Raw genomic sequence first — 114,358 nt, forward strand, 5'->3', positions numbered from 1 at the left:
GGCGGTGAAGGCCGTGCCGCTGAGCTGTTCGCCATAGAGGCCATAGTTGCAGCGCTGAGGGCTGTTCATGCCCTGCGGTAGCGCGCCAGGCAAAGCCTCGGTCTCAAAATCATTGGCCCAACCGGGCATGTAACCCTTTGAAATGGCGTTCCCATCTTCTGCAACGGTCAATCCGCTATGTTTAACGAGTGCATTCATCTGGATCTCCTTATCACTCGATTCGAGAAGATTTTGGGTTCACAGTAAATATTTGTTGCATTTGCAACGTTGTCAATATTTTTGTTGCAGGTGCAATGAAAATCTGAATTCAATAACGCCGAAAGGAAATCCCTGCATGAGCACCAAAAACTTGCCTGAGTTCGATTTGGAAGGGTTCTTGCCATACCGGCTTACGGTGCTGGCCGCGCGACTGAGCGCAGAAATGGCGCAGCAGTACAAACATGAGTTTGGCGTTTCGAACCCGGAATGGCGCGTTCTTGTGAATGTCGGATATGCCGAAAACCCGTCGGTTCGGGACATCGAAAAGCGGGTCAGTCTAGAGAAGTCAAAGGTCAGCCGGGCGGCCGCACGGCTCGAATCCCGCGGACTGATCACCAAGGTTGAGGATCCTGCCGACAGACGACTTGTCAAACTCGACCTTACGGAAAAAGGCGCGGATCTTCTCAGCCAATTGGTTCCTATTGCACTGTCGTTTCAATCCAGCCTGGAAACCAAACTTGGTGAGTCTGAGGAAGCGCTGAATGCCGCCCTCGATCTGCTTTCGGAAGAATAAATGATTAAACTTTATGACTATTGGCGATCTTCAGCCAGTTATCGCGTGCGGATCGCGCTAGGCCTTGCCGGGGAAAGCTGGGAAACTGTCATCGTGAACCTGCTGGAAGCTGAGCAGCTGTCAGACGCGCATCTGTCCAGAAACCCTCAGGGTCTGGTGCCGGTGTTGGAAATAGACGGGAATAGGTTCACCCAGTCGCTAGCGCAGATCGAGTATATTGACGAAACCAGAGGCCTCGGCCTTTTGCTCTCGGATCCTGTGGATCGCGCCGAGGTGCGTGCCTTGTCTTATGCTGTGGCAATGGATATCCATCCGGTTTGTAACCTTCGAGTAGTGAAATGGGCCGTCGAACACTCAGGGAACCAGATTTCGAACGAAGGCTGGATGCAGCATTTTATCGGCGAAGGTCTGTCGGCTTACGAAGACATGGTGCAGGGCGGTCCGTTTTCCTACGGTGACCGTATAACGCTTGCCGATGTTTGCCTGATGCCTCAGCTTTACAACGCGCAAAGATGGGGTGTTGAATTGGCTGACCTGCCCAAGATTTCTCGGATCAAGGACAGCTTGGATCAGATCCCGGCCTTTCAGAACGCCCATCCGGACAACAGCCCTCATTAACTGTTTTCGTTCTCGCGACTCTGCCCATAGTCAGCCACAGCCTTTTCAAGGGCGCGAAGTCCATCCTTAAGCTTGTCTATGTCCTCATCGCTCATGCGTTCCAAAATCGAGTCAGCACAGTTCTGCACGGCTGGAAAAACTTCGTTGAATAGGGACTTGCCAGCCTCGGTACAGGAGTATTGGCGCAGCCTCCGGTCACTGTCCGCGACGGCGCGGCCAATCAGGCCCTTTTTCTCTAACCTGGTCGCAGCACGGCTTACCTGAACTTTGTCCAACGTGGTGCGCTGCGCCAGTTGGAGCGAGTTCGACTGACCCGCGCTGGCCAATAGAAACAACAGACGCCATTCCTCTCGCGAGAGGCCGTAGGTTCGACCATAGACCTGAACAAGCTGGCGAGAAAACGCCTCGGCGGTCGATGCAAGCTGATAAGGGAAATAAGTCTCAAGGTTCATAGGATCGCCTCTTCTGCCAACATTATAATTCGTTGCAAATGAAACGATTTGATTTGGATCAAATTACTTCAAGGCGGGCTTGGATAATCATTGCAAACGCAATGAATCCGAAGGAGGTTTCAATGAACGCTCAGAATCTCAAGCTCGACCAAATTCATCACGTCGCATATCGCTGCAAAGACGCGAAGGAAACTGTCGAGTTCTACATCAAGATGCTGAATATGGAGTTTGTTCTGGCTATCGCCGAAGATCATGTTCCTTCGACGCATGAACCTGATCCCTACATGCACCTGTTTCTGGATGCCGGAAACGGAAACGTGCTGGCGTTCTTTGAACTGCCGACCAAGCCTGAAATGGGGCGTGACCCGAATACTCCGAAATGGGTCCAACACATCGCGTTCAAGGTCAAAGACCGTGATACGCTGATCGAATTTAAGGACCACCTTGAAGCTAACGGTATCGACGTGCTTGGCGTCACCGATCACTCGATTTTCCATTCGATCTATTTCTTTGATCCCAATGGCCATCGCGTGGAATTGGCCTGTCCTGACCCAGAGGAAGCGGAAATGATCAAACGGCTGGATGCGGTGAAATGGGACATGCTCGAAGAGTGGTCGCGTGCCAAGAAGGCACCTCAGCATGCGGATTGGCTTCATGCCAAAGAGTTGGGGAAAAAGTGATGCTGAACACCTAAGATTTTCCCGAGTTTCCTTATGAGCAGTGAGAGGAACAGAAATCCGGCTAGGCGGTTCGCCATCCCGTCGTGATCGTCGGGGGCGGGCTGGTTGGATTGACCGCCGCGCTGGATCTTGCCGCGCAAGGGATCACAGTTGTTGTGCTGGACGACAACAACACGGTTTCGGTCGTTTCTCGGGCTGTCTGCTACGCCCGCTTGTCCGGGCGCTATATCTTAGCCGCCTTCTGCGAAAAAGTGTGGTTTAAGTGGCGGTGGAAACTCCCTTGTGGAGCAACTTGTTTACCCTCGAAGCCATGTGCGATTAGCTTCACGAACACTCTGGCACTCAGTGGGAAGCCGGCTAGCCACGGCTGACAATCCCGTTTTCAACCCACTCGTCAAACTTGGCCAGAACGGCATTGCAAAATGCGGCGTCGTTGATATGGGCGTCCAGCTCGGTCAACGGCACCCGACCGGGCATGGCCTTTCGGGCTTCGTCGACCATGTCAGCAAGGGCTGCGGGGTCATGTGCCTCTTCGCCTTCCTTGTCCCATGCTTCAACGCCTTGCACCGGCAGAAAGAAATGAACCGGCCCGGTTGCTGCTTCCAGCCGGTTTGCAAGTTCCCTGATCCAGGCGCGGCGTTCCTCGCCATTGAAGACCGAGCTTTTGATCAGGCGGTTATGTTCGTGAAACGGGCGATCTGCATATTGGTCCGGGATCTCTTGCCAGCCCGCGAAATCCAGCAGGTCCAGAGCGCCCGGTGCAACCATCTGCGGCGTGCCAACGCGCCCGGCATTGGTAACGCGATCCTCTCCGCTTGAAACCACGGAACCGGCCAGCAGATTGCCAAACTCCTGCATGCAGAAATCCATCACGCAGACAAAGGCCTTCTCGGCGGCCAGTTTTTCAAAGGCCATGCCACCCATGCCTGTCGAGTGGAATACAGCAACCTCAAAACCGCGCTCTTCCAGCGCTGGTTTAAGGGTTTTCATGTAACGCAGGCAGGACGATCCAAGGCTGGTCATTCCAATCAGCGGTTTGCTCCGATCCGGCGCGATGGCGGCTTTGGCAGCACCGACCACGGCCCCCGCGGCCTGTGCCAACGAAGACCTGCAGATCGAGTTCATACCGTACAACCCACCGGCCCACAGGATCATCTGTATGTCCGGGGCCAACCGATGTGGGGGGATTAGCGGTGAGAAACTGACTGTTGAAACGATGTATTTCGGGACACCCATGGGCAGGGCCTGTGCACAATCCAGCGCAAGGTCGGTGCCCATAGTTCCTCCAGTGGCCAGCATCCCGTCAAAGCGGCCTTCGGCATAGGCTTTTGCCACTACCTTGGCAGCCCCGGAGGACATGACGCGAAAGGCCCGGTTCTCATCCCCCAGCGCAATCACCTCGTCGATGGTTCTGCCTTCCGCAGCTGCGACGTCATGTTTCGAGATATCGGTCGGTGTTTCAGGATCGCCAAGAACGGACACGTCCATTGTCAGCACATCTGCTCCCTGCGCCCTTACGGCGTCTTCGATGAACCGCATCTCGGGGTCTTTGGTGTCGTATGTTCCAATCAGCAGGATCGTTTTATTGGTCATGGTTTCCTCCTGTGCGTGCGGTTTATCCGAGGTAGCGCGTCAGCAACTCGCGGGCGGTATCTTTGAACCGCATGTTTCGTGCCTCTGATCCATCTTCGCCCATGCGGGATGAAATCCAACCGACGTAGGTCACCGCGCGCAGGGCCATGAACAGATCAAGATGCTCGGTGTCTAGCGCACGTTCCGACCAGTATCCCTCTAGCAGGGCCGCTTGCAGGGCTTCGTAGTCCGGCTCGCGCAGGTTTTTCAGCAGTGTCGTGGCGATATCGAACAGACGGAGCCCGAACCCGGCATCGTCGAAATCAATCAGCCAGAGCTTGTCGCCTCGGACCATCACGTTTTCACGTACCAGATCGGCGTGGATCAGGCCGTAGTCCAGTTGGTTTTCGATCTGCAGCAAGTGATTGTTAGCTTTCTCGCGGAACGCAGTGAACAGGGCACGATCCTCGCCAGAAAGCGTGGGGTTTTCCCAGAACCGATCCCACAATGGGGCATCGCCCAGAAGTCCCGCGCGGTCCCAGGACCAGCGCTCAAAGTCATCGGGACGCGTCCAGGCATCGCTGACTTCGTGCAGCTTCGCCATCTCATGCCCGAGGGCCCGAAACAGCCCGGTACGATCACTATGGTCGATCCCGGTTTCGGTCGATCCCAGCGGGCGACCGGGCAACCAGTCAAGCATATCGACCTGGATCCCGTCCAGCAGTTGTAGGTAGCGGCCATCCGTGGCCGGTACCGGTGTGGGTACACCGACGCTCTTTGCGCCCAGCTCGGCGATCCACTGCAGCTCGGACCTCAAGGCGGTATCCGAATGCAAGCCTTTGCGGTGCAGGCGCAGGGCATAGCTTTTCGCGCCGATCTGAACCCGGTAGACATGGTTTTCGCGGGCCGCGACCAGCGACCATTTAGCACCGTCCATGCCCCAAATGGTCAGGGCTTGCTCGACAACCGGGGTCATAGGGTCAGCGGGGTTTCGGCCAAAACCTCGTCCAATGTGTCAAACAGCAGATCGGCATTCTCTTTTGAGAACGGCATCGGTGGACGGATCTTGAGCGTGTTCTTATGGCGGCCGAGTTTTGAATGGATGACCCCCCGGTGCCGCATCGCGTTGATGACCCGATCGGTGAATTCGCTGGCCGGTTCCTTGGTTTGACGATCCAGCACCATCTCGGCCCCAAAGATCAAGCCCGAGCCGCGCACATCGCCGATGAACTCGTACTTCTGCTGCAAAGCTGTCATGCGCGCGCGGGCGTGATCGCCCACGGATTTGGCGTTGATGACAAGGTTTTTGTCCTCAATCTCTTCCAATACCGCCATGGCCGCGGCGCAGGACACCGGGTTGCCACCGAACGTGTTGAAGTACCGATAGCCCTTGCGGAACGTGGCAAGGATTTCGTTGCGCGTTACGACACCGCCCACCGGATGACCGTTGGCCATGGGTTTGCCCATGGTCATGATGTCCGGTACCACGCCCATCTTCTGATGCGCCCACATATGGGTGCCTGTGCGGCCAAAGCCCGATTGCACCTCATCACATATCAGTAGGCCACCGGCCTTGCGCACCACTTCGGCCACGGGTTTCAGCCAGCCGTTGGGATGGTCGGGGAAGCCTTCGTTCAGGAAATAGGGGCAGAGGACCAAAGCGGCAAAGCCGATGCCGGATTTTTCATGCTCAGCAATCTGTTCGGCCACAGCATCGGCAAACTTGCTGCCGTCCGGGTCCGGGTTGCGATAGCTATCTGGTGCCTCCACAAACCGGAAATACTGATCCAGACCAAAGCCAACGGTCGGCACGTTCGATTTGCTCAACTGACTGACCAGAGAAGTGTTGCCGTGATAGGTTGCATCCGTAGCAATGATACCGCGTTTGCCGGTCATGCCTTCGGCCATGCGCAGGGCGATGTCATTGGCCTCGGACCCGGTGCAGGTCAGGATGGCGGTGTCTAGCGAGGCATCCATCGTGCCCGTTAGCTTCTCAACATAGTCAAGAATGCCGTCGTGCAAATAACGAGTATGGGTGTTGAGCGTTGACGCCTGGCGGCAGATCGCCTCGACCACGCGGGGGTTGCAATGGCCGACATGCGGGACGTTGTTGTAGCAATCCAGGTATTTGCGCCCATCTGCATCCCAAAGCCAGACCCCTTCGCCCTTCACGATATGAAGCGGCTCGTCATAAAAGGTCGAGACATTCGGGCCCAGCAGCTTGGTCCGGCGTTCAACAAGCTCGGCGGATTTCGCAGGAAGTGTCATTCAGAAGACCTTTGGTCAGAGTTTTATCCAGGCGGTTTTAAGGTCGAGATATTTCTCGAACGCATGCAGGGATTTGTCGTGCCCATTGCCCGACTGGCGCACACCACCCAGCGGCACGGTCAAGTCAGAGCCGCCATAGGTGTTCACATGCACGACGCCAGCACGGATGCCAGCGATCATGCGATGCGCGCGGCTAAGGTTCGATGTCCACACGCCCGAGGAGAGACCATAGACTGAGTCGTTGGCCAGCCTGATCGCTTCGTCCTCGTCCTTGAATGGGGTCACGGCCAAAACCGGGCCAAACACCTCGTTCTGGAACAGATTGTCGGTGGATTTGACCCCGGTCATAACGGTCGGGGCCATATAGTAGCCGCCGGTTTCCTCAAGGATGCGCCCGCCGCCAGTGCGACGCTCGGCGCCTTCGGCCTCGGCTTTGGCTACGAAGTCCAGATTGGATTCCAACTCGGGAAGCGAATGGACCGCGCCGATTTGTGTGCCCAGATCAAGCGGATTGCCGACCCGCATCGCTTCGGCATGTTTGACGAGTTCAGCAACAAAGTCGTCGTGGATGTCCTCTTGGACCAACAAGCGCGATCCGGCGATGCAGATCTGGCCAGCGTTGCGGAAGATACCACCTGCGGACACTTTGGCGGCCTCGCTCAGGTCCGGGGCGTCGTTGAAGACGATGTTGGGGGACTTGCCGCCCAGTTCCAGATAGCAGCGTTTCATGTTCGACCGCGCCGAATATTCCAGCAGTCGTCGGCCTGTGGCCCCCGAACCTGTGAACACCATGATGTCCACATCCATCGACAGCGCCAGCGTTTCGCCCACAACCCGGCCTGACCCGGTGACGACGTTCAAAACGCCGTCGGGTATTCCGGCCTCGGCGGCCAGTTCGGCCAGTTTAAGCAGCGACAAGGATGCGCTTTCAGCGGGTTTCAACACGACCGAGTTGCCGGTAGCCAGCGCCGGGGCCAGTTTCCAGCTGCCGATCATCAGCGGCATGTTCCACGGCACAATCGCTCCGACGACACCAACCGGTGCGTGATGGATCAAGCCCAGTACGTTTTCTGCCGTTGGCGCGATCTGCCCGTAGACTTTGTCAATCGCCTCGGCGTAGTAGCGGAATGTGCCAGCTGCCGACATCGGCTCGGCCTTCATGGCCATGGTGATTTCGGTGCCGTTGTCGCGCGCACCCAGAACCGCCAGTTCAAGCGCGTGTTTTTCGATCAGGTCGGCCAGCTTCAGCAGGACCTTCTTGCGCTCGGCAGGGGACCTGTGTGACCAGCGCCCATCTTCGAAAGTCGCCCGCGCAGCGCCTATAGCGGCCTCCATATCTGCCGGGATGCCTTCGGCAATCTGGGTCAGCACCGCGCCATCGACAGGCGATAGCACCTCCCGATGTCCACCTTCCGAAGCGGCGACCCAGCGCCCGCCGATGAAGTGAGATCGGGGGGACAGAATCTGAGAGCGAAGGGCGTCAATATCGGACTGGTTCATGGCAGAGTTACCCTTGCTGATTGGGATGATCGGAGTCGACCGGTTGCGCGTTCGGCTCGGGTTTCAGCTTGTTGCGGAACTCGTAGTACAGCGCGCGGAAATGCAGCAGTAGGATCAGTACGATCAGCGCCGTCAGGATCGCCGCAATCGGGCGGTCGACGAAATCAAGCGGTGATTTGACCCGCGCCATGGCGCTGCGCAGTTTGACCTCCATGATACCGCCCAGAACCATGCCCAGAATGATCGGCACAATCGGCAGGTCCAGCCGTTTGAGGATCAGGCCGAACACACCAAACCCAGCCGCAATGGCGCAGTCAGTGATCGAGTTGCGTAAACTGTAGACGCCGACGAAGGCTAGGATCAGGATCATAATGCCCAGAAACCGTGTGGGTATCTGGATGATCTTCAGCAGCAGGTTGGTCGAGAACAGTAGGAAAACCAGAACGATGACGTTCAGCAGGATCAGCGCCATATAGAGCGCCATCACAAAATCCATCTGGTTCTCAAACAGCTGTGGGCCGGGGATGACATTATGCACGTAGAACACCGACAGCATCATTGCGGTCAGCGCTTCGCCCGGGATACCCAGCGCCAAAAGTGGGATCATGGCCGCGCCGGGCACTGCGTTGTTGGCGGCTTCAGACGCCACCAGCCCTTCTGGCGAGCCATCGCCAAATTTGCCGGGGTCTTTCGAGGTTTTCTGTGCATAGGTGTAGGATAGGAATTGTGAGGTGAACTCACCCGTACCCGGCACCATACCCATGAAGACCCCGATGCTCGAGGACACGGTTGCGACGCGCTTGATGCCCAGCAGTTCCTTGAGGCCGGCGAAGATGTTGCCACTGACATGCGTTTCGCCCGGTGCGTGGTTCTTTTCAAGCAGCAAAAGCAGGGCTTGACTGATGGCAAACAGGCCCAGAACGACCACGATAAGATCGACGCCAGACGCCAACCAGCTTTGGTCAAAGGTAAAGCGGCGGGAATATTTGACTGGCTCAAGCCCGACAGTGTTTAGGAAAATCCCGAAAGCGGCCAACATACCGGCGGCAAAAATCTGGCCGCGGTGGGCGAGGATCACCAGAATGATCCCCAGAAGGGCGGCCAGAAATATCTCTCGGCTGCCGAAATGGGGGGCGATCAATGCAAGAACTGGCGATAGGATAATCAGGCAGATGATGGCAAAGACACCGCCGAAGAACGACGCGGAATAGGCCAGTGACAGAGCACGATGCCCCTGACCGCGTTTGGTCATGGGATAGCCGTCATAGGTGGTCAGCGCGTTCACCGCCGTACCAGGCGTGTTGATCAGAATAGCGGGGATGGCACCTCCATACATGGACGAGCCATAGATCCCCAATAACAGCGTCAGGCCGACAATGGGTTCAAACGCGAAGGTGGCAGGCAAAAGGATGGCGATGGCAACCGCAGCGCCAACACCGGGCAGCGCGCCAATGATGACCCCACCGATCGAGCCAATCAGAAGGGCAACGATCACCTGCCATTGTGTCAGGATCGAAAGACCGGACAGAAGCGTTTCCATTGGCGAACCTCAGAGATAAGTCAGCGCAAAGGCGCGCACGGAATCGGGCAGGTATTCATAGGCGGCACCGGCCGGGATTTTCACTTGCAGGAAGGCTCGGAAAATAATGGTAACCGCCACACCGAAAACCGCCGCAAGGCCAATTGCCCCAGCGCTCCGGAACCCGGTTCGGACTGCAAGGAATACCGCGAACAGAACGGTCGAAGGCAGGTATCCAAGAAGCGGGACAACGGCGACGTAGATCAGAAAATAGGCGACGTATTCAAGGGACCGCAGCCAGAACGCGACTTCGGGCCAGCGACCCGGAATGCGGTCTGATAAGGCGGAGCTGAGCCAGTGCAGAAAAGCAAAGGCGGCCATTGCCCAGAGCGAGACCATTGGCCAGAAGCTTGGTTGCGCAAACCACTTGGTGCGTTTGACAACCTCGGTCTGTGTTCCCAGTTGGCTCAGCAGAAAAACTGAAAATACCAGGAAGGCCAAAGCAAAAACAACATCGCCGGGCCGGCGGTATCGTTTGAACATGTCTTGCAATGTCTTTGCGATCATTTTGGCCTCCTGCTGGAAAGAAAAAGGCCCGACAGTATTGCAATACGCCGGGCCAGTTTCTCGTTATTCGCCTAGAATCTCTTCGATTTTTGAGAACGAGGCTTTGTCCTGTTCGATCTGTGCATTCGAGGCATCCGGATCCTGCCAGTAGATCAGTGCTCCGGTTTCTTCGGCAAGTTGCTTGGCCTTGTCAGATTCCAGCGCTTTCTGTGCAGCGGCAGTGATCTTTTCGCGTGCTTCGGCCGGAGTGTCCTTGTGGACGAACAGACCATTCCACAGCGCCAAAGGCAGTTCGGGGTGCAGCTCGGTAACCGTGGGCGTATCCGGGACCAAAGAGATCCGTTCGCCACCGATGCTGGCTAGAACATTCACTTGGTCCAGACAGGGGAGAACAAGTTGAAGCGTCGTATTGATCACGTCCACGTCGCCCGAAGCCAGGGTGTTGCAGTCCAGCGCGTCGAAGGCGGCTTCACTGGCGAAGTCAAAGCCACTGCTGACTGCGGCCGCGAAGGTGACTTGTGTGGGCGGCAGAACCGAGCCGAAGTGGCCAAGCGCAACATCGTTTTCTTTCCCATGTTCCACCAGTTCTTCCCATGTCGAGAAGGGGGCATCCTTGCTGGAGGCAATGACGAAGGGATAGGTCAGAAAAATGCCAATCGGTTCGAATGGGTTGGGGTTTAGCTCGGGAATGCCAATGTCTGGGCCGATGACCGGCACGCCTATGACGAACGAGCCAACGGTGTAGCCATCTGCCGGAGCGGTCGCAACTTCCACCGCTCCGGGGAACGGACCACCGCCGCCACCGGGTTTGTTCACGACGGCGGCAGGAACACCATACATAGCCTGAAATTCGTCAGCGATCATCCGTGTGAGGACGTCTTCCAAGTCACCCGGAGGCCATGGAACGACAAAGGAAACCGGTTTCTCTGGATACTCGGCCAGTGCGGCGGTTGCAGAAGCAACAAAAGCGGCGGCTGTTAGAACTTTCTTCATTGACACCTCCCGTCAGTGGTTCATTATTTGATCCGCGTTAACAATAATAATGTTGCTTTGTTAAGCTTGTTCTGTCAAGTATTACCTTAACAGGAGGATGTGAATCGCATGGGTACTGCCCTGAACGCCCTGAAAATGCTCAACTACTTTTCAAACGCTCGGCCAGAAATTGGGTTGAGTCAGTTTGCGCGTCTGTCTGGATTGAACAAAGCCACAGCGCTGCGCCACCTGCGGGCGCTTGAGGAATACGGGTTGATCGAGCAGAACCCCATGACCAAATCCTATGCGGTCGGACCTGCCGCTTTGCGCCTGGCCGCGTTGCGCCAGATCGCCCGTCCCGGCATCGAGAGTGCCCGTCAGAGAATGCACGTCGCGATGCAGGACGTTGGTGAAAGCCTGCATCTTTCGCTGCTTGAAAAAGAGTGGCTTCAAACAGCGCTGGTGGTCGAAACGAACCGTCACAGCGTGCGCGTCAGCCTCGACCCCAGCGAGATTCTTCCGATCAATGCGACAGCATCAGGTCTTTGTATGCTCAGCTTTGGGCCATCCTTCTTGCTGGACCGTATCGGTCAGAAAGAACAAGTACGATACACGGACGCCACGCTGACCGACCCGGCCAAGATCAAAGAGCGGGTCGCGGCAATCAGCCAGGCCGGTTGGGCGAATAGCAGTGGAAGCTATGAAGATGGCGTCTATGGCTATGCGGCGCCCATCTTCGGCATTGATCAAGTGGCGCTGGGAACCATTGCGATTGCCGTTCCCGAAGGCCGCGCCGGAGACGACCGGCTGCCGGAAATCCTGACCGCCCTGCACGCCCTCTCAACTGACCTGACCGCAAGTTTTGGCGGTCAACTTCCCGACACTTTCCCAACCGAATTCCACCCGTGAGCGGGTGGGCGAAAAACCCGGAGACCAGAGAAATGAAAGACTCGAACTTTCTCAAAGAAAACAACGCGCGTTACTTCTGGCACCCGATGGCGCATCCCGCCGATAGTCAGAAGAATCCGCCCACGATTCTGAACGGCGGCGAGGGTGTCAGTATTATCGATGTCGATGGTCACAAGGCGCTGGACGCGGTCGGGGGGCTTTGGAACGTCAATCTGGGCTATTCCTGCGATCCGGTTAAGCAGGCCATCGCCGATCAGCTGAATGCGCTGCCCTATTATTCGACCTTCCGTGGCACCAGCAACGACAAGGCAATCGAGCTGTCTTATGAATTGGCGCAGTTTTTTGAGCCCGACGGCCTGACCCGCGCTTTCTTTACCTCGGGCGGCTCGGATTCGGTTGAGATCGCGCTGAAAATGGCGCGGCAGTACCACAAGGTGCGCGGCGAGGGCGGGCGCACAAAGTTCATCAGCCTGAAACAGGGCTATCACGGCACCCATTTCGCCGCCGCTTCGGTCAACGGCAATCAGAAGTTCCGCGCGGCCTATGAGCCGATGATGCCGGGCTGTTTCCATGTGCCCGCGCCATGGACCTATCGCAACCCGTTCGACGAGACCGACCCTGAGCGTCTGGCGCAGCTTTGCGTCAAAGCGCTTGAGGCCGAGATTGCATTCCAGGGCGCGAACACGGTTGCGGCTTTCATCATGGAACCGGTCCTTGGGGCAGGGGGCGTAATCCCTCCGCATAAGAGTTTCATGCCGATGGTTCGGGAGGTCTGCTCGAAACATGGCATTCTGCTGATCTCGGACGAGATCATCACCGCTTTTGGGCGTACCGGCAGCGAAAGCGGCGCACGGCATTGGGGGGTGCAGCCCGACATCATGACGACGGCCAAAGCCATCACCAATGGTTACTTCCCGTTTGGGGCGGCGATGATTTCGGGTGCTGTTGCCGAGGTGTTTGAAAGTGACACCACCGGCAAAGCATCCGTAGATCAGGGCTATACCTATTCCGGTCACCCGGTTGGGGCTGCAGCGGCGCTGGCAGCGCTGTCCGAGATCAAGCGCCTGCGCGTCTGGGAAAACGCCGCCTCGCGCGGGGATGAGCTGTTTGCCGGGCTGCAAAAACTGGCCGAGAAATACGACGTGATCGGAGATGTGCGCGGCGGCGAAGGGCTGATGTGTGCGCTGGAACTGGTCTCGGATCGCTCGACCAAGGCACCCATCGCGAAACACCTGCCGCTGCAGGTTCAGAAAGCGGCTTATGAAGATGGTGTGATGGTGCGTGTGTCCGGCAACAATATCATCCTGTCGCCGCCGCTGATCATCACATCAGAGGACGTGGCCAAGATCCTGTCTGCGCTGGATACCGGTCTGGCGTCTCTTTAACCAACACTTACGTGACCTCGCCCGCCCTAGGGCGGGGTCAGACTTTAACCGCCTGCAACTCTTCAAGCAGGTCCAGCAGTTGGTTCAGCTTCTCGCGGCCCATCTGCGACTCGATATTGTTTGAGATCGCCAGCGACGTGGCAAGGTTGTCTTCCAGAACCGCGCGGCCGGCATCGGTGATCCGAACCATGGTGCGGCGCTTGTCTTGTTTGTCCTGGCGACGGGTGATCTGGCCATCGGTCTCCATGGTGCGCAGAATGCGAGTGAGACTGGGCAGAAGCAGGCAGGCCTCGTGGGCAATTGCGCTTTGCTCAACCTCGCCCAGCTCGTCCAAAACCCTCAGGATGCGCCACTTCTGTTCGGTGAGCTGAATGTCATGAAGCATGTCCCGGATCGGTGCCATGACGGTTTCCCGTGCGCGCAACAGCGCAATCGGAAGAGATCGGGCGGTACTTTTTGTATGGCTTTGCGTGGTCATGCGGCTTTCTAAATTGCCGATTCCGAAATTGCAAAGATTAACAAGGCAAGTTCTTGACAGCATGATTGTAAAAAAGTAAACATGTTAACCAATAAGGGAGGGCACATGCCGCATTTTCAAGTCGAGTATTCCGGGAACCTAGAGGACAAGGTCGACATGGATGGCTTGTGTGAGTGCATCCGAGCAAGGGCTGCTGAGATTGATACCTTTCCGATGCCGGGAATTCGTGTCCGCGCTGTGCGGGTCGATCATTTTGCAATTGCAGACGGTAATCCGGCGCATGGCTTTATCGATATCTCGATCCGCCTGCGCGCCGGTCGGTCCGACGACGTAAAACAGGATGCCACGCAGCGTATTTTTGAGGCGGTCAAAGCGTATCTTGCACCTGCCTTCGAACATCATTCGATCGCGCTCTCGCTTGAGATGCGCGACATCGACCCGAAGCTTTCGCCCAAGACTGGTACGATCCGCGATCACCTTGGCGCCACCACGCAGGAGACCTGACCCATGAGCGTACTGGACACAAACATCGAGAAACTTGCGGGCTTTCTAGCGCGGTTCAAACAGACGGGTATCAAAAATCGTATCGCTGGCGAGGATGTTGCTGGTTCCGCTGGCGTATTTCAGTCTACCTCGCCAGTCGACAAGTCTGTGATATGCTATGTTGCACACGGTACAGCAGATGACATCGACGCCGCGGCCAAAGCAGCCCATGCCGCCTTTGCCGACTGGCGCGACATGCCTGCCACCGAACGCCGCCGCATTTTGCTTAACGTGGCCGATGCCATCGAAGCACGTGCCGAGGAAATCGCGCTGTGCGAATGCTGGGACACGGGTCAGACCCTGCGATTTATGTCCAAGGCGGCTCTGCGCGGAGCCGAGAACTTTCGCTATTTTGCAGATCAGGTTGTGCAGGCGCGCGACGGTCAACATCTGAAATCGCCGACCCTGATGAATGTCACCACCCGCGTGCCGATTGGTCCGGTTGGCGTGATCACCCCGTGGAACACGCCGTTCATGCTGTCGACCTGGAAGATCGCGCCCGCTCTGGCTGCAGGCTGCACCGTGGTTCACAAACCCGCCGAGGATTCGCCCCTGTCAGCCCGCTTGCTAGTCGAAATCGCCGAAGAGGCCGGATTGCCCAAAGGTGTACTGAACACTGTGAACGGCTTTGGCCCCGACGCGGGCAAGGCGCTGACCGAGCACCCGCTGATCAAGGCCATCGCCTTTGTTGGCGAAAGCCGCACAGGTAGCATCATCACAAAACAGGGCGCGGACACGCTGAAGCGGATGCACCTGGAGCTCGGCGGCAAGAACCCGGTCATCGTGTTCGACGATGCCGAACTGGACCGCGCTTTGGATGCCGTGATCTTCATGATCTATTCAATCAACGGCGAGCGCTGTACCTCGTCCTCGCGCTTGCTGGTGCAGGACAGCATCAAGGAAGATTTCGAGGCCAAGCTGATCGAACGTGTGAACAACATCAAGGTTGGCCACCCTCTGGATCCGGCAACCGAAATCGGTCCGCTGGTGACGGAAGAGCACTACAACAAGGTGACCAGTTATTTCGACATCGCCAAAGAGGACGGCGCGACAGTCGCAGCCGGTGGTATCAAGCTGGGCGACGAAGGGTACTTCATCCGTCCGACCCTCTTCACCAATGCCACCAACCAAATGCGCATCGCGCGCGAGGAGATCTTTGGTCCTGTCCTGACCTCGATCCCGTTCTCGACCGAAGAAGAAGCACTGCAGATGGCCAATGACACGCCTTATGGTCTGACCGGCTATGTCTGGACCAACGACCTGACGCGGGCGCTGCGCTTTACCGACAAGCTTGAAGCCGGAATGATCTGGGTGAACTCGGAAAACGTACGCCACCTGCCGACGCCCTTTGGTGGCGTCAAAGCGTCCGGAATCGGGCGCGACGGCGGCGACTGGTCGTTCGAGTTTTATATGGAACAAAAGCACATTGGCTTTGCAACCGGTCAACACAAGATCATGCAATTGGGGAAGTAAAGTAGCGGCACTGTCCCCATTAGGCGGGGACAAAGCTAGGATAGACAAAACGCGCACAAAACTGGTCCGGCACTTTCCGCTTACTGCAGGACCGAACGATGTCAGGTAGCTTCAACTTCAGTTGCCAGGCGTTACAAAGGCGAGGAGGAACTGCCATGGGAAAGATTGTACAGGCCGCGAAGATAACGCATGTGCCAAGCATCTGGATGTCCCACACGATGCCGAAATACAAAGGCATCCGCCAACCTGCCATCGACGGCTATGCGCGTCTTCGTCAGGATGCGATCGACCGCAAAGTCGATACATTTGTCATTTTTGACACGCACTGGATCACCAATCAGGGGTTCCACCTGAACACGAAGGAGCACCATAAGGGCCGTTTCATCAGTCATGAACTGCCGCACATGTTGGCGGATATGGAGTTTGACTATCGCGGCGATCACGAGCTTGGGGAAACCATCCTTGACGTTCTGCGTGAACGTGGCGAACGGGCCTTGGGGCATTCGCATCCCGATATGGGAATGGAATACGGCACCTTGCTGCCGATGCACTTCATCAATGAAGGCGTGAATGCGCGGGTTTTGCCCGTGGCGGTCAATCAATTCTCGTCCATCGCTGAAAATAGGGTCTGGGGTGAAGCCATTGCCGAAGGCATCCGACGCTCGGACCGGAACGTCTCGATCCTGGCCTCGGGATCGTTGAGTCACGACTTCACCCCCAATGAACGCTCGGTCGACGGTCTGAATTCGGTAAACGGCGAATTCAATCGCCAAATGGACATGCGCGTTCTGGACCTTTGGGAACAGGGCCGCTTCGAAGAGTTCCTCGAACTTCTGCCCGACTACGCCAAGAAATGCGCGGGTGAGTGCGCCATGAACGATACTGCCTTGCTGTTCGGCGCCCTTGGATGGGGCAGCTATAAAGGCAAGATCGACATCTACACCCCTTATTTCGGTAGCTCCGGGACCGGGCAGGCCAATGTCAGCTTCTCGGTCTAAAACCGGAAACACAGGGAAATTCGAATGACTGAACTGCGTCTTAGCGATCCCAGTCTGCTTGCCGAAAGGGCGCGGGTCGGGTCCAGATGGGTTGATGCCTCAGACGATGAGCGCGCGATCGAAGTGGTAAACCCGGCGACGGGTGAGGTGATCGGGCGTGTGCCCAATCTGGGTGCTGCCGAGACGGTCGAGGCGATTGCCGATGCGCAGCGCGCGCAGAAAGACTGGGCCAAACGTACCGCGAAAGAGCGCAGCCAAATCTTACGTCGCTGGTATGATCTGATGATGGAAAACCAGGATGATCTGGGTGCCATTCTAACCGCCGAACAGGGTAAGCCTTTGGCCGAAGCGAAGGGCGAGATCGCCTATGGCGCCAGCTTCATCGAGTGGTTCGCCGAAGAGGCCCGCCGGGCATACGGCGATGTCACACCCGGCCATGCGCCGGACAAGCGGATCATTACTGTCAAGCAACCCATCGGCGTTGTCGCCGCGATTACACCTTGGAACTTTCCCAACGCCATGATCACCCGTAAGGCCGGCCCGGCTTTTGCTGCGGGTTGCTCAATGGTGTTGAAACCGGCCAGCCAAACGCCGTTCTCGGCCATCGCACTGGCCGTTCTCGCCGAACGCGCGGGGCTGCCCGCAGGGTTGTTCTCGGTCATTACCGGTTCGGCGCGGGAGATTGGTGGAGAGATGACCTCAAGCCCGATCGTGCAAAAGCTGACCTTCACCGGCTCGACTGAGATCGGCGCGATGCTTTATGCGCAATGCGCGCCGACGATCAAGAAGCTAGGGTTGGAGCTGGGTGGCAATGCGCCGTTCATTGTATTCGACGATGCTGATCTGGACGCCGCCGTCGAAGGCGCTGTGATCGCGAAATTTCGCAACAATGGACAGACCTGCGTATGTGCAAACCGCATCTATGTGCAGGCCGGGGTCTACGACGCCTTCGCTGAAATGCTAGCTGAAAAAGTTGCGACACTGCCGACCGGCAATGGGTTCGATGAAGGTATCATCTTTGGCCCTCTGATCGACCAAGCCGCCGTGGAAAAGGTCGCCGAACATATCGGTGACGCGACTTCGAAGGGGGCCAAAGTCGCTCTTGGGGGTAAACCCCACACACTCGGTGGTACATTCTTTGAACCCACCATTCTGACCGATGTGACCTCGGATATGGCGGTGGCGACCGAAGAAACTTTTGGCCCCGTCGCTCCCTTGTTCAAATTCGAAACCGAAAGCGAGGTTGTCGCCGCTTCCAATGATACCGAATTCGGCTTGACCTCGTATTTCTATTCTCGCGACGTGGCGCGTGTCTGGCGCGTATCCGAGGCTTTGGAGTACGGGATGGTCGGTGTGAACACCGGTCTGATCTCAACGGCAGAGGCTCCGTTCGGCGGTGTCAAAATGTCGGGTCTTGGACGCGAGGGATCTCGATATGGCCTCGATGATTTTATGGAGTTGAAGTACATCTGCATGGGCGGAATTTCCCCTTCTGAGGAGGCTTAGTGTATGAATTGGGACGAATTTTCTCACTGGGGGCAGCAAATCTCCAACTGGGCTGCTGACTACCACAAGACTTTGGCGGATCGGCCTGTTCGGGCGCAGGCCGCGCCAGGCGATATCGCCGCGCAGCTTGAAATTTCTCCCCCGGAATCTGGTGAGCCGATGGAGGCCATCATGGCCGATTTTGAGCGTATCGTGATGCCCGGGATCACTCACTGGCAGCACCCTCGGTTCTTTGCGTATTTCCCGGCGAATGCCGCCCCGCCTTCGATGCTGGCCGAGATGTTGGTGACCACCATCGCCGCGCAATGCATGCTCTGGCAAACCGCACCCGCAGCGACTGAGGTCGAAGGCGTTATGGTGGACTGGCTGCGACAAGCGCTAGGTCTGCCGGATGGAATGACCGGTGTCATTCAGGACAGCGCGTCTTCGGCGACTTTGTCTGCCGTTCTGACGATGCGCGAACGCGCCACTGGATACACAGGCAATCGCCAGGGGCTGAACACCAAAGGGGCGCTGCGGATCTACTGCTCAGACCAGGTGCATTCCTCGATTGACCGTGCTTGTTGGGTTGCTGGAATCGGCCAGGATAACTTGATCAAGCTGCCAACACAGGGACCGACCTACGCGATTGACGTCGTCGCGCTTGAGGCCGCTATCCGCGATGAAATCGAAGTCGGTCATGTGCCAGCCGGGATCATTGCGATCACCGGCGGCACGGGCGTTGGGGCCTGTGATGATCTGGAGGTTGTGGCTGACATCGCGCAGAAATACGACCTTTATACCCATCTCGACGCGGCTTGGGCCGGGTCTGCAATGATCTGCCCCGAATTCCGAGAGGCCCTGTGGGGCGGGGCTGATCGCTATGACAGCATTGTGTTCAATCCACACAAATGGATGGGCGCTCAGTTCGATTGTGCCATCCAGTTTCTGCATGACGCCGGGCCGCAGCTCAACACGCTGAAGATCGAACCTGAATACCTCAAGACCACCGGTGCCGAGGTAACGAACTATTCGGAATGGACGATTCCGTTGGGACGTCGGTTCCGCGCGCTGAAGATTTGGTTCCTGTTACGCTCTTACGGGTTGGACGGTCTGCGCACACGAATCCGAAATCACGTCGTGTGGGCCAATGAGGTGGCCGAGAAGATCGGCGCGATGGAGGGGTTCGTGATCACGACTGGGCCGATACTCAGCCTGTTCTCTTTCCGTTGCCCGGGTGACGATGCGATGCAGCAGCGTCTGGTTGATGCGCTGAATGATGACGGCCGGATTTATCTGACCCAAGGCATGTTTGATGGTCGCAAGATAATTCGTTTTCAGGTCGGACAATTCGATACAACACGCGACGATGTGCTGATGGCAGCAGACGTTATTCGTGAGGTTTGGGAGACACTTAAATGAAATTCGCAACCTTCTCTGCCGATGGGCAGACTTTTTTTGGTGCGATCACGGACGTCGGCGCAATTGCGTTGAATGATGCTTTCCCAGATCATGCGAGCCTTTATGAGGTAATCGCTGCTGGAGCGTTTGATCAACTGGCAGCAGCCGCCAATAGTAGGGACGTGACCCACACGGATTTCACCTACGAGATGGTGATGCCCGATGTCCGCCGCATCCTGTGCGTCGGCGTTAACTTCCCAGATCGCAACGCCGAATACAAAGACGGCAGCGCGCAGCCTAAATACATGTCACTGTTCCCACGTTTCGCAAGCGGCTTCACCGGCCACAACCGCCCTCTGATCCGTCCGCCGGAAAACCACACATTGGACTACGAAGGCGAAGTGGCGATTATCATCGGCAAGACTGGACGTCGGATTTCCCAGGAGGACGCCTACGACCATATCGCAGCCCTGACGCTGTGTAATGAGGGTACGATCCGTGACTGGGTGCGCCACGCCAAGTTCAACGTTACGCAAGGCAAGAATTGGGATAATACGGGTGCTATCGGCCCGTGGCTGGTGCCGTTCACCGACGCCGCGCAACTGGACGATGCGCGTATTCAGACCCACGTGAACGGCGAATTGCGTCAGGACGACACCCTGAACCGCATGATGTTCCCGATCCGGCGCGAAATCGAATACATCTCGACCTTTATGACCCTGCAGCTGGGCGACATCATTGTCACCGGAACGCCGACCGGGGCAGGGGCGCGGTTTGATCCTCCGAAATACCTGGCTCCGGGTGACGTGGTTGAGGTGTCTGTCGAGGGCATCGGTACGCTGCGCAACACAGTTGAGGACGAACAGCAATGACGCCCGAAGATCATGCCCACGCAGCTGCTGATCTGCTGAGCGCGGAACGGACTGGAGAGCAGATTGGCCTGCTAACACTGCGCCACCCCGAGATGGGCATGGACGACGCCTACGAGGTGCAAAACGCCATCTATCGCCAGAAACTAGCCGAGGGGCGCAAGGTGATTGGCTGGAAGATCGGTTTGACCTCGAAAGCGATGCAATATGCGCTGAACATCGACATTCCGGACAGTGGCATCCTGTTTGACGACATGGCCTTTGAACACGGTGGAACGGTCCCGGCGGGTCGTTTCATCCAGCCGCGCATCGAAGCCGAGATCGCCTTTGTGATGAAGTCTGCCGTTGGAGGCGAGAACGTCACGCGCGAGGATATCATCGCTGCCACAGACTATGTAGCGCCCTCCATTGAAATCCTCGATACGCGTATTCAACGTGTGGATCCCGCGTCCGGCAAAGCTCGCACCGTATTCGACACGATCAGTGACAATGCGGCTAATGCAGGTATCGTGCTGGGCGCGGAACGGCACGCCGTGGATGCTTTTGATCTCCGCTGGGTCGGTGCGCTGACCTTCCGCAATGGCGAAATCGAGGAAACCGGCCTGGGCGCGGGCGTTCTGAACGATCCGGTCGAAAGCGTTGTCTGGCTGGCCCGCCGCATGGCGCAATACGGACAATACATCGAACCCGGTCAAATCATCCTGTCCGGCAGCTTTATCCGCCCGGTCGAGTGCCCGACTGGGACTGAAATCCATGCCGATTTCGGGCCATTTGGCTCGGTCGATATCAATTTCGCCTGAAAGGAAAGCCGCATATGCCTGCGCCAAAGAATACGTTCAAAGCCGCTCTCAAGGCGGGGCAGCCGCAGATCGGCTGCTGGATCGGGATGGCCAACGCCTATACGGCCGAGATCGCAGCAACCGCGCAGTTCGACTGGCTGCTGGTTGACGGTGAACACGCGCCGAATGATTTGCGCTCGATCCTCGAACAGGTGCAGGTGATCGAAGGATCAGGTAGCACTCCGGTCGCGCGCCTGCCGATAGGCGAAACCTGGATGATCAAGCAGTATTTGGACGCGGGCGTGCAGAACCTCTTGGTGCCCATGGTCGAAAGCGGGGATCACGCGCGTGAGTTGGTTCGGGCTGTGCAATACCCACCGCATGGCGTGCGGGGCGTGGGATCGGCACTGGCGCGGGCCTCGCGGTTTTCGGCCATCCCGGACTACCTGAAAACGGCGGACGAGCAGATTTGCCTGCTGGTGCAGGTCGAAAACCAAAAAGGTATGGCTGCGTTGGACGATATTCTGGCCACCGATGTGGATGGGGTGTTCATCGGCCCATCCGATCTGGCCGCCGATATGGGCCATCTCGGCAATGCCGGTCACCCCGATGTGGTCGCGGCCGTTTTAGTCGCGCTCGCCCGCATCGTGGCGGCGGGCAAGGCGGCGGGTATCCTGACCCTTGATCCGGCGATGCAGCGCAAATGCCTGGATCTGGGGGTCACATTCATGGCCACCAATATCGACGTGACCCTATTTGCAACTTCGATGCGCAACGCCGCCGAAGTCGGGCTGGGCCTGCTGCCGGATCAGACCGCCTCGGGCGTTACGGAAACCGCAGCGGCCAGCAAATATCTGCAGCAGCTGTGTAAACACTGGTCGCACAAGGCCGAGGTGTTTTTTGACGAAACGAAGGGAAGCGTGGCCTTTGCGGATGGCGACAGCGTGACCCTTGAAGCGAATGACGACAGTCTGACAATTAACGCTGCGACCGGCCCGCGCGGGGACTTGGAGCAGTGGAAAGGCGTGATCGAAGCCCATCTGGTGCGTTTTGCCTTTCGGGAAGAGCTCTGTATCCATTGGTCTGAGTAAGAGCGCCTAAAAAATGCCAGAACCTATCTATGCCATTGGTGACATCCACGGTCAGTCGCACATGCTAGAGGACGCGCTTGCCCGCATCGAAAAGGACGGCGGGCCTGATGCGCAAATCGTCTTTATCGGCGACTACACGGATCGCGGCGCCCACAGTCGGCAGGTTCTCGATCTATTGGTGAAAGGACAGTCCGAAGGCAGAAACTGGACATTCCTGCGCGGCAACCACGATCAGATGTGCGCAATGTTTCTTGAGGACTACCCGCGAAACGACGCCCGTCTATTGGTCGGGTATCATTGGCTGCATCCTCGGATAGGCGGGGTTGAAACGTTAAAATCCTACGGCGTTGAGGTCAGCGAAGGGGATCGAACATATCAGGTCCATGCCCAGGCCAAAGCCGCAGTGCCGCAGCCCCATATCGATTTTCTGGCAGGTCTGTTGCCCTACTACCTGCACAACGACGTGCTGTTCGTCCATGCAGGCATACAGCCCGGCATCCCCTTGCATCGTCAGGACCCCGACGACCTGATCTGGATCCGAGACGAGTTTCTGGACTGTCCGGACCCCCACCCGTGGCTGGTTGTTCACGGCCATTCCCACGTCGGCAGCCCAGAACACCATGGAAACCGTGTGAACATCGATACCGGGGCGGGATATGGCAAACCTCTGACGGTTGCGGTTTTCGAAGGATCGAAGTGTTGGCTGTTGCACGACGAGGGGCGCAAGCCCCTGACTTACATTGGCTCCCTATAGGTTTCGGTAAACCAGAAGGTCTTGTCACAAGAACTTTGCTTGAGCGGAGCAGGGCGGTTGCATAGCATTTAGGAATGACTAAACCTGCCTCCTTCAAATACTTCTAAACCAGCCCCGAGATCATCCGCCTGGCGGTGATGCTGTACATCAGGTTTCCACTCTCGCTTCGCAATGTCGAAGATCTGCTTCATGAGCGAGGCACTGATGTGAGCCACTAAACTGTCCGATAAAGGTGGAACAGGTTCGGTCCGATGTTTGCGTGAGAGATCCGAAGAAAACCGGTTCAGCAACTCCGAGATTTTTTCAAAGTGGAGGTGGCACGTGGACTAGGTTTTCGTGAAGGTGAATGGCAAACGCCACTATCTCTGGCGTGCCGTCGATCACGAAGTTGAAGTGCTGGAAGCCGTTGTCACTAAACGCCGGAACAAAGCTGCAGCACTGAAATTCCTCAAGAAATTGATGAAGCCACACAAAAAAAGCGGAAAACGTTGTCATGGATCGCTTCGCATCGTATCGGCCCGCTCTCCTAGATCTTGGTGCTTCCGAAGAACAGCAGACGGGCAGGTGGTTCAATAACTGCGTAGAGAATTCGCACCTGCGGTTTCGCCGACGCGAACGCGCCATGCAGCGTTTCAGGCGCGTGAGAAGTCTGCAGAAATTCGCCTCCATCCACTCTTCCGTCTACAACCACTTCAGCCAAGAAAGATCGCTTGCCAGCAGAGATACCTTCAGGCTGACGCGTTCCTCCGCTCCCGCCGAGTGGCGCGAACTTGGTTCGGCATAAAGGGCAGTTTTACTGGTCTAGCTGAGATTGGTTCGAATTTGCCTGACAGCACCGCTACTCACGCCCGCTTCACATCAGTTGTCTTCACTGATCTGGAATTGCGATGCGATTCCAGTGAGTTGGCGATTGCGTTGTCAATCAGAGACGGGGCAAACCGCAATCTCTGAGCGTCATGCGTCGAAGTTCCAGATGTCGCGCTGAACCTTCCAGCCGTCGTTGCCTTTTCGAAAGTAAAGAACGTACTTCCCAGCAAGTTCTTGCCCGCCCATTGAACCTGTGAGAGTCCCCATCGTAACTGCAAAATCGCCACTGACATGAGCTGCTGTCGGATTGGCCAAAACGTTCTCCAAGCCCCCGTCAATTGCCGCCTGCCAATACTCTCGAATGGCAGCATGGCCAGACATTGTAGGAGCACCAGGTGGCATTAGGGCTCCATCCTCGGCGTAAGCCGCTGTCGCCATACCCGCGTCTTTAGCATTTATTCCTTCAATGATGGACGCGTCGAGCGCCTTTACACTTTCAACATCCGACATTTTCTCCTCCTAAGTTTACCCGGTGGTGTTGTCAGACTATCACAATAGCCTGTCTCGATGTTCACCTTCGTATGTGCGTGAAAAATACTTAAGTTTGGGAAAGCCAATTGTCGCTGCTTGGGCCGTCTTGACGCTTTAGGTAAGGCGTTTGATGGATGGTAGCTGAATCCGCAAAGCAGACATTAATCGCAGATACAGCGAAGGTCCACTTTGAACCAAAGCGGACCTTCCATTCCGCTTCCAACGATCAAACCTGCTCTACCTTATAACGCACCAGCACGAGACGATGTATCCATATACCCTAAGTCTGCGGAGTGCTCATGCCAGGATGTTTACCGATACGGAGTTACGTCAATCTTTGTCGCTGGGTTCAAATCATCGTTCGGGTCCGTAAACACGCCTTCTGGAAAGGACACTGAGATAGGCCGATCTGTCGTGTCCATGCAAAGCATGTGATTGTTGTCCCCGTCACCCAGGTTAGCCAACGCGAGCGGCTTCACTTCACGACGGGTCCCATCGGGTGCCTCGACGGTGATAGTGTATAGATCGCGTTCTGCCTCACCTGGTTCGCTGCCATCCTTAAGCGTCACACCCCCTTCCCACGTCACACGGACCGCCTGAACGACACCGTCCGTCGGGCAGAGGCTACCCCTTACGCGACGCGGGCCCAAAGTGCCGACTAATGTCCAGTCCCCCACGACTTCGGCCAAAACAAGCGATGGTCCGTCTTCTAAGGGTATTACCGATGCACTAGCTCCCTGAAAATCAAGCATGCCGTCGATCGACTGCAAATGCCCGACAACGTCAACTCTAACCGGTGGGTCGGTTTCGGCGGGTCCCAATTGCCCTATCAAAAGAACCGTGCGCAACTCCCCAGGGTCTGTAGCTGGGAGAACAGACGCGCAGTGCATCTTCCCCGATGCGCCTGACCGCGTTGTGACTTTAAAATCCCCGGCCTGCATAGTCGCGATGTCTATCTCAGTAGAAAAGATCACGGGCATTCCGGTGTTGCCCTCAGACCCCCTGCAAATCACATTTGAGACGCGTGGAAGTGCGTCAAGCCCATGGAAGGCCGAGAGGAGTTTAGCGGATTGGCCGTTCACTTCTCTAGGCAGGCCAGCATCTGGCGTCGTATCAATGAGGTCGCGATTGGATATGTTGTCAGTCCACGACCCCGGTCCATAAATAATGAACCAAACAACTCCGGCGCTGATTGCCACCGTCACACCTAGCAAGCCGGCGATGATGGTCCGCTTCGAAATGCCCTTGATCACACAAGTTACCTCTGCAAGTTGTGGGTCGAGGATTCAATTCTTACCGTAAGCTTCATGTCCAAAGAAGAAGAGTCTGTTAAGAAACCACAAGCGTAGCGAAGCAAGCTCAATGGGTAGCGAGAATTTACTCGTCTAAGCTTCAGTTGGGCAGAACCATCGTCAATAGCGTCGACCGTATCTACACAACTGAACGGCCTGAAAATGGCAGCTTCGTCCGCGCTATTGATTTTCAATACAAGCCCGGCGCAGGGCAGGCTCGTGCCACCGAACGGAGTTGCCAAGTGGATCAATTATCCTGCCAAGTTGGCGAACTACTGGAACACCGAGACTCCGGGCGTGAACTTACCTTTTCGGATCATATTGACCGGTTCAATCCCACTAAAAGCCTATGCGGCAAGGGTAATTGACTGGAGACCCAACGTCGGTTTTCTATTTTTCAGAGACAAGAGCAAACAGCCAAACCCAGGGATCAAACACCTTTCCCTCCATTTTTGGGTCACGCATCCGCCTGTATCAAGTCACTAGCCTTTTCTCCGATCATGATGGCTGGCGCATTGGTGTTACCGCTGACGATTTCCGGCATAATTGAGCAGTCTGCCACACGCAGGTTTGCTATACCGTGCACTTTTAGTTTTGCATCTACGACCGATGCTTCGGTGCTTCCCATCGCGCAAGTGCCGGTAGGATGATAGATGGACGCGGTGTTTGATCTTACCCAGTCCAGGGTGCCTTCATAGTCGTCGCAACTCAGCTGAGCCGTTGGTCGATATTCCTCTGAAATCTTCGAGGCCAAAGGATTATGCTTGGCTATTCTGCGGGCGATGTTCACCCCGTCAACAATGGTTCGGCAATCCGTTTCAGTGGACAGATAGTTCGGTATAATTTTGACATATTTAGATGGATCCGGGCCGTTCAAGCGTAGCTCCCCCCGGCTTTCAGGGCGCAGTTGGCAGACCGACATGGTGAAGGCTGAGAACGGATGAACGCCCTCGCCAGGGCTGTCGGCGGACCAGGGCTGAACGTGAAACTGGATATCGGGGGTTTCTACATCCTCGCGCGTTTTCATGAACCCGGTGGCAAGGCTGGCGGCCATGGTCATAGGACCTGCACGAAAAAGTGCGTATTTCAGGGCGATGCGCGCCTGATTGAACAGGCTGCGGACTTCGTCATTCAGTGTCGGTTCATTGCATTTGAACACTAATCGGGCCTGCAAGTGGTCCTGCAGCCCTTTGCCGACACCTGGTAGGGCGTGCAGCGGTTCGATGCCGTTTTCTTTCAGGTGGTCCGGGTCTCCGATCCCTGAAAGCATAAGTATCTGCGGCGAGTTTATCGCTCCGCTGGACAGAATGATTTCGCGCCGAACGGTCAGAGTTTTCTCTGCGCCAGAGCGATCCCGGTACACCAGGCCGGTTGCTTTCTTTCCCTCCAGAACCACGCGCGTTACGAGCGCATTTGTAATGATGTTTAGGTTTTGGCGATCCCGAATGGGTTTCAGATAGGCAACCGCAGCGCTGCACCGGCGGCCATTGCGGGTGGTCAGTTGGAAATACCCCACCCCCTCTTGTTCCGCGCCGTTGTAATCAGGGTTGAACGGATAGCCGGCCGCTTGCGCTGCGGCCACCCACGCGTCACAGATCGGGCGTTGAATACGCATATTGGATACGGACAAGGGCCCACCTACGCCATGGAACTCGTCTTCACCTCGCTCCTGGTCCTCGCAGCGCTTGAACAGTGGCAGGACATCGTCCCAGCCCCAGCCCTCATTGCCCATTTGCCGCCAACGATCGTAGTCTTCTTTCTGCCCACGCACGTAGAGCAAGCCGTTCAATGAGGATGACCCGCCCAGTACCTTGCCGCGTGGCCAGTCGATGGATCGACCGTTCAGACCAGGATCAGGTTCGGTGCGATAACACCAATCGACCGATGGGTTGTGCATGGTTTTGAAGTAGCCAACGGGGATGTGAATCCATGGATTGGTATCGCGGCCACCTGCCTCTAGCAGTGCAACGGTCGTGTTAGGATCAGCGCTCAGCCGGTTGGCAATGACGCAGCCCGAAGACCCGGCGCCCACAACCGCATAATCCACTTCCATGACTGCCTCCTCCTCACGCCGTCGAAAAAACCCTATGCAAGATGCAAGAAATATACTAGCCTTTTTTGATACAAAACGTCTCAATAATTGCGATCAGGGAGGTAAGCAATGGAGATCGGTAAGAAACTAAGTGGTATTTCGCGGCGGGATTTCTTCCGCGTGGCTGGCCGTTACGGTATGAGTTCAACTCTGCTGGCAGCGGGCGGGTTTGGAGGAGCGATGAGCTTGGCCAACCTGGCGCAAGCGGCTGAATCCACGTATGAAAAGCGGTTCTCAAAAGAGCCTAAGCACACGCTGAAATTTGGCGCATCAGGCTTTAATACTCGCAACCTTTTGATCGAACGCGCCGGGGCTATCGAATTCGCGCGCGATCTGGAAGAACGCACAGATGGTGAGATTCGGATCGAGTTCATCGGCGACAATCAGATCTGTGGTCAGCTCAGCTGTGTCGAAAAAACGCAGCAGGGAATCGTCGATATCTACGCTGCTTCGACCCAGAACTCGGCTGGTGGCGCGCCTTACTTGAACGTGCTGGACTACGCTTATATGTTCCCAAGCCGCGCGGCGCAGTACCATTTCTTCTACAGCCCTGCGAGCCAGCGCATTCTCCGCGACCCCCTGGAGAAACGACATGGGCTGAAGTTCTTGTTTACCCATTGCGAACTGCGCGGCCTACAAATGGGCTCGACCTTTGCGGACAAGCCCACAGTAACCAAACTGGAAGAGCTGTTCGGCACCAAGAACCGCGTTACCGGCACGCAGTTGGGCCGCATTGCAATGCAGTTGCTGAACCTGAACCCGGTTCCGGTGGCCTGGGAAGAGACACTGGACGCTCTGAAAACAGGCCTGATTGACGGGGCTGAAACTTGGGCCTCTGCCGTGGCTTACGCCAATATGGCACCCGTGGTTTCCCAGTCGGTGAACCTGAAGTTCTTCTGTGGCACCGAGCATACTTCTATGTCGGCAAAGGTCTTCGATAGCCTCGGCGGCGAGTTGCAGGACGCAGTGATGGAGTCTTCCTACTTCACTCAGGCGTTGATCCAAGGTGCGAATGAGGCCGCATTGTTGAATACTGTTGGCTTCTCGGAACCGCAGCTTCCCAACACGATCTTTGCCGAAAACGGTGTCCGCCCGGCCTTCCTGCCGGACGATCAGATCAAACTGGCCGAAGAGATGTGCGCCCCGAACTATAACCCTGAGCCTTGGGCGCAGTGGCGTGAGCGCCTGAACAAATGGGCAGGCGGCATAGATACGTATCAGGAAATCTACGACATCGCGCGTGAAATTCCGGCCGATACCCTGCCGGAAAACGTCGAGCCGCGCCGTTGGTGGATGGGCCAAGCCTGATAAGCTGATGTGAACCGGCCCTCAAACGGGCCGGTTCCAAAAAACACACCGACTGGGAGGACGGGGTACATGTCGTTATGGGCAGACATAGGCGCGATCTTCAGCGCCTTTCTCAGCCAGGATTCGTTCGAGATTCAATCCGCTCTGGAATCTGACGCTGCTTGGGTTCTGGGTGCAGTGGCCTCTGCACTTGGCGGGTTTCTGGTCATGCTGGTCTATCGAACGGTGCCCTTCATAGAACGCCATCTGGAACGATCGGTGATGGTTTATTCCTATCTTGCCATTGCACTGATCATCTTCTGGGGTGTGATCGACCGCTTCGTGTTTAACGATCAAGAGCCTTGGTCAACGACCATTCCACCACTTCTCTTCATGGTTATGGCGTGGTTCGGGGCGTCTTACAACGTACGCCTTCGCACGCATCTGAGTTTCAGTGAATTCCGCACCGCGATGCCGAGGGCAGGGCAACTTACTTGCCTGATCCTTGATGCGGTTCTGTGGTTTATCTTTGCGGTGATTGTCATTGTCACCACAACCCGACTGGTGGCCCTGTCTGCGTCAAATTTCCAGATCGTACTGGGTACCGACAACGTCATGCAGTGGTGGTTCCTTCTGGCTGCACCGCTGTCTTTCTTCTTGATGGTCGGGCGCGTGTTTCAAAACCTCGCGGATGATCTGCACAATTGGAAAACAGGCGAGCCGCTAATCAAGCAGGCCGTGATCGGAGCAGACTAATGACAGATGGAACCATGGTCACACTGATCTCGCTTGGGGTCACTTTTCTATTCATGCTGGGCGTACCGGTTCTCCTGGTCATCGGCTACTGGGTTATTGGTTGTTCGTTTGTCCTCGGCTTGACGCTCGACAATATGGGCGCCGAGTTGCTGAACGTCTTCAACAAAGGATTCGCCTTGCTGGCGATGCCGCTGTTCATCTTGACCGGAGACCTGATCAACAAGTCCGGCATCGCGAGGAGGCTCAGCGACTTCGCCTATGCCTGTCTGGGTTGGATACGCGGCGGGCTGGCGATGGCCTCTCTAGGGGCATGCGGGTTGTTTGCCGCTATCTCGGGTTCGAACTCGGCCACGACCGCCACCATTGGTTCCATGTTGCACCCGGAGATGGTCAAGGGCGGCTATGATGAGCGGTTCAGCGCAGCCACTGCGGCGGCGGGGGGCACGGTGGGGATCATCATTCCGCCTTCGATTATCTTCATCGTCTATGGTTTCCTGATGAACCTGCCGATTTCGGAGCTGTTCGTCGCGGGTATTCTGCCCGGTGCGTTGATGGTTTTTGGTATGCAGTTTGCCTGCTGGATCATCTGCCGAATGAACGGCTGGGGCCACTTGATCCCGCTGCAACTGAACCGGGTGCTGAAAACCGCGTTCGGCGCATGGCTGGGTTTCTTCGCCATCGGCCTGGTTCTGTGGGGCATCTACACGGGTAAGTTCTCACCCACCGAAGCGGCGGGTGTGACCGTTGGTTTCTGTGTGATCGCCGGGTTGGTCAGCTATCCGGTCAACCGGATCATGGGCGCACGGAACGATATTCCACCGACTGAAAAAAGCTACGCCGAGATGTTCGTGGTCGAAGGCTTTACAATCCCCGAGATCCCCTCAATTGTGATCCGGTCAGCTCAGATCACAGGTATCCTTGCCCCGCTTATCGCAATTTCAGTGGTGATGCAGCAAATCCTGTCGCTGCTGGGGGCGCAAGAAACCATTGGGAACTTTGTAACCTCAATGGGCGGCTACCACGCGGTTCTATTTACCTCGATGGTGATCGTCTTCTTTTCCGGTATGGTGCTGGAAAGCTTGCCGGTGACGATCATCCTTGCGCCAATCCTCGCGCCAATCGCGGCCTCGGTTGGGATAGATCCGATCCATTTCTCGGTGATCTTCCTGGTGGGCGCGTCTATCGGCTTTATCACTCCGCCCTACGGTTTGAACCTCTATGTGGCATCAGGCGTGACGGGTGTACCCTACTTCCGTCTCTTGCGATACACGGTGCCTTATCTGGTGGCTTTGCTGTCCGTATGGATATTGGTGTCGCTTGTGCCCGATCTGGCCTTGATCCTGCTGCCAAATAACTAGAATGTTGCGGGATGGCCGAGACGGAAACACAAGACAAAGAAACTCAGATCCCGACCAACCTGCGCCTTCTTCTCATCCTTGAGGAGGTGGCGCGGCGCGGGGTCGCCGTCAAACCATCGGACCTAATCGAGACATTGGGACTGGCCAAGCCCACAATCCACCGTCTGCTGCAAACCGCTGAGGCCGAAGGTTTCCTACAGCGAGATCTGGATGGCCGCTCATTTGGTCCTGGGCACCGGCTGAGGTCGCTTTCGGTCAATACAATGTCTTCCGAACACCTGCGCACGGCGCGTTTGGCAATCTTGCGCAGCGTCGCCGAAAACGTGGGTGAGACTTGTAACATAGCCATCCCAGACCGGGAAGGGATGATCTACCTCGACCGGGTTGAAACGAAATGGCCGCTACGCATTCAATTGCCAATCGGTACTCAGGTGCCCTTCCATTGCACTGCTAGCGGCAAAATGTACTTGTCTACCCTGCGTCAGAAGACGTTGGATGGGTTTCTCTCTGCAGGCAATTTACAACCGCGGACCGAACAATCCCTAACGAACCCCAAAGCACTACGCGAAGAAATCCGCGGAATCGCTGAGAGCGGTTACTCGACAGATGATGAGGAATTCATGGCTGGAATGACGGCCATCGCTGTGCCTATTCGTGATGGTCAAGGCAGATTAGTAGGCACACTTTCGGTACATGCCCCAACCCAACGCCACGACGTCAACAGCCTGCTATCCTTTCTGAACATCCTGCAAAAAGGAGCAGGCGAGCTTTCGGAAATGCTAGCTAACTGATTTCTACTCGCGGCTACGGTCAAAGATTTGGTCAAATCAGACAAAATATATTCTTTTCTAGCCGGCTCAAGAAATCAGCTATCCGAGCATTATCATCCGCCGCGATACGGTCATTCGGATCGCACAAATGGCAGGGCTATCGCTGGCATAAACTACGAGCGTGTTTGACGCTCTCCTGAAAGATCGTGCGATCTCGGGAAGCATTGGTTACATCGAAAGCGGATGTCTCGGCGTTGCTGAATGCCCGCTAACGAATGAAGATAACAAGCTTTCAGAGCTCGGGTCAGGCCTCCATTTATTTAGCACGGCCGACACGAATAGTTGGTCTAGAAACTCGAAATCGGTCGTTGAAGCACAAAGTGGGAAGGTCGCAAAGTCGGCACGGTGGACATCTGTTTCCGGTAACGAACGATCCCATCTAGCCCAAAGTTCTGTTGTGCAGTGCGCAATTTAGAAAGCATTGGGCAAGTAACTTTCTTGGTGTCGTAGTTGGCTGAAAGCTCGATAAATGCAGCTTCCAAGCGCCCAAGTTTGTCTATTCTAGAGCACACACTAAGGACGTGGAGTTCAGCCAGCTCTTCGACGGATCGGTAATTCGCGCCGTCGCCTTCGGAAAATTTTTTGCATCGGCTAGTGGAAAGCCCAAATTGCGGCAATTCTTGAGAAAGCGAAGCCTTCCAACATCGTACAGGCAATAAATTCGCCGACTATTCATTGCCCGTTCTAGTTTGGGCACGAGCCCTTCGCATTCATTGTAGCGGATCGTTTCAATGCCCACACCGCCTTGCCGGGATCCTTCCCCAATCGCAAAAGTGCGAGTTTTCCCGTCTTAATAATGTAGCTACTAAAGAAGCTATGCGTGACAATGTCACTTCGACAACGTCAACGAAGCCGTCATTGCGTTTGCATTCCGTACTGGTCCAAACTGATGCTCAGTAAGTGTTGAATGGAGACCTCGATGAGCGAAGAAACGATAGGATTTGTTGGTGTTGGCTTGATGGGTCAGGGTATGGCCGCAAATCTGCTAAAAGCAGGCTTCACAGTTAATGTGGTTGCTCATCGGAACCGTGGCCCTGTCGATGACTTAGTCGCTCAGGGTGCGACGGAGGCGGAAAACCTCGCTGGGCTTGCGGCAGTGTCCTCAGTTATCCATATTTGTGCACCCGGTTCACCTCAGGTCGAGGCAATTGTCGCGGCCATGATGCCAACCATGCAGGCCGGTAGCGTCATTGTGGATTGTTCCACGTCAGACCCGAATTCCACTATGGCACTCGCTAAAAAGTTAGCGCAGGCCGGTCACCATATGGCGGACGCGCCGTTGGGCGGGACACCCGTGCAGGCACAAAACGGAGAGCTGGCGACCATGGTCGGCGCTGACCCTGTTGTTTTTGAGCGGTTGAAGCCCGTTTTCGCAGCTTGGGCAAAGACCATCGTTCACATCGGCCCATGTGCTGCAGGGCACAAAATGAAGCTTCTGAATAACTTTCTTTCGCTGGGATACGCGGCGCTTTATTCGGAAGCGTTGGCACTGTCAGAAAAAGTCGGAATATCCACCCAAGAATTCGACTCAGTCATTCGTGGCAGCAGGATGGATTGCGGGTTTTATCAAACCTTCATGGGGTACGCCGTTGAAGGCAATCGAGAGTCTCACAAATTCACTCTGTCCAATGCTCTAAAAGATTTGCGTTACCTCGAAGCCATGGCAGATGAAGTGGGGCTGTCCAATCCAATCGGAAACGCCGCAAAAAACAGTTTTGCAATGGCGCTCGCCGCTGGAGGTGATGGGCCAAACGACTATGTTCCTCACCTTGTCGATTTCGTAGCTGCGAGAAACGGCGTATCCAAGGCGTAATTCTGGTCGCGTTGTACGCGCAGTTAAGAGCGAAATCTTTAAGATGCAGGAACTTGGATTTCAGGTAGTCCCGGCAATCATGCTGAGGATTAAAACCGAGAAGTTTCTTTGCCTTGGCGTTTTGAATGGAAGGTTTAATCCAGCGTAATTTTCTTATTAAATTCAATTATTTAATAAATCTGCGCGACCAACTCTGATGTTGTTAAACTCACAGAGTAGTTGTCGTTTGATACGTTGAAAACCTGATAACCCAACCCATCGACCTTCTGGCAGCAGTCAACCATTTGGCCAAGATAGCGCGCGTCAATACATGCAAAAATAATCCTGCGGCGCAGAGAGGCATCATGTATACAGGCTGGCAAGTTCAGTTCGCGTTCATGCGGCTCAATCACGTCGTTGATCCGCAAGCCACGGATGTCGAACCCGCTTCTTTGTTGGAAACTTTTTGCCGTGGCCTCATTCGCAACTTGGAAACAGCATAGCTGTCCTCAAGCACCGTCGGGTGTTCCTCGTCGATTGGAGTAGAGGGCAGCATTACCAGCTTCGCTAAGGCTAGTTCGAATTGATCGACAGCACCTTAACTCAGAAGCTGAAACACAGGAACCGTTCCGGTCAGTCCTTTGAATTCTTGATCCCGTAAAAATCGCGTTTTCTTGGATGTTCCTAACGCTTCGACAACCGACGCATCGACTAGTGTTTCGGCAGCTCGCGCGTGTTCACATAGGCGAGCTGCAAGATTTGGCACTTCTCCAATGGCCGCATAGTCAAACCGGCCTTCAAATCCGATACAGCCAATAGTGGTTTCACCCTTGGCGATACCGATCCCGAGACCCAAGCGCGATCCCTCCTTCTGAAAGGGTCCAAGCGCGTTTGCGACCGCAGCATGCAGCTCGCTCGCAAAGGTGACAGCCTGACCCGTAGGATCGCGTGCCCGGAGCGGGGCATTAAACAGCACAACGATGCCATCGCCCAAGAAACGTTCAAGTGTGCCCTGGTGTCGTTCAATCAGTGGTCCAGCGCAATTGTGAAATACGTTGAGGGCTTCCAGCACTACTTGAGGATTAGAGGCTTCCGTAAAGGCCGAGAATCCCCTTAGATCCGCAAACAAAACGACGATGTCCGCTCTTCGGTTCTTAAGAATAGCGCTGTCATCACCAACCGAAATAATTTCTTCTGCCACTTGCCTTGGTAGAAAGCGGCGCAAACGATTGAACCGCTCAATCTGACCAATCTGTTGATTTACTCGTTTTTCGAGTTCCTTGTTCCAGCTCTGCACCTCGTCATGCAAAGCTTTTGTTCGGAGCATGGAACGTACGCGAGCAATGAGTGCAATTGTGTCAACTGGTTTGGTGAGATAGTCATTTGCACCAGCCTCAAGCCCTTGCACCATATCTTCAGTGTTCGAACGAGCTGTTATCAGAACCACCGGAATAAAGGGGAGTATGGGATCCATTCTCAATCTTCGACAGACTTCGAAACCGTCCAGCTTAGGCATCATTACGTCTAGCAAGATCAAGTCGGGCGACAAATCAGTAGCTTTTTCTATAGCGTCTTCGCCATCTATGGCCTCGGCAGTATTATAACCATGCGCGCTAAGTCGCATTGTCAGCAGGTTGCGATTGTCCTGCTGGTCATCGACAATCAAAATGAGTGGTGGGTCTTTCATTTTTTCATTCAGACCTGTCCAACAAAGGTAATGACTTTAGCCAACAGAGCACGCGGACTGTAGGGCTTGGTAACATAGTCATCACATCCGGCTTCCCGTGCTTTTGTTTCGTCGCCAGACAAAGCAAAGGATGTTACCGCGATGATTGGTATGTTCGCGCCTATTGGATGCTTCTTTATCTGGCGGGTGGCATCGTAACCGTCTAATTCTGGCATCTGGATATCCATCAAGATTAGATCGGGCTTTTCAGCAATCGCTCGGTCTACTCCTTGAGCTCCGTTTTCGGCCTCCAGCACTTCGAAGCCGTGATTGCCTAGAAGGTCTCGAAGTATACGTCTGTTGTCGGCCTGATCTTCTATGACAAGTATTCTTTTAGACATGCTCAGCTCCTCGTGGCCTGGACGGGGAGTACCACAGTGAATGTCGAACCGTTGCCAAGGCTGCTGGCGACTTCAATTCGCCCACCGTGCATTTCTACGATCTTTTGAGAGATAGACAGACCGAGGCCAGTACCCCCGGCGGCACGCGTAGACGAGGCGTCAGCCTGTTTGAATTCCAGGAAAACCTCATCAATTTGCTCTGCGGAGATTCCAACTCCTGTATCAGTTACGGTTACTACAAACCGTTGATCACGACGCGCCAAGTTTATTTCGACGTAGCCCTTGTCAGTGAACTTTACCGCATTTCCGACGATGTTAAGTAAGACCTGTCTAATTCGACCCGCGTCGCCATGCCCAGTGGGGAGTCCGCCTTCTACTTTGGTGCGGATTTCTAGTCCTTTGCTCGCTGCTATGGGCTCAATCGTGGAAACAACGTCTGTGAGGATCTCAGACATCGAATATGTGTCCAGTGTCAGTTCGAGTGCTCCGGCTTCAATCTTTGAAATATCCAGAACATCATTAATCAAAGACAGTAGTATTTTACCATTCACTTGAACCCGATGCAGCGGATCGTCGATTTTTTTTGGCACCGGACCATAAATTCCATCCCGGATCATTTCGGTGTATCCGAGGATCGAATTCATTGGAGTTCGCAATTCATGGCTCATATTGGCGAGAAATTGCGACTTGTGGAGGTTCGCAGTCTCAAGCTCATCGTACAACGTGCCCAAACGCTCTGTCATACGATTGGCGCTGCGGGCGAGATCTCCAAGCTCGTCGGTGCTCTTGATATTAGCTCGGGCGGTAAAGTCGCCTTGAGCAACTCTTCTTAGTGTGACCCGGATTTGCTCAATCGTACGGATCAAAGATTTGCTGAGCAGGAAACCAAGCAAAATCGCAATAACGACTGCAATCCCAGCCGAAGCAAGCACCATTCGCCACGATTGATCAAACGCGTTTTGGTTAATCATAGCTTTCGAGCGCATACCATCGCGCAAAAGCAGGTATCTTTTCTCAATCAGATTGTCCAAGGACTTAATTATTGGGACTAGCTGCAACTCGAATATTGATTTGGCAATTACTATCTGCCCAGCTTCATATCGCTCAACGATATCAAGCCCTATTCGTTCTATTTCTTGAGTCTTTCGCGACACATCCGCGATTTCATCGTTGGAAAAAAGGTTGAGATCCGGTTGATCCCTTGTCTCAATGAGATGACCAAGCGACTGAATAACATGCAGCTTATCTTTAAAGAAGCCTGCACTGTCGCCAAGCATGGTGTTACCTCCAGTCTCGGCAAAAATTGCTGTTCCATTCAACCAGATTTCTTGCAGACTGCTTTCAAACACCTTTAGATTTGATAGCCGTACCTGATCTTGAAGCAACTCAGCAGTTCGAAGGTTCGCTTTGCGCAACTCAGATAGCCCGGTGAACGCCAGTATTAGCATTAACCCGACAATACCAAGTAGCGCGACCAGCAACTTGGTTCTTATCTTTATGTGAAACCCGCTGGGCGAATTGGTAGAAGTTATTTTTGGGCTATCTGCGGCTTTCACGAAATCAGAAGTTTCGGCATTCATGCAATCGCTCCCGACAGTATTGATCGGATATGCAATTGACTAATTATGCATTAGAAATGCCAGATCACAAAATCATTGAAGAAGATCGGGCAAGTTGAATAGTTATGCTTATGGGTAATAGCGTCTTGTGAATGGACCTTCCGGCTCGTTGCCGGCACTTCCTTCTACCAATATGAATTCCCGCTATTGGCAAGTACACCGCACAAAGCTGCGGTGTTTCCGCATCTGGCTGCCACTTTTGGGGTGAGGTCGATGTCACTCAATATGCGTCTGACAGTACCTTTGGCGCAATTCGGCCTCGGTGACGGTTTGGATCGCACTGCTAGCTTTGATTTTATTCGGGCTGATGCGCCATGTAAAATTTGGCAGCGCCTACAGTTTCTCGTCTTTCCTGAACTAAAACGCAATGTTCATTGTGATAGCGCTGGGCATATGTTTCGTGATCATGACTGGGGGAGTGATCTGTCGGTCGGATCCGTTGCGGCCTTTACGTCGGTTGTTGCGACGTATCTCAGCCCAAACGCAATTCAGGTTGCGCTGCCGGGGGCTCGCCGGAGTCTTTCTGGCCTCGGGTTTTGGAGCCGGACACCCCCTAGAGGGCATCGGATGGGAATTGTCGGCCATCGCGTCCGTCGAGGTGGGCGGCACTTTCTTGACGGGTGGGATGGGTTCGATCCCTGTGACGATGGCCGGTGCGCTGCCGTTGGTCTTCAACGTTCCAAACTTTGAAAACGGCCAGGGTACCATCAGTTTCAGTGCCCATTGGCAGATGGTGGTACGCGGAGGCTTTCTATTTGCGGTCATCCTTTTAAAGTCTCGGGTTATTGCCAGGCAGCAGAAGGTCTTGGGTTTATGAATCGCATAGAAAGTGTTTCAGCGCGGCTGTTCAACGTTCCGCTCGCAGAGGTCCTCGTCGATGCCAAACATGGGGATCACACTTTTTTTCAATTGATCACGGTCGCTATTCAAACTGCAGATGGGGTCGAGGGGGTCGGGTATACCTATACGGGGGGCAAGGGTGGTCATGCCATTCTGGCGATGATCCAGCATGATCTGGCACCGTTCCTTGTAGGACAAGACGCTGAACAGATCGAAAGCCTGTACGACGCCATGCAGTGGCATGTGCACTACGTCGCGCGGGGCGGGATCGCCTCGTTTGCCATCTCGGCCGTGGATATTGCCCTATGGGACATTCGCGGTAGAACACAGAATGCGCCGCTGTGGCAGATGGCCGGCGGAGCGTCCAAACGGTGCAAGGCCTACGCCGGCGGGATCGACCTGAATTTCTCGTTAGAGAAACTGCTGCGCCAGACCGAAGGGTACCTTGCGCGTGGGTTCAACGCAGTCAAGATCAAGGTCGGTCAACCAGATTTGGCCGACGATCTTGCACGTGCCCGGGCGGTGCGCGAGATGCTGGGGCCGGACCGGTTCTTCATGGTCGACGCGAATTACTCCATGAGCGTCGAGCAGGCCATCGTGGCCGCCAGAGGGTTCGCAGAAAGTGATATTCTGTGGTTCGAGGAACCGACTATTCCAGACGACTACAAGGGCTATGGCCGAATATTCGAAGCGACGGGCGTTCCCCTCGCCATGGGTGAAAACCTGCACACCATACACGAATTCGAATACGCCTTTGATGACGCGAAGCTGAGTTTCATCCAACCCGATGCCTCAAACTGCGGTGGGATCACCGGCTGGCTGCGCGTGGCCGCGCTGAGCGCACAGCACGGCATTCCGGTTTGCAGCCATGGGATGCAGGAGCTGCACGTCAGCCTTGTTTCTGCGCAACCCAACGCTGGCTGGCTAGAAGTACACTCATTCCCGATAGACCAATACACGACCCGTCCGCTGGTTGTGGAAGACTGTCTGGCCGTGGCCCCGGATACCCCAGGAACCGGAGTGGAATTCGACTGGGACAAACTGAATGCGGAACACAGGGAGATGCATACATGACGACCCAGACGATCTCTGCGGCATACTACAGGGGAAATAAGAGCTTTGCTGTAGAGCAAGCCCAAGCGACGGATCCAGGCCCCGGCGAAGCTGCCGTTCGCGTTGCCTATTGTGGGATTTGCGGGACGGATATGCACGTCTACCACGGCAACATGGATGCCCGTGTCGGCCTGAACCGGGTGATTGGACATGAGATGTCAGGTGTCGTCGAAGCGGTGGGCGAGGGCGTCGATACGGTTGAACCCGGCCAGAAGGTCGTTGTCCGGCCGCTTGATCACTGCGGAGAATGCCCAGCTTGCAAACGGGGGCATCAGCATATCTGTCAGAACCTCAAGTTTCTCGGCCTCGATACCGATGGTGCCATGCAAGAGATCTGGACCGTTCCGGCCCACACTTTGCACGTTCTGCCGGATGACTTGCGCATGGATCACGCGGCGCTGATCGAGCCGGTCGCCGTTGCCTGCCACGATGTGCGCTTGTCTGGCCTGCAACCTGGCGAGGACGTCGTCGTCATCGGCGGCGGCCCGATCGGCATCCTGGTTGCTATGGTTGCGCGGGATGCGGGTGGAAATGTCGTGATTTCCGAAGTGAATCCGAACCGTCTGGCTATAGCTGAAAAACTTAGCTTTGACACGATCAACCCAACCGAGACCGATCTGGTGTCCACAATCAATGCGCGCACGGGCGACAAAGGGGCAGATGTGGTTTTCGAGGTGTCGGGAACGCAGCCCGGTGTTGATGCGATGACCGCCGTTGCCGCGACGCGGGCTCGGATCGTGATGGTCGCGATCCATGCTCAAAAGCCCCAGATTGACCTGTTCCAGTTCTTCTGGCGAGAGCTGCAACTGATCGGTGCTAGGGTCTATGAGCCAGAGGATTACGAGAAAGCCATTGCAGTTGTCGCCTCGGGCGGAGTGGACGCGGATGTCGTGATTACTGACGTCAGCCCTCTAGCAGACATTCAGGCTGCGTTTGAAGCGCTGGATCGCAGTCCAACCGCAATGAAAAGCCTGATCGAAGTAGGACCGCGTTCATGAGTGTTTTGCATAGTTTCGACCTGACGGGAAAGACGGCCCTTGTGACTGGGTGCAAACGCGGTATTGGGCGGGGCATGGCCGAGGCATTGGCATCGGCCGGAGCCGATATCATCGGAGTGTCCGCCTCGCTGGAACTGTCCGGGTCGGACGTCGAAAAAGCCGTGACGGCGATCGGGCGCAATTTTCGGGCTTACCAATGTGACTTCTCGGATCGCGCCGCGCTGCATGGGTTCATTGATCAGTTGAGGATCGACGGACAAACCCCTGATATCCTTGTTAACAATGCCGGCACAATCAAACGCAAACCGGCCGCCGAACACCCGGATGACTGGTGGGACGAAGTGATTGAGGTGAACCTGTCCTCGCAGTTCGTTCTGTCTCGCGAGATCGGTAAGGACATGCTGACGCGAGGATCGGGTAAGATCATTTTCACAGCTTCGCTGCTGACATTTCAGGGCGGCATTACCGTGCCGGGCTATGCGGCCTCGAAAGGTGGGATTGGACAGCTGACCAAGGCCTTGGCCAACGAATGGGCTGGGAAGGGCGTGAATGTGAATGCGATCGCGCCTGGCTATATCGCGACCGACAATACCCAAGCCCTGCGGGATGATCCGGTCCGGTCGAAGTCGATCCTGGAACGAACACCCCAGGGCCGTTGGGGTACGCCTGGTGACTTTGCCGGACCGGTGGTCTTTCTGGCCTCTGCCGCGTCGGACTTCGTCAACGGTGAAATCCTTGTCGTCGACGGGGGCTGGATGGGGCGCTAGCACCGCCAACGCTCCATTTGACCCGAAGCATCAAGTCCCGATGTAGTGCGCCTTCAATCGGCGAGTTTTTGGCGCCTCTCGATGTTCGAACAGGTACAGGCTTTGTACGCGGCCCAGCGGAAGCTGCCCCTGTTCGACCGGGATGGATATCTGAGTTTGCGTCAACAGCGCCCGCAGATGCGATGGAGCGTTGTCGTACTCGGTCGGACGGTGGTGATACTTGCCTGTTGACTTGGGTACGAGTTCCTCGAAGAACGCCTCGATATCCCTGAGCACTTCGGGATCGGCATTGGCCTGCACCAAAAGCGCAGCACCCGTGTGGACGCACCAAAGGGTCAGCAGGCCCGACACAAATTCATGTTCGGACACCGCACACTGAACCTTCCCACTGATGTCGGTGAGGGATTTGCCGGGCGTTTCAATGGACAGGTCAAAAAACTCTTGCTTCATCCAGCTGGCCCTTTCCTTGATTTAACGCGAACGCGCCCAGCTTTCTAGACTCCGCTTGGCGTTCAGTAGCGAGGTTCAAGCATATGATTTTGAACGCATATTGGCTGTACCCTTATGCAAACAGGCTTTTGAACTTTTCCACACACAGACGAAAACCATCTTCGAAGTTTCCGTTGCCGGGGTGATAAACACTCTCAAAGGAAATCACGCCATCATAGCCGTCCGATCTGAGCGCGTCTGCGATGGGTTGGAACAGAGGCGCGAGCTGACCTTCCCCCATACGGCGCACTTCCAGCGTCGCCCTCGGCGTGTCGACCTTTACGTCCTTGATGTGAATGTGACCCAAGTAGCCGCCACGCAGTTCTTCATAACCGTCCGGGTACGCCAGTTCATGGCACCAGCAGTTGTTTCCGGGGTCCCACAGCACTTTCAAACTGTCTTTTGCGTCTAACTCGTCGATCAGTTTGCGGGCTGTATAGTTGGAATTGACCAGCGTACCGTTTCCCGTTTCCACGACGAGAGTCACGCCCTCAGCTCTTGCCAGTTCAACCGCGGGCGCGATCAGCGGTGGCATCGAGTCCCATACCCCATGCGCCACGTTCCACTTCTCGGCGCCGTTTTGTCCCCAGAGTATCTGCTCCTTTCGTTGCGTCATGATCCGAACGAGCGGAGACCCAACAACATGAGCCATGTCAATCACGCGTTTCAAAGCGTCCATGTGCCGAGTGTGCAGGTCGTCGCCGGGTCTGTTGGCAGCTGTCATCCCTGCAAAGATATGGCGCGACAGACACGACACAGGCTTGCCCCGGTCGCGCAAGAGCGCGTCGATCTCGGCAATTTCCTGTGGGGAATGGTCCCCGACCTCCGTATCGCCAACGAACTGAAGCTCTGCATAGTCCAGACCGAATTCGTCCATAACGTCCACCGCATGCCGCAGATCGCGGGAAATGCCGTCGCAAATCACTCCTAATTTCATGTCCGGCCCCCTCAGCGATGCAATTCTGCGCCAACGATTTCTTCGATGACGCGGGTACATACCCAGTTGTCGCCATTCGGGTATTTGGTTTTTCCCGCATGAAAGATCTGCATTGCGGATGACGCTGTGTGCATGGGAACGCCCAACGCACCGGCCAGTGCCAGCGAGATCGTCAGGTCCTTATGCATGGTTGCGATATGGCTACCGGTGGCTTCGAACTTGCGATCAATGATGTTTTCAAGGGCGGTATTCACGACGCCACACCCCGCGCTGGAGGACGAGAACACATTAAGTAATGCCTGACCGCTGACACTGGCTTTGGCTGCCAGGGCCGCAGCCTCGAATGTAGCGGAAAAGATTGATCCGATCAGGGATTGCAGGCAGGCTTTCACGGTTTGCCCGTCGCCGGCGTTTTCTCCTACCCGGTGAATGGTTGCCGATACTGCCTGCATAACTTCGGCATTTCGGTCCAGCACATCCCAAGCTCCGGCAGCCATCATCGTCAATGTGCCGTTCTGCGCGCCGGGAAAACCACCCGAAACCGGGGTGTCGATCAGGTGGATGCCCGAACCTTCCATGTCTTGCCCGATAGCGCTTGCTTCGGCCGGGGTAATGGTCGCCGACAGGATGACCGTTCCGTCTTTGGCCATGTTCGCAACCAGCCCGTTTTCACCCAAAATGACATCGCGGGCCTGATCGCCGTTCATCACCATGACAAACACAGCGGCTGCGTGACGGCCGACCTGTCCCACGCTGTCCTTGGCCAGGCCGCCCATGTCGGTAAATGCCGTCATGCGCGTCTCACTCAAGTCGAAACCGGATGTTTCAAAGCCATTCTTAATCAGGTTTTTGGCAAGGCCGCTGCCCATGTCGCCAAGACCGATTATGCCTGCTGTTTTCATTTGGAGTCCTCCCGTTTTTCCGCCATTTCCGTATGGCAGACGTTTCGAAAAATGATGCCCAATCGCATCGGTTTTCGCGGGAGTTTCACGCGTCTTGAACAGACGTCGGGCGAGTCCGGAAGACACCCCGCTGCCCGTTTACGTACCGTAAGTAAACGAAGAATGCGGCGCTCAGGCAAGCAAAGAAGTGTTGCGGGTGACAAGAAACCGCCTGATCCGACGCGTTACGAGAACGCCGCCATGATGCCGCGCAGTTCCGCAAGCCCGCGCATACGCCCGATCAACGGATAGCCGGGTGTGCTGTGTCCGCCCAGATCGCTCAGCAGTTCTTGTCCGTGGTCGGGCCGCATCGGAATTTGCCAATCGTCCCGCCCTTGGGATTTGCGGCGGCGCTGTTCGTTCATCAACTCGCGAATGGTGCCGACCATGTCGGTGTCGCCCTCCAGATGCGGAGCCTCAAAAAAGTCCGGCTTCTGACTGTCTGATCCGGCGATGCGTTGGGTATTCCGCAGATGGACAAAGTGAATCCGGTCGCCATGCCTGCGCACGAAGTTCGGCCCATCAAATTCAGGGGACACTCCAAGCGAACCGGTACACAGCGTTGCGCCGTTCGCCTGCAAATTAACCGCGTCCAGAACGGCGCCGTAGTCATCGGTGCTGGACATGATCCGCGGCAGACCGAGCAACGAGAACGGCGGATCATCCGGATGACAGCACAAGCGCAACTCCAGTTCTTGAGCCACTGGGGCGACCTCAGACAGGAAGTCGATGAGGTTTGCGCGAAGCCGGTCACGGTCGATATGCGCATATGTCTGCAACAAAGCGCGCACGTCCTGCACGCTCCACTGATCGTTTGCGCCGGGCAGCCCCGCAGTGACATTGTGTTGCAACTGGGCCTTGGATTCATCCGACATGCGCAAGAAGCGATCCTTGGCCGTTTGCTTGACGTAGCTGGAATAGTCTTCAGACGCGCCCGGACGTTCAAGAATATATATGTCGAAAGCAGCAAAATCGGTCAGGTCGAACAGCATAGCCGTTCCGCCATGCAGCTGCGGGGCGCGAAGGGCGGTGCGTGTCCAATCAAGGATCGGCATAAAGTTGTAGCAAACGACTTTGACGCCACGGGCGGACAGGGCCCTGAGGCTGGACTTGTAAGACTCAAGATGCTCGGCCATGTCTGTGGACTGCGTCTTGATCGCCTCGGATACAGGCAGGCTTTCGACAACGTCCCAACTGTACCCGGTAGCGGCCAGAACGGCCTGCCGATCGGCGATGCTCGGTTCGTCCCAAGGCTGTCCCGGCGGGATGTGATGCAACGCAGTAACGATGCCCTGAACGCCGACCTGATGGAGATCGGCCAGAGCGATCGGATCATCGGGTCCGAACCAACGCCAGCATTGTTTCATGGCAGCCATCCTTCATGCAGCGGGTGATCGGGCCTGATGGGAAGGGCAACACGCTGCCCGGTGCGCGCCGCGTGATAAATCGCCGTCACAAGACCGATGGACGCAGCGCCGTCCTGCAGCGTAACGGCCGAATTTGCCTCGGACCGTAGCGCCTTGCCAACTTCGGTAAAGAACCCTTCGAAACCTGTAGGCTCGGCGGCTGCGGCTGCAAGGGCCGATTCGATAGCGACTTGATCCACCGGGTCCCGCGCAACGAATGTCCAGGGCGTTTGACCCGGGGCATAGGGTTCCGTGCCGGAGGTGGCGGTCACCTTTTCAAAGACGAACCGCAGGCGGGTTTCGTCCGTGGCGGCGCCTAGTGTGATATTGCTTGTGCACAAAGCTCCGGAAGTCATGCCAAAGCATATCGCTGCGCAATCTTCGGTCTCGATCGGGTTGACCCGCGTTGTGGCCATTGCGGACACCCAGGCGATATCACCCGCGATATGAGTCAGCAGATCATGGTTGTGGATGGCATGGCCCAGCACTGCGCCGCCGCGTTCACCGGACCATGTTCCCCGCCACGGCACCGCGTAATAGTCAGCCCCTCGGGACCAATGGGTTTCAAGCGCGGCAGTTTGGACAGCTCCGGTCAGGCCTGCGCGTTGCAGGTGGCGCAACTGGGCCAGTGACGGCCCCCACCGGTATTGAAAAACTGGAAACACATGCTTGCCCGCGCTGCTTGCGGCTGCCGTGATCCGATCCACATCATGCATCGAGGTCGCAAGAGGCTTTTCGCAGACAACGTGTTTTCCTGCGGCCAGCGCGGCAAGGGTGGTCGGTACATGCAGATGGGGCGGCAGGCAGATGTCGATGACATCAATCGCCGGATCATCCAGAGTGTCCTGAATGTTGGTAAGTGCTCGAAAATTCGCGTTCTGTCGAATCTGTTCGATCCGGTCCGTATTCTGGTCGACCACGGCGGTTACGCGGAAAGTGCGGTCAAGCCGTTCCAGTGCGCTCAGATGTTGCGCACCGATACCAGCGCCAAGGATCGCAACGTTGATCATCTGCGTTCCGCCATTTCCTGCGCACGTAGCGCCAGTTCCATGACCGTAAAGCAGTGGGTCTGCGTCATTGCGGTTTCGGTCCGGTTGAGGATGTCATCGGCGAGGCACGAAAAATAGGGAAGACCGGCGTTGGTTGCGTCGATCTTTTGGCAGGCTTCACCATTGACGAGGATCAGATGGTCCGTCCCTGAGGCCCCACCCACATCAACATATTTTCGCAACTCGATATAGCCTTCGGTTCCTAGGATCGTCAGACGACCATCCCCCCAGTTTGGCAAGGCACCCGGCGTATACCAGTCAACCCGGATGTACCCGGTGCCATTCTCGCTTTGTAGATTGACCTCGCCAAAATCCTGCAATCCGGGATCGTTGGGGTTTGCATAGTTCGCCACATAGGCGTTTGTGATTTCTGCGGTTTTTGAACCTGTGTAATGCAGGAATTGGTCAATCTGATGCGAGGCGATGTCGGTCAGAATACCGCCATAGCGGTCACGCTGAAAAAACCATTCCGGGCGGGTTGCTCGGTTCAACCGGTGCGGGCCAAGCCCAACCGTCTGGATCACGCGCCCGATAGCACCGGCCTCGACCAACTCGGTCGCTCGGGTGCTGACAGGCGTTTCAAATCGTTCGGAAAAATTCACCGACCAGATTCGACCGGTGTCCGCGACCGTTCGCTTGATCTGGTCGAGTTGTTCGAATGACGTACAGCCCGGCTTGTCGCTCATGACGTCCATGCCGTTCTGCATGGCGCGGATCGTCAACGCGGCTCTATCTGCCGGAACTGCGGAAATAAGCGCTAGATCCGCCCCGCAAGTTAGGGTGTCTTCCAGTCGGGCCAGCCGCGGAATATCGGGAAACCTTTTGACGTAGCCCGCCAGCGTTTCGGGTTCGCCTTGTGTCCAATAGCCAACGCAGTCCACTCCGATTTTGCGCATGTTTTCCGTCATGCCATAGATATGGCGGTGGTCCAGGCCAAGGGCGACGCAGGTCAGATTCATGAGGCGACTCGTGTTTTCTGGCCGGTTCGATTGGCGATCTGCATCGCGTCGATGACGGCGTGGGTCAAAAGGGCACTGCGTCCGGTGGCCATGGGTCGCGATCCACCGGCGATGGCCTCGGCGAAATCCTCGATAACCGCCTGGTGCCAATCATGGGTGAACGCCATGGGATCGGCCCCTCCGCCTGTGGCGGACGTTTCGCCAACAGTAGATTTCTGACCACCGAAAGTAGTCAAGGTCAGGACACCTGACTCCAGATGCGCTTTGGCGCGCGTTCCCTGGATGGTGATGGACTCAGCGGCCCCAGGATATTCGGCAGTAGTCGCCATCAAAGTTCCCACCGCGCCGCTGTCCATTTCAAAGACTGCACCTGCCCAATCCTCGGCCTCGAGATCGTGTAACGGAGTTTTTCTCATCACGGCCTGAATGTCCGAGATCGGCCCCAGCAGCCACATCGCGAGGTCAAGCGTGTGGATTGCCTGCGAAATCATGACACCACCTCCGTCGCGCGCATAAGTGCCGCGACCAGGCTCGTCATAGTAGCTCTGATCACGCCACCAGGGGACGCGGATCTCCACGGTGGCGATCGTGCCCAGTTCCCCCTGTTCAATGGAGGATTTCAGCGCCTGCGATGCGGCGCGGGCACGGTGCTGAAAGACGATGCCCAGCGGCACACCAGACACCTCGCACTGCTCGACAATGGCTGTCGCGGCGTCCAGCGTTCTTTCGATAGGCTTTTCCATCAGGATAGGTTTCGAAGCGGTCGAAAGAACCCGAACCAACTCTGTGCGCTGATCGGGCGGGGTTGCGATGATCGCAAAGTCGACGTTTGAGTCGTTTGCGATTTCCTCGACCGAGCTGAACGCGCGGGTGTCGTTTCGCTGCGCGAAATCAGCTGTTTTTTCAGGATTGCGCCCGAGGACGCCGGCAAGATTGAGGCCTTGCTCCGATGCCTGAATGGCAGCGACATGCGTGCCCGAAACCATCCCCAAACCAATCAGCGCAATATTCATTCGTTCCCCCGGATCACCCGGTCAGTCTGCGGGTTCGAACGGGAAAGATGCAACCATTAAAAACTGTGTTAACAATTGCGGGCAGCAGTATCGGAGGCAGAATTGACTGGTAATTTGAATGGGATGGCAGAAGACCTGTATCAGGCCATCAAAGATCTGCCGATCGTGTCTCCGCATGGTCACTGCGATCCGGGGTGGTTCGCAACCGATGAGCCGTTTCCCAACCCGGCAGAGCTGCTGGTGGTTCCCGATCATTACGTGTTCCGTATGCTCTATTCGCAGGGCGTTCCCTTGTCCGAACTTGGCGTTGGGGAAGAGGGGCGAAAGAAGGATCCTCGCGCCGTTTTTCGCACCTTTGCCGAGCACTGGCATCTGTTTCTGGGAACGCCATCCCGGATCTGGATGAACTATGTGTTGCATGAAACGCTGGGTGTGTCTGAGGAGTTGTCTTCGCACACGGCAGACCTGATTTACGATGGAATCTCAGAAAAGCTGGCGCGACCCGAATTTCGTCCGAGGGCTTTGTTCGACAAGTTTGGAATTGAGGTTCTGGCCACCACAGATTCCGCTCTCGACGGCCTCGCGGAGCATCGGGATATCCGTGAAAGCGGTTGGGGCGGGCGGGTTGTTCCGACGTTCCGCCCAGACGGGGTTTTGGATGGGGCGGACCGGGAGTTTGTACAGAACCTGACCAAGTTGGCCGAGCTGACAGGCTGCGATCTGGGCAGCTATGATGGCTACCTCAATGCGCTCCGAACGCGGCGGGCTTATTTCATCCAGCTGGGCTGTACGGCTACCGACCACGGTATCGAACGCGTGCAGACTGAGTGGCTGGACGACCCGGATGCGCTTTACCAACGGCTTAGACGGCAGGACGGGACTGAACAGGATGCTCGCCGGTTCTACGGTCATATGCTGATCGAAATGGCGCAGATGTCTGTCGATGATGGCCTGACCATGCAGATACATGCTGGCAGCAAGCGCAACACGAACGACGCGGTAATGCGGGACTTCGGACGTGACAAGGGGGCCGACATTCCAATCGCGATGGATTGGGTCACGGGCCTTGAGGCGCTGCTGAACCGGGTCGGAAACTCGCCCGAACTGCGCATTATACTCTTTACATTGGACGAAGGCACCTACGCCCGTGAACTGGCCCCTATGGCGGGACATTGGCCGTGCCTTAGGATCGGGCCGCCTTGGTGGTTCCACGACAGTCCAGCCGGGATTGCGCGGTATTTCGATCAGGTCGTTGAAACGGCCGGATATTATAATCTAGCCGGGTTCAATGACGACACGCGGGCTTTTCTGTCCATTCCTGCACGGCACGACCTGTGGCGACGGGGTGTTGCGATTCATCTGGCCGAGCAGGTTGGGCGCGGTTACTTCGGTCGGGACAGTGCCGAGCATTTGGCGCCGCTGCTGTCGGTCGATCTGGCGAAACAGGTTTACGGATTGCAAAGCTAGATGGGTACTATTCTTCACTTCGGCCTTGGAAACTTCGCCCGGGCGCATTTGCTGGACTACACCGATCAAGCTGGTGGATGGGACGTTGTCGGCGTCAGCCTGCGTTCATCCTCGGTTAGGGATGGATTGGCGCGACAAGGTTTCGAGTACAATTTGTGCGTACAGGGGCAAGGCGTCCGGCGCATCAAAGCTCTACGGGACGTTCTGGTCGCGCCCGAGGATCGCGCAGCGATGTTCGATGTGATGGCGGATGCCGAGATCATCTCGGCGACCGTCACAGAGAAAGGTTATCACTTAGACGCCGCCGGCAAGCTGAACCTTCAGGACCCGGCGATTGTCGCCGATCTGGCGGGGCAGGGGCCCGCGACGCTGATCGGATTTCTAGCTTTCGGCCTTGCGGAACGGCGCAAGCCACTAACGGTGCTAAGCTGTGACAATCGCATGGAAAACGGCAAAACGCTCGAAACGGCAGTTGCCGATTTTGCGGAAGCAGCCGGTCTGGACGTGAATTGGGACGCTGTTCGCTTTCCCAACGCGATGGTCGACCGGATCACCCCGGCCACCACGGACGCCGTTCGCGCAATCAGCGGCGATCCTATGGCTGTTCCGACCGAGGCGTTCTCGGAGTGGGTTATCGAAGACAATTTCGCCGGTCCTCACCCGGATTGGCCGGGCGTGCAATTGGTCGATGACGTAGCCCCGCACGAGATGCGAAAGCTGCGCATGCTGAACGGTGCCCATTCCCTGTTGGCTTATGTCGGGTTGGAGCGAGGCCTGACCTACGTCCACGAAGCGGTTCGAGACCCGGTTTTGCGCCCGTTGGTTTCCCAGTTGATGAGGGATGCGGGCGCAACGCTGCCCGCAGCGCTGCAAGCACAAGTTCCAGACTATGCCGAGGCTCTGTTGCACCGCTTTGAAAACTCCGAGCTGGCGCACCGTCTGGACCAAATCGCGATGGATGGCAGCCAGAAGCTGCTGTATCGGTTTGTTCCCACACTCCGTGAGACCGGCTCTCAGGCGGTGATTGCGGGGATGCGGGCCTGGATCTCCTATTGCATGTCAGAGACCGCCAAGGGCAGGGTGCTGAGCGATCCTTGCGCGTTGGAAATCGCCTCGGCTGTCAAGCAGCCAGATCCGGTAGTGCCGCTGTTGCGTCTTGTCGGTGCCGAGGATCTCGCGCCACTTATCCGGGAATGATCGCGCCGCGGAACTGAACAACGGTGGATGCCAGATTGTGTCCAGCCATCAGGGCCTCGGCCTGCGATTTTCCTGTCAGCAAGGCCGCGAGGTACCCACCGTTGAAACTGTCGCCCGCCGCTGTGGTGTCCAGCACATTTTTGGCAGGTTCATAGGTTTGGTCAATGTTCTGACCGATGGACAGAGGGCCATTCGCTCCGCGTTTTAACGCACCGACACCGTGATGACTGGTAAATCGTGCCACCACCTGATCCGCGCTTTCCCCGAACAGTGCCATCTCGTCGTCAATGGATGGCAGCGCAACATCTGCACGCTGCCAAAGCCGTTGGTTGATCTGCTGGGCGTGTTCAACGCTGTCCCAAAGACGCGAACGAAAGTTGCTGTCATAGACCAACTGGACTGAAGAGTCTTCGAGCCAATCCAGAAGCGCAAGCCTTACCGAATGCGGAAGAATTGCCACGGAAATTCCTGACAAGTACAGCACGTCGAAACCGTTCAGAAGGCTGAAGTCGTGATCGGCAAAAAGCTGACGGGCGGCCGCCTCGCTGCGCCAATAGGTAAAGCTGCGTTCACCGTCCGCAGAGGTTGTGATCGCGTATAGTCCCGGAGAGGCGTTCGGAATGATGCGGATGCCGGATGTCCCGATGCCATGGCTGGCGATAAATTCCGCGATGCGCCCTGAGAACGGGTCGTCGCCCAGACATGTCACATACTCCACCTGCAGATTAGGAGCGGCGCGGTGCATGTAGATGGCCGTGTTCAGCGTATCCCCTGCGACGCCCAACTTTGCGCCGGTCTCCAGCATGGACAATTCGATCATTGCTTCGCCGATGCAGGCAATTCGGGTCATTTCTTTTCTCTTTTCCAGATGATGAGCCCGGCGACCATAATCAGCGCAGCCCCCGCCAACGTGAATGCGTCCGGTACCGTGTCAAAGAACAGATAGCCCCAGATCGCAACGTAGATCAGGAACGAATAAGTGAATGGCATCAACTGGTTCGCCGTTCCGAACCGATGCGCGTTCGTCAGCAGTTGATGCCCGCACCAGCCAAAGACGCCAAGGCTGATCAGGACTATCAGACTCCACGTGTTTTCCGGCTGAACCCAAAACCAGATGGCGAAGGGCAGCAGGACCACCGTCCCGGTAAGCCCGAGGTAGAATTGCATGGTGTCCACGGCAACAACCCCGGACAGCCTGCGCGTCATGATCGAGTACAAAGCCAAAGCGGTGGCATTGTAGACGATCAGCAACATGGTCGGATGAAAGGTCGAACCAAACGGCCGCACGACAACCAACACCCCCAGAAAGCCCAACATGATAGCCGCCCAACGCCATGGGCCCACGCTCTCTTTCAACACGAAGACGGACAGGAAGCACACGATGACCGGGCTTGAGAACATGATTGCCGACACGACGGTCAGAGGCAAAAACCGCAGGGCATAAAAATTGAAAACGGTTGCCGAGATCAGCAGCAAGGCCCGACTTATCACCTGCCATGGATGGTCGGTCTTGAACCGGTTGGCCTCAATCCCGCCCTTGGCGATCACCCCCACTGAGATCACGAAGTGCCCCGCATAGCGCATGAACGCCAACTGAAATGCCGGCACGCCGGCCAACGCCAACCATTTGGCCCCAAGGTCAACCAGCGAAAAGAACAGCCACGCCGTCAGCATCAGCACGATGCCAAGGCGCGGCAGGTCCGCATTGGGGTTGGCGGTGACGGCCATCGATCAGGTGTTGAAACGCTTGACGTAGTAGTCAACCATCTGGCTGACCATGTCATCCGCCTGACCGTGGTCGCGCGCGTCATTCAGCGCCGAAAGCGCACACTGCGACATCACGCTGGTAACGCCTGCATCGCGTGCCATACGGTCATAATACCCAAGGTCTTTTGCCGCGTTCTTGATGGCAAAGGCCAGCTGGTTTGGGTCATTCTCGACGCCGTAGGCTTTGACGAAGTCCATCATTCCGGAATGCAGCGGCCCAGCGGCCATAACGTCATACACCTGCTTGCGGTCAACTCCGGTGATATCTGCCATGGCGAAGGCTTCGGCCATCGCGTTTGCGACGGTCATTCCGAAGAAGTTGTTGATCAGCTTGATCGTGTGTCCGGAGCCAACGGGGCCAAGGTAGAAAACGTTTTCGCCCAAATCCTTCAGTGTCGGCTCGGCCTTGTCAAAGGCAGCCTTGTTGCCGGACGTCATAATGTTGAGCTTGCCTTCTAGCGCGTGCGAAGGCGTCCGACCAAGCGGCGCATCCAGGTAGCTTCCGCTAGCTGCGGCGACCTCCTCGGCCAAGGCGCGTGTGCTGCCTGGAAGCGAGGTGCCAAAGTCGATGACGATTGCCTCGGGTTTCAATCCCGCTATCACTCCATCTGCGCCGCGCATACGGCTTTCGACCTGTTCCGAGGTGCCCATGCACAACATCACGATGTCGCTGGCTTCGGCCAGTTCTTGGGCGTTTTGCATCTCGCGGGCGCCACGGTCAATCGCGGCGTCCAGGTATGTGCGGTCGCGGTTTCCCAATACAGCGACCGAGTATCCCTGGTCCAACAGTCGGCTCACCATGGCTCCACCCATTAATCCCAAGCCGATAAACCCGATTGATGGTTTGCTCATTGGTTTCCCTTTCCGTGAATATGTCTGGTTTTCATTCTTGTGTCTGGCGCGGGCGGCTTTGCAGTTTGAATGCCCACATTGCCCGGCGGATAATCATTTGTTATTGAGTGGTCCGGAAATTTGCCGGGCCGCATGGCCATCAGGCCGGTGCCCGCGCTCGAGCTGTTCGCGTCTTGAGCCCCTGTTCGATCCATGATGTGACCTCGAGCGTCCGGGCTGCATCCTCGACATCGATTAGTGGAGGGACGCCGTTGATCACGTCAAGGAAGTGATCCAGTTGCGCTTCAAGCGGTGCGCGTTGCTGTTTCGGTCGTGTAAGTTGGTCTTTCTGGGCCGCAGTGCCCCAATCCTTTCCACGCCACAGGGTCATGGAGGGAAAACTCACAGCGCCGCTGGTTCCCGTGATCCACATCATGTCCTGGTGGGTCGTGCCGATATTCGGGTTTTCACCGGTTCCGGCCTCAAACCCCCAAGGGCTGGGTGCGGTGTCGGCAAAGCTGATAGTCCCCGTCGCGCCGTTTTCGAACGCGATCGCAACAGCCCCGCTTTCTATCCTATCCGATCCGCGGATTGATGCTCCGGGCAGGGCGACGACATCCGAGATTTCTCCGATCACAAAGCGCAAGACATCGATATCATGCACCAGATTGATCATGACTGGACTGCCATCAGATGTCCGCCAGTTCTGTTCAAAATAGCTCTGGGGTTTACGCATGGCCCACAGCAACGAGACGTTGATGACTTGTCCGATTGTACCTTGCGCGATCACCTCTTTCAGGTGCTGCAAAGTTGTGTGATACCGCCGATGGTGGCCTACAAGGCTGCGGACATCGGCCTTGCGAACGGCTGCCCTCAAGCGCTGGGCATCGTCGACCGATGCGGCAACCGGCTTTTCGATTAGCATGTGCCAACCGCGGGATGCGGCAAGAATGCCATGTTCGGCATGCAGGCGGGTCGGCGTCGCGACGATGACGCCATCCACCGGGTCCTGCACCTCGTCCATGCTGGAAAAACGCGGCGCGTCGATCTGGATCGAGCCATCTGGATCGGCCAACCCGACCAACACGCAGCCGGGATGCTCGATCACGGCGCGCACGTGGCGGATACCGATCAATCCACCGCCAGCTACAAGGATCCGCTTCACATCACAGCTCCGATTTGCCAGGGAACGAATTCGTAGTCACCCAAGCCTTGCGCCTCTGATTTGGTCCGCGCGCCAGAGGCGACTTGGAGCAGCCTTCGGTATATTCCCTGTCCTTTTTCTTCGACGCTGGCGCCTTTGGTCAGAATGTCACCCGCATCCACGTCCATGTCTTCTGGCATGCGCGCTGCCAACTCAGAGTTGGTAGCGATTTTCAGCGTCGGCGCCGGTTTGGACCCAAAGGCAGAGCCGCGCCCCGTGGTGAAGCACACAAGGTTGCACCCGGCCGCGATCTGCCCGGTCACCGAGGCCGGGTCATATCCGGGGCTGTCCATGAAGGTGAAGCCTTTGGTGGTGACGGGTTCGGCGTATTTGAATACACCGGTCAATGGGGTGGTTCCGCCCTTCGCCGCTGCCCCCAGCGATTTCTCAAGGATGGTCGTCAGACCGCCTTGCTTGTTGCCGGGGCTTGGGTTGTTGTCCATCGAGCCGTGATTGCGAGTGGTATAGTCCTGCCACCAATCGATCAGTCCGATCAGTTTTTCCCCAGTTGCGCGACCAAGGGCGCGGCGGGTCAAAAGGTGTTCGGCACCGTAGATTTCGGGCGTTTCCGCAAGAACGCCTGTGCCCCCTTGGGCAACCAACAGGTCGCAGGCATGTCCGAGTGCAGGGTTCGCGGTCACACCGGACCAAGCGTCCGACCCACCGCATTGCAGCGCAACCATCAGTTCGGACGCAGGGGCTTCGCTGCGCCGCGCCTCATTGGCAATGGGTAGCATCTGGTTGATCTTGCTGATGCCCATTTCCACGGTCCGGCGCAATCCCGCGACGTTCTGGATGTTCATCGTCTGGAAGGTGGGGCTCTGCTTCAGCCCATACGCGTCCAGTAGCCAGTCGATCTGGTTCATCTCGCAGCCCAGACCGACCATAAGAACGGCAGCGTGGTTGGGATGTTTCGCAAACCCCCACATGACCCGTTGAAGAGCTTCGAAACCGTCGCCGGAATCGGCCATTCCGCAGCCCGTTCCGTGGACAAAGGCCACTACGCCGTCGACGTTCGGAAACTCGGCCAGCTTGTCCCGCGTGAAGTGGTTGGCGATCATGCGGGCCGCAGTCGCCGAACAGTTCACGGTGGTCAGAACGGCGATGTAGTTGCGCGTGCCGACGCGACCGCTGTCCCGGTGGTAGCCCATGAACGTATCGACCGAGGTGGCGGGTTTCGCAGGCCTGTGATCCGTCGCAAACTCGTAGTCCACGCTGGCGTTGCGGAACTCGATATTGTGGGTGTGCACATGGTCGCCAGGTTCGATCGGTTGGGTGGCGTAACCGATAATCTGGGCGTATTTTCTGACAGGATCGCCGGGTGCAAGATTCCGCGTGGCCACCTTGTGTCCCGAGGGGATGCGCGCATTGGTCGTGACGTCCTCGACCATACTGCCGACCTCCAGGGGCCGAGTTGCAACCACCACGCTATCCGTTCGATCTAAACGTACAAAAGTCATAATTAGCTTTCCTGGCGCCAGCAGCTAGGCGCAGAACGGCGAGTCCGATGTCCACCGGTGAATATCTATATGCGGCTGTCCAGACAGCCTTGCTCGCGCCGCTTCCCAATTGGACTTGCAGACGCGCCAATCTCGCAGCTCGGTTTCTGGGCGCGATCTGGACCTTGCGATGAAGCTGGGGAAATGGTCTCGACCAGTGGGTTGGCCCGCCGAACTGAAGCGGATGTCGAACGACCAGCGGAACCGGTCCGTTTCATTGACCAGCGAAGCGTGTGGCGTCAGAGGGTGAAACAGGATGATCCCGCCCGCCTTGACAGGAAGGGGCACGGCTCGGCCTTCGTCGATGAACCCGTCGGCAATACCAGTCTGCGTCCGCGCGCAATGCGGCAGGATGGATTGGTCCTGTGCCTTTGGCAACACTTGCAGGCAGCCGTTTTTGACCGTTGCATCGTTGACGGCAATCCACACCGTGACCATGTCGGTCTGGTCCGCATCCTCCAACGCAACCGCCCGGTCCTGATGCCAGTCCGTTGCGGTGATGTGTGCGCGAACCTCATCCTTGGACAGCTTGAGGGCGGGGGGTTTCAGCCGAACGTGCTGGATCGGATTGCTCACTAACTCTGGCCCGATCAACTGCTCGACAATGTCGAGCATGGGCTGGGCCGTCAGCAAGTCGAACACTGCGGGCCCGATATGGAACGGTGTGTCCGCCATGATCCGATCGCCGGGCAAGGAGATGTCCAGCGGCTGGAAATAGTCGCAACCGGCCTGATAGGCGGACAGAAGTTTGTCCCAGAAGGTCATTCCTGACGGTTCGTCCTTGACCAGCCCTTTTTCGTACCAACCGTCATAGAGCCGGTTCAGGACATCCGAGTATTCGGCCTGTACCCGATCCAGCACATCGCTGGGAATTACATCCTCGACCACGAGGTACCCGTCCGTCTGGAACTTGCCAATCTGATTTTGTGTCAGCATGGGTGCGACCTCACAACAGTAGCGCGATGATGCCCGGCCAGATCAGAAGAACGGAAAGCGCCAGCAACTGGATCCCGATGAACGGCAGGAAGCCGCGGAAGATATCCGTCAGACTGATATGCGGCGGGGCAACCGACTTCAGGTAGAACGCCGCCGGGCCAAAAGGGGGCGAGAGGAAGCTGACCTGCATGTTCATACAGAACACGACGCCGAACCAGATGGCGACATGACTCGGCTCCAACTGGCCAAAAACTCCGATTTCTTCGATAGGAAGGCGCAGGACGATCGGCAGAAAGACCGGAATGATTAACAGCACAATGCCGACCCAATCCATGAACGCGCCCATGAACAGCAAGATCAGCATCATCACCAGAATGACCAGCATAGTCGGCAGCTCCTGGCCGACGATAAGGTCGGCCACGTATTGGGGCCCGCCAGCAATTGTGTAGGCACCCGCCAGCGCGGCGGCCCCGATCGTAACCCAGATGATGGTGCCTGTGGATTTTAGCGTTCGCATCAAGCTGTCCCAAACCAGCTCGAACGATCCTTCGCCCCGCAGGATGGCGATGATCAGAACAGCAAAGGCGCCCATACCAGCAGCCTCGGTGATGCCTGTGATCCCGCCATAGATCGAGCCGAGCACGACGCCGATGACGACCAGCGGCGCAACGAGGCCTTTGCCCATTTCCCACCCGATTTTAGCGCGCTCCCTGCCAAAGACGAAGAAGATCAGCAGAAGGGCAACGATCGTGATACCGGCAAACCAGGGCAGGTAGTCAGCCGTTCCCAGCCTCGCGGGCTCGCCCTGACTGGCAGCGTTTGATCCGGAAAGCTCGAAGAACGCAGCCCGGATAAACAGAACAGTGGAAAATCCTGCGACGACGATGCTCATGAAGGCCCCAAACAGTTTGCGTTTTTCAGCCGGTTCGGGGTCGTTCGGGTCCGGCTCCGGCAGCGGAGCGTGATGAGGATTCAACTGCGTGCGGATGATTATGTACAGGATGATCATCGAGGCCAGCATGAAGCCGGGAATGAAAGACGCGGTGAACAGCGACTTGATCGAGGTTTCGGTGATCAGCCCATAGATGATCAAAACGATCGAGGGCGGGATCATAGTGCCTAGCGACCCTGAGGCGCAGATGACACCGATCGCGAGGTTCTGATCGTAGCCGAGGCGCAGCATCTGGGGCAGGGCGATAAGGCCCAGCAGGACAACTTCACCGCCGATGATACCGGACATGGCCGCCATGATCACGGCCATGATCGAGGTCACGATTGCGATGCCGCCGCGTGTTCTGGACAGCCAGACATTCAGCGACGAATACATGTCACGCGCGATCCCGGACCGCTCTAGCAGCGACGCCATGAAGATAAACAATGGCACTGATATGAGCACGTAGTCCGTTAAGAGCCCGTATATCTTCTGCGCCAGGATATAGAGTGGCCCAGTGCCTGGCCGACCGGTGAGAACCCCGTCGCCGAATGAAAATGGGTTCAAAAGCAGCGTCGGTTCAAACTTCAGGACAAGAACCAGAACTGCAAGGGAGGCCGAGGCTAGACCCAAGGGCATTCCGATCGCCAGAAGCACGATCAGGGCGACCATCAGGATGAGTGAGATTGTTCCAATATCCATCAGTCTTGTCCCACCGCTCGTTTGATCATTTCAATTTCGTCTTCGTCCGGTTCATCTGTGTGGATTTCCGGTTCTTTGTTCCAATCCGCGATTAAGTTCAAAATTGCTTGCATTGCGACGAGCGTAATCACGATCAGCACCATCGGCTGCAACGTCGCCGGGATCGGAGGATTGAAGGCAGAGCCATAAAGCTCCCATTTATAGAGCTTGTTGACGAACACCTGTTTGTAGCTGCCGTAGACCAAAAAGAAGGCAAACAGCACGATCAGTATTGTCGAAACCGTATCAAAAACGCGTTGAAGCCATCGTGGAACTGCGTCGTACAGCAGGAATATTCGAATGTGACTGCGTTGCTGCATGGCGTAGTAACCAGACATCAAAAACACAAAGCTGGCGAACCAGAGTGTCATTTCGTTGGCCCACTCGGTCGGCTTTTCCAGGATATAGCGCATGAAGACTTCGTAGAGCATGACGACAGTCATGATTGCGATCATCATCATCGTCACTCGGCCTATGAACAGGGCGAAACGATCCATAACCGTCGTGCCTTCGAACTCCATCGTCGCTGGGCGCACGGTCTTGGTACCAATCACTGCAAGAAACGGGAGAAGGACGAGCGCGGCCACGTCGATGATGTCGACATACCCCCCGAACACGCCAGACAATTCGGGCGTGATGTCGCTGCGCAGATATATTTCTGTTACCTGACTTTTCAGGGATTCAGAGGTGTACGGCAGCCAATCCAATAGGAATGCAGGGAGATGCCAAACAAGCCAACTGGCCGTCGCGACGAAGGCCAACGGTATGAGCCATTCAATTGGTCCGCCTGAATTCTTGTGCATCGCGTAACCCTCGTCCCTATCCTTCGATCCTGTAGTGATCGATAAAGTCTCGATCCGGCTCGACACCCAGTCCGGGGCCAGTCGGGATCATGACACGGCCGTTATTGGCCTTGACCTGATTTTGAATTTCCAGCGGTACGGTCAGCAGGTCGTCCCTAAACTTGTTGTCCGTTGTGTCGAACTCCAGCATCGGCTCCCATGGGTGCAAGCCGCCCGGAATCGCGGGCATGGCCGCCAGTAAATGCAGATTTGTTGCGACAGCGATGGCGCTACCCCAGACGTGATTCACGACCGGTGTGAAATGTGCGTGGCATAGGGCCAGTACCCTGAGATACTCTGAAACACCGCCCAAAGCGCAAACTTCTGGCTGCGCTATATCTATTCCGCGATTTTCAAGAAGACTGCGCCAGGCCCAGCGATTGAATACCGTCTCACCGCCCGAGATGTTGACCTTCAGCGAAGTGCGCAATTCGCGGTATCCGTCCATGTCTTCTGGCGCGACGGGTTCTTCGAACCAATATGCGTCCAGTTCTTCCAGCGCCCGACCAACAAAAAATGCATCCGAGGTCGTATAGGCATGGTTTGCATCGACCATAAATGGAAAGTCATTACCAACCCCGCGTCGAACTGCTTCGCACAGCTTCACGTCAGGCTTCGGGCCAAAGCCCGTTTTCATTTTGGTGGCGGTAAATCCCATCTCCTTGATCTTTGCGGCTTCATCCTCAAAACGGCTGGCCAGATTGGCAATCGGTTCATCCCGAAGCATCATGCCGTAGCCGTAGCAAGGAACGCTTGTGCGATGCGCGCCTCCGACAAGCTTATGTAGGGGGAGGTCAGAGATTTTGCCGGTGATGTCCCAAAGTGCAATGTCCACCCCGGACAAAGCCTGTATTGGCATTCCGCTTTGGCCATGGTCTCGCAAAAGGTTGTACACCTTGTGCCAGATCACGTCTTTGTCCAAAGGGTCCATGCCAAGGACCATTGGCTGGATGACCTTTTCCAGGATGGATTTGTTGGCAATGGCTACGTTTCCAGGGCCAAAGCACTCCCCCCAACCAGTTACCCCTTCATCTGTCTGAATCTCGACCAGATGGGTTGTGCGCTTGTCGTAGTACTGTTGCGAGTAGCCCAGAACTTCCGGCATGTCGTACTGCAGTACGTGACTTATTATTCTGGTGATTTTCATGAAGCTCTGGATCCCGGCGCCGAACCGGAGAGGCCGCAAGCGCGGCCTTTCCGTGTGTCGTAAGTCGGTCGCAGCCTGATTACTGCATTGCGCCCAGGTCACGCAGGAAGTTGATGTGGCTTTCCAGCAGCGCCTGTGCTTCAGGGGTCGTTGCGAACTCAGTCCAACCGACTTGAACGGCCGCGCGATAGGCTGCCAGATCTTCAGGCGTCCATTCGTACAACTGAACACCCTTTGCTTTCAGGTCTTTTGCAGTCTGAGCGTTTTGCACTTCGTTGATGGTGGCGTTATGCAATGCCAAGCTATCCATTGCGACTTCCATGATCTTCTTATGGTGCGCAGGCATCGCTTCCCAAACGTCTTTGCGACAGGCGAGGTGATCTGCGGGCATCGAGTGGAAACCGGGATAGTTTGTGTGACCTGCGATCTCGTACAGACCCAGACCAACGTTGTTCGTCAGGTTCGCAGCATCCGCACCATCAATGATGCCGGTTTCCAATGCCGTGAAGATTTCGTTGAAGTCCATCACGATCGGAGAAGCGCCAAGTTCCGCGAACACCTTGGTTGCAAGGCCTGGAGGCGAGCGGAACTTCCAATCCTTGAAGTCTTCCACTTTTGCAATCGGCTTTGTCGAAGAAAGCGACTCCGGCCCGGGAATCCACCATCCGATGAATTCCATGTCGTAGCCGTTGTATAGATCATTTACAGCTTCTCTTCCGCCGCCATGAAGAAGCCAGGCCATTTGCTGATAGGGGTTCTGATACCCACCGAGCAGGTCGCCCGCGAACTGGAAGGCCGGATTTTTACCGGTCTGATAGCCGCCACCCGTCATGTCGCAATCCAGAATTCCGGTAGCTGCGGCGTCGAAGGTTTCAACTGATTTGACCACCGAAGAGGAATAGAACATTTCAACTTCGATTTCGCCGTTCGACATTTCCTGAATGTCTTCAACGAATTTTGCAGCCATCTGGCCAGACAGAGTTTCGGGCGAAAAATGGGTTTGAATTCTAAGCTTCGTGGTTTCAGCCATCGCGAAACCAGCTGCCATTGTCGTGGCTACGGCCGCCACGGCCGCTGTCTTGACTATTTTCATGTTGTCCTCCCAGACGTTGAGCGTTGCGCGGAGAGGGAGATCTTGCCGCCTCCTTTGCCGTCACGCAGATAAACGTTAAGCCGACGAATCGAATGCAACAAGAAGAATTTGAAATTTCTAAAAATTTCGAGATTCTTGCGTAAAGTCAAAAATAGGCTTAGGACCCTACTTGGACAAAATTTGAAGGCGCATACCGGGATGAAAGAAGAAGTCGATATTTATCAAAATCTTAAGATGCGCCTGATCTCGAATGGATTCGAGCATGGAGCCAAGGTGCGGGCCGAAGAATTACGTAAAGAGTATGGCTGTTCTGCGAGTGCAGTTCGCGAAGTCCTTTTTCGATTGTCCGCTGTAGGGTTGGTGGACTTTCAGGAACAAAAGGGTTTCCGCGTGCCAATGCGTTCGCCGCAGAAGCTTATCGAATTGACACATGTCCGTGTTTTGTTGGAGGCCGAAGGTACCGCAATGTCGATCCGTAGTGGCGGGGTGGATTGGGAAGCAAGACTAACGGCCGCGCATCACAAACTCAGTCATATCGAAAAACGCATTCATGCCACGGACGACCCGAGCGGCCTTATCGAGATATGGTTTGCATCGGAGAAGGAGTTTCACCAAACGCTTATTTCTGCCTGTGGCTCGGAAACCTTAAAACAAATGCATGGCCGAGTTTACGCGCAATTCAGACAGCAGTTGATGGTGGCTGACAGGAACTTTGAGTTCATTTCTCAGAACATAAGACACCATGCCGATATACTTGAGGCAGCATTGTCAGGGGATGAGCAGCTAACACGAGAGAAAATTCACGATCATCTGAAACGCCACCTAACTGGAAAGACGATGGGCGACTAGCGCCGAAAATCGTCTTCCAAATACACCTGAATGATTTCGTCGAAGCTTGATTCCGCCTCGAACCCCAACTCCACAGCGCGATCCGTTTGAAAGTCGCGGGGCCAATTCTTGACTATTCGTTCGATTGCCTCGTCGGGTTCTCGCCTGACAAGGCCAACTGCATCTTGACCGGCCACGGCGCGCAACGCCTCGATTTGTTCGGCGACGGTGCAACTTACGCCCGGCATGTTCAAGGCGCGTCTGTCATTCAAAAGCTGCGTGTCCATCGTTGCTGCATGGGTTAAAAAAGTCGCAGCGGCGCGGGGGCTGGCGTGCCAGTGGCGAACAGTTTCGGCAACTGGCAAGATAGCCTCATCCCCATTCAATGGCTCTCTAACTATACCTGAAAAGAAGGACGAAGCGGCAGCGTTCGCTTTGCCTGGGCGTACACACAAAGTGGGCAAGCGCAAGGAAATACCGTCGATATATCCTTTCCTGCTGAAATCCGTAATCATCAATTCAGAGGCCGCTTTCTGCGCTCCGTAACTGGTTAAAGGTGCCGAGAGGAACTCATCGCTTATCTTGTCGGGGTACGGTGCCCCGAAAACCGCTATCGATGAGGCAAAAACGAGACGAGGCGTGTACTCGCCTTCTGATGCCTCGTGTTCATCTCTGAGTGCGTTTAGCAGTGCCCAGGTTGCCATAAGGTTGACATCCCAGCCCAACGCAAAGTCAGTTTCAGCTTGGCCTGAAACGATAGCTGCAAGGTGAAATATGACGTCCGGGCGCTGAGCTGCAACCGACTTGGCGATGCCTGACGTGGTCAAGTTCCCCTCAATTTGCTTACCTGGCGCACCGTCGAGCGGGAATGAGAGATCGAACAGTGAGAGTTGAGCACCTGCTCCAAAAATTTCTTGGGTCGAAACGCGTTGGGCCAGTTTCTGGCCCAGCATTCCTCCACCGCCTATAACAAGGATCCGCGTCACAGCATTCCGTTCCGTTTTTTGAGTTCCAGATACAAAGCCGAATGATCCAGCTCGGCGCCATCCATTTCGTTTATCAGAAATTCGAAACGGTCACGCACAGATTGGGTGCTGGGTAGGTCAATTCCAAGGCTGCGCGCTTCTTCTAGCGTGTTGTCCAAATCCTTTAATTGAAACTTAGACAATCCTCCGGGTACAAAATTTCCATCAGACATGCGTTCGCCATGTTGTTGTAAGATAATGCTATCCGCAAACCCCCCCTTCAGTGCGGCCCTCAACGCGGTGGGGTCTGCACCGCCTTGTTGAGCCAGCAATGTCGCTTCGGCGACAGCCGATATTGTCACAGCGACAATTGTTTGATTGGCCAATTTGCATAGTTGACCGGAACCACTTGGGCCAACATGCACAGGACGCCCCATTGCTTTCAGAACCGCTCGCACGCGCTCCATAACGTCCTGATCGCCACCGACCATGATCGCAAGGGTGCCAGCTTCGGCCCCTTTGGTGCCACCGGAAACCGGGGCGTCCAGATGCTGCACCCCCATCAAGGACAATTGCTCGGATTGCTCTCTGGCATGTTCGGGTTTGGCGCTGGACATATCAATCCAGATCATCCCTGGTTTGAGTTGTTCGCGGAAAGCCTCGTCAGAAAGTAGCGCGCGGGTCGCGTATCCGTCCGAGAGCATCGTTATTATTACGTCTGCACGCGAAATCGCCAGCGGGGCAGTTTCCGCCAACGTCGCGCCTTCTGCTGTCAACGGTTTTGCCTTTTCCAAGCTGCGGTTCCATACAGTGAGCGGAAATTCGGCGCGCAAAATATTCCGCGCCATGGGAGCTCCCATCAGGCCAGTTCCCAACAGAGCCACTTTGAACTGTTTGCTCATCATCTATGTCCTTCCCAAGGTGCGCCACGCATGGTTATGGCCAAACCAAAATCTCTGTCATACGCTAACGGCTCTGGGCCCACATGCCAGAAGTCGTTGCGAAACCGCCAAGGTTTCTTTGCTTCTCGGTTGATCTGCGGAACGAAATAGCACTTGTTCAGCCGCCACTTTAAGAGTTGGAATACTTATATGTTAGAAAGGGTTAAGGAGGAGCAAGGACTAGTCACAGCCGCCGTACAAGTGATCGGAACTGCAAGCACGGATGAATTGGCAAGAAAGGGTTCGAAAGTCTATGCGGCGGCTATAAACTCCGAAAATCTAAATTCGATTCGCGGCCGGAATCTCGAAAATCCCGCAATTTTCGAGAAGGATGTGGGGAAGTATAACAGTGTTCGTCATGGGGTCGCGCGATTGAAGTCAGTTGTTTTGTCCAATCGCGACGGGTTCGTGCATCACGGAACTATTCTGGATGCAACGGATGGTGAATGGGATTTCGCCATGGACCTCAATCTGCACTCTATGATGCATACGACGAAGGTTGCCGTTGTTGGGGTGACGAAATTGGTGACCATGGATTTCATAGTGCGAGAAATCCGGCGCAATTGTACTTGCCCTGGAACAGTCGAGAGTCCCAACAGGCGTGACCGCGTAGATGCGCTGGGAGAGCAGCTGGGCAGCAGAGAAGAAGCCTTTGCACAATTTGTGGCGCGCCAGCCTACGGGTCGTGTAGCGAAAGCAAAGGAGATTGCTGCATATGTCGTCTATCCGGCGTGCGGTGAGAGTGCATTCACCACAGGACATACACATAAAATTGACGGAGGTTGGTCAGCCCAATGACAAAAGTATCGATGGACGATCTGCGATCTCGCAAGTGGTTTATGAATTCCGAGAACCTTGAGATGACTGCATTGTATCTGGAAAGATACCTGAATTACGGGTTGACCCGTGCGGAGCTGCAATCAGGCAAACCGATCATTGGCATTGCTCAAACCGGCAGTGATTTGAGCCCCTGCAATCGGCATCACATCGAGTTGTCCAAACGCGTTCGCGACGGAATCATCGCCGCCGGGGGAACGTGCATCGAAATACCAGTCCACCCGATACAAGAAACCGGTAAACGGCCAACGGCATCGCTTGACCGCAATCTGGCTTATCTCTCATTGGTTGAGAGTCTATTCGGATATCCGATTGACGGCGTTGTTCTGAACATTGGTTGTGACAAGACCACGCCCGCACTTCTTATGGCCGCTGCGACTGTCAACATCCCAGCGATTGCCTTGTCAGTTGGTCCAATGCTGAACGGTTGGTGGAAAGGTGAACGCGCCGGATCGGGCACGGTTATTTGGAAAGCGCGCGAAGACCTTGCGGCTGACGAAATCGACACCGATGAGTTCATGGAAATCGCAGCCGCCGCAGCACCTTCGGTGGGGTATTGCAATACGATGGGAACAGCAACGACCATGAATTCGCTTGCTGAAGCCTTGGGTATGCAATTGCCCGGATCAGCAGCCGTACCAGCCCCGTATAGAGAGCGCGGTCAAATCAGTTATGAAACCGGCAGACGTATTGTGGACATGGTCTGGGAAGATCTGCGCCCCAGCGATGTGATGACACGTCAGGCTTTTGAGAATGCGATTGTTGTCAACTCTGCGATTGGTGGATCGACGAACGCGCCGATCCACCTGAATGCAATCGCCCGGCATCTTGGTGTTCCATTGAACAACGATGACTGGCAGAAGCTTGGCCACGACGTTCCTCTGTTGGTTAATATGCAGCCTGCGGGTGAATATCTGGGCGAAGACTACCAACAGGCCGGGGGTGTTCCCGCCGTTGTCGGCGAGCTTCTGGATGCTGGATTGCTGCCGCATCCCGATGCGATAACGGTGAACGGCAAGACAATGGGCAATAATTGCTCGGCGCGCCGGTCGCTGAATAGCGAAGTAATCAAGCCCGTCGGTAGCCCGGTTAAGCAACAGGCGGGGTTCATCAATCTCTCGGGCAACCTGTTCGAAAGCGCGATTATGAAGACATCTGTGATTTCCAAGGCATTTCGAGAGACCTACCTGTCGAACCCGGATGATCCCAATGCATTTGAGGGCAGGGCAGTTGTGTTTGATGGGCCTGAGGACTTTCACCATCGGATCGATGATCCCGCAGAAAACATCGACGCAAACTGTATTCTGATTATGCGTGGAGCAGGGCCAAAAGGATACCCGGGTGCCGCAGAGGTCGTGAATATGCGTCCGCCCGCATATTTGATAAAGCAAGGCATCGAAGCCCTTCCTTGCATCGGTGATGGACGGCAATCCGGTACATCAGGAAGTCCGTCTATCCTGAACGCCTCACCCGAAGCTGCAGAGGGTGGTGGGTTAGCCTTGGTGCGAAATGGCGACCGACTGCGCATCGATCTTGGCAAAGGCACAGCAGATATGCTGGTTTCGCTCGAAGAGCTGCATGAACGCGCCCGCGACCTGGAGGCAAGTGGCGGGTATGCAATGCCGCCCAACCAATCCCCGTGGCAGGAAATATTCCGCGAAAAGGTAGATCGCCTGGATCGCGGTATGACGCTCAAGGGTGCAGAAAACTACCGCGATATCGCGCGAGGCTTCATGCCACGCGATAACCACTAAAAGGAACAGAAATGAAACTTGTTCGTTACGGAGCCGAGGGCTCGGAAAAGCCGGCCCTGGTCGACTCTGAGGGTCAATTGCGGGATCTGTCCGCTCATATCAATGATATCACGGGTGACGTGCTGGATGACGGAACGCTTGATAATTTGCGCTCATTGGATCCGAACAACCTGCCAATTGTAGAGGGTGACCCTCGTATCGCACCCTGTGTCGGTGAAATTGGTAAGTTTCTTTGCATCGGTTTGAACTACTCGGACCATGCTGCAGAAACCGGCGCAGATATTCCCGCGCATCCGATACTTTTTTTCAAGGCTAACTCAGCGGTCATTGGGGCATATGACGATGTTGTCATGCCGCGAGGATCTACACACACCGACTGGGAATGCGAACTGGGTGTCGTCATCGGCAAGACCGCCAAATACGTTTCCAAGGCCAACGCGCTCCAGCATGTTGCGGGCTATTGCATCGTAAACGATGTGTCGGAAAGACATTTTCAAACTCAACTGACCGGTCAATGGACCAAAGGCAAGTCTTGCGACACATTCGGCCCTACTGGTCCTTGGCTAGTTACCCGGGATGAGGTGCCAGATCCCCAAAACCTTGGCATGTCACTGGATGTAAACGGTCAGCGCATGCAAACCGGGAATACTGCCACGATGATCTTTTCCGTTGCCGAGATCATTGAGCATCTAAGCCAACTATTCACACTGTACCCCGGTGACGTCATTTCAACTGGAACGCCGCCCGGTGTTGGAATGGGGATCAATCCGGAACCCATTTACCTAAAAAAGGGCGACGTGATGGAGCTTCGCATCGATGGGCTTGGTGTTCAGCGGCAAAAGGTCGGCCAAGATGACTGACTTGTTGCAAATCGGAGGGATCACTGAACGGATGCGAGAGCGCCTGTCCGCAGCGTTCGAAATTCATCAATTGGACGATTTCAACGCGGAAAATGTTACGCATATCGTTACGAACGGGCACGATGGTGTTCCGCATGACCTGATGACATCACTCAGTAATCTGAAGATGATCAGTGTTTATGGGGTCGGCTACGACGCCGTCGACGCGAACGCCGCGGCTGAGCGTGGGATTGTTGTGACGCACACACCCAATGTGTTGAACAAAGAAGTCGCAACAACCGCCGTTCTGCTATTGCTGTCATGTTACCGAGAACTCATACGTGACGATGACTACGTTCGGTCCGGACGGTGGGAAGTTGAAGGCAATGCCCCTTTGACGCGGTCTGCGGACAATCAAAAAATAGGCATTCTTGGTCTTGGTCGCATTGGTCAGGCGATCGTTGATAAGTTGGAGCCGTGGGCCCCCGAAATCTCTTATCACACTCGCAATCAGAAGGATGTCCCATACCGGTATTTCGACAATTTGGTTGAAATGGCAGAACATGTGGACGTCCTCATATGCATCACGCCCGGTGGTCCGTCGACGAATAAGCTGGTCAACGCTGAGGTGCTGCGCGCGTTGGGGGCAGGCGGCACTTTAATAAACGTTAGCCGAGGTTCGGTCGTCGACGAAACTGCCCTAATTAATGCATTGCAAAACGGCGAGCTTGGGTGGGCGGGGCTTGATGTTTTTGAGGACGAACCGCGTGTTCCAAAAGCATTGCGCGAGCTGTCCAATGTCACTCTGCTCCCTCACGCTGGTAGCGCGACTATTGAGACGCGAGCAGCAATGGGTGACCTAACTGTCGACAATCTGCTGCAACACATTAAGGACGGAACGGTGATCACAGCTGTGCCAGAATGCAGAAATCTGTAACGGGCTGATCTGAAAAGTGTTTGAGTTTGCTGTTGCGGTTTTCTTTCTGCTGATTACGCCGGGCCCAGGTGTTTTGACAACTGCGGGTATTGGATCAGCATTTGGTTTTCGAGCTGGACTCGCTTTTGTGGCCGGTTTGATGCTGGGCGGGTTCATCAACATGATGTTGGTTGTCTCTGGAGTCGCTGCCGTAGCTTTGGCGATACCGGTGCTTAGAACTTTCCTTCTATTTGCCTCTGTCGGGTACTTGGGGTTTCTCGCCTGGCGTATTGCAAGCGCTGGCTCAAAGGTCGGGTTTTCCCCAGCGGCCTCACCACTTGGTTTTGCGAACGGTCTGACACTTCAGTTCATTAATCCCAAGGCTTACGTGGTTGGCACAGCATTGTTTTCAGGGTTTGCCTTTTTGCCGGATGCGCCCGTTTGGGAGGTCGTCATAAAAATCATAGTTTTCAATATGATTTGGGTGCCAGTGCACATGATCTGGTTGGGTGCCGGCGCAAAGCTGGGCAGCCTTGATTTAAGCGAGAGATCGCATCAAAGGATCAACTTTGCGATGGCGGCTTCGTTGATGGTTGTTGTGGTGATTGCATTGGCGTCGGCGCTATAGACGGCATCTACCGTCAGTCGCGCTTAGAAGACGATTGAGCGCCACAAATCAAAGTGACGCCGTTATTCCACCATCAACGTAGAGAGTATGTCCATTGACGAAACTGGATGCGGGGGACGCAAGGAAAATGGCGGCACCGACAAGTTCTTCTACATTGCCCCAGCGACCGGCTGGGGTACGTTTCTCGAGCCATGCACTGAACTCTGGGTCAGCAACCAATGCGGCGTTCAAAGGTGTATCGAAATATCCAGGCGCAATTGCATTGCAGTTCAGGCCATACTTGGCCCAATCAGTTGCCATTCCTTTTGTCAGGTTGGTTACAGCACCTTTTGTTGCCGTGTAGGGCGCAATACCTGGTCGTGCCAATGCGGATTGCACCGACGCGATGTTGATGATCTTACCTGACTTTCTTTCAATCATGTGCCGTGCCACAGCCTGACCGACGTGAAAGACGGACGCGACATTTGTCTGTAGCAGGCGCTCGAACGCATCAGCGGGGAAATCCTGTAGCTCCGTCCTATGTTGCATTCCGGCATTGTTTATCAGGATGTCTATGGGACCGACGTTCTCTTCAAAACTGTCCACGGCAGATCGGACACCTTCGTGATCGGTTGCATCGAACGAAAGTTCGCGTACCGAGGCGCCTGTCTCACTCAACTCGGACGCTGCTGCCGCTAGTTTAGCAGTGTCGCGCCCGTTCAAAACGACCTGCGCACCGGCGGCAGCCAAGCCACGAGCCAACGCAAATCCAATGCCCTGGCTAGAGCCTGTTACCAGTGCGCGCGTTCCCTTTAGGTTGAACATTTCAAGCGTCATGCAAAAATTCCTTGGTTGTCAGCACCGACTATCCGTATCTTTTGGCAATCTGTATAGGGAGTCCGTGCAATGTCTTCGGCCAGTGTTGCTGTTGTTATCCATGCCGCAAAAGATCTGAGGTTGGAAAACCGGGCCGTTCACGACGTGGGGCCAGACGAAGTCTTGATTGCCATGCGCGCGGGTGGGATTTGCGGCTCTGACCTGCATTATTACAACCACGGTGGTTTTGGTGCGATCAAGCTGCGTCAGCCGATGGTGCTAGGACATGAAGTCGCCGGGGAAATCGTGAAAGTTGGGTCAAGCGTGCAGGGGCTACACCTAGGTCAACTGGTTGCAGTTTCTCCATCCCGCCCTTGCCAAGCCTGCACTTATTGTCTGAACGGTGAGCAAAACCACTGTCTTGATATGAAGTTTTATGGCAGCGCGATGCCGTTCCCACACATCCAAGGCGCTTTTCAAAGCAAACTCGTGGCGAAGGCCAGTCAATGCGTTCCGGCAGATGGGTTGAGCCCTGCGCAGGCTGCTATGGCCGAACCTCTGGCGGTCTGTTTGCATGCGATTAAACAAGCTGGGAACCTCCTCGGTAAAACGGTACTTATCACGGGATGCGGTCCGATCGGCTGCCTCACGATCTTGGTGGCGCGTCGTTCTGGGGCGGCCAGAATAGTGGCGACAGATATCTCGAACTGGACACTTGCTCTGGCGCGTGAATGCGGGGCAGACGACGTCATCAACACCTACGCCGATCCGGAAAAATTGGAGCAGTTTGAAAAGGACAAGGGCCAGGTTGATGTCCAACTGGAGTGTTCCGGGGCTCAATCGGCTCTGGCTTCTGGCGTCGCATGCTTGCGACCAGGTGGAACATTGGTTCAGCTTGGTCTGGGCGGAGATATGACAGTTCCGATGCAGGCGTTGACTGCAAAAGAGATAGTGCTTCGCGGGTCTTTCCGTTTCCATTCCGAGTTCTCAGTCGCGGTCGAGATGATGCGAAGCGGACTAATAAATGTCGACCAGTTGGTGACGCATTCCTTCGAGGTTAGCGAGGCCGTCACTGCTTTCGAGGTTGCGTCTGATCGAAGCCAATCAATGAAGGTGCAGTTAACCTTTCCGGATAGTGACAATGGATAGACGAACGCGTGATATTGCAAAGACTTATGAAAGAGATGGTTTCGTAGCTCCGCTGGATATCCTGACAGCTTCTGAGGTCCAAACGCTGCGCGATGATTTTGAGAATGCGGAGCGCATTCTCAGAGACGACCCAGAGAAACTCAAGCTTCTATATTCGTATCCGGACAGGCTGATACAATCATTCGATGCACTTCTTCGCCATCCGAAGCTGATTGAGGCTGCTTCAACGGTGTTAGGGTCGGACCTCATGGTTTGGAGCGGTGCACTTTTCGTAAAAGAAGCGCGGTCACCGAAAATAGTCTCGTGGCACCAGGACTTGACCTATTGGGGCTTAGACGATGCTGAAGAGGTTACTTGTTGGGTTGCGATTTCAGAAGCGTCTGAGCAAAGCGGGTGTATGAAGTTTATTCCTGGCAGCCACAAAAGCCGTATCGTGCCTCACGTGGACACCTTCAACGAAAACAATTTGTTGTCACGTGGGCAGGAAATCGCAGTCGATGTGAACGAAGGAGATGCAGTCGCTGCCGAATTGCGTGCTGGGCAGGCGTCCATGCATCACGGGCATCTTTTCCACGCGTCAGGGCCCAATAACACAGACGATAGACGCATCGGTGCGGCGTTGCGTTTCATAAAACCCTCAATGAAACAGCAAAACGGCGTGAAAACTTTGGTTGCGCTAGTCGCTGGGCGAGATGATTTTGGGCATTTCTCAGTTGCGTCTTCCCCTCAGGGCTTTTTGCATGAGGAGGACTTCGTTGTGTGTCAAAGGGATGCAGACCGCAAAAAACAAATACTCTTCGCAGGAGTAAAGTGACGCCCCTTGGCAAACTCAGAACCATTGTTCCATCGGCCCGGAAGCCGACCTAAATCCCGAAAACTAGTGGATATTCAAAAGTTCTCGTCGCAGCTCAGCCTTTCCTCCATTGGGCGAAAAGTTGTAGAAGAAGTTTACGGCAAGCTCGAAATCAAGATAGTCACTGCAAGGTATCTGTTTAGTTCTTAATTTGCGCTTGTCGCGCTCAGCGCCTCTTCCTTTGTTTTGACCTTTTCAGTTACTTCGCTCCAATATGAACCACTTTTTTTGTCAATGTGGTTTTCCAATACTTTGAAAGCATTTTGGAAATCACCCTGTTTCACTGACTCGACGAGTTCAATGTGCTGCTTGTGGGATCTCGACATATGCCGAGGGTGACTGCCCAACCTGTTGCGCACGGCTGAGACTTTCAAAGCTATTGTCTGATAGGCGTCGTTGAGGAACCTATTGTTTGCGCAATCGAAAATACATTGGTGGAATATAGTGTCCTGACGAAGGTATTCCGCATCATTTCCGGAATCTCTTGCCAGATTCATTTCTTGAACACATTCCTCCAGTTCGGCGTGGAGCCTATTGCCGTCGGATTGCATAGCGTATTTTAACGCAGCGGTTTCGAGACAAACGCGCGCATCGATTAGTTTGTCGAGTTCGTCGGGTTCAAGATCAAATACGAATGATCCACGTTGGGGTTCGACGACCAATAGCCCTTCCATTTCAAGTCTGTTGATTGCTTCGCGTACCGGCGTTCGGCTAACTTCCAGTTCTTTGGCAATTTTAGCTTCCGAAAGCTGTTCTCCTAGATCGAACTCGCCGTTTACAATGCGTTCTTTCAGGTTTTCAGCTACTAATTCGGTTAATGATTTTGGGCGGTTGAATAGAGCCATTTCGCTTCCCCTATCAGGACTGTATCAACCGAAACATTGGCATTCAATGTGTTAGGGTCAGGACGTAACGACTATTGCGCGGTCTTGTCAGATTAACTTTGCTTGAGCGGGACAGGGCGGTTACCTAACTTTTTACCCATAACCAGACCTGTCTCTTTCAAGTACCTCAAGACCAGCCCCGAGATAATCCGCCTTGCTGTGATGCTGCACATCCGTTTCCTGCTTTCGCTTCGCAATTTCGAAGATTTGCTGCACCAGCGAGGCATCGACGTGAACTGAGAAACTGTCCGATATTTGTGGAACAGGTTTGGCCCGGTGTTTGCTTCTGTGATCTGAAGAAAGAGTGTTCAGCAGCTACGCGCGTTCGCAAATGGAAGCGGCATTAACTTTGGCGGGCCGTTGATCACGAAGGCAAGGTGCTGGAAGCCGTTGTTATCATAGGCCGACACAAAGCTGCAGCGTTGAAATTCCTCAAGAAATTGATAAAGCAACACAGTAGAGCGGAAACCATGGTCACGAACCGCTTCGCATCGTATCGGGCCGCGCTCAGAGAGCGAGGAGCCACTGAAAAACAACAGACCTGCGCTTGGCTGAATAACCGCGTCGAGAACTCGCACCTCCCGTTACGACGGCGCCAACGCGCGATGCAGCGTTTAAGGCGCATGCGAAATTTGCAGAAATACGCCTCCGTCTGCTCATCTGTCTATAGCCGCTTAAACCAAGATAGATCGTTCGCTAGCAGAGGTACCCACAATCTGAAAAATGCCACCGCTTTCACCGAGTGGCGTCAACTTTGTTCTGGGTAGGTTCTCGGTTTCCGCGGGAAACTGAGACTGGTTCGGATTTGTCTGAAGGCACCCCCTCGCAGGGGCTTCGCGGAACTAGGTAAAATAGATGCTGATCAGGCGAAAATTGCCGGATCAATCCGATCCACAGGCGTTATGACATCGGCGGGAATGTTCAGGCGTTCGGCCGCCTTTCTCAGGCTTTCCTCGTCCGGGGCTTCGTACAAGCAGTAGGTTTTGCGCTTGTCTGCGCTGAGAAACGAAAAAATCCACTCGACGCCGACTTCGTCATTGATCTCTTTGATGTGAATCTTGTCATCGTCTGTGACGTTGAGCTGCTCGGCGAAATTTCTTTCAATTATGTACCTTGGCATAAAGTCCCCCAAACCAGATTAATTAGCTTAACTCGCTACTCCTTCGAGCTTTGATCTGAGGGAAACCATACTCAATTTCTGTGAAATTGCCAACGCTTCCCCTTCCAGTTGAAACGCCTGTTCCACATCATTCTGGCGCCCGCGCCGTCTTAGTGCAGTTGCATATGCCGCCTTGCTGTGCGCGACCCAAGGGGGGCATTTCATGCGCGTGTCAAGTTCTATGGCCTTCTCGAACATCTTCTCAGCGGCATCCCAGTCCTTCAGAACCGTAGCCAGACGTCCGAGGCGTCGCGCTGCTGCGCCGGTGCACACTGTAGTGGCCCCAGCGGTGATCGTCAGGTCTTCATAAGGAGCAAGCATGCCATAGAGCGTCTTGGCGTGTTCCTGATGCTCAATGGCGACACATATGTCAGTCAGATAGGACAATGTCGTTGAATACATGGCGTCGGGGGGAAGATCAAAGCCATTGGCAGCCATTTCATTCAGTATTCGTTCGGCGGGTTCTTTGTATCCAAGTTCTGCAGCGATAAGACCAAAGCCGGGCTTCCATGAAATGTCTTCGGGGCTGTCTGTCATCAGTTTCTTAATCACAGGCGCAACTTCGTGCAGTCGGTTTTGCTCGCGGCGGATCGTGAACATCTGAACTCCAAAGACGCCCTCAACATGTTCCCCATGGGTCTTTCGACCAATCTTCACCGCCTCTGTGGCGTGTTTCTCAGCTTGCTCAAAATCGCCGTCCATAATTGCAACCATGGCGCGTGCGTGTTTCTGAACCCAATAGAGTTGCAGATGATTGTCCTTTTCCGAAATTTCGGTAAGCAAACCCAAAGAATGGTCCATCAATTCACGGTCGGCCATCTCGGCGCCTACAAACAAGCTCAGAGTACGGTCCCGCCCTTGGTCGATACTTCCAAGATGCTCGGCCACACCGTGCATCGCCTCCAGATTTTCACGCCAATGGCGGGCTTCTCTCCCCTTACGCGCAACGAATGGGGCCCCAAAATGCATCATCATTACCGAGAACTGGGATTTATAGTCTCCGAGTTTTGCGGCCAACTCCATGGACTGCTGGCCGAAACGCGCACCTTCGGAAAACTGACCGACGAACATGTGCGCGCGCGCGAGTTGGCTCATCAATCTGCATCGACGGACTTCATCATCATCGGGCAAATCCTTCAGTGCATTTTCGCAGAGATCGATTGCTTCGTTGTGCCTTTCGCTGGACATCATACATGAGTCTGCGAAATGGTTGGCCGCGTCGGCGGCCAAATCCACATCGTGCACCGCACGGGCCGCATTGGAGGCGTCTTTCAGAACTGCTATCCCTTCAGGCAATTGGCCCAGGCTGTCGTAGCTGCGGCCAACGAGTATTTTGCCTTTGATTAATTCTGTTTTGGAGTTTGAGCTAAGTTTTTCAGCAGCTTGCAGCGTTTCTCTGGCGTTCGTCATCGCCTCTTGGCTGGCAGATCGCGCCAACGCCATTTCTGTAGCAATCTGCCATTTTTCGAACGCGGCCCTCCAATCCTCAGCTTCTGAAAGGTGGCGGGCGACCAGTTCGGGGCGACGCGCGATTTCGGCGGACCTTGTCTGTATCAACGCACTCGCCACATCTGCGTGTTGTTTTTTTCGAGTTGAGCTTAGCATGGACTGATAGGCGGTATCGCGGATAAGGGCATGACGGAATACAAAGTGCCCGCGATTGTGACCGCTTTCGAAGATTATGCCTGTTCGCGAAAGTTCTTCGAGGCAATTGTTGATATCAGAATCTTCAAGACGCATCGCCGCATTCAAAATGCTCGGCTCAAACTCTCTGCCAATAACAGACCCTGTTAGCGCGACCTGTTTTGCCTTAGGCGAAACCGCATCGAGACGCGCCATCAACGCGCCCTTCAAAGACGAGGGTATATGGATTTGCCCTTGCTCACCCGCCTCCACAATCGTTCGCGTCAATTCCTCCACGAACAACGGTACACCATCGGTCTTTTCAATGATTTTAGCAATCAGGGCATCGTCCGGTTTCTTCCCTGTGATATTTTCGACGAGGTGTGAAACATGCGCAGAATCGAACCGACGCAGTACGAGTGACTGAACGTGCGTGTCCCCATCCTCGCGGGCCAATTCCCACCCAGGCCTGTGGGTAATCAGGATCATCAGAGGAAGGTCGCTGGATATCGACTTAAATCGCTCCAACAAGGCTTGTGTGGAAGGATCGATCCAATGCGCATCTTCTACACACAGAACAACGGGGCACACGTCTGATCGCACCTGAACTGTGTGAATCAAAGTTTGAATTGTTATGTCGCGCTGCTCCTGAGGTGACATCTCGAGCACCTTTTGGGCTAGCGCACTACGAGGTGCGACCAACGCTGCGAAGACCGGCAGAACTTGTTCCCAGTCCAGTCCCGGCCGTCTTTCCAGCATCTTCCTGACATGTTCAAGGATCAGATTGTCGTCAAAGTCCGGTTCGACACCTGCGTCCTGGGATATCCGTTGGGCAACGGGATGAAAGGGGCTACTGCTGAGATAAGGAGAACAATTCAGCCTTATGATATCTGCCTGGTCGTTCGCGGTGATATCTGCGAGGAATTCCTCTGTAAGTCGCGATTTCCCAATACCGGCTTCACCGGACAGCAACACAACCTCTCCATGACCATTCTGGGCACGTTGCCATGATTGCAGCAGAATACCCTTTTCGTAGTCCCGGCCGATCATAACACTGTCGACTTCATCGCGATGTGCGGCTCGGAACCGGCTTTCCGCACTACGTTCTGACACCACTTTCAGCAGAGTCCGAGGCTCAGCAAAACCCTTTAGCTCTGTCTTACCAAGAGATTTGTATTCAAAAATCCGATGCAACGCTGTCTCGGTTTCCTCTGCCGACAACACGACCGAGTTTGGTTCCGCAAATTCTTGAATCCGTGCCGCAAGATTGACAACTGGGCCCGTCATGGCCCCTTCTTCATATGTATTTTCACCGATATTATCGCCGACAACGACATCACCACTCGCAATACCCAGCCTTACTGACAAGCGCTCTCCGTCCGGGGTTTTGAGTTCGCTGACGCGATGAACGGCCTCAAGACCGGCTTTGATCGCCCGAATTGCGTGATCTTCGTAGGCCCTCGGCCAGCCAAAAAACACGAGAAGACCGTCGCCCAAGTATTTTGCAACATAGCCACCATATCGACTTACGGCGCCCGCAACGGCGTCTTGGTAGTTCTTTAGCAAGTCCCGCATATCTTCGGGGTCGAAACGATTGGTGAGTTCCGTCGAGCCGACGAGATCGGCAAACAAAACAGTTACGTGGCGCTTCTCCGCAGTGGCGGGCTCACCATGCTTACTTTTGAGTGGATCGTCACTTTGTGAATGGTTTGAGATGGGCGCGTTTACGTTTTCCGGGGGGTGTTCACGGGATGCTTGTGGCGATGAAGTTGCGCGTTGCTGGCCACTTAGCTCTTGCACTGCGGCGAGGATGATCTTGCGGTGGCCAAGGCTCACCCCGAGCTCTTTTAAGTCGTCGTCTGACAGAAGTGGCAAAACACGCGCATCGATATCATTTGCCGCAAAAACATCTGCGTACTGACTCAGTTCGAGATCTTTCAACCACTTTACAATTTCGACCGACATCTTTGGATCATGCTGGGATACGCATCACTAATCAAGAATACGTATTAAAATCGGGATGACCTTTAATGAATAACTCCAGAATACCATTACCTTCGGATCAACCGAATAGGTCGGTTCTTGCCCCAGCATTCTAGAATTGCGCAACTTGCTAATTTGCTGCACGTATTTGATGATTTGTCTTTGAAGAGAGCTGTATCCGCGATGTGCGAGTGCGCGCAGCGCTAGGCCACATTAGCGCAGTGAGCGTCTTCTTTGATGGGCCGCGACGCGGCATACAGACTCAGCAATGTAGGGCAGCTTTGCGCCGCACAAGATGAGCTAACTCGCCAAACCTCTACAGATGCTGTGCTACCTCTGAGGTCGGTTGCGAGTCCACTTTGCCGGATGCTGCATTGCGCAAGAACGCCTGCTCTCGGGAAGCGGGCCAAAAATGATCGCTTTTGACGCCCAAAAGACCGACGAACAATCGCAAAACTCGCTGAGTGACTTGTGACTTGGTCGGCCGCTTTGAGTCAGGAGCGGTGTTTACATTATTATTGTGTGCGAAAGTTTGCATTGCTTTAGTAATTAAAGTTCTCCGTGGTTCCATTGGGAGTTTTTAATAATGCGATTGACGTTTTTGACTGTATGTATTTTTGCTTTGCCAACGCTCGCGGCCGCCGCGGATGTTGGGCAGGAAGCAATTGACGGCTGTATCGACCAATTGCGCGAAGTCGGTGGGCCAGATGGACAAGGTGGCACGGTGCTCTCCACCGAGTTTTCCGAAGCAAACTCGCTTGTCATTTTGCAAGATAGAGGCGAAACAATCTGGCGATGCCTTGTCTCAAACGATGGTCAGGTTGCCGAATTGAGCGTTGCACAAGCCGCAGATGACGGCGGTGGTGCGATGGTGGGCTCTTCTGGCACAGGCGCGCCAAGCACAGAGCGTGTGAAGTTCGCAAGTGGCACTTCCGGTGCGGAGCTGACTGGCTCTCTCCTGCCACAAGAGAACCGGCGATATATCTTGCGTGCGCGTGATGGTCAGTTCCTTTATTTCCGCCTCGCCGCGAACGGACCCGGAATGACCTATGTGATCTATAATCCGGACGGGTCTGTGCTGCTCGACGAAACGGGCGCGGCGCAAGAGTATCGTGGGCAGCTCTGGCAGTCGGGAGATCACGTGATCGAAGTCTACAACACTTCCAACGGTGCACAGTCCTACAACGTGATCTTTGGCATCGAATGACATGAACACGGAAGAGTTTCCTTATCGTAGAGGAGATTCCATGAAGACTAGGTTTATGCTGGTTTGTGCATTTGCGACACTCGGCGCAGTGGCGGGTTGCGTGGAGACGTCAAGCCCCACGGCACCTTCAACTGACCAACCGTTCGTGGGAAGCTCCACCGATCTTTCCGCATTTGAAAGTGCGCGGGCCGGTCAGGCCGAGATGGGCATTCAAAACCTCGGCTATGAGTTGATCCGGACAGACGGTCTAACTGCCTTCTGGTTTAACCGCAGCACGCGTGCATGCGCACGCATCACGACTGCCGATGGCCGTTATTCGGATGTCACTATGCTGCCCGCCGCAGATTGCTAATGCTCTAGGTCGTGGCTGAACACTTTGTCTGATTGAAAGGAAGTTCCATGAAATACACGCTTGCAGCCGCAACACTGTTCGTCGTTTTGGCAGGATGTGCAGAAGAGCAATCCTTCACCACGGAAGCGGATATTTCCGAAGCAAACCGGAACACCGAATGCCCCGTGGACGTATCGGAAGCGGATCGCGCGAACTATCCGGCGTGCAACTAATTTGACAGCGGCACCCGGTGAGTCTCACTTACACATACGGAAAGGACTAGGTAGTGTCAGGATCGGCAACCGCCTGTCGTTGGGTTGTTCGAACCGTAGGGGTCTTGTACCTCATAGCACTCGCGCTGTTTCTGGTCGGCACCTTCGGGCTTTTGGGTCAGCGGCGAGATCCTTTGTCCGGTATCTTCCTGTTGCCCCTAGGCTTGCCATGGGTTCTTTTGACAGATGGTTTCCCCGAGCCTTGGCGTCCGTGGCTTGCGAGTCTGACTCCGGCGCTCAATCTTGTAATCCTAAACTTGCTTTGCCGTCGCATAAAACAACGCCAGTAGACATCATTTCAGTTATTTGAAAGGGACGCTGTGAGCCTTGATATTCCACATATGATTGTCACCGTAGCGATCAGCTTTGCTGTCCTCTGGGGCCTCGACCAGATGCCACTTTTTGCGAACATGCCGAAACGAAGAGCAACAGTGCTTAAGTTTTTCAACCTATTCGTTGCAATCTTAATTCTGAACCTAATCTGGCCTTACGGGTCGAAGGGTTAACCTGAGACTCAGCTTCTACGATGGCGACCGCAGATCGTTAGTACACCGATGTCGCGCCTTTCGAAGGCAGCCGACCGCCCAAGGTCGAAGTAACGGCGTCATGGTCGCGAAACACTGATGCGAGGAACAAAGGGTCACAGGGTTCACCGACATCCACGTGCAGTCTTTTTTGAGATCGGGTGCCTTGTCTGAAGAACGAACGTCTGCTGTGACCTCTATTTCTTTTGCGAGCGCAGCTTCGAGCAAAAGGCTTGCCTGTCCGCCCATTCGCGCCCAAAAGAACGAGCTAAAAAACCTTCTCCTTTCGATCGGAAACTGCGCTTGCGACCTTCGCTCAGGCGGAGAGGCAAATCTTGTTGCGGTCCAGATCCCTGACGTAGGCCGAAAAGCGCGGTCCACGTTGGTTCGGTTCGCCTTCGCTCGTGCCACCAAGCTCGATGGCCAATGCATAAAGCCTTTCGACCTCTTCAGTCGACCCGACACTGAAGCCGACCATGGTTCCGTTTCCATTGGTGGCAGGGTTTTCGTCGAACGGGATGGCGACTGCAAAGGCAAAGCCAGGTCCGAGCCAGTATGTCATTCTGTCGGTGGGCGATACACGCTCCACACCCGTTTGACCAAAAAGCTGGTCATAAAAGTGCGTAGCGGCGGCCATGTCGTTGGTACCGACAACGAAGTAGTTCATTTGCATGGTGCGATGTCCATTGAAATAGTGCTGAGTGTTGAGAGTGTCACTGATGGGTCAGTCTGAAGAACTCGATCAGCTGACCGTTCGGGTCGGTGATCTTGAGCAGGTGAATGCCCGGCTCTTCGATAATCTTTGGCGCGGTCACACCGGCGGCAAGGGCACGGGCGTGCAAGACTTCCAGATCGGCGGATTGCAGGTAAGGAACCGCGCCCGAACCTGCCTTGGCCCCCGGTGCATACTTATCCCGTGACACGATCGCGAACCAGCCACCAGCCACGTCGAACGCCACGAATTCAGGTAGCCCGATTGTCGGTGCACTGTCGAACAGGGCGCGGTAGAAGGCCTCCGATTCCTCCATGTTGTCGGTCGGCACATAGGCGCCCATGGCCATGATCGGCGCAGTTCCCAGCTGCTCGGACGACTTCGCTGCGAGTGCTGTTGGCAGAACCGCGGCGAGGGTTAGGGCAATGAAATGTCTCATAGTCTGATCTCCTTGGTTGAAGCCTTTCCTGCTTGTACCGCGCCTATGCTGACAGCGTGTTGTCAGCATGGTGTCAGTATGATTTGTTTCATAGAAAGGAGATCACATGAGGCGCGGCGACAGGCTATTTGAAATCATCGAGATTCTGAGACGCGCCAAAGGCTCGATCTCAGCCCAGTCCATTGGTGAAGAACTGGGCGTGACCAAACGCACGGTATACCGCGACATTGCTGCGCTGATGGGGCAGGGCGTGCCAATCAATGGCGAGGCCGGCGTCGGCTATGTGTTGGAGCCCGGCTTTCATATGCCACCGCTGATGCTGACCCCGGATGAGATCGAGGCCGTTACGCTTGGTGTGCTGTGGGTCCAAACCCGAGGCGAACCCGAGCTTGCACTGGCGGCTGAGAAGCTGATCACCAAGCTGGAAGCTGTCGCACCTGACAAGTACCGGACGTCGTTTCTTCAGCCGGCGGTCAGCGTCGCGCCCGTCACTCAGCCGGATGAAGTACTCGGCGCGGCGGCCATTCGTCTGGCCATTCGGTGTCGCAAAAAGATAGCCTTGAAGTATTCAGATAACTCAGGCCAAAAGACCCGTCGCGTGATATGGCCCATACTGCTGGGTTATCGAGACACCAGCCGCATCATCGCCGCATGGTGCGAGATGCGAGAAGGTTTTCGTTACTTTCGGACAGAGCGGATCATTGAGGCGGAGGTCCTCGAAGACAGTATTCCTCGGCGAATGGACCTACTCCGCGCCGAATGGCGCGATGCAAGTGATGCAGAACGAAAGCGCTATGAAGAAGGGGCATAGGGCGGGGCTTGCCGCAGGACCGCTTTGCGAAATCTGCAGCGCTGCTTTAGCAACGGCTCGTTTGGGCCGGAACCGCCAGTTTCTTGGAGTGGACCGAAGGTTGGCTTCGTCCGCAAAGCAGGTATTGAGCGAAATTCGCTGAACGCCAGCATCGAGCCCACAGCACAAAGACTTGAAGGGCAGCGCGCCTAGGTTCTGCTTTGCAATTTACTTGCAGATCGGCAATTCCAACGGCGGCTGTTTGGGCAAAGATGCTCTCCAACTATTTATGATCGGCTGTAGGCTGCTTTTGGGCCAAAACTTTGGTTCACCAATCGCTTTTAGGCAAGCTGCGTTCCAGTAAACTCCAGCTCGAGAAAGTGATTTTCCCTTTTTTACCGCCTTGGCGACAGCGTTTATGTCTTTGGATTCCGGGTAGATATACAGGGTTGTTGGGTTCCCTTCTACAAGCGCCAAAATCTCTTTTGAGGCGGATTGTGACCAGGTTGTGCAACCATTGCTACGACCACCAGTGTAGTTCACAAGCCTTCCGTAAGGGACATAGCCATCGTTGTCTGCATGCGTGCTTTGAGGGTTTTTGAACCTACATTGCCACTTAAGGAAGACAGCCGGATGGCCTCCGATGGCGCGCTCGCGGGCATTGCTCGTTTCTCCTTCACCATCAAACAAAAGAAACGTGCGGTAGAACGGCTGCGTTTTGCCGGAACGACTGTGGTAACCTTTGAAGGACGTGCGGGTTTCAGCCGTCACATAGGCGCCTCCGGCGGTTAGTTTAGAGCCTTCTGCATTGCTGAAGTTCTTCGCGCATTGTCGGCCATTCGAAAAATTGGCGCGCTGTAGTTTTCGGCCATTGCCATAGCCGGACGAAACCGCTCGGAAGGACTTTTGTGACTCGCAGATGACATAAAAACGCTTGCCCGGATTGCCGTTTCTTGCAGTGCTGGGGCGGGTTGCGTCCTTGGCCAGGTAGCAGGGGTTCCTTACTTCGCCTCGGCGTAGTTTCTTGATGTAAAGCGCGCGTGCCCTTTCCAGAACGATTGGCGCGATTTGCCCCTCACCCGTACCCACGTGCTTTTGTAGCCACGCTGGAACATCTTGCGTTATTGCATTGGCGCGGTCCGGTAGGGCGCCCACCGACATGGCGATTGTTATGACCGAGAGTGCGAGACGGAGTGAATTCGGTAGCAACGGGAAATCTCCTGCTAGAATGTCCTCGAGGTCAGTCTACCACAGTTCTTACACGCTAGGATGCTGGCCAAGTTTACAAGCGAAGCCTCCTGTTGCCTCAAATCCCACTTTTCGTTTGCGGAGGCTTTCTTAAATCTTGGACAATTAATCCTGGGATGTTGCGTAGGTGTCTGGACATTCCGAGATTTGCTTCCAAATGAATGCCATGATCACACGTCGCAAGTTCCTGTTGGCAACCGCAACCGCAATTTGTGCTCCGTATATTGTGCGGGGACAAACGGTGGTGCTGAATGATGTAATCAGCGGTCTTCCGCAGTTGCATTCCCTTCAAATTCAACTCGGCGAGGATGTCATTTTCGCGCAGGCCCAACAGGGGGCAGGCCTGGATAGGCCGGCCAACATAAAGTCTTGTTCAAAAAGCATTGTGGCTTTGTTGCTTGGGACGGCGATCGACCGGCAGGAAATCCCATCTGTAGATGCCACCTTGCAGGAGGTCGCTCCACGGCTTTTGCCCGCTAATGCGACACCCGGTTCCGAAAGCATTACGATGGAGGATCTGGTGACGCTGCGGGCAGGTCTCGAAAGAACCTCGGGCGGCAACTACGGAGAATGGATCAACTCTGCCAACTGGATCGCGGACGCGCTGACGCGACCGATGGTTGCTGAACCCGGGGAGCAGATGCTCTATTCCACGGGATCGACCCACGTGCTTGGCGCAGCATTGACCGTGGCAACCGGACAAAGCCTTTTGAGGCTGACGCGAGAGAGGCTGGGTGCACCACTTGGTATCGAGATCCCCGCTTGGACGAAGGATCCACAGGGTTACTACTTGGGTGGCAATGAAATGGCGATTGCGCCGAGGTCAATGTTGAAGATCGCGGTGTTGCTTCGGGACCGCGGGGCTTTTGCCAACACGCAAATCATTCCTGAGCGTTGGGTTTTGGAATCGACCAAGCCGCACGGCCGTTCACCTTTCTCTGGACTAGACTACGGCTATGGCTGGTTTCTTTCCCCTTCGGGCTATGCATTGGCGCGTGGGTACGGAGGGCAAATTATGGCGGCCCATCCTGAGCGAAACCTTGCCGTCGCAATCACCTCTGATCCTACGCGTCCCGCGCGTTCTGCAGGATACTTTGGAGATTTGGTCAGATTGCTTGATGGTCCGATTTTAAACGCGACCTAGGGGGAACTGTTCATAAACACTGTTAAGGGTTGGTCACGTTTGGCCTCAACGGCGTTGGACTATCAAACAGCTTTCGTCTTCGGTCGAGCGATGGAGCATCTGGACAGCTGATCAAATTTCTCTTCTGAAAGGTGAAAGAGGTGGTGGCCAGCTTGCTTATATTCCCACAGTCTCGCTTTTCGGGTCCAGTCAGGCCGATCAAAGAGCCAGTTCAGATTGAATTTGCTTGAGTGGCGCGATTTTTGCGCGGCATTGAGGGCAGTTCTAATTGGCGCAACTGAGACCGTTTCGAATTTGTCTGGGAACAACGCTCACTTCTTTCAAACGCGTTTGTAGGCAGCCGAGCGTGACAGCATTGGCTCTCAACTCGGAAATCACGAAGCTTGGTTTTAAATGCGTGTCTCGAGCCACGAGCCGCCGCTGGCACGAGTTGCCTACAACGTCGGCTGCGAGTTCACAGACGCTTGATGAATACTGCTCTGTTTTCCTGTATGGTTCGATTGACAAGTTTGGCCAAACAGCTCTTGGTTTTCTCGATCAGCATCGAAGGTGTAGTGAAAAATTAACTTAAGAATTTTTTTAACCTATTGATATAATTAGGAAAACTGCCCGTGACTAGTCTGAAATCAATCCACCATGCTGCAGTAATTTGTTCGGAATATGAACGGTCCAAGGCATTCTATACAGAGACCCTTGGTTTGAGGATTGTTGCCGAGAATTTCAGGGCTGAGCGGCAATCTTGGAAGCTGGATTTGGCATTGCCGGACGGCTCTCAGATTGAACTGTTTTCCTTTCCCACCCCGCCCAAACGCACCTCTCGCCCCGAAGCACAAGGTCTGCGGCATCTTGCGTTTGTTGTGGATGATATCGAAGCGCTAAAAGACAGTCTGGAACAGAAAGGCGTCCTCGTCGAAGACATCCGTGTCGATGAGTATACCGGCCATCGTTTCACCTTCTTCAGCGATCCGGACGATCTTCCATTGGAGTTGTATGAAGCGAGGCCGATTGCTTCGAAGTGAAATTTCTCGTCTTTTAGGCTAAGCGCAGCAGGGAGGAAGGCGCATGGAAGTAAAACCTCTCACCGGTGGATTGGGTGCGGAAATCGTCGGGGCGGACATCCGGTGTGAAGATCAATTCGACGCCATTAAGTCAGCCTTCGCTAAGTATTCCGTTATCGCACTGAGGGGCCAAGGCGTTAGCCCGCAAGAGCATCTGACCTTTGCGAGAAGGTTCGGCCCAATCAACGTGAACCGATTTTTCAAACCGGTGGACGGCCACCCAGAGATTGCCACGGTGTTGAAAGAGAAGGATCAGAAAGAGGCTGTGGGAGAGGGGTGGCATACTGACCACTCCTATGATCAGGAGCCTGCTATGGGCTCGATCCTGCACGCCCTGGAGGTTCCGCCCCATGGTGGCGACACGTTGTTTGTGTCGATGGCTGCCGCCTACGAAGCTTTGTCGCCCACGATGCGTGGTTTCTTAGATGGTTTGAGGGCGGTTCATTCCTCTCGCCATGTCTTTGGAGCCAGCATCATGGACACAGAAGCCGCAGAAAGCGGCCGTTTGGGGAACGCCGAAGCTGCCACGCAAGACGCTTTGCACCCCGTTGTCATCACGCATCCTCTCAGCGGTAGGCGCGGGTTGTTCGTCAACCCTGTGTTCACGACCGAAATCAAAGGCTTGAGCGTGGATGAGTCTGCCGCAGTGCTGGGTATGATTTATGATCATTGCAAGCAGCCTGAATTCCAATGTCGCCTGCGTTGGCAGGAAGGGGATATCGCCATTTGGGATAACAGAGCGACGTGGCACAAAGCGATCAACGACTACCATGGGTTTCGACGTCTTATGCACAGGGTGACAGTGGAAGGGGTCGCTCTGACGCATTGATGTAAGTAGCGCGCGGCGTATTTCAGCGACTCAGTCGGAGTACCGACACGCCGTGAATCCCTTCGATTCCCTGTGATTGTTTTGGATGAGGCTGCAAGCGTCGCGCTTTTAGCCATATTTTCTGGCCTTTAAAGCAAAGGCAGAGTTTTTTCTTGTCAAATTTGGAACGTTCCATTACACATTTTGGAACGTTCCAATTTGTGGGGAAATCAGATGAACTGGGCATTTGTCGGAGCGAGTACGATAGCTTCGCAATATATGTTGGACGCGGTGCGTCAGCAGACAGGCAACGACGTGACCTGGGTCGTCAGTAATTCCTCTGACCGGGTGCAAACCTGGGCTAAAGAGCACGGTATTCCCAATGCAACCACAGACCTGAACGCGGCGCTGTCTGACGATGGCGTGAAAGCCGTCTACATTTCCTCCACAAATGAGAAGCACCATGGTCAGGCGATGGCTGGCATCGCGGCTGGCAAGCATATTCTTTGTGAAAAACCGCTCGGGATGACGCAAGCGGAAGCTGTCGAAATGGTGCGCGCAGCCGACGCGGCTGGCGTGACTTTTGGTACAAATCACCACCTGCGATGCTCTGGCAGTCATCGTGCCATTCGTGACCTGATCGCAGATGGGCGCGTCGGCGAGGTTCTTTCGTTGCGCATCCATCACGCGGTGCATTTGCCCGAGAACTTGCAGGGGTGGCGTATCAACTCGGCCGATGCTGGTGGTGGCGTGATCCCTGACATCGTTGTTCATGACGCGGATGTCAGCCGCTTCCTGCTCAATGAAGACCCGGTGTCTGTCGTCGCGCAAATGGCCAGCTCTGGGATGGGGCAGGGTGTCGAAGACTCTTGCATGTCCGTCTGGACGATGCCTTCGGGCGCGATGGTCATGACGCATGAAAGCTTTACGCACCCCTTTGCCGGGTCTGGCCTGCAGGTACATGGAACCGAGGGTTCGGTTTTTGCGGATGGCGTCATGACGCAGCGCCCGGTTGGGGCAATAAAGCTGGTGACTGAAGCCGGAAGTGAAGAGATACCGTTTTCGGACCACTCTCTCTATGTTCAAGGCGTTTCGGAATTTGTCGCCGCAGCGGCGGGACAAGGCCGTCCTGCTGCCGACGGGCCTGATGGCGTGAAATCGCTGTCAATCGCGCTGAGCGTTCGCGAGGCCGCAGCGTCGGGTGAACGTATCAACATAGATTATGGCGGTTTCTGATGACCAAGCTTGTTTCCGTTTCCGAGGCCGTTTCTCGTATCCCAGACAATGCGGTTGTCACTGTATCGTCGTCCTCTGCGCTGGGGTGCCCAGACCTCGTGCTGAAGGCACTTGGAGAGCGGTTTCGCTTTGAAGGGCATCCGCGCAACATTACAACGCTGCACCCAATCGCCGCCGGGGATATGTATGGCGTGAAGGGAATGGATTATCTGGCGCAGGATGGACTGCTAAGCTGCGTTCTCGCCGGTTCATACCCGTCGGGCCCTTCCAGCCTTGAGATGCCGGAAATCTGGAAGATGATCGTCGAAGATCGAGTGGCCGCGTACAACGTGCCATCGGGAATTTTGTTCGATATGCATCGCGAAGCCGCAGCGCATCGACCCGGTGTTCTCACACAGGTCGGGCTTGAGACTTTCGTGGATCCTGTTCGGGAAGGATGCGCGATGAACGCGCGTGGTGCGGCGGCTCCAATCGTTAACCGAAAAGAATTCGACGGTCAGACTTGGTTGCACTTCCCGAACATCAATCCGAACGTGTGCGTTTTGCGCGCAACCACGGCGGATGAGTTTGGCAACCTGACCTATGAACATGAAGGTGCCTATCTGGGCGGATTAGAACAAGCGATTTGCGTACGCAACCACGGTGGGCTCGTGATCGCACAGGTTCAACGTGTGACTGCCGAGGGTAGCGTGCGCCCCCATGACGTGCGCGTGCCAGGGCATCTGGTCGATCTGATCGTTGAAGACCCAGAGCAGATCCAAACGACAGAGACCCCCTATGACCCTGCGATCTCTGGCCAGATTATGCGCCCTTGGGACAGTTTTTCGCTGGCCGAGCATGGTGTCGAAAAGGTCATCGCGCGTCGGGCCGCCCAAGAATTGCGCAGCGGCATGAGTGCCAACTTGGGCTTTGGCATTAGCGCAATGGTTCCGCGTGTTTTGTTGGAGGAGGGCCATCCTCAGGCGGTGACATGGGCAATTGAGCAGGGGGCCGTTGGTGGCGTCCCATTGACCGGCTTTGCCTTTGGGTGCGCATCCAACGCACATGCCTTTGTGCCGTCACCTCAGCAATTTATCTACTTCCAGGGCGGCGGGTTCGACATGTCGTTCCTTTCTTTCCTCGAGGTCGATGTAGAAGGCAATGTAAACGTCTCCAAACTTGGTAAGAAGCCCTATCTGACTGCAGGATGTGGCGGCTTTGTCGATATTACCGCGCGGGCCAAGAAGATCGTGTTCTCGGGCTGGTTCGAAGCCGGCGCTAAGATAGATCTGACGGATGACGGTATCCGAGTGAATGCCCCCGGAAAATTCACCAAGATGGTAGATCAGGTCGAGCATGTCACATTTTCGGGCCGCCGTGCCCGGGAAACCGGTCAGGATGTGCTCTATGTGACTGAGCGGTGCGTTATTCGCCTAACAGATCAGGGACTGGTCGCGACGGAAATCATGCCCGGCATTGAGGCGCAGCGTGATATTGTCGAAGCCTCGGGCGGTCGCGTCAAAGTCGCGGAAAACGCGGCTCAGATGCCCAAGTCGCTATTCGCAGTTGGCCCGATGGGGATGACACTGTGAGCAAGCTGGGCATTCATATCGAGGGTGCAACGGCCGTCCTGACTTTGGACAACGAGGCCAAGCTCAATGCGTTAACTGTTGATATGCTGCACGCGCTTGAGGCTGGCTTGAAAGAGGTCGAGCGTGACGCGTCCATTCGTGCGCTCGTTCTGACCGGCGCGGGTGAAAAAGCGTTCTGTTGCGGTGCTGATATCGGCGCTTGGGGTGGTCTGAGCCCTGCTGAATTCGCGCGCCATTGGGTCCGTGATGGACATCGTATCTTTGACCGCCTTACGCGGATCGGCAAGCCGACAATTGCAGCGATCAACGGTCACGCATTCGGCGGCGGGCTAGAGCTGGCCAGTTGCTGCGATCTGCGCCTGATGACCCCGCGGTCCACGTTGGCTTTGCCCGAAGCTCGGGTTGGGATCGTGCCGGGTTGGTCCGGGACACAGCGGTTGACCCGTCTGATCCCCGAAGCTTCGGTGAAAGAGATGGCACTCTTTGGGCGCCGTATCGGTGCCGACCGCGCGTTGGCCTTGGGCTATGCGACCGAGGTAGCTGACGACGTTCTGGCGCGCGCGCTTGAGATCACCTCCGAACTTAGTTCTCTTTCGCCCCGCGCCACCGAAATCTCAAAAAACATGATCCATGCAGCGGTCGGTGAAGACACACATGCCGTGGTCGAAGCCCTTGGTAGTGCAGCAATTGCGGCCTCAGCGGACCGCGAAGAAGGCGTTGCTGCGTTCATTGAAAAACGTAACCCCATATTTTCGGGCCTTTGACAACATGAAAGATATCACCATCAACCCTGCAATCCCGTTTGAGCTGCCGCCGTTGTTTGAAGGTCGGCATCTCATCGATGGCAGGTGGCAGAATAGCGCGTCCGGTGAGACTTTCGAACGGCGCTCGCCCTCGCACGGGCACATCGTCAGCCGTTCGGCCTTAGGTGGCGAGGCTGAAGCCGAGGCTGCGATCCTGGCGGCGCGTAAGGCGTTTGACAACGGTGTTTGGAGTCGAGCATCGGGCAAAGAACGGGCCGCCGTTTTGCTGAAGGTTGCCGACCTGATTGAGCAGAATGTCGACCGGATTGCACCGATCGAAACGCTGGAAAGCGGTAAGCCGATCAGCCAATCCGAGGGTGAGGTCGGCGGTGCAGCAGACCTTTGGCGCTATGCGGCCTCATTGGCACGCAGCACGCACGGCGACAGCCACAACACTCTTGGCGCAGATATGATGGGTGTCGTGCTGAAGGAACCCATCGGTGTCGTGTCCATCATCACGCCTTGGAATTTTCCGTTCTGGATTCTCAGTCAGAAGCTGCCCTTCGCGTTGGCGGCTGGTTGCACAGTTGTTGTGAAACCGTCTGAGATGACACCGTCGACAACCTTGATGCTGGGCGAATTGTTGATCGAAGCCGGATTGCCCGCCGGTGTATGCAATATCGTTCTGGGTTACGGAGTTCCCGTTGGCAGCGTGATGTCGAGCCATGACAGCGTGGACATGATCAGCTTTACGGGCTCTACGGCTGTGGGCAAGACGATCAGCGCAGTAGCGTCGGATACGCTCAAGAAAGTCGCGCTAGAGCTTGGGGGCAAGAACCCTCAGGTCATCTTTCCCGACGCCAATCTGAATGCAGCCGCTGATGCGGTTGTGTTCGGTGTCTATTTCAATGTTGGCCAGTGCTGCAATTCAAGCAGTCGAATCATCGTGCATGAGGACATTGCTGATGAATTCCGCGAACGTGTCGTCGCCCTTTCGCGCAAAGTCAAATTCGGCGATCCTTTGGACCCGACAACGCAGGTTGGGGCTATCGTAACGTCCGAGCACAACTCAAAAATCGACGCGTATGTCAAACAGGCGCAGGCTTCGGGTGCGACTATTGATCTGGGTGGTGAGCCGCTGGAGGTCGAAGGCCTCGGCGCTCAGTTCTATCAGCCGACGGTGATTTCCGACGTCTCGCCTGATATGCCCATTGCCCGCGATGAAGTATTCGGGCCTGTTCTGTCTGTTTTGACTTTCAAAACACTGGACGAAGCCATCGCGCTCACCAATGATAGCGCTTACGGTCTGTCGGCAGGGGTATGGAGCGAAAACGTTCACTCCTGCCTAGAGTTTGCCCGCCGAGCAGAAGCGGGAACGGTCTGGACCAATACCTGGATGGACGGGTTCCCCGAGGTCGCTTTCGGTGGGGTCAAACAATCCGGGCAGGGGCGGGAAATCGGGCGATATGGGTTCGAGGAATTCTTCGAAGTGAAATCAGTGGTCATGCGCATCGGCAACAGCCGTGCACCATGGGTTCCGCAAGACTAAGACCGGGCGCCAGATTGGTCCCGAGTGAGAATAACGCATTAAGGGAGGAAACAAGAATGCGTAATTTTATGAAGACAAAATCGCTGTTTGTAGCAGGTCTACTGTGCACGACCAGCCTTGCGCACGCTGAAGACGTGGAAGTTCTGCATTGGTGGACGTCTGGCGGTGAGGCCGCAGCATTGAACGTTCTCAAGGACGATCTGTCCGGACAGGGCATTGGATGGACCGACATGCCTGTAGCCGGTGGCGGTGGTGAGCAGGCCATGACCGTTCTGCGCGCACGCGTCACCGCAGGCAACGCTCCGACAGCCGTTCAGGCGCTGGGCTTTGACATTCTGGACTGGGCCGATCAGGGCGCGCTGGCGGACCTGAACGAAGTGGCAGCCCAGGAAGGTTGGGATGACGTCGTCCCAGATGCGCTGAAAGCCTTCGCCAAGCATGACGGCAAATGGGTTTCGGCCCCTGTTAACGTACACTCGACCAACTGGGTCTGGGCCAACAAAGCGGTGCTGGACGCCAACGGCATTGCTCAGCCCACCAATTGGGACGAATTCGTCGCAGCAGTTGAGGCGTTGAAAGCTGCCGGAATCACTCCGATCGCGCATGGTGGTCAGGCATGGCAGGACGCGACCGTGTTCGATGCTATCGCGATGTCGACGCTGGGGCCTGACGGTTACAAAGCGGCCTTCATCGACCTGGACGAGGAAACGCTGGGTGGCGACGCGATGAAAGAAGCGTTCGACCGTATGGCCTTTATCCGTGACAACGTGGATGAGAACTTCTCGGGTCGTGACTGGAACCTGGCGACAGCAATGGTCATAAACGGTGAAGCCGGTTTCCAGATGATGGGTGACTGGGCCAAAGGCGAATTCCTGAACGCGGGCAAAGTGCCGGGTGAGGACTTCCTTTGCTTCCGCTTCCCGGGTACTCAGGATCAAGTCACCTTCAACGCTGACCAGTTCATGATGTTTGATCAGGGCGGTACGGTATCGGCCGAGCAAGCCGCGCTGGCCAGTGCGATCCTGTCGCCATCCTTCCAGATTGCGTTCAACAAGGTGAAGGGTTCGGTGCCAGCGCGGACAGACGTTGATGGCAGCGATCTAGATGCCTGTGGTCAGCAGGGCATGAAAGATTTGGCCGCTGCTGCTTCGTCAGGCAACCTGTTCGGCTCCATGGCACACGGACATGCCGCGCCTGCGTCAGTCAAGAACGCCGTCTATGACGTGGTGACCGCCCACTTTAACGGCGAGTACGGCAGCGAAGATGCCGTGACCGAACTGGTTGACGCCGTTTCGATCGCCAAGTGATCCGTAAGTGATCCTCCCGATGGGGCGGCGGTCTGGCCGCCCTGTCACCAAGTGGGCGCAAAAGCTCCGATCTAACACGACTCGAACGAGGAGGGCGCGCCATGGCTGCTTCAGCCGACGCGGATTTCAAGACACGCCTTCAGAACTGGATTCCCAAACTGGTCTTGTCACCGTCGCTGGCGATGATGCTGGTCTTTGTCTACGGGTTCATTCTGTTTTCGGTCTACCTGTCATTCACCGACAGTCGCATCCTGCCGTCCTTTGGATGGGTCGGATGGGAAAACTACGACAAACTGTGGCGGCTGAGCCATTGGGAAACCTCGTTGATCAATATGGGGATTTTCGCGAGCCTCTATATCGTGATCTGCACCTGTATAGGCCTGGGTCTGGCGATCTTCCTTGATCAGAAAATCCGCGGCGAAGGGCTGCTGCGCCCGATTTACCTGTATCCGATGGCTCTGAGCTTCATCGTCACCGGTACAGCCTGGAAGTGGTTCCTAGACCCTGGCATCGGGTTGGAAAACGTGATGCACACATGGGGTTGGACCAGCTTCGAGTTCGACTGGATAAAAAACCGTGATTACGCCATCTACACGGTGGTTCTAGCGGCCGTCTGGCAGACAAGCGGCTTCGTAATGGCAATGTTTCTGGCTGGCCTGCGTGGGATCGACAACGAGATCCTGCGGGCTGCGCAAATGGATGGAGCCTCGAACTGGAACCTCTATCGCCGGATCATTATCCCGCAACTGCGACCAGCCTTCCTGTCGGCTTTTGTGATCCTCAGCCATCTTGCGATCAAGACCTTTGACCTTGTCATCGCCCTGACCGGGGGTGGACCCGGTCGCGCAACCGAACTGCCTGCGACCTTCATGTATTCCTACACCTTCACACGGAACCAGATGGGGATCGGTGCGGCCTCGGCCACGATCATGCTGATGACCATCGCGGCGATCATGATCCCCTATCTCTACGCCGAATTGCGGGAGAAACGCTGATGTCACAAGCAACTCAGGATACCGCAATCCGCACGGGCCGCGTTACGCGCACGCTGATCTATCTGGTGCTGCTTCTGTTCGGTCTGTTCTACCTGCTGCCGCTCTACGTCATGCTGGTGAATTCGGTGAAGCCACTGGAAGAGATCACCGGCGGCGGCATGATGAACCTGCCGCAGGTGTTCACGATTGAGCCGTGGCTCAAGGCGTGGTCTTCGGCGCAGATCGGCGTCGATCCGACGGGTCTGAAGCCTTACTTCTGGAACTCGATTAAGATGGTGGTTCCGGCGGTGATCGTCTCAACCATTCTTGGGGCGCTGAACGGCTATGTGCTGACCAAGTGGCGCTTCAAGTACGACACCATCCTATTCGGTCTGATGCTGTTTGCCTGCTTCATCCCGTTTCAGATTGTTCTGATCCCAATGGCGCGGATGTTGGGCATAATCGGGCTGGCAGGCACCACTTGGGGTCTTGCGCTTGTCCACGTTGTCTACGGTATCGGATTCACCACGCTGTACTTCCGCAACTACTACGCCGTGTTCCCGACAGAGCTGATCCGGGCGGCGCAGATTGATGGCGCTGGGTTCTTTCAGATTTTCTGGCGCATACTTCTGCCCAGTTCCGGGCCGATCGCTGTGGTTTCGATCATCTGGCAGTTCACCAATATTTGGAATGACTTCCTGTTCGGCGCGTCCTTTGCCGATGCCAACAGCCAGCCAATGACGGTGGCACTGAACAATCTGGTGCAGTCGTCAACCGGTGTGAAAGAATACAACGTTCATTTCGCAGGCGCCATTCTGGCGGCCATGCCAACTCTGCTCGTCTACATCGTGGCCGGTCGATACTTCGTCCGCGGCCTGATGGCGGGTTCGGTGAAAGGATAAGACCTCATGGGTTTTCTAGACATAGACAACGCGACCAAATCCTACGGGGCGGTCGAGGTTCTGCACAAGGTCGATATCTCGGTGCAGGAGGGTGAGTTCTTGGTGCTGGTCGGTCCCTCGGGCTGTGGCAAATCCACTCTGCTGAACATGATCGCGGGGCTGGAGGAGATCACCAGCGGTGAAATCCGCATCAAGGACCAGGTGATGAACGGGGTGCACCCGTCCAACCGCAACATCGCCATGGTGTTCCAAAGCTATGCTTTGTATCCCAATATGACGGTCGGGCAGAACATCACTTTCGGGCTTGAGATGCACGGGGTGCCCAAGCCTGAACGCGACAAAGCGATGCAAGAAGTTGCCAAGCTGTTGCAGATTGAGCAGTTGCTGGATCGCAAGCCCGGGCAGTTGTCGGGCGGTCAACGTCAGCGGGTTGCAATGGGTCGCGCACTGGTGCGAAACCCTGATGTTTTTCTGTTCGATGAACCGCTTTCGAACCTCGATGCCAAGCTTCGCGTCGACATGCGAACCGAGATCAAGAAGCTGCATCAGAACCTCGGGACCACCATCGTCTACGTAACGCATGACCAGATCGAGGCGATGACGCTTTCAAGCCGCATCGCCGTGATGAACGGCGGCTATGTCCAGCAGCTGGGTACACCGCAGGAAATCTATGATACGCCTGCGAATATCTTCGTTGCAACGTTTATGGGCTCGCCTGCGATGAACGTGTTACCGGCCAAGGTTACGGTTTTGAATGGCCGCCCCCATGCAGAGGTCGCCGTTCACGACGGATATATGGCGCAACTCCCGTTCAGCCAAGACAACTTGGCCGCATGGGATGGGCGCGAGATCTTGTTGGGAATCCGCCCTGAGACTATCACCGATATGGATGGTGCGGATCGAAAGTCGTCGAACATCGCGCAGATGACCAACCGTATCGTGGTGACGGAGCCCGCTGGATCGGACACCTTCGTCTCGATGCAATTGGGCGGACGAGATGTGATCGCGCGTATGCGTTCGGACGCCGAGGTCGCGCCGGGTCAGGATTTCAACTTTGCAGTAAACATGGAAAAAGCCGTGGCTTTCGATCCTGAAAGCGAGATGCGGATCCTTCCATGAATCGGGCTGACGTCATAATCATTGGGTCGGGCATCGGGGGGGCAACGCTGGCTGCGGCGTTGGCTCCGTCCAGTCGTCGCATTCTGATCCTTGAACGAGGAGAGTGGTTGCAGCCCTCACCTCAGGATCGAGACCCAAGGGCGATCTTTGCCAATGGGCACTTCCGCCCCGATGAAACATGGCTGGATGGAGAAGGCAAGCCTTTCAATCCCGGAAACTACTACTGCGTTGGTGGCAATTCCAAGTTCTACGGCGCAGCTTTGATACGTTATCGGAAAGAGGATTTTGAGCCGCGTCAGCATATAGGTGGCTACTCTCACGGCTGGCCCATGCCCTACGAAGAGCTGGAGCCGGATTATACCGCCGCGGAACAGCTTTACGACGCGCATGGGACCACCAAAGAAGATCCCACCGAGCCACCGCACAGTGGGGGTTACCCGCACCCACCTGTGCCGGATGAGGTTGATATTGCAGACCTGAGGACGCGGCTAAGCCAAGCAGGCCTGACGCCATCCTCAGTGCCTTTGGGCGTGGACATTGAGACCTGGCTAGAGGCTGGGCAAACAACTTGGGATGCGTTTCCCAATACATGCGGCGGCAAAATGGATGCCGAAACCTGTGCGCTTGCCGAAGCATTGAAGCACGAGAATGTCGAACTGTTGACTGACGCGCGTGTCCGTAAACTGAAGGCTGATGCCGGTGGTCGCGTCACAAGTGTCGAAGTTGAAGGCCACGGTGCTCTGCGCGCGCCGGTCATCGTGCTTGCAGCAGGTGCGGTACAGTCCTCAGTCCTGTTGCTGCAGTCCGCGAACGACAATTGCCCAACTGGTCTTGCCAATCGGTCCGATCAGGTCGGGCGGAACTTCATGAACCACAATTGTTCCGCGGTGCTGGCCCTTCACCCGATGCGTCGCAACAGAGCCGTCTATCAAAAGACATTGATGTTCAACGACTATTACAACAGCGACGGGCAGGGTGGTTTGCCTTTGGGCAACATTCAGATGTTGGGAAAAATCACCGGACCGATTCTTGCGTCGCAAACCCATCTACCGGGTCCAATTGCAGCACTGATCGCCAATCGCAGTTTTGACTTTTATGCTATGTCCGAGGATCTGCCGAACCCAGAAAGCCGGGTGACGGTCGAAGGTGACCAGATCAGGCTGGATTGGAAACGCTCGAATTGGGCTGCGCACGAGGCCCTGGTTGCGCGGCTAAAGGCGCATCTGAAGCAGGCCGGGTTTCCCGTGGTACTGTCGCGACCATTTGATCGGCGTACTCCGTCGCATCAATGCGGCACAGCGCGGATGGGCAATGACCCGGCAAGCAGTGTCGTCGACACATTCTGCCGCAGCCACGACCACAAGAACCTGTTCATCGTTGACGCGTCAATTCTTCCGACATCTGCGGCGGTGAATCCGGCCCTCACGATAGCCGCACTCGCACTTCGTGCGGGGCGTCATATCATTGAAACGGAGTTCGCCGCATGACCGGAACAGCATTGGTGACCGGAGGACAACAGGGCATTGGTCTCGGGGTGGCGCGCGCCTTGATCGCGGCCGGGTACAAGGTCGCAATAGCCTCTCGCTCGGCGCCCGACAAACCGGTCGTGAGGGCGGCTTTGGTAGAGCTTGGCCCAAACGCAATCTATGTGCAGCACGACGTGTCCGACATTGATCACGTTCCGGCGCTACTGGATCAGATCGAAGCCGATTTAGGCCCAATCACCGCATTGATAAACAACGCAGGCGTAGGGGCGCCGGAGCGTGGTGACATGCTGGATCTGAAGCCCGAGAACTGGGATTTCGTGCAGAACATCAACCTGCGTGGCGCGTTTTTTCTGGCGCAAGAAGTGGCTCGGCGCATGTTGGAACAGCCGCAAGATACCTATCGATCAATAACCTTTGTCACCTCTGTCAGCGCGACAATGGTGTCGATCGAACGCGCCGAGTACTGCGTGTCCAAGGCGGCCGCAGCGATGATGGCTCAGTTGTTCGCAGTACGCTTGGCCCCCGAAGGTATCGGCGTCTTTGAGCTGCGACCGGGCATCATCGCGACCGAGATGACGGCGGGCGTGCGCGACAAGTACACCGACCGTATCGAAGGTGGCCTTGTTCCCGCGGCACGCTGGGGCGCGCCCGAAGACATTGGATCCGTTGTCGTCCCGCTGGTTCAGGGGCAGATGCACTTTGCGAACGGCGCCGTTATCCCTGTGGATGGCGGCTTGTCGATTTCACGTCTGTAAGTCAGGGCACATAAGAATGTCTGAAGGATATGATTTCATTGTCATTGGGGGCGGCTCGGCAGGCTCGGTGATCGCTGCGCGTCTTTCCGAAGAACCCTCGGCGCGTGTGCTGTTGCTGGAGGCTGGCTCCACCGACCGCCACCCGTTCTTTCACCTGCCAGCCGGGTTCGCGAAGATGACAAAGGGTATCGGCAGCTGGGGCTGGTCCACGGTTCCGCAAAAGCACATGCAGAACAAGGTCTTCAACTACACCCAGGCCAAGGTGATCGGCGGAGGGTCTGCGATCAACGCGCAAATCTACACGCGGGGTGCAGCTCAGGATTACGATGACTGGAGACAGATGGGGTGCGAGGGTTGGAGCTATGCGGACGTGCTGCCCTATTTCAAAAAATCCGAAGACAACGACACCTATGACGACGAATTTCATGGCAAGGGCGGACCGCTGGGCGTGTCCATGCCCGCAGCCCCTTTGCCAATCTGCGATGCCTACATCAAGGCCGCTGGGGAAGTGGGGATTCCTGCAACACGCGATGTGAATGGGGCCAAACAAGATGGAGCGGGGTACTACCAGCTGACCCAGCGCAATGCGCGACGATCCTCTGCTGCGATGGCGTTTATCGCGCCGAACCGCAGCCGCCCGAACCTGACCGTGCGCACTGGCGCACAGGTCCGCCGAATTATGGTGGACAAAGGCAGGGCGACTGGTGTCGAGATGATGAATGGGGACAAGATCTCCGCCGCGAAAGAAGTCATTCTGTCCTCAGGTGCCATCGGTTCGCCGCGCTTGTTGCAACTGTCGGGAATTGGCCCGGCGGATCATTTGGACAGCCTTGGCATCGACGCGGTTTTTCATCAGCCGCAGGTGGGCGCGAATTTGCAGGACCATCTGGATTTGTATTCCATCTGCGAAGTGACCGGCCCGCACACCTACGACCGTTTCGCTAAGTTGCACCTTTCAGCTTTTGCAGGCCTGCAATACCTTTTCACCCGCAAGGGACCGGTCGCGTCCAGCCTGTTCGAAACGGGTGGGTTCTGGTACGCAGACCAGGATGCGCGTTCGCCGGATCTTCAGATGCATCTGGGGCTTGGTACCGGCATTGAGGCAGGGGTCGAGGCGATGCCCAACGGTGGGGTTACACTGAACGCCTGTTTTCTGCGACCCAGATCACGCGGAACCGTCCGGTTGCAAAGCTCGGACCCCGCGATGATGCCGCTTATAGATCCCAACTATCTGGCGGATCACTACGATCGCGAGATGTCCATTCGAGGCTTGAAGCTGGTGCAGAACATCCTCGCTCAGGATGCGCTGAAGCCGTACATCTTGGCAGAACGTTTGCCGGGCCCGGACGTGCGGACCGAGCAGGAGTATTTCGATTTTATTTGTTTACACTCCAAAACATCTCACCACTGCGCTGGTACCTGTCGTATGGGCGGCGATGCCGAAGCCGTTCTGGACCCGCGCCTGCGGTTCAATGGGATCGAAGGGCTTCGCGTCGCGGATGCGTCGATTATGCCGACGGTCAATTCATCGAACACCAATGCACCTACAATCATGATCGGGGAAAAAGCTTCCGACATGATCAAACAAGATCAGGGTTTCTAAAAATGATCCGCCATATCGTACTGACCAAATTCCGCGCCGACGTGACCGAGGAGACAATTGGAGCCATCTACAAAGGCCTCGAGGACGTGTCCAAGGCCCTTCCCGGAGCCAGCGGGTTCACCGGGGGCCGAAGCGAGAGCCCCGAGCAGATCGAGCGCGGATACATGCATGGGTTCGTGATCGATTTCGACGATTGGGCCGCGCTGGAGGCCTATCAGAACAACGAAACGCACAAGGCGCTGGGCGCGCAGCTGGTTGAGAACGCCGTGGGTGGTATCGCCGGCATTCTGGTTCTGGATTTGGAGGTTTGAGACAATGAAATTGATTTTGCCAAATCTAGATGGGCAATTGGAACCCTATGCGCTGACTGGAACACCGCTAGTGCCGCGCGCGCCGCAAGTGCCTCTGACACGTACGGCTTTTGCCGCGGCTCATGTGGTTTCAGACCCTTTGGCAGAACGTAACCCCTGGGATGGGCGCCCCACCGTTGATTGGGAAGCGACGCTGCGCTTTCGTCAGGGCCTCTGGGATCAAGGGCTGGGCCTCGCCGAAGCCATGGATACCGCACAACGGGGTATGGGCGTCGATTGGGAGACCGCGTTGGAGCTGATCCAGCGCACGATGAAGGCAGCGCAGGCGCATTCGTTGTCGCCTCGGGTGGCTTGTGGGGCAGGGACCGATCATCTGCCGCTTAGCGCGTTGAACACAGCAGGTGAAATTCTGTCAGCCTACGAGCATCAGGCCGAGGCGATCGAAGCCGCTGGAGGGCAACTGATCCTCATGGCGTCACGCGCCTTTCCAGCGATCAACGCGGGTCCGGACACATACCATGATGTGTACCGCGCGCTGATCGATGGGGCGGCGAACCCAGTAATCCTGCACTGGCTGGGCGATATGTTCGATCCTGCATTGACGGGCTATTGGGGTAGCACGGATGTCGACGCGGCCAGCGACTTTGTGTTGTCCCTGATCAACGAAAACCCTGCCAAGGTTGACGGGATAAAAATATCCTTGCTGGATCAGGCACATGAAGAAGCATTCCGCACGCGGTTGCCGGACGACGTGCGCCTCTACACTGGCGACGATTTCAATTATGCCGATCTCATTGCCGGGGATGGAACGCATTTTTCCCACGCTTTGCTTGGCATTTTCGCTGCGATCGCCCCCGCTGCCAGCCAGGCGCTTGAAGCGTTGGCTATGGGCGACATGGTTCGCTACAACGCGCTGTTCGCACCGACTATCCCCCTAAGTCGAGAGATTTTTAAGGCTCCGACGCGGTTCTACAAAGCCGGGATTGCCTATCTGGCATGGCTGAACGGAGCCCAGTCCCATTTCATCATGCCAGGTGGGTTCCAATCCAGCCGTGACATCTGCCACTACGCGCAAGTGTTCAGATTGGCGGATCAGGCCGGTTTACTCTCTGACCCTGAACTGGCTAAAGCACGGATGACCACGCTTCTTAGCTTGCATGGAGTTGAACAATAGCCTGAATGCGAAGACCCACGATCATAGATGTCGCCAACTCGGCGGGCGTTTCCAAGTCGACGGTAAGCCTTGTGTTGCAGGGCAGTCCGCAGGTGAAGCCGGAGACACGCAAGCTCGTCCATACCGCGATGAAAGAGATCGGGTATGTTTACAACCGATCGGCGGCAAATCTGCGATCCACGGGAACGGCGCTAATAGGTTTGGTAATCAACGACCTGACCAACCCGTTTTTCACCGAGTTTGCGACTTCGTTGCAGATGGCGTTGGGGTCCCGAGGCTATGCGGTTGTATTGGCTAACACAAATGAAGACCCTGAACTTCAGGATCAGGTGGTGGGCGCGATGCTTGAGCACGGTGTTTCTGCCTTGATCCTTTCGCCAGCTTATGGCGATGTCACAAACACCCTCTCCGCGGTAGAGCGAGCTGGCATTCCGTTGATGCAAGTCTTGCGGCAAGTTGAAAGCGAAACGGGTAGGTTTCCCTTTATCGCCCCTGATTACGCAGAGGGTGGACGCGCTGCCACGCAGTACCTGATCGAAACGGGCGCGCGAAACATCGCATTTATCGGTGGTCTGGATGGTGCCGAAGTCACTCAGGAAAGGCTGTCCGGCTATATCAGTGCGATGAAAGACAACCACTTGCAGCCTATTGTAAAAACAGGGGAATCCAGCCGATCATTTGGACATGAAGCAACGGTTAGCCTCTTCAAAGAACACCCTGCATGCGATGCCGCAGTTTGTTTCAATGATCTTGTTGCTTTTGGGATGATCAATGCCTGCCATGAAACTCAGGTTAAAATTGGCACGGAGTTTCAGATTGTCGGTTTCGACGACATCAAGGAAGCATCAGAGTGCTGGCCAGCTTTGTCTACCGTACATTGCGGCGTCTCTGAGTTTGGAGAACAAGTTGCGGACACTGTTTTGCTGTGGTTGCAGGATGGTGTCGCGCCTGCGCAACACACGCGAACTACAACGCGCTTGGTATTGAGGCAAACTACGAAAGACACGGTGTAGCAAAAGACTATACCAGCCTTTGTCGAGAGGTTTTGTGAGAAGAACTTTGGTAAAGCGGGGCATGGCGGTTGCGCAGCTTTTGCCACGACCAGACCCGACTTTTTCAAACACTTTGAATCTAGTCCCGAGATCATCCGCTTCCCGCTCTCGCTTCGGAATCTCGAAGATCTGCTGCACAAGCGTGGCATCGATGTGAGACCCGAAACTTTCCACCAATGTGCTTATTGATCCTTGTCAAGAATTGAGCGGGTAAGAAGTGGTACACTCAATGGCAATCTAGGGGAGGGGATTCATGGAAGAGTTGATTGAAATCGGTAGATCCTTCGTCCAGGCCATGCGTGAACGCAGAGGCCTTGGCAGTGTTGATGAAATGTATGCCGAAAACGCGCAGTCGATAGAAGCCGTTGTGCCTCCGGTTCGACAATTTCGCGTTTCAAAGGGTCGCGAAGCCATCAAGGGAAAAAGAGAGGACTGGTTGGCATCGCATGAAATCCAAGAACTAGAAGTGGATGGCCCCTACGTCCACCCACCCAACCGATTTGGAGTCCGTTTCAGAGCCGAAGTCGTTCAGAAGGCCACGGGTGAGCGTATGACCCTGCGCGAGATCGCAGTGTATTCGGTGGCGGAAGGCAAGATTGTGCTGGAAGAGTTCTTCATGCTGCCGAAGTAACATCATCGGCGATTTGTTGGTTCAGTCGGTGCGCACGGCTCTTGGGTGAAGTGAAATTCCGGGCGGAGGTCGGGAATGCAACACAGAACAGTGGCATATTATGTAGGAGTTGATGCGGAAGACGCGTCGATTTTGGAATGCGCTGAAACTGCCCGTACCCAGAACGACCACTTGAATTGCGTATTGATCGCGGCCTTACCTAACCTGCCTTACCTGAAGTATGGATCAAACAGGTTCGTGGAAGCGGGTCTTCCCTCAAACTGGTTGGATGTTCTTCACGCGAAAAATGCCGCCTTGAAGTCTCGCGCCACTGAAGTTGAAGCGCTTCTTGCTGGGCAGGGCGTATCTGCAAATGCAACTGGCTTCATGGGACTTGGAGCAGAGTTACAGCAACTTGTAGCAGAACAAGCCAAATGCTCTGATATCGCTTATCTAGACGCTGGATTGCGAAAAGATCCTGATTTATTTCACAAGATCGCGTGCGGAGTTTTGTTTCATTCGCCGGTCGCTCTGATGATTAATGGAGATCCCTATGCCCAACGCGACCGCGTTTTTTTGGCATGGAATGATAGCTTGCCTGCGTCCAGGGCAACGCATTTAGCTTTACCCATTCTTCTGGCGGCCAAAGAAGTCGTGATTGGGTGTTTTGATTTGCCGTCGCCTGAGGACGTAGAAGGTAGTGTGCCGGGAACTGACCTAGCTGAATGGCTCGGCCATCACGGTTGCAACTTGACCGTGTCGCAGTTCCAGTGCGGGGGGAATTCAATTGCAGACTGCATTCAAGAACGAGCAAGCGAAGCCCGGGCCGATCTCATTGTTATGGGCGCCTATGGGCATTCCCGTTTGCGAGAAACAGTTTTTGGGGGCACGACGCAAGCAATGTTGGAGCAGACAAGTTTACCAGTGCTTTTCGGACACTGATGAAGTGAGCCGATGACTGTAACTTTCTGGGAGCCATTGCCATTAAAATTCATCAGTAAATAGATGAGAAACCATTTTTAAGAGTTTTCTTGAGGTTGAAGCGTATTTGCCCGACTGTTTTCGCCAAGGAAATTTATCACAATTGACGTTAGCTCATCCCAGTCCGTAAACTCTCGTGCCCCTTCACGTGGATCGATTTTTCGACCGAGCAAGACGACGTGCTTGAGGATCTCCCTCTCAAAATACCCGTAGTTTTCGGGCCTCACCGCGCCTGCGATCAAAGCCGTCGCATTTGGTTCAAAACCTGTCCGCAGAAGCATTTCGTCAAGATAGTCGCGTGCTTCTTCTCGACCTGACGCAAAAGCAGCTTTTAAACCGACGGAAAGCACGAGAGACTTTCGCTTCATTAGGGCGTCTCTATTTGTAGCGACAAATGCCTCGAATGACTTGGGGTGCCTACGCTCGTGGACAGGGGCTAGGAGAATAACCTTGACCACATCGTCAAGTGAAACGTGGCTGGGTATTTCGTAGGTATTGATCAGCTTTGCGTCGAAACCGGCATTCTTCGCGACATTGCTGATAAAGCGCGCAATTTTTGCTGTTTGGCCTTCGACCGTCGCGAAGGCGATGAGTACGGTCATTCCGATCCTCCCATAAATCGGTCTGAATAGATTGCTTATTATGAATAAGTGACCTGCGTTGCCCTTGATCTCCATCAAAGGCGTTTCTTGAGACCATATCGGGATCGTTGTCGTACGCTTTTGCTGTCGACGCAGAGCATGTTTTAGGGAAGTTCGCGGCGGCATCCATCTCCAAGAAAACCTGCCTTTGCGGCCGGCCGCTTTGAAGCTAGCCAATTCCTGGTGATCAAGCTTGCTACCTTAAGCAAAAGGCCAAGACAGCGACGAAGACTGTAAAACTGATGAACCACACTGTGAATTTCACTTGTTGGCGTGCGGGCAGGTTTCTGATCAGTCTAATCATAGTCAAACCTTTCAGACAAAATCCGGTGTGACACGGTGCCCCGCTCAATCAGATGATCTTCGACGGTGTCCATCATGGCTGGGGGGCCGCAAAGAACAAAAAGCCAGTTTTCATATTGCTCAGACGACAAATTGCGGTCCAAGAGAGGACTGTCGATTAAACCTGTCTCTCCGGACCAGTCCTTTGGCGGTTCGGATAGAACAAATACTGTTTCTTCTTTGGACAACTCCTGGCGATAAACAATCTGCTCCTCCACCCGGTTGCCATAAATAAGCTTGAGATCGTGCCGTGTTCCGCTCAGTCGAACTTGACGCATAATGCTCAACATGGGCGCGATCCCGACACCACCTGCGATCAGAACAATACCTGTCTCAGTTCGGTGGCTGATAGACAGATTCCCGTGTGGGGCATCCAGATAGGCCGTGGTTTGCGGAGCGATCTGTCCGAGACCACATGTGAAATCTCCAAGCTCCTTTATCACGAATGAAACTTCGGGGCCTTCGGCTGGTGCCGAACTAATCGAGAATGGGTTCTCATGCAGAGAAAAGGCACTGCGGCCGACGTTTAGCCAGGCAAACTGCCCTGCCTCGAAGGTCAGTCCGTTGTGACCATGGGGCTTGAGGCGCAACTCCCATTGCTTCGGTGTTAGTCGAGACACAGACGTGACGTGCCACGGCCTTTTCCTCTGACGTAAAGGGCGAACGAGATAGACATACAGCAAAGTTCCAACTGCAATACTGGTCAGGGCAAGCCAGAGATACATCAACAGCGGATGCCCACCGTAGCGCCCAGCATAGACCGTGTGATGCAACAGCAGGCATGCGATCACCAAGGCTCCCAGCCCGTGTAAGAGGCGCCATGTTTCGTATTTGTAATCAAGGGATTTGCGGGCAATTGCCGAGGCGACCAGAATGAACAGCAAAAAATATGCGCCGATGCCCGATACCAGCGTAGAAAAGTCGGTCGAAATCGTAAGTTGGTTTGTTTCATCCCACGGGCGGCGTCCGCCTGAAGGCGTGCCCTGATACAGCAGCGGGTGTATCAGCGCAAAGCCGAGTGCTGTACGCGCCATCAACTGATGCACCCGCATGGTTACATCCATACCTAGACCGGAAGAGATGAACCTGAACCGCCCAGACAGCAGGAACTCGACTAAGATTATCGAAAATGCAAGCATTCCAAGCCCGGACGCGAGCTCTTGATGAAATGATCGTGGTGGCCAGCCTAGAGACCAAGAAAAACCCAAGGGAGCCAAGATCAGCAAAACGTAAATCAGCGCCAGATAAGGCCATTTCATACAGTTTTGCTCCACTGTGCTAAAGCTGGGCAGCTTGGGCTCATTCAAAATAAACGCTAAGCTGACCTGGGGTTCCGATCAAGACTACTGAGATTGGTGCCAACTCCACCACGACATGGCAGGTTTAGTGGACGACGTTTCCCGTTTCTGTTCGTTCAGCCGCTGCGTTCGGTCTGGCTGGTGCTGAGGTTGCATGCTTGCGCAAGATCAAGGTCCTTGACCGCTTTTCCTGTCATAATGTTGCGCGCGCGAAATCCGACCAAAGGAGGAGGCTCAAAATGTTGGAAGACAAAAAGTCACCGCAACTTTTCACTGGAATGCAACCGCTCTCTGACAACTTTCGGCGTGAAATGGAAACACTGATGTCGCGTTTTTTTGGGGGAGGATCACCCTTCCTGCCGATGGAAACGGCTGCGCAACGCACGGGTTTTCCGTCTCTTGATATGACGGGTGCGATTTCACCGGCAATCGATGTCCAAGAAACGGATTCTGCGATTGTCCTGACGGCTGAATTGCCGGGGCTCGAAGAGGATGATGTGGAAATTGAAATCAAGGACCGCAGGCTAATCCTGCGCGGTCAGAAGAAGATTGCGCATGATGATACGGGCGATCTGCGTGTCAGCGAAAGAAGCTATGGCAGCTTTTCCAGAGCTATGTCGCTGCCAGACACTGTGGAAATCGACAAGATTTCAGCTGAATTCGACAAAGGCGTTCTGCATATCGAAATGCCGAAGACTGAGCCTCAGGATCCAAGCCGTAAGATCAAGGTATCGTCGAAATAGACGGTCTGGTGGCTCGATACCGTGCATAAAAATGCCAAGGCAGAGGGTCGATCGTGGATCGACCTTCTTAGAGTTGCGGCCTGGTAAGAGGCTTTGGTTGTTTCCGGGTAGGCATCGCAAGTGTCTGTAGAAATGTGTTTTTTGCACATTCGTACTAGGCCATGGGTTTGGCGTTTAAGCGTGGTAGAATGCCCTTACGCGTTTGGGTAGGGGGCCACAATGCGAAAACCAGAAGAGAGTGGTATGACACCCTCAGGACATGCTGGTGAAGGTGAGGTGCGGGCCTTTCTGGAGAGCCTGACCGGACCATCGCGCGGCAACGTGAACTGGTTGGTCGATAAAGCCCTGACCGTTTCAGTTGACAACGGCAGGGTGCTAAACCTTCGACCTAAAGACGACCTGCCTCCCCATGATAACGATATTGCCACACTGCAGTGGGCTAGCGACCGCTACACGATAACCGCGACGGTAGGGCGCAATGTATGGGTAAACGGGCAAAAAGCCTCTTCGGCGCCTCTTAGACATGGCGACATGATCGAGTTCGGTGAAAAGGGTCCTATGTCTCGATACAGGTTGTGTGATCACTCATTTCCCGCGCACCATACAGTCGAGGATATCCTCAGTGATGCATATGCTTACACCCGAACGAGCCGCCGACCTTTCGCTAAAAAGATGTCTGGTGCCCTACGCGATAGTGGGCGGCGGCTTGCCTCTCAAACCACGATACTGTTCAGGATCACAGTTCTTGCAACACTTCTTGTGATCGCGGGTTTTGGGTACCTGCTTTACAAAAACGACCGGCGTTTGGCGGCTAGTATCGAACAGGAGTCCCGCAAGATCGAAGCGGTCGCGATTATGCTCGCACAGACGCGAGAAGATGCACTTACCCCTGATGACCTAGCTTCGTTGCGTGACGCTTTTGAGAACCAGGTCTTATCGACCGAGGAGCGTCTTGGAACCTTGGAGCAGCGGGCGGGAGCACCCACGCGGGTGATCTTTGCCTCCATTCGATCCGTCGCGTTCCTTCAGGGGGCTTATGGGCTGCGCCACGTGGAAAGCGGAAAGATTTTGCGGCACGTGTTGGGACCGAACGGAGAAAACCTGAAAACCCCGTTTGGCCAGCCTTGGATCGAACCGGACGGGACCGGCGAACCTGCAGAATTTCAATTCACCGGAACCGGCTTTTTGATTGCTGGCGTACCGTTGATGGCCACCAACCGTCATGTTGCGTTGCCGTGGACATCAGGGGACCGAGAGAAGGCGCTGAGAGACGCGGGTCTTGAGCCAGAGATGTTGAGGCTGCTGGCCTATTTGCCTGACCAAACGGAACCAATAGAGGCGCGTTTGGTCCGGTTCAGTGAAGCCGCAGACTTGGCGATTTTAGCAGTTGAGCCAAGCCGCGTTCAGGGCCTCGGAATTCCGTTGGCGGATGCCACGTCTCGCGTCGGTGAAGAACTGTATCTGTTGGGATATCCAACGGGTTTGAAAGCTTTGATCGCGCAGGCTGGTCCGGGCTTTTTAGAGGAACTGGAAGCAGAAGGAACGTTGAACTTTTGGTCGATCGCGTCCCGGCTTTCATCTCAAAGCAAGATACACCCGCTAGCAAGCAGAGGGATTGTCGCGCGGACAAGTGGGAGCGCCATCGTTTATGACGCCGAGACCACGACCGGTGGGAGCGGGGGGCCAGCATTGAATCGGCGGGGTGAGGTCGTTGCCATCAATGCTGCGATCCTGCCCGAGTTTGGTGGCTCAAACATCGGCGTCCCGGTCTCACATCTCAGAGCTCTGCTGGAAGAGGCGGAAAGTCAGTGATCATTCGCTCGTTCGGAAGCGTGAGTTTTGAACGAAAAACACTGTGACCAGTGGAACGATCACCGAGATCACGGCCACGGAGATCAGCAAGTACCCAAGTTCACTGTAGTCCGCGGTGGACGTGACCGTACCGGTTTCTGGATTTGTGACAGCGCGTGTGACGACGAATGTTTGGTTGAGGTATTTGGTGCTTAGGCTGCTGGCTGACAGAGCCATGTTTGTGAACGATGCCATCACCGCAAAGAAGGTCGCTTTCAACTGAACAGGGGCATTGCGCGCAATCCAAGCCAACATCGGGACCATGGCGATCTGTCCAAGTGGCGACTCAACGGCTGTATCAAGAATGGCTATGAATCTTGCATCGACAACACCGCCGGTACGCGCCGCCGTCCATTCATGCACACCGTAGTAGAGGGCAAGGTTAGGCAGGGCGAGAATGCCAGCCGCAATCGTCAGCAACACCACCACATGTGCAATGGAGCGATTGGCCATAAATGGTCGAAGGACAATTAACCCGAGTAGGGCCAGCAGCGAAGTCAACAACGCAAGGATTGCCAGGAACTGTTCATCGAATCCCAGTTCATCGATTTCAAACCATGTCAGGCCTGGTCCCGGTAGCGGCACAGCGCGAAACACAAAAATGATTGTCGCTGTCCCGATCAAGGCTTTGGCTTGGGCCGGGTCCAGCTCCTTCAGTAGGCGCGACATGAGGTAGAGGATCACCGTCAGGGAAACCGCAAAAACAGTCTCTTGCGCAAACTCGAAATCCGCGGTTCCCAGCACGATGCTAAGCAAAACGAATGCAAGACCGCCGAGCAATATGGACCATCTGACTTCGGTGGCTTCATCCGGCGTATGTGGCGGGTGGCCGCGCTTGACAAGCTGACGCTGGATAAAGCTATGAAGAACCACTCCACTGACGGACAACACCGGAATGGCCAGAGCTATCAGGTATACTTGGCCATAAAGCGCAAGGCGTTCGGATTTTTGCAGTTCTTCGGTCCCAGAGAATATCCAGATGTTTACAGCCGCAACCGCCGCGAACCCGGAAATGATCGAAACTCTGCCCAAGGTCTGCATTGTTGTGTGCTGTGCACGGGTTTCTTCGGGCGAAAACGGTAGGCCGCGCTGGTCAACCCTTGGGACCGCCTCAACCGTCATGGCGTCAGCGACAACATCCTGAATGGCATAGCCGGAAGGCGCCAAGAGGAGGGCAACAACATACCAGTCTTCCAACGGCATGAACTTGGACATCTGTGCAGGCGCGGTCACGAGACCGTACATTGTGAGCAAAGACAATGTGATCAAGGATGCGCCGAACAAGATCAGCAAGGACTTCCAACGCCAGAACAGGTCCACGACATGGCCAAGTGGCATTTTGAGGATCCAAGGGAGACCGGCCCAAAATGCAAGTCCTGCAACGAAAGAGGCAGATAAATCGAGATAGTCTTTTAGGAAAAAAGCTCCGACGACTGAGGTCAGGCCGGACACGCCCGCCGCGAAATAGACCATCAGTGGCGGCAAATAGGACCATTGCAGCTGCTGAACCAGATCCACAAACGTTCTATGCCACCAGGCCGAAAGTTTTGATCCTATGGAAGCTTGGTCAGTCGTCATATGCTGTGGCAGTTCGCTGAGGCCTATGTTCGTTTTATCTAGTTAGAGAAATCCAGATCCAAAAAGCAATGCGCTGGTGATCACCCCAAGGATCGGCACCACAAGAGGAACACGGAAGTGTTTGGCGGCCTCGTCCGGCTTCATCTTCAGCAGGATCAGCGAGACATTGACCAGTACAAAGACACCTAGAACGATCTGCGACGTGCGCTCTGCCAGAGTACCAATCGGTATAGTTTGGGTCAGGAGAACGATGATTGCGACGACCAACAAAGTAGCGACAACTGGTGTCTGAGTTGCTTTCGGGACAATCGCCAGAACCTTCGGCAAATGGTCACGGTCAGCTAGGCCGTAGATCACCCGTGAGGCCATGATCATCTGGATCAGTACTCCATTGACTGTCGCCACAATCGCGACTGCGGAAAAGCCTTGTTTGATCACCTCGGGTGCGTTTGAAAACACAAGCGCGAGGGGGGCTGCAGATGTCGACAGAACATCGATCGGAACAACAAGTAGAACCGTCATTGACGTTCCCAGATACAACACGGTCGCCAGAACGAGCGTTAGTAAAATCGCTTTTGGGATCGTGCGGACCGGGTCTTTGACCTCTTCTGCGACATTGGCCATGTCCTCGAAGCCAACAAATGCAAAGAAGGCGAGGAGTGATGCCGCGAAAATGCCTCTCCACGCGTCGAGTTCAAGCGGGGGAAGCATCGAACTGATCCCGTATCCCTGCGGATCATGAACCGACATACCCCAGCCCATCACAAAAAGAAGGCCTGCGATCTCGACGATCGTAATGATAGCCGCAACAAAGACCGACTCAGTGATCCCCCAAAGCGCGATTAGACCCATGATTAAAACGACGCTGATGGTCAAAACAGGGATCGCGAAACCGGTTAAAGCGTGCAGGTATGACGCTGCGCCAATTGCAACTGCAGAGGCAGAGATAATTCCAGAAGCTGCGACCGCGAGCCCGACGAAAACCGCCATCCATCTTTTCTGAAATCCCGCCTCAACATAGGCCGCTTCGCCTGCGCTGACAGGAAATCGTGTTGCGAGTTCAGCATACGAAAGCGCGGTGAGTGATACGACGAGGGCGGCTACAACAAACGAAAACGCCGCAAACGGTCCGGCAATGTCTGCTGTCGCGCCGACCAAAACATAAATGCCCGCTCCGACCGTTACCCCGAGGCCATAAAGCGTGAGCAACGGGGTAGTAAGGGCTCGTCTGAGTTTCTGTTCGTTTGGATTAACAGAGTTCATAAGCGATTTTCACCAACTGCCCATTCAGAATGTCGTCTGTGGCGTCCCTCCCAGTTTTGTCCGTGATCGGCGGAGCGGCGCGATCCGATGGTCAAAGCTGCACCGAATGCCTTGTATCTCAACGTCTGGGCGCATCGGACGCCAATAAACTAACTGGGGGCTCGCCACCACTTCTGCCGAGCCCCCAGTGGGTGGAACTTCCACTCCTTCAGAATTCCGTTCACCTTTGTGTTTGCTTGGGGACAGACCGGTGAACGTAGAACAAGCTGAAACATTCGTATTTCACTATGTGATTCCTATTGGTGCTTTGATCTATGTCAATCAACTCGCGGTCGCCGGTCTGCGAGGCTGAATCCCAACCAACTGTCGTTTGCCGTCGAACTTAAAGGCATAGCAAACATGTCAGGCGGTTTGAGATTTAGGGTGGAAGGCAATTCGCAATGCTCTGGAACCTGTTACCAGCACTGGGCGGCATCGGCCTGTTCCTTATCGGCATGCTGTTGATGACGGACGGTTTGAAGGCGTTGGCAGGGGCGCGATTGCGAGATATTTTGGGCCGGTTCACGTCGACACCGTTTACCGGGGCGATAACAGGCGCGGTCACGACAGCTGCGATCCAGTCTTCCAGCGCGACGACTGTCGCAGCCGTCGGATTTGTCGCGTCTGGCCTGCTCACCTTTCCCCAAGCGCTTGGGATCATCTTTGGGGCCAATATCGGAACGACCATGACAGGTTGGGTTGTCGCGCTCTTGGGGTTCAAGCTGGACTTGGGGCAAGTGATGTTGCCCGTTGTTTTTGTTGGGGCTTTGCTGGCGCTTTCAGGAAAAAAAGCGGTTGCCGGCCTTGGGCTGGCGTTGGCCGGATTCAGCTTGATTTTCATTGGGATCGAGCAGCTCAAGTCCGGGCTGGACGCCTTTCGCGGCGTAGTTACCCCTGCCGATTTTCCACCTGATACATTGCTGGGCAGGCTAAAGCTTGTATTGATCGGTGTCGTTATCACGATGGTGACGCAGTCTTCGAGTGCTGGTGTTGCAACGGCATTGGCTGCGTTGAGCGCGGGTGCCGTGAACTTCCCTCAAGCAGCAGCTCTCGTCATTGGAATGGACGTGGGGACAACTTTTACTGCTGTTCTGGCCACCTTGGGTGGGGGCACGATGGCGCGTCGAACCGGTTTTGCGCATGTGATCTACAACGTGATGACAGGAGTAATGGCATTTTTTCTGCTGGGGCCGTTTACTTTGATCTTTTTAAGTGGGGCAGGGGCTGGAAACTCTCTGACTGCGCTTGTCGCGTTCCATAGTTTCTTCAACGCCATAGGCGTAGCGCTGATTTTGCCGTTCGCGAAACCCTTCGCCAAATTTATCGAGGCGCTCGTACCCGACAGAGGTGCTGAGTTGACGAGGTCTCTGGATTCACTCGTTCTTGGGGTGCCGGAAATAGCGGTGGATGCAGCAAAAGCTTCAGTCGAACAAATTGCTAGGGCCGAAGTGGCGCACCTTCGTTCATGTATGGGGGCATCTCAGCCAAGCGGAGCCGACTTTGGGCAGGACAACATTGAGACGGCTGTTTCTGAGGCGCGCTCGTACCTAGACAAGATTGAACTGCCAAGCAGGTCCGAGGCAGAGATATCCAGCATCAAGGGTATGTACCATGTCCTCGACCATCTTGACCGGCTGCTTTATCGGTGTAGCCAAGATGATCGGATAAGCGAGTTACCGAAAGACCGGCGTTTGAAGCGGCTCGCTTCGGTGTTGATTACAGCAACGGATGGCTACTTGGAGATCGACAATCCAGTGCAGTGTGAAAATACGCTGAACCGTCTTCGCCGTTTTATGCGGCGACAGAGGAAACTTCGCAGAGACTTGCTCATCTCCGACGCTGCAACTGACAATCTGCCGGACGACGTGGTTTGGGCTCGGCTGGATGCCCTCAGATGGTTACATCGCGTGTCTTATCACCTCTGGCGCATTCGTTGGCATTTGAACGCATTGGAAGGAGAGTCGCCTGGGCGCAAGGGTGGTGAGGTCAATGACGAGCTGGCGTAGTCGGAGGCCGGCCTGGAATGGCGTTGGCACGTGCCCAAACGCTGTTCGACCGAAACGCCAATCTTCGTGCTGAAGGGTGCAACATGAGCAAGGTCAAAGAAGTTTCTTAGGGATGCGGTTTAATAATATCTGTATCCGGGGCAGCAAATTGGAGGAGCATATGCAGATTGTTCGCGGGATTTTACTGGCGCTGTTCGTCACGGGACCTGCGCTGGCACAGGACGTCAGCGTCGATGAGGGACGGGATTTGTACCGGACGTATTGCTGGCAATGTCACGGTTTCGAAGCGATTGGAGACGGGCCGATGGCCGAAATGATGGCTATTCGAACGCCCGACCTTACCAAATTGGCGGGCCGAAACGACGGTGTGTTTCCGACAGATCGCATAGCTGAACAGATTGATGGTCGATCCCAATTGCTCGCGCATGGGGGCGAAATGCCGATCTTTGGCGCGGTGTTTGAAACAGACCAACAAATCGCGGTGGCTTTGCCCAACGGGCAACGAATGATGGTTGGCCTGCCGTTGGCGAATTTGCTCGCCTTTTTGGACTCGATCCAAGCTGACTAGCCACGGACCAATCTGCTAGTCCGTATCAGCCGTGCGTCTGATTGACATGAGAGTCAGTGGCGGCCCCAACACTTCGAAGGCCACAGTGCTAGCAAGAGTAAAGGCCATGATGGACGCGGCCCAATTCGGAAATTGCTCTCCGGCGACGAGGGCCATTCCTACCGCGACACCAGCCTGTGGCAACAAAGCGGGGCCGTACCAGCGGGTCTGATGGCGAGGCAGGCCGCCCAGTCTCGCTCCGCAATACCCTCCGACAAGACGGGCCACGGCGCGTAAGATCAGGAA

The 114,358-nt window shown here is 55.3% G+C and carries 108 protein-coding genes and 4 pseudogenes (1 of these 112 cut by a window edge); 64 read left to right on the forward strand and 48 right to left on the reverse strand.

Annotation, left to right across the window (positions count from 1 at the left end; genetic code table 11):
- Nucleotides 1-198 (reverse strand): homogentisate 1,2-dioxygenase (locus ACR0C3_RS02265; protein ID WP_480756937.1); only part of this gene is annotated, 198 nt, incomplete at its 3' end.
- Between the two features lie 136 nt (nt 199-334).
- On the opposite strand from ACR0C3_RS02265, the gene ACR0C3_RS02270 reads away from it, so the two are divergent.
- Together ACR0C3_RS02270 and maiA are read left to right on the forward strand one after the other, a co-directional pair.
- Nucleotides 335-772, forward strand: a complete 438-nt coding sequence (locus ACR0C3_RS02270; protein ID WP_170380928.1) for a MarR family winged helix-turn-helix transcriptional regulator — start codon at nt 335-337, stop codon at nt 770-772.
- Complete coding sequence (gene maiA / locus ACR0C3_RS02275) at nt 773-1,390, forward strand: maleylacetoacetate isomerase (RefSeq protein WP_480756939.1); 618 nt, start codon at nt 773-775, stop codon at nt 1,388-1,390.
- Here maiA and ACR0C3_RS02280 read toward each other — a convergent pair.
- A complete protein-coding gene (locus tag ACR0C3_RS02280) occupies nt 1,387-1,842 on the reverse strand; it encodes a MarR family transcriptional regulator (RefSeq protein WP_170642267.1) in 456 nt (151 codons plus the stop codon). The genes maiA and ACR0C3_RS02280 overlap by 4 nt on opposite strands.
- Nucleotides 1,843-1,964: 122 nt before the next feature.
- Between ACR0C3_RS02280 and ACR0C3_RS02285 the strand changes: the two genes are divergently transcribed.
- Nucleotides 1,965-2,522 carry a VOC family protein gene (locus tag ACR0C3_RS02285; protein WP_480756941.1) on the forward strand — a complete coding sequence of 186 codons (558 nt, stop codon included), beginning with the start codon at nt 1,965-1,967 and terminating at the stop codon, nt 2,520-2,522.
- Between the two features lie 83 nt (nt 2,523-2,605).
- Complete coding sequence (locus ACR0C3_RS02290) at nt 2,606-2,893, forward strand: FAD-dependent oxidoreductase (protein ID WP_480756943.1); 288 nt, start codon at nt 2,606-2,608, stop codon at nt 2,891-2,893.
- Here the strand turns inward: ACR0C3_RS02290 and ACR0C3_RS02295 are convergent.
- The 7 genes from ACR0C3_RS02295 to ACR0C3_RS02325 all read right to left on the reverse strand — a co-directional run bounded on the left by ACR0C3_RS02295 (nt 2,880) and on the right by ACR0C3_RS02325 (nt 10,941).
- Nucleotides 2,880-4,115, reverse strand: a complete 1,236-nt coding sequence (locus ACR0C3_RS02295) for a Tm-1-like ATP-binding domain-containing protein (RefSeq protein ID WP_480528031.1) — start codon at nt 4,113-4,115, stop codon at nt 2,880-2,882. The genes ACR0C3_RS02290 and ACR0C3_RS02295 overlap by 14 nt on opposite strands.
- 22 nt (nt 4,116-4,137) lie before the next feature.
- Nucleotides 4,138-5,070, reverse strand: coding sequence for a phosphotransferase enzyme family protein (locus ACR0C3_RS02300; protein WP_480528029.1), 933 nt, complete (start codon nt 5,068-5,070; stop codon nt 4,138-4,140).
- Nucleotides 5,067-6,362: an aspartate aminotransferase family protein gene (locus ACR0C3_RS02305; protein WP_480756946.1), complete on the reverse strand. Its 1,296-nt coding sequence runs from the start codon at nt 6,360-6,362 to the stop codon at nt 5,067-5,069. Before ACR0C3_RS02305 ends, ACR0C3_RS02300 begins: the two co-directional genes overlap by 4 nt.
- Before the next feature lie 15 nt (nt 6,363-6,377).
- Nucleotides 6,378-7,862 (reverse strand): aldehyde dehydrogenase, encoded by a 1,485-nt coding sequence (locus tag ACR0C3_RS02310; RefSeq protein ID WP_480756948.1) that lies wholly within the window; start codon nt 7,860-7,862, stop codon nt 6,378-6,380.
- Nucleotides 7,863-7,869: 7 nt separating this feature from the next.
- Nucleotides 7,870-9,402, reverse strand: a complete 1,533-nt coding sequence (locus tag ACR0C3_RS02315; RefSeq protein WP_480756950.1) for a tripartite tricarboxylate transporter permease — start codon at nt 9,400-9,402, stop codon at nt 7,870-7,872.
- Between the two features lie 9 nt (nt 9,403-9,411).
- A complete protein-coding gene (locus ACR0C3_RS02320) occupies nt 9,412-9,948 on the reverse strand; it encodes a tripartite tricarboxylate transporter TctB family protein (RefSeq protein ID WP_480756951.1) in 537 nt (178 codons plus the stop codon).
- A gap of 63 nt (nt 9,949-10,011) precedes the next feature.
- Nucleotides 10,012-10,941 carry a tripartite tricarboxylate transporter substrate binding protein gene (locus ACR0C3_RS02325; RefSeq protein WP_480756953.1) on the reverse strand — a complete coding sequence of 310 codons (930 nt, stop codon included), beginning with the start codon at nt 10,939-10,941 and terminating at the stop codon, nt 10,012-10,014.
- Between the two features lie 108 nt (nt 10,942-11,049).
- Here ACR0C3_RS02325 and ACR0C3_RS02330 point away from each other — a divergent pair, with 108 nt between their 5' ends.
- Together ACR0C3_RS02330 and ACR0C3_RS02335 are read left to right on the forward strand one after the other, a co-directional pair.
- On the forward strand, nt 11,050-11,829 hold the full coding sequence (locus tag ACR0C3_RS02330) for an IclR family transcriptional regulator (protein WP_480756954.1): 780 nt from the start codon (nt 11,050-11,052) through the stop codon (nt 11,827-11,829).
- A 32-nt stretch (nt 11,830-11,861) separates the two neighbouring features.
- A complete protein-coding gene (locus tag ACR0C3_RS02335; protein ID WP_480756956.1) occupies nt 11,862-13,214 on the forward strand; it encodes an aminotransferase class III-fold pyridoxal phosphate-dependent enzyme in 1,353 nt (450 codons plus the stop codon).
- Nucleotides 13,215-13,251: 37 nt separating this feature from the next.
- On the opposite strand, the gene hpaR is transcribed toward ACR0C3_RS02335, so the two are convergent.
- Nucleotides 13,252-13,692 (reverse strand): homoprotocatechuate degradation operon regulator HpaR, encoded by a 441-nt coding sequence (hpaR, locus tag ACR0C3_RS02340; RefSeq protein WP_170556492.1) that lies wholly within the window; start codon nt 13,690-13,692, stop codon nt 13,252-13,254.
- A 105-nt stretch (nt 13,693-13,797) separates the two neighbouring features.
- On the opposite strand from hpaR, the gene ACR0C3_RS02345 reads away from it, so the two are divergent.
- The 10 genes and pseudogenes from ACR0C3_RS02345 to ACR0C3_RS02390 all read left to right on the forward strand — a co-directional run bounded on the left by ACR0C3_RS02345 (nt 13,798) and on the right by ACR0C3_RS02390 (nt 23,869).
- Nucleotides 13,798-14,196, forward strand: a complete 399-nt coding sequence (locus ACR0C3_RS02345; protein ID WP_480756957.1) for a 5-carboxymethyl-2-hydroxymuconate Delta-isomerase — start codon at nt 13,798-13,800, stop codon at nt 14,194-14,196.
- 3 nt (nt 14,197-14,199) lie between these two features.
- Nucleotides 14,200-15,708, forward strand: coding sequence for a 5-carboxymethyl-2-hydroxymuconate semialdehyde dehydrogenase (gene hpaE, locus ACR0C3_RS02350; RefSeq protein WP_480756958.1), 1,509 nt, complete (start codon nt 14,200-14,202; stop codon nt 15,706-15,708).
- A gap of 155 nt (nt 15,709-15,863) precedes the next feature.
- Complete coding sequence (gene hpaD / locus ACR0C3_RS02355) at nt 15,864-16,706, forward strand: 3,4-dihydroxyphenylacetate 2,3-dioxygenase (RefSeq protein ID WP_170380896.1); 843 nt, start codon at nt 15,864-15,866, stop codon at nt 16,704-16,706.
- Nucleotides 16,707-16,730: 24 nt separating this feature from the next.
- Nucleotides 16,731-18,212: an NAD-dependent succinate-semialdehyde dehydrogenase gene (locus ACR0C3_RS02360; protein ID WP_480756959.1), complete on the forward strand. Its 1,482-nt coding sequence runs from the start codon at nt 16,731-16,733 to the stop codon at nt 18,210-18,212.
- A gap of 3 nt (nt 18,213-18,215) precedes the next feature.
- On the forward strand, nt 18,216-19,613 hold the full coding sequence (locus tag ACR0C3_RS02365; protein WP_480756960.1) for a pyridoxal phosphate-dependent decarboxylase family protein: 1,398 nt from the start codon (nt 18,216-18,218) through the stop codon (nt 19,611-19,613).
- On the forward strand, nt 19,610-20,464 hold the full coding sequence (locus ACR0C3_RS02370) for a fumarylacetoacetate hydrolase family protein (protein WP_480756961.1): 855 nt from the start codon (nt 19,610-19,612) through the stop codon (nt 20,462-20,464). Before ACR0C3_RS02365 ends, ACR0C3_RS02370 begins: the two co-directional genes overlap by 4 nt.
- The gene (hpaH, locus tag ACR0C3_RS02375) at nt 20,461-21,261 is read left to right on the forward strand and encodes a 2-oxo-hept-4-ene-1,7-dioate hydratase (RefSeq protein ID WP_480756962.1); all 801 of its coding nucleotides are present in this window, start codon (nt 20,461-20,463) and stop codon (nt 21,259-21,261) included. The genes ACR0C3_RS02370 and hpaH overlap by 4 nt, the downstream gene beginning before the upstream one ends.
- Before the next feature lie 14 nt (nt 21,262-21,275).
- Complete coding sequence (locus ACR0C3_RS02380) at nt 21,276-22,331, forward strand: aldolase/citrate lyase family protein (protein WP_480756963.1); 1,056 nt, start codon at nt 21,276-21,278, stop codon at nt 22,329-22,331.
- A 13-nt stretch (nt 22,332-22,344) separates the two neighbouring features.
- Nucleotides 22,345-23,085, forward strand: a complete 741-nt coding sequence (locus tag ACR0C3_RS02385; protein WP_480756964.1) for a metallophosphoesterase family protein — start codon at nt 22,345-22,347, stop codon at nt 23,083-23,085.
- Nucleotides 23,086-23,204: 119 nt separating this feature from the next.
- Nucleotides 23,205-23,869 (forward strand): annotated as a pseudogene (locus tag ACR0C3_RS02390) (IS6 family transposase).
- A 170-nt stretch (nt 23,870-24,039) separates the two neighbouring features.
- Here the strand turns inward: ACR0C3_RS02390 and ACR0C3_RS02395 are convergent.
- From ACR0C3_RS02395 to ACR0C3_RS02405, 3 genes are all read right to left on the reverse strand, one after another.
- Nucleotides 24,040-24,402, reverse strand: coding sequence for a nuclear transport factor 2 family protein (locus ACR0C3_RS02395; protein WP_170718326.1), 363 nt, complete (start codon nt 24,400-24,402; stop codon nt 24,040-24,042).
- 332 nt (nt 24,403-24,734) lie between these two features.
- Nucleotides 24,735-25,175, reverse strand: coding sequence for a hypothetical protein (locus ACR0C3_RS02400; protein ID WP_480756965.1), 441 nt, complete (start codon nt 25,173-25,175; stop codon nt 24,735-24,737).
- Nucleotides 25,176-26,172: 997 nt separating this feature from the next.
- Nucleotides 26,173-27,768 carry a GMC family oxidoreductase gene (locus tag ACR0C3_RS02405; protein ID WP_480756966.1) on the reverse strand — a complete coding sequence of 532 codons (1,596 nt, stop codon included), beginning with the start codon at nt 27,766-27,768 and terminating at the stop codon, nt 26,173-26,175.
- 108 nt (nt 27,769-27,876) lie between these two features.
- On the opposite strand from ACR0C3_RS02405, the gene ACR0C3_RS02410 reads away from it, so the two are divergent.
- From ACR0C3_RS02410 to ACR0C3_RS02425, 4 genes are all read left to right on the forward strand, one after another.
- Nucleotides 27,877-29,115: a TRAP transporter substrate-binding protein gene (locus ACR0C3_RS02410; RefSeq protein WP_170380876.1), complete on the forward strand. Its 1,239-nt coding sequence runs from the start codon at nt 27,877-27,879 to the stop codon at nt 29,113-29,115.
- 69 nt (nt 29,116-29,184) lie between these two features.
- Complete coding sequence (locus tag ACR0C3_RS02415; RefSeq protein ID WP_480756967.1) at nt 29,185-29,850, forward strand: TRAP transporter small permease; 666 nt, start codon at nt 29,185-29,187, stop codon at nt 29,848-29,850.
- On the forward strand, nt 29,850-31,208 hold the full coding sequence (locus ACR0C3_RS02420) for a TRAP transporter large permease (RefSeq protein ID WP_480756969.1): 1,359 nt from the start codon (nt 29,850-29,852) through the stop codon (nt 31,206-31,208). The genes ACR0C3_RS02415 and ACR0C3_RS02420 overlap by 1 nt, the downstream gene beginning before the upstream one ends.
- An 11-nt stretch (nt 31,209-31,219) precedes the next feature.
- Entirely contained in the window at nt 31,220-31,999 is a 780-nt protein-coding gene (locus tag ACR0C3_RS02425; protein ID WP_480756970.1) for an IclR family transcriptional regulator, read from the forward strand.
- Between the two features lie 535 nt (nt 32,000-32,534).
- On the opposite strand, the gene ACR0C3_RS02430 is transcribed toward ACR0C3_RS02425, so the two are convergent.
- Entirely contained in the window at nt 32,535-32,777 is a 243-nt protein-coding gene (locus ACR0C3_RS02430) for a MerR family transcriptional regulator (protein ID WP_480756971.1), read from the reverse strand.
- Nucleotides 32,778-32,957: 180 nt separating this feature from the next.
- Here ACR0C3_RS02430 and ACR0C3_RS02435 point away from each other — a divergent pair, with 180 nt between their 5' ends.
- Nucleotides 32,958-33,851: an NAD(P)-dependent oxidoreductase gene (locus tag ACR0C3_RS02435; protein ID WP_480756972.1), complete on the forward strand. Its 894-nt coding sequence runs from the start codon at nt 32,958-32,960 to the stop codon at nt 33,849-33,851.
- A 577-nt stretch (nt 33,852-34,428) separates the two neighbouring features.
- Here the strand turns inward: ACR0C3_RS02435 and ACR0C3_RS02440 are convergent.
- The 3 genes from ACR0C3_RS02440 to ACR0C3_RS02450 are packed head-to-tail and all read right to left on the reverse strand — an operon-like array spanning nt 34,429 to nt 37,477.
- Complete coding sequence (locus tag ACR0C3_RS02440) at nt 34,429-35,517, reverse strand: adenylate/guanylate cyclase domain-containing protein (protein WP_480756973.1); 1,089 nt, start codon at nt 35,515-35,517, stop codon at nt 34,429-34,431.
- An 8-nt stretch (nt 35,518-35,525) separates the two neighbouring features.
- Nucleotides 35,526-35,897, reverse strand: coding sequence for a response regulator (locus tag ACR0C3_RS02445; protein WP_480756974.1), 372 nt, complete (start codon nt 35,895-35,897; stop codon nt 35,526-35,528).
- Nucleotides 35,898-35,899: 2 nt separating this feature from the next.
- Entirely contained in the window at nt 35,900-37,477 is a 1,578-nt protein-coding gene (locus ACR0C3_RS02450; RefSeq protein ID WP_480756975.1) for a sensor histidine kinase, read from the reverse strand.
- A gap of 613 nt (nt 37,478-38,090) precedes the next feature.
- Here ACR0C3_RS02450 and ACR0C3_RS02455 point away from each other — a divergent pair.
- The 4 genes from ACR0C3_RS02455 to ACR0C3_RS02470 are packed head-to-tail and all read left to right on the forward strand — an operon-like array spanning nt 38,091 to nt 41,234.
- Entirely contained in the window at nt 38,091-38,333 is a 243-nt protein-coding gene (locus ACR0C3_RS02455; RefSeq protein ID WP_480756976.1) for a hypothetical protein, read from the forward strand.
- A complete protein-coding gene (locus ACR0C3_RS02460; RefSeq protein WP_480756977.1) occupies nt 38,330-39,430 on the forward strand; it encodes a mandelate racemase/muconate lactonizing enzyme family protein in 1,101 nt (366 codons plus the stop codon). Before ACR0C3_RS02455 ends, ACR0C3_RS02460 begins: the two co-directional genes overlap by 4 nt.
- Nucleotides 39,427-40,467: a zinc-dependent alcohol dehydrogenase gene (locus ACR0C3_RS02465; protein ID WP_480756978.1), complete on the forward strand. Its 1,041-nt coding sequence runs from the start codon at nt 39,427-39,429 to the stop codon at nt 40,465-40,467. The genes ACR0C3_RS02460 and ACR0C3_RS02465 overlap by 4 nt, the downstream gene beginning before the upstream one ends.
- The gene (locus ACR0C3_RS02470) at nt 40,464-41,234 is read left to right on the forward strand and encodes an SDR family oxidoreductase (protein WP_480756980.1); all 771 of its coding nucleotides are present in this window, start codon (nt 40,464-40,466) and stop codon (nt 41,232-41,234) included. The genes ACR0C3_RS02465 and ACR0C3_RS02470 overlap by 4 nt, the downstream gene beginning before the upstream one ends.
- Nucleotides 41,235-41,264: 30 nt before the next feature.
- Here the strand turns inward: ACR0C3_RS02470 and ACR0C3_RS02475 are convergent, their stop codons facing one another.
- From ACR0C3_RS02475 to ACR0C3_RS02505, 7 genes are all read right to left on the reverse strand, one after another.
- Nucleotides 41,265-41,684, reverse strand: coding sequence for a secondary thiamine-phosphate synthase enzyme YjbQ (locus ACR0C3_RS02475; protein ID WP_480756981.1), 420 nt, complete (start codon nt 41,682-41,684; stop codon nt 41,265-41,267).
- A gap of 112 nt (nt 41,685-41,796) precedes the next feature.
- Nucleotides 41,797-42,660, reverse strand: coding sequence for a sugar phosphate isomerase/epimerase family protein (locus tag ACR0C3_RS02480; protein WP_480756982.1), 864 nt, complete (start codon nt 42,658-42,660; stop codon nt 41,797-41,799).
- Between the two features lie 11 nt (nt 42,661-42,671).
- A complete protein-coding gene (locus ACR0C3_RS02485) occupies nt 42,672-43,562 on the reverse strand; it encodes an NAD(P)-dependent oxidoreductase (RefSeq protein WP_480756983.1) in 891 nt (296 codons plus the stop codon).
- A 224-nt stretch (nt 43,563-43,786) separates the two neighbouring features.
- Nucleotides 43,787-44,968 carry a mannonate dehydratase gene (gene uxuA, locus ACR0C3_RS02490; protein ID WP_480756985.1) on the reverse strand — a complete coding sequence of 394 codons (1,182 nt, stop codon included), beginning with the start codon at nt 44,966-44,968 and terminating at the stop codon, nt 43,787-43,789.
- Entirely contained in the window at nt 44,965-46,017 is a 1,053-nt protein-coding gene (locus tag ACR0C3_RS02495; protein WP_480756986.1) for a Gfo/Idh/MocA family protein, read from the reverse strand. The genes uxuA and ACR0C3_RS02495 overlap by 4 nt, the downstream gene beginning before the upstream one ends.
- Nucleotides 46,014-47,015, reverse strand: a complete 1,002-nt coding sequence (locus ACR0C3_RS02500; RefSeq protein ID WP_480756987.1) for a Gfo/Idh/MocA family protein — start codon at nt 47,013-47,015, stop codon at nt 46,014-46,016. Before ACR0C3_RS02500 ends, ACR0C3_RS02495 begins: the two co-directional genes overlap by 4 nt.
- The gene (locus ACR0C3_RS02505) at nt 47,012-48,028 is read right to left on the reverse strand and encodes a Gfo/Idh/MocA family protein (protein WP_480756989.1); all 1,017 of its coding nucleotides are present in this window, start codon (nt 48,026-48,028) and stop codon (nt 47,012-47,014) included. The genes ACR0C3_RS02500 and ACR0C3_RS02505 overlap by 4 nt, the downstream gene beginning before the upstream one ends.
- 123 nt (nt 48,029-48,151) lie before the next feature.
- On the opposite strand from ACR0C3_RS02505, the gene uxaC reads away from it, so the two are divergent.
- Both uxaC and ACR0C3_RS02515 read left to right on the forward strand, forming a co-directional pair.
- Nucleotides 48,152-49,495, forward strand: coding sequence for a glucuronate isomerase (gene uxaC / locus ACR0C3_RS02510; protein WP_480757304.1), 1,344 nt, complete (start codon nt 48,152-48,154; stop codon nt 49,493-49,495).
- Nucleotides 49,496-50,692 carry a mannitol dehydrogenase family protein gene (locus tag ACR0C3_RS02515; protein ID WP_480756991.1) on the forward strand — a complete coding sequence of 399 codons (1,197 nt, stop codon included), beginning with the start codon at nt 49,496-49,498 and terminating at the stop codon, nt 50,690-50,692.
- Here ACR0C3_RS02515 and ACR0C3_RS02520 read toward each other — a convergent pair.
- The 10 genes and pseudogenes from ACR0C3_RS02520 to ACR0C3_RS02565 all read right to left on the reverse strand — a co-directional run bounded on the left by ACR0C3_RS02520 (nt 50,679) and on the right by ACR0C3_RS02565 (nt 61,683).
- Nucleotides 50,679-51,542 carry a sugar kinase gene (locus ACR0C3_RS02520; RefSeq protein WP_480756992.1) on the reverse strand — a complete coding sequence of 288 codons (864 nt, stop codon included), beginning with the start codon at nt 51,540-51,542 and terminating at the stop codon, nt 50,679-50,681. The genes ACR0C3_RS02515 and ACR0C3_RS02520 overlap by 14 nt on opposite strands.
- Complete coding sequence (locus tag ACR0C3_RS02525) at nt 51,539-52,420, reverse strand: DMT family transporter (protein ID WP_480756993.1); 882 nt, start codon at nt 52,418-52,420, stop codon at nt 51,539-51,541. The genes ACR0C3_RS02520 and ACR0C3_RS02525 overlap by 4 nt, the downstream gene beginning before the upstream one ends.
- A 3-nt stretch (nt 52,421-52,423) precedes the next feature.
- A pseudogene (locus ACR0C3_RS02530) lies at nt 52,424-53,344 on the reverse strand (NAD(P)-dependent oxidoreductase); the annotation flags it as partial.
- Between the two features lie 106 nt (nt 53,345-53,450).
- Nucleotides 53,451-54,455 carry a Gfo/Idh/MocA family protein gene (locus ACR0C3_RS02535; protein ID WP_480756994.1) on the reverse strand — a complete coding sequence of 335 codons (1,005 nt, stop codon included), beginning with the start codon at nt 54,453-54,455 and terminating at the stop codon, nt 53,451-53,453.
- Entirely contained in the window at nt 54,452-55,954 is a 1,503-nt protein-coding gene (locus ACR0C3_RS02540) for a UxaA family hydrolase (RefSeq protein ID WP_480756995.1), read from the reverse strand. Before ACR0C3_RS02540 ends, ACR0C3_RS02535 begins: the two co-directional genes overlap by 4 nt.
- 24 nt (nt 55,955-55,978) lie before the next feature.
- Entirely contained in the window at nt 55,979-56,929 is a 951-nt protein-coding gene (locus ACR0C3_RS02545; RefSeq protein ID WP_480756997.1) for a phytanoyl-CoA dioxygenase family protein, read from the reverse strand.
- Nucleotides 56,930-56,939: 10 nt separating this feature from the next.
- Nucleotides 56,940-58,562 carry a TRAP transporter large permease gene (locus ACR0C3_RS02550; protein ID WP_142634770.1) on the reverse strand — a complete coding sequence of 541 codons (1,623 nt, stop codon included), beginning with the start codon at nt 58,560-58,562 and terminating at the stop codon, nt 56,940-56,942.
- Nucleotides 58,562-59,404 carry a TRAP transporter small permease subunit gene (locus ACR0C3_RS02555; protein WP_170558357.1) on the reverse strand — a complete coding sequence of 281 codons (843 nt, stop codon included), beginning with the start codon at nt 59,402-59,404 and terminating at the stop codon, nt 58,562-58,564. Before ACR0C3_RS02555 ends, ACR0C3_RS02550 begins: the two co-directional genes overlap by 1 nt.
- A 16-nt stretch (nt 59,405-59,420) precedes the next feature.
- On the reverse strand, nt 59,421-60,590 hold the full coding sequence (locus ACR0C3_RS02560) for a mandelate racemase/muconate lactonizing enzyme family protein (protein ID WP_480756998.1): 1,170 nt from the start codon (nt 60,588-60,590) through the stop codon (nt 59,421-59,423).
- Between the two features lie 79 nt (nt 60,591-60,669).
- Entirely contained in the window at nt 60,670-61,683 is a 1,014-nt protein-coding gene (locus ACR0C3_RS02565; protein ID WP_170376099.1) for a TRAP transporter substrate-binding protein, read from the reverse strand.
- Between the two features lie 198 nt (nt 61,684-61,881).
- On the opposite strand from ACR0C3_RS02565, the gene ACR0C3_RS02570 reads away from it, so the two are divergent.
- Nucleotides 61,882-62,532, forward strand: a complete 651-nt coding sequence (locus ACR0C3_RS02570; protein WP_480757000.1) for a GntR family transcriptional regulator — start codon at nt 61,882-61,884, stop codon at nt 62,530-62,532.
- Here the strand turns inward: ACR0C3_RS02570 and denD are convergent.
- Both denD and ACR0C3_RS02580 read right to left on the reverse strand, forming a co-directional pair.
- A complete protein-coding gene (gene denD / locus ACR0C3_RS02575) occupies nt 62,529-63,497 on the reverse strand; it encodes a D-erythronate dehydrogenase (protein WP_480757002.1) in 969 nt (322 codons plus the stop codon). The genes ACR0C3_RS02570 and denD overlap by 4 nt on opposite strands.
- Nucleotides 63,494-64,378: an NAD(P)-dependent oxidoreductase gene (locus ACR0C3_RS02580; protein WP_480757003.1), complete on the reverse strand. Its 885-nt coding sequence runs from the start codon at nt 64,376-64,378 to the stop codon at nt 63,494-63,496. The genes denD and ACR0C3_RS02580 overlap by 4 nt, the downstream gene beginning before the upstream one ends.
- Nucleotides 64,379-64,567: 189 nt before the next feature.
- Here ACR0C3_RS02580 and ACR0C3_RS02585 point away from each other — a divergent pair, with 189 nt between their 5' ends.
- From ACR0C3_RS02585 to ACR0C3_RS02605, 5 genes are read left to right on the forward strand one after another with little or no spacing between them, the layout of a single operon-like run.
- Nucleotides 64,568-65,215, forward strand: coding sequence for an SDR family oxidoreductase (locus tag ACR0C3_RS02585; RefSeq protein ID WP_170551831.1), 648 nt, complete (start codon nt 64,568-64,570; stop codon nt 65,213-65,215).
- Nucleotides 65,212-67,008: an IlvD/Edd family dehydratase gene (locus ACR0C3_RS02590; protein ID WP_170642371.1), complete on the forward strand. Its 1,797-nt coding sequence runs from the start codon at nt 65,212-65,214 to the stop codon at nt 67,006-67,008. The genes ACR0C3_RS02585 and ACR0C3_RS02590 overlap by 4 nt, the downstream gene beginning before the upstream one ends.
- Before the next feature lie 11 nt (nt 67,009-67,019).
- The gene (locus ACR0C3_RS02595; RefSeq protein ID WP_480757004.1) at nt 67,020-67,868 is read left to right on the forward strand and encodes a fumarylacetoacetate hydrolase family protein; all 849 of its coding nucleotides are present in this window, start codon (nt 67,020-67,022) and stop codon (nt 67,866-67,868) included.
- Nucleotides 67,861-68,784, forward strand: coding sequence for a 2-hydroxyacid dehydrogenase (locus tag ACR0C3_RS02600; RefSeq protein ID WP_480757006.1), 924 nt, complete (start codon nt 67,861-67,863; stop codon nt 68,782-68,784). The genes ACR0C3_RS02595 and ACR0C3_RS02600 overlap by 8 nt, the downstream gene beginning before the upstream one ends.
- 16 nt (nt 68,785-68,800) lie before the next feature.
- Nucleotides 68,801-69,391: a LysE family translocator gene (locus ACR0C3_RS02605; RefSeq protein ID WP_480757008.1), complete on the forward strand. Its 591-nt coding sequence runs from the start codon at nt 68,801-68,803 to the stop codon at nt 69,389-69,391.
- A 48-nt stretch (nt 69,392-69,439) separates the two neighbouring features.
- Here the strand turns inward: ACR0C3_RS02605 and ACR0C3_RS02610 are convergent, their stop codons facing one another.
- Nucleotides 69,440-70,207, reverse strand: a complete 768-nt coding sequence (locus ACR0C3_RS02610; protein ID WP_480757010.1) for an SDR family oxidoreductase — start codon at nt 70,205-70,207, stop codon at nt 69,440-69,442.
- 69 nt (nt 70,208-70,276) lie between these two features.
- On the opposite strand from ACR0C3_RS02610, the gene ACR0C3_RS02615 reads away from it, so the two are divergent.
- Both ACR0C3_RS02615 and ACR0C3_RS02620 read left to right on the forward strand, forming a co-directional pair.
- Entirely contained in the window at nt 70,277-71,335 is a 1,059-nt protein-coding gene (locus ACR0C3_RS02615; protein WP_480757012.1) for an L-idonate 5-dehydrogenase, read from the forward strand.
- Nucleotides 71,328-72,149, forward strand: coding sequence for a phytanoyl-CoA dioxygenase family protein (locus ACR0C3_RS02620; RefSeq protein ID WP_480757013.1), 822 nt, complete (start codon nt 71,328-71,330; stop codon nt 72,147-72,149). Before ACR0C3_RS02615 ends, ACR0C3_RS02620 begins: the two co-directional genes overlap by 8 nt.
- Nucleotides 72,150-72,334: 185 nt before the next feature.
- Here ACR0C3_RS02620 and ACR0C3_RS02625 read toward each other — a convergent pair whose 3' ends face one another.
- Entirely contained in the window at nt 72,335-73,033 is a 699-nt protein-coding gene (locus tag ACR0C3_RS02625) for a GntR family transcriptional regulator (RefSeq protein ID WP_480757014.1), read from the reverse strand.
- 138 nt (nt 73,034-73,171) lie between these two features.
- Here ACR0C3_RS02625 and ACR0C3_RS02630 point away from each other — a divergent pair.
- Nucleotides 73,172-73,839, forward strand: a pseudogene (locus ACR0C3_RS02630) (IS6 family transposase).
- Nucleotides 73,840-73,934: 95 nt separating this feature from the next.
- Here ACR0C3_RS02630 and ACR0C3_RS02635 read toward each other — a convergent pair.
- A complete protein-coding gene (locus tag ACR0C3_RS02635; RefSeq protein WP_170376838.1) occupies nt 73,935-74,192 on the reverse strand; it encodes a DUF4242 domain-containing protein in 258 nt (85 codons plus the stop codon).
- Between the two features lie 27 nt (nt 74,193-74,219).
- Nucleotides 74,220-77,819: an adenylate/guanylate cyclase domain-containing protein gene (locus ACR0C3_RS02640; protein WP_480757015.1), complete on the reverse strand. Its 3,600-nt coding sequence runs from the start codon at nt 77,817-77,819 to the stop codon at nt 74,220-74,222.
- Nucleotides 77,820-78,423: 604 nt separating this feature from the next.
- Here ACR0C3_RS02640 and ACR0C3_RS02645 point away from each other — a divergent pair.
- From ACR0C3_RS02645 to ACR0C3_RS02655, 3 genes are read left to right on the forward strand one after another with little or no spacing between them, the layout of a single operon-like run.
- Entirely contained in the window at nt 78,424-79,044 is a 621-nt protein-coding gene (locus ACR0C3_RS02645) for a hypothetical protein (RefSeq protein WP_480757017.1), read from the forward strand.
- 40 nt (nt 79,045-79,084) lie between these two features.
- Nucleotides 79,085-79,396, forward strand: a complete 312-nt coding sequence (locus tag ACR0C3_RS02650; RefSeq protein ID WP_480757018.1) for a hypothetical protein — start codon at nt 79,085-79,087, stop codon at nt 79,394-79,396.
- A gap of 47 nt (nt 79,397-79,443) precedes the next feature.
- Complete coding sequence (locus ACR0C3_RS02655) at nt 79,444-79,608, forward strand: hypothetical protein (protein ID WP_170376127.1); 165 nt, start codon at nt 79,444-79,446, stop codon at nt 79,606-79,608.
- Nucleotides 79,609-80,487: 879 nt separating this feature from the next.
- Here ACR0C3_RS02655 and ACR0C3_RS02660 read toward each other — a convergent pair.
- Entirely contained in the window at nt 80,488-80,838 is a 351-nt protein-coding gene (locus tag ACR0C3_RS02660) for a VOC family protein (protein WP_480757020.1), read from the reverse strand.
- 46 nt (nt 80,839-80,884) lie between these two features.
- Nucleotides 80,885-81,322 carry a VOC family protein gene (locus tag ACR0C3_RS02665; protein WP_480757021.1) on the reverse strand — a complete coding sequence of 146 codons (438 nt, stop codon included), beginning with the start codon at nt 81,320-81,322 and terminating at the stop codon, nt 80,885-80,887.
- 106 nt (nt 81,323-81,428) lie between these two features.
- On the opposite strand from ACR0C3_RS02665, the gene ACR0C3_RS02670 reads away from it, so the two are divergent.
- On the forward strand, nt 81,429-82,133 hold the full coding sequence (locus ACR0C3_RS02670; RefSeq protein WP_480757023.1) for a helix-turn-helix transcriptional regulator: 705 nt from the start codon (nt 81,429-81,431) through the stop codon (nt 82,131-82,133).
- A 207-nt stretch (nt 82,134-82,340) separates the two neighbouring features.
- On the opposite strand, the gene ACR0C3_RS02675 is transcribed toward ACR0C3_RS02670, so the two are convergent.
- On the reverse strand, nt 82,341-83,321 hold the full coding sequence (locus ACR0C3_RS02675; RefSeq protein ID WP_480757025.1) for a hypothetical protein: 981 nt from the start codon (nt 83,319-83,321) through the stop codon (nt 82,341-82,343).
- Between the two features lie 205 nt (nt 83,322-83,526).
- Between ACR0C3_RS02675 and ACR0C3_RS02680 the strand changes: the two genes are divergently transcribed.
- From ACR0C3_RS02680 to ACR0C3_RS02775, 20 genes and pseudogenes are all read left to right on the forward strand, one after another.
- On the forward strand, nt 83,527-84,504 hold the full coding sequence (locus tag ACR0C3_RS02680) for a serine hydrolase domain-containing protein (RefSeq protein ID WP_480757026.1): 978 nt from the start codon (nt 83,527-83,529) through the stop codon (nt 84,502-84,504).
- 611 nt (nt 84,505-85,115) lie between these two features.
- Nucleotides 85,116-85,523: an SMU1112c/YaeR family gloxylase I-like metalloprotein gene (gene gloA2, locus ACR0C3_RS02685; RefSeq protein ID WP_480757027.1), complete on the forward strand. Its 408-nt coding sequence runs from the start codon at nt 85,116-85,118 to the stop codon at nt 85,521-85,523.
- A 43-nt stretch (nt 85,524-85,566) separates the two neighbouring features.
- Nucleotides 85,567-86,391 (forward strand): TauD/TfdA dioxygenase family protein, encoded by an 825-nt coding sequence (locus ACR0C3_RS02690; protein ID WP_480757029.1) that lies wholly within the window; start codon nt 85,567-85,569, stop codon nt 86,389-86,391.
- A 213-nt stretch (nt 86,392-86,604) separates the two neighbouring features.
- Nucleotides 86,605-87,606, forward strand: a complete 1,002-nt coding sequence (locus ACR0C3_RS02695; protein ID WP_480757030.1) for a Gfo/Idh/MocA family protein — start codon at nt 86,605-86,607, stop codon at nt 87,604-87,606.
- Complete coding sequence (locus ACR0C3_RS02700; RefSeq protein WP_480757031.1) at nt 87,606-89,177, forward strand: acyl CoA:acetate/3-ketoacid CoA transferase; 1,572 nt, start codon at nt 87,606-87,608, stop codon at nt 89,175-89,177. Before ACR0C3_RS02695 ends, ACR0C3_RS02700 begins: the two co-directional genes overlap by 1 nt.
- A complete protein-coding gene (locus ACR0C3_RS02705) occupies nt 89,174-89,941 on the forward strand; it encodes an enoyl-CoA hydratase/isomerase family protein (protein WP_480757032.1) in 768 nt (255 codons plus the stop codon). The genes ACR0C3_RS02700 and ACR0C3_RS02705 overlap by 4 nt, the downstream gene beginning before the upstream one ends.
- 4 nt (nt 89,942-89,945) lie before the next feature.
- Nucleotides 89,946-91,469 carry an aldehyde dehydrogenase family protein gene (locus ACR0C3_RS02710; RefSeq protein ID WP_480757034.1) on the forward strand — a complete coding sequence of 508 codons (1,524 nt, stop codon included), beginning with the start codon at nt 89,946-89,948 and terminating at the stop codon, nt 91,467-91,469.
- A gap of 68 nt (nt 91,470-91,537) precedes the next feature.
- Nucleotides 91,538-92,776, forward strand: coding sequence for an ABC transporter substrate-binding protein (locus ACR0C3_RS02715; protein ID WP_170677839.1), 1,239 nt, complete (start codon nt 91,538-91,540; stop codon nt 92,774-92,776).
- Between the two features lie 101 nt (nt 92,777-92,877).
- Complete coding sequence (locus ACR0C3_RS02720; protein WP_170376146.1) at nt 92,878-93,771, forward strand: carbohydrate ABC transporter permease; 894 nt, start codon at nt 92,878-92,880, stop codon at nt 93,769-93,771.
- Nucleotides 93,771-94,652: a carbohydrate ABC transporter permease gene (locus ACR0C3_RS02725; RefSeq protein WP_068340098.1), complete on the forward strand. Its 882-nt coding sequence runs from the start codon at nt 93,771-93,773 to the stop codon at nt 94,650-94,652. The genes ACR0C3_RS02720 and ACR0C3_RS02725 overlap by 1 nt, the downstream gene beginning before the upstream one ends.
- A gap of 6 nt (nt 94,653-94,658) precedes the next feature.
- A complete protein-coding gene (locus ACR0C3_RS02730; protein WP_480757036.1) occupies nt 94,659-95,771 on the forward strand; it encodes an ABC transporter ATP-binding protein in 1,113 nt (370 codons plus the stop codon).
- Nucleotides 95,768-97,258 (forward strand): GMC oxidoreductase, encoded by a 1,491-nt coding sequence (locus tag ACR0C3_RS02735; protein WP_480757037.1) that lies wholly within the window; start codon nt 95,768-95,770, stop codon nt 97,256-97,258. The genes ACR0C3_RS02730 and ACR0C3_RS02735 overlap by 4 nt, the downstream gene beginning before the upstream one ends.
- Entirely contained in the window at nt 97,255-98,013 is a 759-nt protein-coding gene (locus ACR0C3_RS02740; protein ID WP_480757038.1) for a 3-ketoacyl-ACP reductase, read from the forward strand. The genes ACR0C3_RS02735 and ACR0C3_RS02740 overlap by 4 nt, the downstream gene beginning before the upstream one ends.
- Nucleotides 98,014-98,029: 16 nt before the next feature.
- Nucleotides 98,030-99,616, forward strand: coding sequence for a GMC family oxidoreductase (locus tag ACR0C3_RS02745; RefSeq protein ID WP_480757039.1), 1,587 nt, complete (start codon nt 98,030-98,032; stop codon nt 99,614-99,616).
- A gap of 2 nt (nt 99,617-99,618) precedes the next feature.
- Nucleotides 99,619-99,927 carry a Dabb family protein gene (locus ACR0C3_RS02750; RefSeq protein ID WP_480757040.1) on the forward strand — a complete coding sequence of 103 codons (309 nt, stop codon included), beginning with the start codon at nt 99,619-99,621 and terminating at the stop codon, nt 99,925-99,927.
- A 4-nt stretch (nt 99,928-99,931) separates the two neighbouring features.
- A complete protein-coding gene (locus ACR0C3_RS02755; protein WP_480757041.1) occupies nt 99,932-101,101 on the forward strand; it encodes a dihydrodipicolinate synthase family protein in 1,170 nt (389 codons plus the stop codon).
- 5 nt (nt 101,102-101,106) lie between these two features.
- Nucleotides 101,107-102,114 carry a LacI family DNA-binding transcriptional regulator gene (locus ACR0C3_RS02760; RefSeq protein ID WP_480757042.1) on the forward strand — a complete coding sequence of 336 codons (1,008 nt, stop codon included), beginning with the start codon at nt 101,107-101,109 and terminating at the stop codon, nt 102,112-102,114.
- A gap of 87 nt (nt 102,115-102,201) precedes the next feature.
- Nucleotides 102,202-102,321: pseudogene (locus ACR0C3_RS02765) on the forward strand (IS6 family transposase); the annotation flags it as partial.
- Nucleotides 102,322-102,406: 85 nt separating this feature from the next.
- Nucleotides 102,407-102,784 (forward strand): SnoaL-like domain-containing protein, encoded by a 378-nt coding sequence (locus tag ACR0C3_RS02770; protein WP_170376164.1) that lies wholly within the window; start codon nt 102,407-102,409, stop codon nt 102,782-102,784.
- A 75-nt stretch (nt 102,785-102,859) separates the two neighbouring features.
- Nucleotides 102,860-103,705, forward strand: a complete 846-nt coding sequence (locus ACR0C3_RS02775) for a universal stress protein (protein ID WP_480757043.1) — start codon at nt 102,860-102,862, stop codon at nt 103,703-103,705.
- A gap of 77 nt (nt 103,706-103,782) precedes the next feature.
- Here ACR0C3_RS02775 and ACR0C3_RS02780 read toward each other — a convergent pair whose 3' ends face one another.
- Nucleotides 103,783-104,346, reverse strand: coding sequence for a flavodoxin domain-containing protein (locus ACR0C3_RS02780; RefSeq protein WP_480757044.1), 564 nt, complete (start codon nt 104,344-104,346; stop codon nt 103,783-103,785).
- 335 nt (nt 104,347-104,681) lie between these two features.
- A complete protein-coding gene (locus ACR0C3_RS02785; RefSeq protein ID WP_480757045.1) occupies nt 104,682-105,986 on the reverse strand; it encodes a ferredoxin reductase family protein in 1,305 nt (434 codons plus the stop codon).
- A gap of 197 nt (nt 105,987-106,183) precedes the next feature.
- Between ACR0C3_RS02785 and ACR0C3_RS02790 the strand changes: the two genes are divergently transcribed.
- The gene (locus ACR0C3_RS02790) at nt 106,184-106,768 is read left to right on the forward strand and encodes an Hsp20/alpha crystallin family protein (protein ID WP_480757046.1); all 585 of its coding nucleotides are present in this window, start codon (nt 106,184-106,186) and stop codon (nt 106,766-106,768) included.
- Nucleotides 106,769-106,987: 219 nt separating this feature from the next.
- Entirely contained in the window at nt 106,988-108,580 is a 1,593-nt protein-coding gene (locus ACR0C3_RS02795; protein WP_480757047.1) for a trypsin-like peptidase domain-containing protein, read from the forward strand.
- Here ACR0C3_RS02795 and ACR0C3_RS02800 read toward each other — a convergent pair whose 3' ends face one another.
- Complete coding sequence (locus ACR0C3_RS02800) at nt 108,581-110,197, reverse strand: MFS transporter (protein ID WP_480757048.1); 1,617 nt, start codon at nt 110,195-110,197, stop codon at nt 108,581-108,583. It abuts the gene before it with no gap.
- A 42-nt stretch (nt 110,198-110,239) separates the two neighbouring features.
- Nucleotides 110,240-111,406: an APC family permease gene (locus tag ACR0C3_RS02805; RefSeq protein ID WP_480757050.1), complete on the reverse strand. Its 1,167-nt coding sequence runs from the start codon at nt 111,404-111,406 to the stop codon at nt 110,240-110,242.
- Nucleotides 111,407-111,900: 494 nt separating this feature from the next.
- Between ACR0C3_RS02805 and ACR0C3_RS02810 the strand changes: the two genes are divergently transcribed.
- Nucleotides 111,901-113,505 carry a Na/Pi cotransporter family protein gene (locus ACR0C3_RS02810; RefSeq protein WP_480757051.1) on the forward strand — a complete coding sequence of 535 codons (1,605 nt, stop codon included), beginning with the start codon at nt 111,901-111,903 and terminating at the stop codon, nt 113,503-113,505.
- Nucleotides 113,506-113,665: 160 nt separating this feature from the next.
- On the forward strand, nt 113,666-114,073 hold the full coding sequence (locus ACR0C3_RS02815; protein ID WP_480757053.1) for a c-type cytochrome: 408 nt from the start codon (nt 113,666-113,668) through the stop codon (nt 114,071-114,073).
- Nucleotides 114,074-114,088: 15 nt separating this feature from the next.
- Here ACR0C3_RS02815 and ACR0C3_RS02820 read toward each other — a convergent pair whose 3' ends face one another.
- Nucleotides 114,089-114,358: the 3' end of a cation:proton antiporter gene (locus tag ACR0C3_RS02820; protein ID WP_480757055.1), read on the reverse strand. The gene runs 888 nt beyond the window's last position; 270 of the gene's 1,158 nt are visible here — the last part of the coding sequence; its start codon lies beyond the right edge, outside the window — the gene reads right to left on this strand; it ends in the stop codon at nt 114,089-114,091.

It is taken from the genome of Ruegeria sp. CK3 (genome assembly GCF_056536565.1).

Bases quoted from the DNA above. Each gene is read 5' to 3' on its own strand.
- ACR0C3_RS02475 (WP_480756981.1), bottom strand. From the start codon at position 41,684: ATGAAGCAAGAGTTTTTTGACCTGTCCATTGAAACGCCCGGCAAATCC.
- uxuA (WP_480756985.1), bottom strand. From the start codon at position 44,968: ATGAAACAATGCTGGCGTTGGTTCGGACCCGATGATCCGATCGCTCTG.
- ACR0C3_RS02370 (WP_480756961.1), top strand. From the start codon at position 19,610: ATGAAATTCGCAACCTTCTCTGCCGATGGGCAGACTTTTTTTGGTGCG.
- ACR0C3_RS02710 (WP_480757034.1), top strand. From the start codon at position 89,946: ATGAAAGATATCACCATCAACCCTGCAATCCCGTTTGAGCTGCCGCCG.
- ACR0C3_RS02360 (WP_480756959.1), top strand. From the start codon at position 16,731: ATGACTGAACTGCGTCTTAGCGATCCCAGTCTGCTTGCCGAAAGGGCG.
- ACR0C3_RS02735 (WP_480757037.1), top strand. From the start codon at position 95,768: ATGAATCGGGCTGACGTCATAATCATTGGGTCGGGCATCGGGGGGGCA.
- ACR0C3_RS02470 (WP_480756980.1), top strand. From the start codon at position 40,464: ATGAGTGTTTTGCATAGTTTCGACCTGACGGGAAAGACGGCCCTTGTG.
- ACR0C3_RS02555 (WP_170558357.1), bottom strand. From the start codon at position 59,404: ATGCACAAGAATTCAGGCGGACCAATTGAATGGCTCATACCGTTGGCC.
- ACR0C3_RS02570 (WP_480757000.1), top strand. From the start codon at position 61,882: ATGAAAGAAGAAGTCGATATTTATCAAAATCTTAAGATGCGCCTGATC.
- ACR0C3_RS02665 (WP_480757021.1), bottom strand. From the start codon at position 81,322: ATGAGACATTTCATTGCCCTAACCCTCGCCGCGGTTCTGCCAACAGCA.
- ACR0C3_RS02760 (WP_480757042.1), top strand. From the start codon at position 101,107: ATGCGAAGACCCACGATCATAGATGTCGCCAACTCGGCGGGCGTTTCC.
- ACR0C3_RS02695 (WP_480757030.1), top strand. From the start codon at position 86,605: ATGAACTGGGCATTTGTCGGAGCGAGTACGATAGCTTCGCAATATATG.
- ACR0C3_RS02310 (WP_480756948.1), bottom strand. From the start codon at position 7,862: ATGAACCAGTCCGATATTGACGCCCTTCGCTCTCAGATTCTGTCCCCC.
- ACR0C3_RS02745 (WP_480757039.1), top strand. From the start codon at position 98,030: ATGTCTGAAGGATATGATTTCATTGTCATTGGGGGCGGCTCGGCAGGC.
- ACR0C3_RS02325 (WP_480756953.1), bottom strand. From the start codon at position 10,941: ATGAAGAAAGTTCTAACAGCCGCCGCTTTTGTTGCTTCTGCAACCGCC.
- hpaD (WP_170380896.1), top strand. From the start codon at position 15,864: ATGGGAAAGATTGTACAGGCCGCGAAGATAACGCATGTGCCAAGCATC.
- ACR0C3_RS02385 (WP_480756964.1), top strand. From the start codon at position 22,345: ATGCCAGAACCTATCTATGCCATTGGTGACATCCACGGTCAGTCGCAC.
- ACR0C3_RS02335 (WP_480756956.1), top strand. From the start codon at position 11,862: ATGAAAGACTCGAACTTTCTCAAAGAAAACAACGCGCGTTACTTCTGG.
- ACR0C3_RS02485 (WP_480756983.1), bottom strand. From the start codon at position 43,562: ATGAAAACAGCAGGCATAATCGGTCTTGGCGACATGGGCAGCGGCCTT.
- ACR0C3_RS02495 (WP_480756986.1), bottom strand. From the start codon at position 46,017: ATGATCAACGTTGCGATCCTTGGCGCTGGTATCGGTGCGCAACATCTG.
- ACR0C3_RS02580 (WP_480757003.1), bottom strand. From the start codon at position 64,378: ATGAGCAAACAGTTCAAAGTGGCTCTGTTGGGAACTGGCCTGATGGGA.
- ACR0C3_RS02460 (WP_480756977.1), top strand. From the start codon at position 38,330: ATGAATCGCATAGAAAGTGTTTCAGCGCGGCTGTTCAACGTTCCGCTC.
- ACR0C3_RS02345 (WP_480756957.1), top strand. From the start codon at position 13,798: ATGCCGCATTTTCAAGTCGAGTATTCCGGGAACCTAGAGGACAAGGTC.
- ACR0C3_RS02655 (WP_170376127.1), top strand. From the start codon at position 79,444: ATGAAATACACGCTTGCAGCCGCAACACTGTTCGTCGTTTTGGCAGGA.
- ACR0C3_RS02700 (WP_480757031.1), top strand. From the start codon at position 87,606: ATGACCAAGCTTGTTTCCGTTTCCGAGGCCGTTTCTCGTATCCCAGAC.
- ACR0C3_RS02445 (WP_480756974.1), bottom strand. From the start codon at position 35,897: ATGTCTAAAAGAATACTTGTCATAGAAGATCAGGCCGACAACAGACGT.
- ACR0C3_RS02280 (WP_170642267.1), bottom strand. From the start codon at position 1,842: ATGAACCTTGAGACTTATTTCCCTTATCAGCTTGCATCGACCGCCGAG.
- ACR0C3_RS02315 (WP_480756950.1), bottom strand. From the start codon at position 9,402: ATGGAAACGCTTCTGTCCGGTCTTTCGATCCTGACACAATGGCAGGTG.
- ACR0C3_RS02615 (WP_480757012.1), top strand. From the start codon at position 70,277: ATGTCTTCGGCCAGTGTTGCTGTTGTTATCCATGCCGCAAAAGATCTG.
- ACR0C3_RS02545 (WP_480756997.1), bottom strand. From the start codon at position 56,929: ATGCTGACACAAAATCAGATTGGCAAGTTCCAGACGGACGGGTACCTC.
- ACR0C3_RS02795 (WP_480757047.1), top strand. From the start codon at position 106,988: ATGCGAAAACCAGAAGAGAGTGGTATGACACCCTCAGGACATGCTGGT.
- hpaE (WP_480756958.1), top strand. From the start codon at position 14,200: ATGAGCGTACTGGACACAAACATCGAGAAACTTGCGGGCTTTCTAGCG.
- uxaC (WP_480757304.1), top strand. From the start codon at position 48,152: ATGGCAGAAGACCTGTATCAGGCCATCAAAGATCTGCCGATCGTGTCT.
- ACR0C3_RS02400 (WP_480756965.1), bottom strand. From the start codon at position 25,175: ATGCTTGATTTTCAGGGAGCTAGTGCATCGGTAATACCCTTAGAAGAC.
- ACR0C3_RS02425 (WP_480756970.1), top strand. From the start codon at position 31,220: ATGGCCGAGACGGAAACACAAGACAAAGAAACTCAGATCCCGACCAAC.
- ACR0C3_RS02285 (WP_480756941.1), top strand. From the start codon at position 1,965: ATGAACGCTCAGAATCTCAAGCTCGACCAAATTCATCACGTCGCATAT.
- ACR0C3_RS02590 (WP_170642371.1), top strand. From the start codon at position 65,212: ATGACAAAAGTATCGATGGACGATCTGCGATCTCGCAAGTGGTTTATG.
- ACR0C3_RS02525 (WP_480756993.1), bottom strand. From the start codon at position 52,420: ATGGCCGTCACCGCCAACCCCAATGCGGACCTGCCGCGCCTTGGCATC.
- ACR0C3_RS02450 (WP_480756975.1), bottom strand. From the start codon at position 37,477: ATGAATGCCGAAACTTCTGATTTCGTGAAAGCCGCAGATAGCCCAAAA.
- ACR0C3_RS02365 (WP_480756960.1), top strand. From the start codon at position 18,216: ATGAATTGGGACGAATTTTCTCACTGGGGGCAGCAAATCTCCAACTGG.
- ACR0C3_RS02500 (WP_480756987.1), bottom strand. From the start codon at position 47,015: ATGAATCTGACCTGCGTCGCCCTTGGCCTGGACCACCGCCATATCTAT.
- ACR0C3_RS02750 (WP_480757040.1), top strand. From the start codon at position 99,619: ATGATCCGCCATATCGTACTGACCAAATTCCGCGCCGACGTGACCGAG.
- ACR0C3_RS02680 (WP_480757026.1), top strand. From the start codon at position 83,527: ATGATCACACGTCGCAAGTTCCTGTTGGCAACCGCAACCGCAATTTGT.
- ACR0C3_RS02740 (WP_480757038.1), top strand. From the start codon at position 97,255: ATGACCGGAACAGCATTGGTGACCGGAGGACAACAGGGCATTGGTCTC.
- ACR0C3_RS02640 (WP_480757015.1), bottom strand. From the start codon at position 77,819: ATGTCGGTCGAAATTGTAAAGTGGTTGAAAGATCTCGAACTGAGTCAG.
- ACR0C3_RS02380 (WP_480756963.1), top strand. From the start codon at position 21,276: ATGCCTGCGCCAAAGAATACGTTCAAAGCCGCTCTCAAGGCGGGGCAG.
- ACR0C3_RS02320 (WP_480756951.1), bottom strand. From the start codon at position 9,948: ATGATCGCAAAGACATTGCAAGACATGTTCAAACGATACCGCCGGCCC.
- ACR0C3_RS02670 (WP_480757023.1), top strand. From the start codon at position 81,429: ATGAGGCGCGGCGACAGGCTATTTGAAATCATCGAGATTCTGAGACGC.
- ACR0C3_RS02810 (WP_480757051.1), top strand. From the start codon at position 111,901: ATGCTCTGGAACCTGTTACCAGCACTGGGCGGCATCGGCCTGTTCCTT.
- ACR0C3_RS02755 (WP_480757041.1), top strand. From the start codon at position 99,932: ATGAAATTGATTTTGCCAAATCTAGATGGGCAATTGGAACCCTATGCG.
- ACR0C3_RS02270 (WP_170380928.1), top strand. From the start codon at position 335: ATGAGCACCAAAAACTTGCCTGAGTTCGATTTGGAAGGGTTCTTGCCA.
- hpaR (WP_170556492.1), bottom strand. From the start codon at position 13,692: ATGACCACGCAAAGCCATACAAAAAGTACCGCCCGATCTCTTCCGATT.
- ACR0C3_RS02415 (WP_480756967.1), top strand. From the start codon at position 29,185: ATGTCGTTATGGGCAGACATAGGCGCGATCTTCAGCGCCTTTCTCAGC.
- ACR0C3_RS02660 (WP_480757020.1), bottom strand. From the start codon at position 80,838: ATGAACTACTTCGTTGTCGGTACCAACGACATGGCCGCCGCTACGCAC.
- ACR0C3_RS02650 (WP_480757018.1), top strand. From the start codon at position 79,085: ATGAAGACTAGGTTTATGCTGGTTTGTGCATTTGCGACACTCGGCGCA.
- ACR0C3_RS02730 (WP_480757036.1), top strand. From the start codon at position 94,659: ATGGGTTTTCTAGACATAGACAACGCGACCAAATCCTACGGGGCGGTC.
- ACR0C3_RS02715 (WP_170677839.1), top strand. From the start codon at position 91,538: ATGAAGACAAAATCGCTGTTTGTAGCAGGTCTACTGTGCACGACCAGC.
- ACR0C3_RS02505 (WP_480756989.1), bottom strand. From the start codon at position 48,028: ATGAATATTGCGCTGATTGGTTTGGGGATGGTTTCGGGCACGCATGTC.
- ACR0C3_RS02550 (WP_142634770.1), bottom strand. From the start codon at position 58,562: ATGGATATTGGAACAATCTCACTCATCCTGATGGTCGCCCTGATCGTG.
- ACR0C3_RS02620 (WP_480757013.1), top strand. From the start codon at position 71,328: ATGGATAGACGAACGCGTGATATTGCAAAGACTTATGAAAGAGATGGT.
- ACR0C3_RS02600 (WP_480757006.1), top strand. From the start codon at position 67,861: ATGACTGACTTGTTGCAAATCGGAGGGATCACTGAACGGATGCGAGAG.
- ACR0C3_RS02560 (WP_480756998.1), bottom strand. From the start codon at position 60,590: ATGAAAATCACCAGAATAATAAGTCACGTACTGCAGTACGACATGCCG.
- hpaH (WP_480756962.1), top strand. From the start codon at position 20,461: ATGACGCCCGAAGATCATGCCCACGCAGCTGCTGATCTGCTGAGCGCG.
- ACR0C3_RS02410 (WP_170380876.1), top strand. From the start codon at position 27,877: ATGGAGATCGGTAAGAAACTAAGTGGTATTTCGCGGCGGGATTTCTTC.
- ACR0C3_RS02780 (WP_480757044.1), bottom strand. From the start codon at position 104,346: ATGACCGTACTCATCGCCTTCGCGACGGTCGAAGGCCAAACAGCAAAA.
- ACR0C3_RS02645 (WP_480757017.1), top strand. From the start codon at position 78,424: ATGCGATTGACGTTTTTGACTGTATGTATTTTTGCTTTGCCAACGCTC.
- ACR0C3_RS02465 (WP_480756978.1), top strand. From the start codon at position 39,427: ATGACGACCCAGACGATCTCTGCGGCATACTACAGGGGAAATAAGAGC.
- ACR0C3_RS02480 (WP_480756982.1), bottom strand. From the start codon at position 42,660: ATGAAATTAGGAGTGATTTGCGACGGCATTTCCCGCGATCTGCGGCAT.
- ACR0C3_RS02565 (WP_170376099.1), bottom strand. From the start codon at position 61,683: ATGAAAATAGTCAAGACAGCGGCCGTGGCGGCCGTAGCCACGACAATG.
- ACR0C3_RS02785 (WP_480757045.1), bottom strand. From the start codon at position 105,986: ATGAAATGGCCTTATCTGGCGCTGATTTACGTTTTGCTGATCTTGGCT.
- ACR0C3_RS02330 (WP_480756954.1), top strand. From the start codon at position 11,050: ATGGGTACTGCCCTGAACGCCCTGAAAATGCTCAACTACTTTTCAAAC.
- ACR0C3_RS02720 (WP_170376146.1), top strand. From the start codon at position 92,878: ATGGCTGCTTCAGCCGACGCGGATTTCAAGACACGCCTTCAGAACTGG.
- ACR0C3_RS02770 (WP_170376164.1), top strand. From the start codon at position 102,407: ATGGAAGAGTTGATTGAAATCGGTAGATCCTTCGTCCAGGCCATGCGT.
- ACR0C3_RS02405 (WP_480756966.1), bottom strand. From the start codon at position 27,768: ATGGAAGTGGATTATGCGGTTGTGGGCGCCGGGTCTTCGGGCTGCGTC.
- ACR0C3_RS02520 (WP_480756992.1), bottom strand. From the start codon at position 51,542: ATGACCCGAATTGCCTGCATCGGCGAAGCAATGATCGAATTGTCCATG.
- ACR0C3_RS02420 (WP_480756969.1), top strand. From the start codon at position 29,850: ATGACAGATGGAACCATGGTCACACTGATCTCGCTTGGGGTCACTTTT.
- ACR0C3_RS02515 (WP_480756991.1), top strand. From the start codon at position 49,496: ATGGGTACTATTCTTCACTTCGGCCTTGGAAACTTCGCCCGGGCGCAT.
- ACR0C3_RS02775 (WP_480757043.1), top strand. From the start codon at position 102,860: ATGCAACACAGAACAGTGGCATATTATGTAGGAGTTGATGCGGAAGAC.
- ACR0C3_RS02295 (WP_480528031.1), bottom strand. From the start codon at position 4,115: ATGACCAATAAAACGATCCTGCTGATTGGAACATACGACACCAAAGAC.
- ACR0C3_RS02595 (WP_480757004.1), top strand. From the start codon at position 67,020: ATGAAACTTGTTCGTTACGGAGCCGAGGGCTCGGAAAAGCCGGCCCTG.
- ACR0C3_RS02625 (WP_480757014.1), bottom strand. From the start codon at position 73,033: ATGGCTCTATTCAACCGCCCAAAATCATTAACCGAATTAGTAGCTGAA.
- ACR0C3_RS02540 (WP_480756995.1), bottom strand. From the start codon at position 55,954: ATGACTTTTGTACGTTTAGATCGAACGGATAGCGTGGTGGTTGCAACT.
- ACR0C3_RS02300 (WP_480528029.1), bottom strand. From the start codon at position 5,070: ATGACCCCGGTTGTCGAGCAAGCCCTGACCATTTGGGGCATGGACGGT.
- ACR0C3_RS02610 (WP_480757010.1), bottom strand. From the start codon at position 70,207: ATGACGCTTGAAATGTTCAACCTAAAGGGAACGCGCGCACTGGTAACA.
- ACR0C3_RS02440 (WP_480756973.1), bottom strand. From the start codon at position 35,517: ATGAAAGACCCACCACTCATTTTGATTGTCGATGACCAGCAGGACAAT.
- ACR0C3_RS02690 (WP_480757029.1), top strand. From the start codon at position 85,567: ATGGAAGTAAAACCTCTCACCGGTGGATTGGGTGCGGAAATCGTCGGG.
- ACR0C3_RS02395 (WP_170718326.1), bottom strand. From the start codon at position 24,402: ATGTCGGATGTTGAAAGTGTAAAGGCGCTCGACGCGTCCATCATTGAA.
- ACR0C3_RS02815 (WP_480757053.1), top strand. From the start codon at position 113,666: ATGCAGATTGTTCGCGGGATTTTACTGGCGCTGTTCGTCACGGGACCT.
- ACR0C3_RS02635 (WP_170376838.1), bottom strand. From the start codon at position 74,192: ATGCCAAGGTACATAATTGAAAGAAATTTCGCCGAGCAGCTCAACGTC.
- ACR0C3_RS02435 (WP_480756972.1), top strand. From the start codon at position 32,958: ATGAGCGAAGAAACGATAGGATTTGTTGGTGTTGGCTTGATGGGTCAG.
- ACR0C3_RS02725 (WP_068340098.1), top strand. From the start codon at position 93,771: ATGTCACAAGCAACTCAGGATACCGCAATCCGCACGGGCCGCGTTACG.
- ACR0C3_RS02305 (WP_480756946.1), bottom strand. From the start codon at position 6,362: ATGACACTTCCTGCGAAATCCGCCGAGCTTGTTGAACGCCGGACCAAG.
- ACR0C3_RS02585 (WP_170551831.1), top strand. From the start codon at position 64,568: ATGTTAGAAAGGGTTAAGGAGGAGCAAGGACTAGTCACAGCCGCCGTA.
- ACR0C3_RS02800 (WP_480757048.1), bottom strand. From the start codon at position 110,197: ATGACGACTGACCAAGCTTCCATAGGATCAAAACTTTCGGCCTGGTGG.
- maiA (WP_480756939.1), top strand. From the start codon at position 773: ATGATTAAACTTTATGACTATTGGCGATCTTCAGCCAGTTATCGCGTG.